The sequence below is a fragment of the Lentzea albida genome (assembly GCF_900111005.1).
In the GTDB taxonomy this organism is placed as follows: Bacteria; Actinomycetota; Actinomycetes; order Mycobacteriales; family Pseudonocardiaceae; genus Lentzea; species Lentzea albida.
Map to the genome: position 1 here is coordinate 229,543 of NZ_FOFV01000007.1, position 115,343 is coordinate 344,885.

Annotated in this window: 99 protein-coding genes and 1 pseudogene (1 of these 100 running past the window's edge); 50 read left to right on the top strand and 50 right to left on the bottom strand. The window is 71.7% G+C overall.

The features are described 5' to 3' along the window. The first annotated feature begins 27 nt into the window (after positions 1-27). Positions 28-411, top strand: coding sequence for an NAD-binding protein (locus tag BMY74_RS45125; protein WP_177229829.1), 384 nt, complete (start codon positions 28-30; stop codon positions 409-411). 62 nt (positions 412-473) lie between these two features. On the opposite strand, the gene BMY74_RS19875 is transcribed toward BMY74_RS45125, so the two are convergent. Next, positions 474-1,130: a fasciclin domain-containing protein gene (locus BMY74_RS19875; RefSeq protein ID WP_089918043.1), complete on the bottom strand. Its 657-nt coding sequence runs from the start codon at positions 1,128-1,130 to the stop codon at positions 474-476. Positions 1,131-1,213: 83 nt separating this feature from the next. Next, the gene (locus BMY74_RS19880) at positions 1,214-2,716 is read right to left on the bottom strand and encodes a molybdopterin-dependent oxidoreductase (RefSeq protein ID WP_089918044.1); all 1,503 of its coding nucleotides are present in this window, start codon (positions 2,714-2,716) and stop codon (positions 1,214-1,216) included. An 83-nt stretch (positions 2,717-2,799) separates the two neighbouring features. On the opposite strand from BMY74_RS19880, the gene BMY74_RS19885 reads away from it, so the two are divergent. Next, on the top strand, positions 2,800-3,690 hold the full coding sequence (locus BMY74_RS19885; protein ID WP_089918311.1) for an SMP-30/gluconolactonase/LRE family protein: 891 nt from the start codon (positions 2,800-2,802) through the stop codon (positions 3,688-3,690). Here the strand turns inward: BMY74_RS19885 and BMY74_RS46665 are convergent. Further along, the gene (locus BMY74_RS46665; protein WP_089918046.1) at positions 3,687-5,717 is read right to left on the bottom strand and encodes a serine/threonine-protein kinase; all 2,031 of its coding nucleotides are present in this window, start codon (positions 5,715-5,717) and stop codon (positions 3,687-3,689) included. The two genes, BMY74_RS19885 and BMY74_RS46665, sit on opposite strands and share 4 nt — an antisense overlap. A 209-nt stretch (positions 5,718-5,926) precedes the next feature. Here BMY74_RS46665 and BMY74_RS19895 point away from each other — a divergent pair, with 209 nt between their 5' ends. Beyond that, positions 5,927-6,358, top strand: coding sequence for a MarR family winged helix-turn-helix transcriptional regulator (locus tag BMY74_RS19895; RefSeq protein WP_089918047.1), 432 nt, complete (start codon positions 5,927-5,929; stop codon positions 6,356-6,358). A gap of 3 nt (positions 6,359-6,361) precedes the next feature. Here the strand turns inward: BMY74_RS19895 and BMY74_RS19900 are convergent, their stop codons facing one another. The 9 genes from BMY74_RS19900 to BMY74_RS19940 all read right to left on the bottom strand — a co-directional run bounded on the left by BMY74_RS19900 (position 6,362) and on the right by BMY74_RS19940 (position 15,486). Then, positions 6,362-6,643: a LuxR C-terminal-related transcriptional regulator gene (locus tag BMY74_RS19900; protein ID WP_089918049.1), complete on the bottom strand. Its 282-nt coding sequence runs from the start codon at positions 6,641-6,643 to the stop codon at positions 6,362-6,364. A 168-nt stretch (positions 6,644-6,811) separates the two neighbouring features. Continuing rightward, positions 6,812-8,032 (bottom strand): ROK family transcriptional regulator, encoded by a 1,221-nt coding sequence (locus BMY74_RS19905; RefSeq protein ID WP_089918051.1) that lies wholly within the window; start codon positions 8,030-8,032, stop codon positions 6,812-6,814. A 48-nt stretch (positions 8,033-8,080) separates the two neighbouring features. Continuing rightward, a complete protein-coding gene (locus BMY74_RS19910; RefSeq protein ID WP_089918053.1) occupies positions 8,081-9,088 on the bottom strand; it encodes a sugar phosphate isomerase/epimerase family protein in 1,008 nt (335 codons plus the stop codon). A gap of 15 nt (positions 9,089-9,103) precedes the next feature. Beyond that, positions 9,104-10,240 carry a Gfo/Idh/MocA family protein gene (locus BMY74_RS19915; RefSeq protein WP_089918313.1) on the bottom strand — a complete coding sequence of 379 codons (1,137 nt, stop codon included), beginning with the start codon at positions 10,238-10,240 and terminating at the stop codon, positions 9,104-9,106. Positions 10,241-10,277: 37 nt separating this feature from the next. After that, positions 10,278-11,306: a substrate-binding domain-containing protein gene (locus tag BMY74_RS19920; protein WP_089918056.1), complete on the bottom strand. Its 1,029-nt coding sequence runs from the start codon at positions 11,304-11,306 to the stop codon at positions 10,278-10,280. Positions 11,307-11,350: 44 nt separating this feature from the next. Then, a complete protein-coding gene (locus BMY74_RS19925) occupies positions 11,351-12,382 on the bottom strand; it encodes an ABC transporter permease (RefSeq protein WP_089918059.1) in 1,032 nt (343 codons plus the stop codon). Continuing rightward, positions 12,379-13,890, bottom strand: a complete 1,512-nt coding sequence (locus BMY74_RS19930; protein ID WP_089918062.1) for a sugar ABC transporter ATP-binding protein — start codon at positions 13,888-13,890, stop codon at positions 12,379-12,381. The genes BMY74_RS19925 and BMY74_RS19930 overlap by 4 nt, the downstream gene beginning before the upstream one ends. Before the next feature lie 161 nt (positions 13,891-14,051). Continuing rightward, a complete protein-coding gene (locus tag BMY74_RS19935; protein ID WP_089918064.1) occupies positions 14,052-14,237 on the bottom strand; it encodes a hypothetical protein in 186 nt (61 codons plus the stop codon). Between the two features lie 88 nt (positions 14,238-14,325). Next, positions 14,326-15,486, bottom strand: coding sequence for a beta-ketoacyl synthase N-terminal-like domain-containing protein (locus BMY74_RS19940; protein WP_089918066.1), 1,161 nt, complete (start codon positions 15,484-15,486; stop codon positions 14,326-14,328). 206 nt (positions 15,487-15,692) lie between these two features. Here BMY74_RS19940 and BMY74_RS19945 point away from each other — a divergent pair, with 206 nt between their 5' ends. Together BMY74_RS19945 and BMY74_RS19950 are read left to right on the top strand one after the other, a co-directional pair. Next, positions 15,693-18,452 carry a sensor domain-containing protein gene (locus tag BMY74_RS19945; RefSeq protein ID WP_089918067.1) on the top strand — a complete coding sequence of 920 codons (2,760 nt, stop codon included), beginning with the start codon at positions 15,693-15,695 and terminating at the stop codon, positions 18,450-18,452. 557 nt (positions 18,453-19,009) lie between these two features. Further along, on the top strand, positions 19,010-19,303 hold the full coding sequence (locus BMY74_RS19950; RefSeq protein WP_143091632.1) for a hypothetical protein: 294 nt from the start codon (positions 19,010-19,012) through the stop codon (positions 19,301-19,303). A gap of 9 nt (positions 19,304-19,312) precedes the next feature. Here the strand turns inward: BMY74_RS19950 and BMY74_RS19955 are convergent, their stop codons facing one another. Together BMY74_RS19955 and BMY74_RS19960 are read right to left on the bottom strand one after the other, a co-directional pair. Continuing rightward, positions 19,313-20,380 carry an NAD-dependent epimerase/dehydratase family protein gene (locus tag BMY74_RS19955; protein WP_089918070.1) on the bottom strand — a complete coding sequence of 356 codons (1,068 nt, stop codon included), beginning with the start codon at positions 20,378-20,380 and terminating at the stop codon, positions 19,313-19,315. A gap of 51 nt (positions 20,381-20,431) precedes the next feature. Continuing rightward, on the bottom strand, positions 20,432-21,166 hold the full coding sequence (locus tag BMY74_RS19960) for a DUF1990 family protein (RefSeq protein ID WP_177229830.1): 735 nt from the start codon (positions 21,164-21,166) through the stop codon (positions 20,432-20,434). Positions 21,167-21,349: 183 nt separating this feature from the next. On the opposite strand from BMY74_RS19960, the gene BMY74_RS19965 reads away from it, so the two are divergent. From BMY74_RS19965 to BMY74_RS19980, 4 genes are all read left to right on the top strand, one after another. Beyond that, complete coding sequence (locus BMY74_RS19965) at positions 21,350-22,024, top strand: DUF2306 domain-containing protein (RefSeq protein WP_089918074.1); 675 nt, start codon at positions 21,350-21,352, stop codon at positions 22,022-22,024. 31 nt (positions 22,025-22,055) lie between these two features. Then, the gene (locus BMY74_RS19970) at positions 22,056-24,671 is read left to right on the top strand and encodes an AAA family ATPase (protein ID WP_342717462.1); all 2,616 of its coding nucleotides are present in this window, start codon (positions 22,056-22,058) and stop codon (positions 24,669-24,671) included. 79 nt (positions 24,672-24,750) lie between these two features. Beyond that, positions 24,751-25,566 (top strand): SDR family oxidoreductase, encoded by an 816-nt coding sequence (locus tag BMY74_RS19975; RefSeq protein WP_089918078.1) that lies wholly within the window; start codon positions 24,751-24,753, stop codon positions 25,564-25,566. Between the two features lie 15 nt (positions 25,567-25,581). Further along, entirely contained in the window at positions 25,582-26,484 is a 903-nt protein-coding gene (locus BMY74_RS19980) for a LysR family transcriptional regulator (RefSeq protein WP_089918080.1), read from the top strand. On the opposite strand, the gene BMY74_RS19985 is transcribed toward BMY74_RS19980, so the two are convergent. From BMY74_RS19985 to BMY74_RS20005, 5 genes are all read right to left on the bottom strand, one after another. After that, on the bottom strand, positions 26,464-28,485 hold the full coding sequence (locus tag BMY74_RS19985; protein WP_245786248.1) for an iron ABC transporter permease: 2,022 nt from the start codon (positions 28,483-28,485) through the stop codon (positions 26,464-26,466). The genes BMY74_RS19980 and BMY74_RS19985 overlap by 21 nt on opposite strands. 2 nt (positions 28,486-28,487) lie before the next feature. Then, the gene (locus BMY74_RS19990; RefSeq protein ID WP_089918082.1) at positions 28,488-29,444 is read right to left on the bottom strand and encodes an ABC transporter substrate-binding protein; all 957 of its coding nucleotides are present in this window, start codon (positions 29,442-29,444) and stop codon (positions 28,488-28,490) included. Positions 29,445-29,468: 24 nt separating this feature from the next. Then, positions 29,469-30,287: an ABC transporter ATP-binding protein gene (locus tag BMY74_RS19995; RefSeq protein WP_177229831.1), complete on the bottom strand. Its 819-nt coding sequence runs from the start codon at positions 30,285-30,287 to the stop codon at positions 29,469-29,471. A 118-nt stretch (positions 30,288-30,405) separates the two neighbouring features. Beyond that, on the bottom strand, positions 30,406-32,169 hold the full coding sequence (locus BMY74_RS20000) for a bifunctional sugar phosphate isomerase/epimerase/4-hydroxyphenylpyruvate dioxygenase family protein (RefSeq protein WP_089918083.1): 1,764 nt from the start codon (positions 32,167-32,169) through the stop codon (positions 30,406-30,408). Beyond that, a complete protein-coding gene (locus tag BMY74_RS20005) occupies positions 32,159-33,007 on the bottom strand; it encodes a shikimate dehydrogenase (protein WP_089918086.1) in 849 nt (282 codons plus the stop codon). The genes BMY74_RS20000 and BMY74_RS20005 overlap by 11 nt, the downstream gene beginning before the upstream one ends. Positions 33,008-33,456: 449 nt before the next feature. Here BMY74_RS20005 and BMY74_RS20010 point away from each other — a divergent pair, with 449 nt between their 5' ends. The 3 genes from BMY74_RS20010 to BMY74_RS20020 all read left to right on the top strand — a co-directional run bounded on the left by BMY74_RS20010 (position 33,457) and on the right by BMY74_RS20020 (position 35,962). Continuing rightward, positions 33,457-34,101, top strand: a complete 645-nt coding sequence (locus BMY74_RS20010) for a TetR/AcrR family transcriptional regulator (RefSeq protein ID WP_089918088.1) — start codon at positions 33,457-33,459, stop codon at positions 34,099-34,101. Positions 34,102-34,175: 74 nt separating this feature from the next. Next, on the top strand, positions 34,176-35,489 hold the full coding sequence (locus tag BMY74_RS20015) for an MFS transporter (RefSeq protein ID WP_089918090.1): 1,314 nt from the start codon (positions 34,176-34,178) through the stop codon (positions 35,487-35,489). A gap of 89 nt (positions 35,490-35,578) precedes the next feature. Further along, a complete protein-coding gene (locus BMY74_RS20020) occupies positions 35,579-35,962 on the top strand; it encodes an STAS domain-containing protein (RefSeq protein ID WP_089918092.1) in 384 nt (127 codons plus the stop codon). A gap of 56 nt (positions 35,963-36,018) precedes the next feature. On the opposite strand, the gene BMY74_RS20025 is transcribed toward BMY74_RS20020, so the two are convergent. Beyond that, the gene (locus tag BMY74_RS20025) at positions 36,019-36,912 is read right to left on the bottom strand and encodes an endonuclease/exonuclease/phosphatase family protein (protein ID WP_089918094.1); all 894 of its coding nucleotides are present in this window, start codon (positions 36,910-36,912) and stop codon (positions 36,019-36,021) included. Between the two features lie 97 nt (positions 36,913-37,009). Next, positions 37,010-37,489 carry a ribonuclease E activity regulator RraA gene (rraA, locus tag BMY74_RS20030; protein WP_089918097.1) on the bottom strand — a complete coding sequence of 160 codons (480 nt, stop codon included), beginning with the start codon at positions 37,487-37,489 and terminating at the stop codon, positions 37,010-37,012. A gap of 169 nt (positions 37,490-37,658) precedes the next feature. Here rraA and BMY74_RS20035 point away from each other — a divergent pair, with 169 nt between their 5' ends. The 3 genes from BMY74_RS20035 (at position 37,659) to BMY74_RS20045 (ending at position 40,989) form a co-directional block, all read left to right on the top strand. Continuing rightward, positions 37,659-38,528: a GntR family transcriptional regulator gene (locus BMY74_RS20035; RefSeq protein ID WP_089918099.1), complete on the top strand. Its 870-nt coding sequence runs from the start codon at positions 37,659-37,661 to the stop codon at positions 38,526-38,528. Between the two features lie 216 nt (positions 38,529-38,744). Continuing rightward, on the top strand, positions 38,745-39,023 hold the full coding sequence (locus BMY74_RS46250) for an aldehyde dehydrogenase family protein (RefSeq protein ID WP_281244990.1): 279 nt from the start codon (positions 38,745-38,747) through the stop codon (positions 39,021-39,023). Between the two features lie 58 nt (positions 39,024-39,081). Further along, positions 39,082-40,989, top strand: a complete 1,908-nt coding sequence (locus tag BMY74_RS20045; RefSeq protein WP_089918101.1) for a DUF8189 domain-containing protein — start codon at positions 39,082-39,084, stop codon at positions 40,987-40,989. Between the two features lie 155 nt (positions 40,990-41,144). Here the strand turns inward: BMY74_RS20045 and BMY74_RS20050 are convergent, their stop codons facing one another. Next, complete coding sequence (locus BMY74_RS20050) at positions 41,145-41,321, bottom strand: CsbD family protein (RefSeq protein ID WP_089918104.1); 177 nt, start codon at positions 41,319-41,321, stop codon at positions 41,145-41,147. A gap of 230 nt (positions 41,322-41,551) precedes the next feature. On the opposite strand from BMY74_RS20050, the gene BMY74_RS20055 reads away from it, so the two are divergent. From BMY74_RS20055 to BMY74_RS20165, 23 genes and pseudogenes are all read left to right on the top strand, one after another. Continuing rightward, a complete protein-coding gene (locus BMY74_RS20055) occupies positions 41,552-42,289 on the top strand; it encodes a D-Ala-D-Ala carboxypeptidase family metallohydrolase (RefSeq protein ID WP_089918105.1) in 738 nt (245 codons plus the stop codon). 125 nt (positions 42,290-42,414) lie between these two features. Continuing rightward, on the top strand, positions 42,415-43,911 hold the full coding sequence (locus BMY74_RS20060) for a family 43 glycosylhydrolase (protein ID WP_218159677.1): 1,497 nt from the start codon (positions 42,415-42,417) through the stop codon (positions 43,909-43,911). Positions 43,912-43,997: 86 nt separating this feature from the next. Further along, positions 43,998-44,618: a DUF47 domain-containing protein gene (locus BMY74_RS20065; protein ID WP_089918107.1), complete on the top strand. Its 621-nt coding sequence runs from the start codon at positions 43,998-44,000 to the stop codon at positions 44,616-44,618. Beyond that, complete coding sequence (locus BMY74_RS20070; RefSeq protein WP_089918109.1) at positions 44,618-45,607, top strand: inorganic phosphate transporter; 990 nt, start codon at positions 44,618-44,620, stop codon at positions 45,605-45,607. The genes BMY74_RS20065 and BMY74_RS20070 overlap by 1 nt, the downstream gene beginning before the upstream one ends. Before the next feature lie 93 nt (positions 45,608-45,700). Then, complete coding sequence (locus tag BMY74_RS20075) at positions 45,701-45,934, top strand: hypothetical protein (RefSeq protein ID WP_089918111.1); 234 nt, start codon at positions 45,701-45,703, stop codon at positions 45,932-45,934. 120 nt (positions 45,935-46,054) lie between these two features. After that, positions 46,055-47,212, top strand: a complete 1,158-nt coding sequence (locus tag BMY74_RS20080) for a glycosyltransferase (protein ID WP_089918113.1) — start codon at positions 46,055-46,057, stop codon at positions 47,210-47,212. 86 nt (positions 47,213-47,298) lie between these two features. Continuing rightward, positions 47,299-48,066 (top strand): alpha/beta fold hydrolase, encoded by a 768-nt coding sequence (locus BMY74_RS20085; RefSeq protein ID WP_089918115.1) that lies wholly within the window; start codon positions 47,299-47,301, stop codon positions 48,064-48,066. 378 nt (positions 48,067-48,444) lie between these two features. After that, the gene (locus BMY74_RS20090) at positions 48,445-49,914 is read left to right on the top strand and encodes an aminotransferase class I/II-fold pyridoxal phosphate-dependent enzyme (RefSeq protein ID WP_089918117.1); all 1,470 of its coding nucleotides are present in this window, start codon (positions 48,445-48,447) and stop codon (positions 49,912-49,914) included. A 159-nt stretch (positions 49,915-50,073) separates the two neighbouring features. Beyond that, positions 50,074-50,495 (top strand): annotated as a pseudogene (locus BMY74_RS20095) (DUF4383 domain-containing protein). A gap of 42 nt (positions 50,496-50,537) precedes the next feature. Then, complete coding sequence (locus BMY74_RS20100; protein ID WP_089918321.1) at positions 50,538-51,266, top strand: GAF and ANTAR domain-containing protein; 729 nt, start codon at positions 50,538-50,540, stop codon at positions 51,264-51,266. Between the two features lie 23 nt (positions 51,267-51,289). Then, the gene (locus BMY74_RS20105; protein ID WP_089918119.1) at positions 51,290-51,490 is read left to right on the top strand and encodes a hypothetical protein; all 201 of its coding nucleotides are present in this window, start codon (positions 51,290-51,292) and stop codon (positions 51,488-51,490) included. A gap of 122 nt (positions 51,491-51,612) precedes the next feature. Then, the gene (locus tag BMY74_RS20110; RefSeq protein WP_089918121.1) at positions 51,613-52,356 is read left to right on the top strand and encodes a hypothetical protein; all 744 of its coding nucleotides are present in this window, start codon (positions 51,613-51,615) and stop codon (positions 52,354-52,356) included. Between the two features lie 10 nt (positions 52,357-52,366). After that, positions 52,367-54,220, top strand: coding sequence for a CheR family methyltransferase (locus BMY74_RS20115; RefSeq protein WP_245786249.1), 1,854 nt, complete (start codon positions 52,367-52,369; stop codon positions 54,218-54,220). Positions 54,221-54,241: 21 nt separating this feature from the next. Further along, entirely contained in the window at positions 54,242-54,703 is a 462-nt protein-coding gene (locus tag BMY74_RS20120; RefSeq protein ID WP_089918124.1) for a P-loop NTPase family protein, read from the top strand. Next, the gene (locus BMY74_RS20125) at positions 54,700-55,614 is read left to right on the top strand and encodes a phosphotransferase family protein (protein ID WP_177229832.1); all 915 of its coding nucleotides are present in this window, start codon (positions 54,700-54,702) and stop codon (positions 55,612-55,614) included. Before BMY74_RS20120 ends, BMY74_RS20125 begins: the two co-directional genes overlap by 4 nt. A 66-nt stretch (positions 55,615-55,680) precedes the next feature. After that, the gene (locus BMY74_RS45130; protein ID WP_177229833.1) at positions 55,681-57,255 is read left to right on the top strand and encodes a hypothetical protein; all 1,575 of its coding nucleotides are present in this window, start codon (positions 55,681-55,683) and stop codon (positions 57,253-57,255) included. Between the two features lie 52 nt (positions 57,256-57,307). After that, positions 57,308-58,534 carry an AAA family ATPase gene (locus tag BMY74_RS20135; protein ID WP_089918128.1) on the top strand — a complete coding sequence of 409 codons (1,227 nt, stop codon included), beginning with the start codon at positions 57,308-57,310 and terminating at the stop codon, positions 58,532-58,534. Then, positions 58,531-59,745, top strand: a complete 1,215-nt coding sequence (locus BMY74_RS20140; RefSeq protein ID WP_245786250.1) for a vWA domain-containing protein — start codon at positions 58,531-58,533, stop codon at positions 59,743-59,745. Before BMY74_RS20135 ends, BMY74_RS20140 begins: the two co-directional genes overlap by 4 nt. A 204-nt stretch (positions 59,746-59,949) precedes the next feature. Next, the gene (locus tag BMY74_RS20145) at positions 59,950-60,852 is read left to right on the top strand and encodes an adhesin (protein WP_143091634.1); all 903 of its coding nucleotides are present in this window, start codon (positions 59,950-59,952) and stop codon (positions 60,850-60,852) included. After that, the gene (locus BMY74_RS20150) at positions 60,849-61,967 is read left to right on the top strand and encodes a hypothetical protein (protein ID WP_089918133.1); all 1,119 of its coding nucleotides are present in this window, start codon (positions 60,849-60,851) and stop codon (positions 61,965-61,967) included. The genes BMY74_RS20145 and BMY74_RS20150 overlap by 4 nt, the downstream gene beginning before the upstream one ends. A 5-nt stretch (positions 61,968-61,972) precedes the next feature. Beyond that, entirely contained in the window at positions 61,973-62,320 is a 348-nt protein-coding gene (locus tag BMY74_RS20155) for an effector-associated constant component EACC1 (protein WP_089918135.1), read from the top strand. Continuing rightward, entirely contained in the window at positions 62,321-62,974 is a 654-nt protein-coding gene (locus tag BMY74_RS20160; RefSeq protein ID WP_089918138.1) for a caspase family protein, read from the top strand. A gap of 169 nt (positions 62,975-63,143) precedes the next feature. Then, positions 63,144-64,541, top strand: a complete 1,398-nt coding sequence (locus BMY74_RS20165) for a hypothetical protein (protein WP_143091635.1) — start codon at positions 63,144-63,146, stop codon at positions 64,539-64,541. Here BMY74_RS20165 and BMY74_RS20170 read toward each other — a convergent pair. Beyond that, positions 64,534-66,546 (bottom strand): FAD-binding oxidoreductase, encoded by a 2,013-nt coding sequence (locus tag BMY74_RS20170; RefSeq protein WP_089918142.1) that lies wholly within the window; start codon positions 66,544-66,546, stop codon positions 64,534-64,536. The genes BMY74_RS20165 and BMY74_RS20170 overlap by 8 nt on opposite strands. A 66-nt stretch (positions 66,547-66,612) precedes the next feature. Here BMY74_RS20170 and BMY74_RS20175 point away from each other — a divergent pair, with 66 nt between their 5' ends. Then, on the top strand, positions 66,613-67,236 hold the full coding sequence (locus BMY74_RS20175; protein WP_089918144.1) for a TetR/AcrR family transcriptional regulator: 624 nt from the start codon (positions 66,613-66,615) through the stop codon (positions 67,234-67,236). On the opposite strand, the gene BMY74_RS20180 is transcribed toward BMY74_RS20175, so the two are convergent. Next, the gene (locus BMY74_RS20180) at positions 67,225-67,767 is read right to left on the bottom strand and encodes a phosphotransferase-like protein (protein WP_218159678.1); all 543 of its coding nucleotides are present in this window, start codon (positions 67,765-67,767) and stop codon (positions 67,225-67,227) included. The genes BMY74_RS20175 and BMY74_RS20180 overlap by 12 nt on opposite strands. Positions 67,768-68,134: 367 nt before the next feature. Here BMY74_RS20180 and BMY74_RS20185 point away from each other — a divergent pair, with 367 nt between their 5' ends. Next, positions 68,135-69,478, top strand: a complete 1,344-nt coding sequence (locus BMY74_RS20185; RefSeq protein ID WP_089918148.1) for a glycoside hydrolase family 10 protein — start codon at positions 68,135-68,137, stop codon at positions 69,476-69,478. Between the two features lie 187 nt (positions 69,479-69,665). On the opposite strand, the gene BMY74_RS20190 is transcribed toward BMY74_RS20185, so the two are convergent. Further along, a complete protein-coding gene (locus BMY74_RS20190; RefSeq protein WP_089918150.1) occupies positions 69,666-70,463 on the bottom strand; it encodes an SAM-dependent methyltransferase in 798 nt (265 codons plus the stop codon). A gap of 135 nt (positions 70,464-70,598) precedes the next feature. On the opposite strand from BMY74_RS20190, the gene BMY74_RS20195 reads away from it, so the two are divergent. Beyond that, positions 70,599-71,927: a hypothetical protein gene (locus BMY74_RS20195; protein WP_245786251.1), complete on the top strand. Its 1,329-nt coding sequence runs from the start codon at positions 70,599-70,601 to the stop codon at positions 71,925-71,927. Between the two features lie 42 nt (positions 71,928-71,969). Then, the gene (locus BMY74_RS20200; RefSeq protein WP_143091636.1) at positions 71,970-72,380 is read left to right on the top strand and encodes a DUF3592 domain-containing protein; all 411 of its coding nucleotides are present in this window, start codon (positions 71,970-71,972) and stop codon (positions 72,378-72,380) included. A gap of 34 nt (positions 72,381-72,414) precedes the next feature. On the opposite strand, the gene BMY74_RS20205 is transcribed toward BMY74_RS20200, so the two are convergent. The 4 genes from BMY74_RS20205 to BMY74_RS20220 are packed head-to-tail and all read right to left on the bottom strand — an operon-like array spanning position 72,415 to position 75,450. Beyond that, positions 72,415-72,909 (bottom strand): cupin domain-containing protein, encoded by a 495-nt coding sequence (locus BMY74_RS20205; protein WP_089918155.1) that lies wholly within the window; start codon positions 72,907-72,909, stop codon positions 72,415-72,417. 6 nt (positions 72,910-72,915) lie between these two features. Further along, complete coding sequence (gene cysK, locus BMY74_RS20210) at positions 72,916-73,887, bottom strand: cysteine synthase A (RefSeq protein ID WP_089918157.1); 972 nt, start codon at positions 73,885-73,887, stop codon at positions 72,916-72,918. Positions 73,888-73,909: 22 nt separating this feature from the next. Beyond that, complete coding sequence (gene epsC, locus BMY74_RS20215; RefSeq protein ID WP_245786252.1) at positions 73,910-74,551, bottom strand: serine O-acetyltransferase EpsC; 642 nt, start codon at positions 74,549-74,551, stop codon at positions 73,910-73,912. Beyond that, positions 74,548-75,450 carry a DMT family transporter gene (locus tag BMY74_RS20220; RefSeq protein ID WP_089918159.1) on the bottom strand — a complete coding sequence of 301 codons (903 nt, stop codon included), beginning with the start codon at positions 75,448-75,450 and terminating at the stop codon, positions 74,548-74,550. Before BMY74_RS20220 ends, epsC begins: the two co-directional genes overlap by 4 nt. Positions 75,451-75,583: 133 nt before the next feature. On the opposite strand from BMY74_RS20220, the gene BMY74_RS20225 reads away from it, so the two are divergent. Together BMY74_RS20225 and BMY74_RS20230 are read left to right on the top strand one after the other, a co-directional pair. Next, positions 75,584-78,307: an ATP-binding protein gene (locus BMY74_RS20225; protein ID WP_089918161.1), complete on the top strand. Its 2,724-nt coding sequence runs from the start codon at positions 75,584-75,586 to the stop codon at positions 78,305-78,307. Positions 78,308-78,397: 90 nt separating this feature from the next. Further along, on the top strand, positions 78,398-79,150 hold the full coding sequence (locus BMY74_RS20230; RefSeq protein ID WP_089918163.1) for an SDR family NAD(P)-dependent oxidoreductase: 753 nt from the start codon (positions 78,398-78,400) through the stop codon (positions 79,148-79,150). Between the two features lie 96 nt (positions 79,151-79,246). Here the strand turns inward: BMY74_RS20230 and BMY74_RS20235 are convergent, their stop codons facing one another. After that, entirely contained in the window at positions 79,247-79,627 is a 381-nt protein-coding gene (locus BMY74_RS20235) for a hypothetical protein (RefSeq protein ID WP_089918164.1), read from the bottom strand. Between the two features lie 88 nt (positions 79,628-79,715). Here BMY74_RS20235 and BMY74_RS20240 point away from each other — a divergent pair, with 88 nt between their 5' ends. Further along, entirely contained in the window at positions 79,716-80,705 is a 990-nt protein-coding gene (locus BMY74_RS20240) for a carboxylate-amine ligase (RefSeq protein ID WP_177229834.1), read from the top strand. A 7-nt stretch (positions 80,706-80,712) separates the two neighbouring features. After that, positions 80,713-81,699 (top strand): iron-containing redox enzyme family protein, encoded by a 987-nt coding sequence (locus BMY74_RS20245; RefSeq protein ID WP_245786253.1) that lies wholly within the window; start codon positions 80,713-80,715, stop codon positions 81,697-81,699. On the opposite strand, the gene BMY74_RS20250 is transcribed toward BMY74_RS20245, so the two are convergent. Then, the gene (locus tag BMY74_RS20250) at positions 81,643-82,014 is read right to left on the bottom strand and encodes a DUF6292 family protein (RefSeq protein ID WP_089918170.1); all 372 of its coding nucleotides are present in this window, start codon (positions 82,012-82,014) and stop codon (positions 81,643-81,645) included. The genes BMY74_RS20245 and BMY74_RS20250 overlap by 57 nt on opposite strands. A gap of 164 nt (positions 82,015-82,178) precedes the next feature. Here BMY74_RS20250 and BMY74_RS20255 point away from each other — a divergent pair, with 164 nt between their 5' ends. Continuing rightward, positions 82,179-83,369 carry a zinc-dependent alcohol dehydrogenase gene (locus tag BMY74_RS20255; protein ID WP_089918171.1) on the top strand — a complete coding sequence of 397 codons (1,191 nt, stop codon included), beginning with the start codon at positions 82,179-82,181 and terminating at the stop codon, positions 83,367-83,369. A gap of 122 nt (positions 83,370-83,491) precedes the next feature. Here the strand turns inward: BMY74_RS20255 and BMY74_RS20260 are convergent, their stop codons facing one another. From BMY74_RS20260 to BMY74_RS20295, 8 genes are all read right to left on the bottom strand, one after another. After that, on the bottom strand, positions 83,492-83,878 hold the full coding sequence (locus BMY74_RS20260; protein ID WP_089918173.1) for an ATP-binding protein: 387 nt from the start codon (positions 83,876-83,878) through the stop codon (positions 83,492-83,494). Next, positions 83,875-85,443, bottom strand: coding sequence for a SpoIIE family protein phosphatase (locus BMY74_RS20265; RefSeq protein WP_089918174.1), 1,569 nt, complete (start codon positions 85,441-85,443; stop codon positions 83,875-83,877). The genes BMY74_RS20260 and BMY74_RS20265 overlap by 4 nt, the downstream gene beginning before the upstream one ends. Then, positions 85,440-87,170 (bottom strand): ATP-binding response regulator, encoded by a 1,731-nt coding sequence (locus BMY74_RS20270; protein ID WP_089918176.1) that lies wholly within the window; start codon positions 87,168-87,170, stop codon positions 85,440-85,442. The genes BMY74_RS20265 and BMY74_RS20270 overlap by 4 nt, the downstream gene beginning before the upstream one ends. Further along, complete coding sequence (locus BMY74_RS20275; RefSeq protein ID WP_089918179.1) at positions 87,167-88,195, bottom strand: ATP-binding SpoIIE family protein phosphatase; 1,029 nt, start codon at positions 88,193-88,195, stop codon at positions 87,167-87,169. Before BMY74_RS20275 ends, BMY74_RS20270 begins: the two co-directional genes overlap by 4 nt. Further along, positions 88,192-88,605, bottom strand: a complete 414-nt coding sequence (locus BMY74_RS20280; RefSeq protein WP_089918180.1) for an anti-sigma regulatory factor — start codon at positions 88,603-88,605, stop codon at positions 88,192-88,194. The genes BMY74_RS20275 and BMY74_RS20280 overlap by 4 nt, the downstream gene beginning before the upstream one ends. Next, the gene (locus BMY74_RS20285; RefSeq protein ID WP_177229835.1) at positions 88,605-88,973 is read right to left on the bottom strand and encodes an STAS domain-containing protein; all 369 of its coding nucleotides are present in this window, start codon (positions 88,971-88,973) and stop codon (positions 88,605-88,607) included. The genes BMY74_RS20280 and BMY74_RS20285 overlap by 1 nt, the downstream gene beginning before the upstream one ends. Then, a complete protein-coding gene (locus tag BMY74_RS20290) occupies positions 88,973-89,821 on the bottom strand; it encodes an STAS domain-containing protein (protein WP_218159680.1) in 849 nt (282 codons plus the stop codon). Before BMY74_RS20290 ends, BMY74_RS20285 begins: the two co-directional genes overlap by 1 nt. A gap of 506 nt (positions 89,822-90,327) precedes the next feature. Further along, positions 90,328-90,687 carry a hypothetical protein gene (locus BMY74_RS20295; RefSeq protein ID WP_089918185.1) on the bottom strand — a complete coding sequence of 120 codons (360 nt, stop codon included), beginning with the start codon at positions 90,685-90,687 and terminating at the stop codon, positions 90,328-90,330. 111 nt (positions 90,688-90,798) lie between these two features. Here BMY74_RS20295 and BMY74_RS20300 point away from each other — a divergent pair, with 111 nt between their 5' ends. Both BMY74_RS20300 and BMY74_RS20305 read left to right on the top strand, forming a co-directional pair. Further along, on the top strand, positions 90,799-93,057 hold the full coding sequence (locus tag BMY74_RS20300) for a catalase (protein ID WP_089918187.1): 2,259 nt from the start codon (positions 90,799-90,801) through the stop codon (positions 93,055-93,057). Positions 93,058-93,068: 11 nt separating this feature from the next. Next, complete coding sequence (locus BMY74_RS20305; RefSeq protein ID WP_245786254.1) at positions 93,069-93,458, top strand: ankyrin repeat domain-containing protein; 390 nt, start codon at positions 93,069-93,071, stop codon at positions 93,456-93,458. A 12-nt stretch (positions 93,459-93,470) separates the two neighbouring features. On the opposite strand, the gene BMY74_RS20310 is transcribed toward BMY74_RS20305, so the two are convergent. Together BMY74_RS20310 and BMY74_RS20315 are read right to left on the bottom strand one after the other, a co-directional pair. Then, positions 93,471-94,535, bottom strand: a complete 1,065-nt coding sequence (locus BMY74_RS20310; RefSeq protein WP_089918188.1) for a glycosyltransferase — start codon at positions 94,533-94,535, stop codon at positions 93,471-93,473. A gap of 149 nt (positions 94,536-94,684) precedes the next feature. Beyond that, positions 94,685-95,113 (bottom strand): MarR family winged helix-turn-helix transcriptional regulator, encoded by a 429-nt coding sequence (locus tag BMY74_RS20315; RefSeq protein ID WP_089918190.1) that lies wholly within the window; start codon positions 95,111-95,113, stop codon positions 94,685-94,687. 86 nt (positions 95,114-95,199) lie between these two features. Here BMY74_RS20315 and BMY74_RS20320 point away from each other — a divergent pair, with 86 nt between their 5' ends. Continuing rightward, positions 95,200-95,712: a hypothetical protein gene (locus BMY74_RS20320; protein ID WP_245786255.1), complete on the top strand. Its 513-nt coding sequence runs from the start codon at positions 95,200-95,202 to the stop codon at positions 95,710-95,712. Here BMY74_RS20320 and BMY74_RS20325 read toward each other — a convergent pair. The 9 genes from BMY74_RS20325 to BMY74_RS20365 form a co-directional block, all read right to left on the bottom strand. Continuing rightward, positions 95,678-96,340, bottom strand: coding sequence for a potassium channel family protein (locus BMY74_RS20325; RefSeq protein WP_089918191.1), 663 nt, complete (start codon positions 96,338-96,340; stop codon positions 95,678-95,680). The genes BMY74_RS20320 and BMY74_RS20325 overlap by 35 nt on opposite strands. Then, the gene (locus BMY74_RS20330) at positions 96,330-97,655 is read right to left on the bottom strand and encodes a TrkH family potassium uptake protein (RefSeq protein WP_245786256.1); all 1,326 of its coding nucleotides are present in this window, start codon (positions 97,653-97,655) and stop codon (positions 96,330-96,332) included. The genes BMY74_RS20325 and BMY74_RS20330 overlap by 11 nt, the downstream gene beginning before the upstream one ends. Before the next feature lie 296 nt (positions 97,656-97,951). Then, positions 97,952-98,182, bottom strand: coding sequence for an MbtH family protein (locus BMY74_RS20335; protein ID WP_089918194.1), 231 nt, complete (start codon positions 98,180-98,182; stop codon positions 97,952-97,954). 12 nt (positions 98,183-98,194) lie between these two features. Then, positions 98,195-99,226, bottom strand: coding sequence for a guanitoxin biosynthesis L-enduracididine beta-hydroxylase GntD (gene gntD, locus BMY74_RS20340; protein WP_218159681.1), 1,032 nt, complete (start codon positions 99,224-99,226; stop codon positions 98,195-98,197). Further along, entirely contained in the window at positions 99,213-100,331 is a 1,119-nt protein-coding gene (vioD, locus tag BMY74_RS20345; RefSeq protein ID WP_089918196.1) for a capreomycidine synthase, read from the bottom strand. The genes gntD (BMY74_RS20340) and vioD overlap by 14 nt, the downstream gene beginning before the upstream one ends. A 14-nt stretch (positions 100,332-100,345) precedes the next feature. Continuing rightward, on the bottom strand, positions 100,346-102,130 hold the full coding sequence (locus tag BMY74_RS20350) for an ABC transporter ATP-binding protein (RefSeq protein WP_089918197.1): 1,785 nt from the start codon (positions 102,128-102,130) through the stop codon (positions 100,346-100,348). Continuing rightward, positions 102,123-103,970: an ABC transporter ATP-binding protein gene (locus BMY74_RS20355; RefSeq protein ID WP_089918199.1), complete on the bottom strand. Its 1,848-nt coding sequence runs from the start codon at positions 103,968-103,970 to the stop codon at positions 102,123-102,125. Before BMY74_RS20355 ends, BMY74_RS20350 begins: the two co-directional genes overlap by 8 nt. Before the next feature lie 14 nt (positions 103,971-103,984). After that, positions 103,985-104,995: a guanitoxin biosynthesis L-enduracididine beta-hydroxylase GntD gene (gene gntD, locus BMY74_RS20360; protein ID WP_218159682.1), complete on the bottom strand. Its 1,011-nt coding sequence runs from the start codon at positions 104,993-104,995 to the stop codon at positions 103,985-103,987. Between the two features lie 13 nt (positions 104,996-105,008). Next, positions 105,009-115,343, bottom strand: the 3' portion of a protein-coding gene (locus tag BMY74_RS20365; RefSeq protein ID WP_089918201.1) for a non-ribosomal peptide synthetase. 1,566 nt of this gene lie beyond the right edge of the window; 10,335 of the gene's 11,901 nt are visible here — the last part of the coding sequence; its start codon lies beyond the right edge, outside the window; it ends in the stop codon at positions 105,009-105,011.

The window sequence follows — 115,343 nt, forward strand, 5'->3', positions numbered from 1 at the left end:
TTCCAGGCGGGCGCCGAATCACCGGTCGTGACTGATCACATCCTCGTCATCGGCTACGGCGACGCCGGGCGCCGTGCCGTCAACGCCGTGCTGGAGGCCCAGCCGGACGCGCGGCTGACCGTGCTGGACACCGACTTCGTCGCGGCCGCCGAGGCCGCGGCCAACGGCGCGACCGCGGTGGTCGGGGACGGGCGGGACAGATGCGCCCTCGACGAAGCCGCCGCCGACCTCGCCGACCGGGTCGTCATCGCCGTGCCGGACGACCTCAACGCGTTCCTGATCACCCGAGCGCTGCGGCCGGTCAACCCCGACACCGTGGTCGTGGTCGTCATCCGGGAACCGGAGAACCACGCCATCTTCTCGTCCGAAGGCACGCTGACGGTCCACATGGGACAGCTCGGCGATCGCTAGAACTCCGGGAACCACGCCGTGTGCGTGGTCCCCGGAGCCGCGATGCCGGTGCCCTGGAGATGTCAGGCGGGCATCAGCACCGAGTCGATGAGGTACACGGTGGCGTTGGCGGTCTTGACGCCGCCGCAGATCACGTTGGCGTCGTTGACCTTGATGGCGTCGCCGGAGCCGGTGACCTTCACGGTGCCGGTCTGCACGGTCTTCTGGTCGCCCGCGATCTTGTCGGGCGTGATCTGGCCGGGGACGACGTGGTAGGTCAGGATCTTGGTGAGCAGCGCGTCGTCGGTCTTGAGGGTCTCGATGGTCGCGGCGTCGATCTTGGCGAACGCGGAGTCGACCGGCGCGAACACGGTGAACTCGCCGCCGTTCAACGTCGAGACCAGGTTGACCTTCGGGTTCAGCTTGCCAGACACCGCGCTGACGAGCGTGGTGAGCAGCGGGTTGTTGCTCGCGGCGGTGGCGACCGGGTCGGCGGCCATGCCGCTCACGGAACCGGCACCGGACGGGACCTGCTTCGCGTAGTCGGCACAGCCAGGACCCACCAGGTTCGCCGCCGGGTCCGCCATCGCGGCCGACGAGGACGGAGCCGTCGAGGTGGGTGCGGCGGAGGAGGAACTGCTGCCGCTGCTGGCCATGTCACCCGAGCCGCACGCCGCGCCGAACAGGGCGAGCGAGGCGGCGCCGAGGGCCAGGACGGTGTTGCGGACGGTCTTGTTCATGACAGGACATCTCCCAAGGGTTTTCGGGCTCTGTTGCTGGTGGTTCGATGCCGGTGCGGGAACGGATTGGTGCACTGGCACGGTCAAGAACCGGCGACCGACGTGAAGACCATCGAGTGCCAGCCGGTGGCGCCGTCCGGGATCGGGGCGGCGCGCTCGTTGGTCTGCGTGTAGCCCTTGCGGTCGGTGGCACGGCATTCCACGGTGTGGTTGCCTTCCTTCAGGTCCAGCTCGATGCGCCACATCCGCCAGGTGTCGACGTTGACCTCGGTGCTGAGCGTCGCCTCCTGCCACGGGCCGCCGTCGACGCGGACCTCGACGCGGTCGATGCCGACGTGCTGCGCCCACGCGATTCCCGCGGCGACGAACTTGCCCGCCGGCACGCGTTCGAACGACTTCGGCCGGTCGATCCTCGACATGACCTTGACCGGGGCCTTCTTCCCCCAGCCGCGCTGCGCCCAGTACGGGTCGAACGCGTCGAAGGTCGTGAGTTCCGCGTCCACCAACCACTTCGTCGCGGAGACGTAGCCGTAGAGGCCGGGAACGACCATGCGGACGGGGAATCCGCGTTCGAGCGGCAGCGGTTCGCCGTTCATCCCGATGGCCAGCAAGGCGTTCGAGCCGGGCGCCATGATCGACTCGACCGGCGTGCCGCACGTCCAGCCGTCCACGCTGCGCGTCGCGAGCTGGTCGGCACCGGGGCGCACCCCCGCGTCGCGCAACAGGTCGGGCAGCGAGACGCCGATGAAGTTCGAGGTGGAGATGTACGGCCCGCCGACCTCGTTGGACACGCACACCAGCGTGATGGTCTTCTCCACCAGCGGACGCCGCAGCAGGTCGTCGTAGGTGAGCACCATTTCGTTGTCCACCATGCCGTGCACGCGCAGGCGCCAGTCCTCCGCCCGCAGGCGGGGGATGCTGAGCGCGGTGTCGACGCGGTAGAACTTCTCGTTCGGTGTCAGGAAGGTCGGCGTTCCCTCGCGGGAGAAGTCGGCGCCGAACGGGATCTCCGGCGCCTTGTCCCGCGGCCGCAACGTGATGCCGCGCCGCGACGCCTCGACGTCCACCCGTCCGGCGAGGAACTGCCCCGCCACCGCCGAGACCCCGGCCCCCGCGGCGATCGCGGCCGTGGTCAGCAGGAACTTCCGCCTGCCCGGCACCTCGGCGGGCGCGAGCGACCACAGCCAGCGGAAGACCACGACACCGGCCACGAGGCTCGCGATCGGGGCGATCACCGACCACCCGGTCGTGGTCGGCCTGGCCAGCACCGCCGCGATCCCGAGCAGCCCGAGCACCCCGGCGAGCGCGGTGCCGGGCCACGGGCTGCGGCGCGACAGCAGTCCCGCCACCACGCCGAGCACCGCGAGCACGACGGCCATGCCGCCCAGCAGCACCACCTTGTCGTTCTCGCCGAACGTGCGGATGGCGAAGTCCTTGACCGGGTGCGGGGTCAGGTCGATCGCCGTGTTGCCGACCGCGAGGAACGGTGACGCCAGCGGGCTCACCAGGCCCGCGACGAGGTGTCCCGCCGCCAGCGCCGCGGCCACCGCCACCAGGCCGATGAGAACGGATCGTGTTGCCTTCACGCGAGTGGTTCGAAACGATCCCCTGACCGGATTGGCGTTACTCGTGAATCCGGCGGATCGGGTGACGGCTTCCGGGAGTGGTCATGGACGAGGTCAAGGCGGAGTTCGTCGTCCTGGACGAGCGGTTCGCGCGTGTCAACGGCGACGAGTGGATCCAGCGCCTGCACACCGGCTGCCGGTGGACGGAGGGCCCCGCGTACTTCCCCGCCGGCCGCTACCTGGTGTTCAGCGACATCCCGAACGACCGCGTGCTGCGCTGGGACGAGACCACCGGCGTCGTCGGCGTCTTCCGCGACCCGGCCGGATTCCACAACGGACACACGGTCGACCGGCAGGGCAGGCTCGTCAGCTGCGAGCACGGCAACCGGCGCGTGACCCGCACCGAGCACGACGGCTCGACCACCGTCATCGCGGAGACTTTCCAGGGCAAGAGGTTCAACAGCCCCAACGACGTCGTCGAGTCGTCGGACGGCGCGATCTGGTTCACCGACCCCAGCTACGGCATCGACAGCGACTACGAGGGACACCAGGCTCCCAGCGAGATCGGCGGGTGCCACGTCTACCGCGCCGACCCGTCCGACGGTGCGGTGACGGTCGTGGCGGACGACTTCGACCGCCCGAACGGCCTCGCGTTCTCCCTGGACGAGTCACTGCTGTACGTCACCGACACGGGCGCGGACCCCAGCCACATCAGGGTCTTCCGGGTCTCCGGGGGCACGCTCACCGGCGGTGAGGTCTTCGCCGTCGCCGACAACGGCGGCTACGACGGCATCCGCGTCGACGCGACCGGGCGTCTCTGGGCCGCGGCGCACGACGGCCTGCACTGCTTCGCGCCGGACGGCACCCGCATCGGCAAGCTGCGGATACCCGAGGTCTGCTCCAACCTGACCTTCGGCGGACCGCGGCGCAACGACCTGTTCATCACCGCGTCGAGCTCGGTGTACGCGCTGCGGGTGAACTTCACGGGTCCCTAGTTGGAGTTCGACAGGATCATCGAGTTCCACCACAGGTCGAGCTTGTCGAGGACGTTGATGTCGCCAGGCCTCTTCAACACGCCGATCGTGAGCGTCTTGCTGTCGACCCACCACACCTGGGCGTTGCCGTCGGCGATGAAGCACGTGGTGAACTCGCCGGGCAACGGCCCGGCGGTGTTGCGGTAGTAGAGCGCGTAGTGGATGACGTCGACCTTGGGCCGGCACCCGCCGCGGTCGTCCATGCGCGGAATCCCCCGGCTCGTCACCAGACCCAGGAAGTACGCGTCCTGCGCCGCCCGGTCGGCGAACAGCCGGAACTCGGACTCGGCCGGTTTCGCGTAGATGTCGTCGTCGGGACCGTTCGCCCTGGTGCACCGGACGGCGGCGACCGGCCCGTTGTCGGGCTTGACGGGCACGCAGGAGTTGACGGCGGTCTTGAAGACGCCCGGCAGCGCGGCCAGCAACGCGTCGTCCTGCGGCGACCGGGTCGTGGTGGTGGTCGGCGGCGCGCTCGACGTGCTCGACGTGCTGGACGGGGTGGTCGTGGTGCTGGTCGAGGTGCCGGAGCCGAGGGTGTTCTCGCGGTTGCCGATGATCAGGGCGGTGGCGACGATCCCGGCCACGACCGCGATGACGCCGCCGACGAGGGCCGCGCGCCTGGCCGGGGAGGTGGTGCGGGGGCGGTTCGGCGGGTAGGGCTGGGGGTGCACGGGCTGGGGGCCGGTGTGGAAGGGCGGCGGTCCCTGCTGGGGTGTGGTCGGCCTCGGGAACTGCGCGGAGCCGAGCGGACCCGCGGCGGCGGCCCGCGGCCAGCCGCCGGGTGGTGTGGCGTGCGCCGCCTGGCCGGCGGGTGGTGTCTGAGGGGTGAGGGGACGGACCTGACCGGCGTTACCAGCAGGTGCCACGCCGACGCCCGGTGCGCCAGGCCCGCCGTGCGCCACAGCGGCGCCCGGAGCTGCCTGCCCACCCACGACCGCAGCGGCACCAGACGCGGGCTGCCCACCCGCTGCCCCTGCGGCACCCGGCATGGGCTGCCCACCCGCTGCCCCTGCGCCACCAGGCATGGGCTGCCCACCCGGCGGCGTCGCGGGACCAGCCGGTCCCGCCGCCCCACCCGGCGGCGTCGCAGGCCCGGCCACTCCGGCCACCCCGGCCGGCGGCGTTGCGGGGCCGACCAGCCCCGCCCCGGCCATCCCCACGGCCGCAGCCGACCCCGTCAGCGCCTGAGCCGCAGCCCGGGCGAACTCCCCCGCACTCGCGTACCGGTCGTCCGGGCTCTTCGCCATGCCCTTCGCGATCACGCCGTCCAGCGCCGGCGGCACGGAGGGGTTCAGCGGCGACGCCTTGGGCGGCTCCTCCTTCATGTGCGCCCAGATCTGGGCGGCGGTGCCCTCCGCGGTGAACGGGCGGCGGCCCGCCAGGCACGCGAACAGGACGCAGGCCAGGGCGTACACGTCGGCGCGGCCGTCGACCGGGCCGCTCTCGAAGCGTTCCGGGGCCATGTAGTCGAGGGTGCCGACCACCGAACCCGAGGCGGTCAGGCTGGTGGCGGCCGGGGAGGAGCTGCGGGCGATGCCGAAGTCGACCAGGTACACGAAGTCGCCGGCGGCCACGAGGATGTTGGACGGCTTGACGTCGCGGTGCACGAGGCCGTCGGCGTGGGCGGCGTCGAGGGCGCTCGCCACCTGCTCGACGATGCGGACGGCTCGCGCCGGGTCGAGGGTCCGGCCGTTGATCAGGTCCGACAGGTCGGAGCCCTCGACCAGGCGCATGTCGAGGTAGAGGCGGTCGTCGATCTCGCCGTAGGCGTGGATCGGGATGACGTGCGGCTCGCGCAGCCGTGCGACGATCCGCGCCTCGCGGCGGAAGCGGGCCCGGTAGTCCTCGTCGTCGTGGTAGCCGGGCGAGAGGCGTTTGAGCGCCACGATGCGGTCGTGCGTCGTGTCGTAGGCCCGGTGCACCTCGCCCATCCCGCCGCGACCGAGGAGTTCCTCGATCCGGTACGGCCCGAACGTCTCTTCCGTCATCGTCTCCGTGTCCCGAGCGCGTTGTCCCGTTCGAACCGACGCGTGCCGACGGCTGCTGGTTCCGCCGGATGCACGTGTCGACAGCCTACAAATCCCGCGGTCGGACGGTGTGCGGAAGCCGGTCGAAAGCACTGCCAATGCGGTGACGGTTCCGGCACGTGCGGCGACATAAGGATGCTTATCTAAGCATCGTTGGTTAAGCTGGTGCCGTGAAGCACCACCCAGCCGAAGTCGGACTCGCCGTGAAGCGCCTCCAGCACCGCCACCACCGGGCGATGAGCCAGGCGCTCGCCCCGCTCGGGCTGTCCCTCGTGCAATGGGACACCCTGCGCCACCTGCAGCGCCAGCCCGATGCCTCACTGCACGACCTCGCCGTGCTGACGTTCCAGACCGACCAGTCGTTCGGGTCGCTGGCGGTGCGCATGGCCGAGCGCGGGCTCATCGAACGGGTCCCCGGCCCCGGCCGGGCGGTGCGGCACCGGCTCACCGAGGAGGGCGCCCGGCTGCTGAACGAGGGTCAGGTGCTCGCGGAACGGGTCGTGCGGTCGTCGTTCAGCGCGCTGACGGCCGAGCAGCTCGACCAGCTCGGCGACCTGCTGGACCTCGCACTCGGGAACGACCCCGTGGCGGACGAGGACTGACCCTCACTCCACCGCGAGCCACTCCAGCTCCGCCGCCAGCACCCCGAGCTGGAACCGCGACTGCACGCCGAGCATCGACTGCAGGCGTGCGATGCGCCGGTTCAGCGTGCGCAGGCTGACGTCCAGCTCACGGGCGATCGCGCGGTCGGTCGCGCCGGTGCGCATGAGCCGCAGCAGGTGCTGCGTCGCCACCGTGGGCTCGCTGCCCACGGAGACCGCGTGATCTGCGCTGGGACGCGGCGCCGGGACCGAGGCCACTCCCAATGTCGTGCGGGTCACAGCCATATGACGACGGTATGTCCGACTATTGGCGGCAGTCAATCAAAAGTCGGGCACGTTGAGGTCACAAAGCCCGTGACTTACGGATGTGCCCCGCCGTTACTGCGAGACAGACGCGCGAAGGCCCCCGTGCGCACCGCACGAGGGCCTTCGAGAAGCTCTGACCAAGCACGCCTACGTCGCGTGCGACGACACCATCTCTCCTGCGGAAACACCGGCGGCGACGGCGCCCAGCCGTGCGTCCAGGACCTCCGGCGACAGCACGTGCCGCACCACCATTGCCGCCGCGCCCAGCGCCCCGGCCGTGACCCCGGCGCCCGACGCGACGATCCGCAGGTTCTCCGTGGCCAGGGGCAGCGAACGGCGGTAGATCGACTCGCGCACGCCCGCCAGCAGCATCTCCCCCGCCTCCGCCAGCAGCCCGCCGATGACGACGAGCGACGGGTTGAACATGCTCACGCAGCCGGCGAGCACCTCGCCGATGTCCCTGCCCGCCTGCCGCACGACGCGGCCGGCCTCGAGGTTCCCCGACCGGACCAGGTTGACGACGTCGGCCGTCGAGTGCGCGGGGTGGCCGAGGCCGCGCAGCTTCGCCGCGAGGGCGGGACCGGCGGCGACCGCCTCCAGGCACTCGGTGTTGCCGCACCGGCACAGCACCTCGGCCCCCTGGGGCACGCGGATGTGCCCGAGGTCGCCCGCCGCGCCCGCGGCACCGCGGTGCAGGACGCCGTTGCTGATCAGACCCGCGCCGATGCCGGTGGCGGCCTTCACGACGATCATGTGCCGCACGTCCGGGTGCGAGGCCGTGTGCTCGCCCAGCGCCATCAGGTTGACCTCGTTGTCGACGAGCACGGGCACGCCGAACTCCGCCTCGATCGCCGCGGGCACGTCGAACCCGTCCCAGCCCGGCATGATCGGCGGGTTGTTCGGGCGGCCCGTGGAGTGCTCGACCGGGCCGGGCAGGCCGATGCCGACGCCCGCGATCTCCGCGGGTTCGACCACCGGCAGCATCGAGCGCCAGGTCGCGACGAGCAGCGGCAGGATCACCTCGGGCCCATCCGCCACGTCCAGCTCGACCTGTTCGACGGAGAGCAGCCGGCACGCCAGGTCCGACACGGCGACCGTGGCGTGCGTGGCGCCCACCTCGGCGGCCAGCACGAGGTGGGCGGTGGGGTTGAACCCGAAGCGGCCCGCGGGACGCCCGCCAGTGGACTCCCCCGTGCCGCTGTCGCTCACCAGCCCGGCGGCCACGAGCAGGTCCAGCCTGGCGCGCACCGTGGACCGGGCGAGGCCGGTCGCGGCCACGATCTCCGCTCGGGTGCGCGGGCTGCCGTCCATCAACAAGCGCAGCACAGCGGCCGGCGATCCCGCCTCGACACCCAAGGTGCTCTCCATCGAACAATTGTCACATCGGTTCCAAAAGGCCGTGCACAACGGCCGGTGTCAGCCGCCCGAGCTGAACGCGGCGTCGAACGAGGCCGACGGCGGGTCGAAGGCGTTGCGGCGGATGAACTCGATGGCCTCGGGCGCCCCGACGAGCCGGTCCATGCCCGCGTCCTCCCACTCGACGCTGATGGGCCCGGTGTAGCCGATCGTGTTGAGCATCCGGAACGACTGCTCCCACGGCACGTCACCACGTCCGGTGGAGACGAAGTCCCAGCCGCGCCGCGGGTCCGCCCACGCCAGGTGCGAGCCCATCCGGCCGTTGCGGCCGTTGCCGACCTGACGGCGGGCGTCCTTGCAGTCGACGTGGTAGATCCGGTCGCGGAAGTCCCACAGGAACCCGACCGGGTCGAGGTCCTGCCACACGAAGTGCGACGGGTCCCAGTTGAGGCCGAACGCGGGCCGGTGCCCGATGGCCTCCAACGCGCGCACGGTCGTCCAGTAGTCGTAGGCGATCTCGGACGGGTGCACCTCGTGCGCGAACCGGACGCCGACCTCGTCGAACACGTCGAGGATCGGGTTCCAGCGGTCGGCGAAGTCCTGGTACCCGGCGTCGATCATCGACTGGGGCGCGGGCGGGAACATGGCGACGGTCTTCCAGATCGACGAGCCGGTGAAGCCGACGACGGTGTCGACGCCCAACCGAGCCGCCGCCCGCGCGGTCGCCTTCATCTCCTCGGCCGCGCGCTGCCGCACGCCCTCCGGGTCCCCGTCACCCCAGTTGCGGGCGGACAGGATGCCCTGGTGCCGCTCGTCGATCGGGTCGTCGCAGACGGCCTGGCCGGTGAGGTGGTTGGAGATCGTCCACACCTTCAGGTCGTGCTTGGCGAGGATCGCGAGCCGGTCCGCGACGTAGTCGTCGTCCTCCGCCGCGCGCCACGGGTCGAGGTGGTCGCCCCAGCAGGCGATCTCCAGGCCGTCGTAGCCCCAGCCCGAGGCCAGGCGGCAGACCTCCTCGAACGGCAGGTCGGCCCACTGGCCCGTGAACAACGTGATCGGACGTGCCATCTCCCTGATCCTCCCTCAGACCTGCTGCCACGTGCCGGACGACGCGCTGCCCTCGACGGCCGCGAGGACGCGCTGCACCTGGAGCCCGTCGGCGAACGTCGGCGTGGGGTCGGTGCCCTCCGCGATCGCCCGCACGAGGTCGACGGCCTGGTGCGTGAACGCGTGCTCGTAACCCAGCCCGTGCCCGGCGGGCCACCAGGCGCCGACGTACGGGTGCTGCGGTTCGGTGACGAGGATCCGGCGGAACCCCGACACCGCCGGATCCTCCGTGCCGTCGAAGAACTCCAGCACGTTCATGTCCTCGAAGTCGAACGCGAGGCTGCCCGCCGAGCCGTTGACCTCGATGCGCAGCGCGTTCTTGCGGCCGTTGGCGAACCGCGTGGCCTCGAACGAGCCGAGCGCGCCGGAACCGAAGCGCGCCAGGAACAGCGCGGCGTCGTCCACGGTGACCGGCCCGGTCTCGTCGGAGGCCGTCCCGGACAGTCCGGAGTGGCTGGTCGCGAGCGGACGCTCCGGCACGAACGTCACGAGCGTCCCCATCACCTCGCTGATGGTGTCACCGAGGATGAACTGGGTCGCGTCGACGATGTGCGCGCCGATGTCGCCCAGCGCGCCGGACCCGGCCTTGTCCTTGTCGAGCCGCCAGGACAGCGGCGCGGCCGGGTCGACGATCCAGTCCTGCAGGTACTGCGCGCGGACGTGGTGGATCCGCCCGAGCCTGCCCTGCGCGACCAGGTCGCGGGCGAGGCCCAGGGCGGGCACCCTGCGGTAGCTGAACCCGACCATCGCGCGCACACCGCGTTCGGCGGCGCGGGAGGCGGCCTCGGCCATGGCGACCGCTTCGTCGACGCTGTTGGCCATCGGCTTCTCGCACAGCACGTGCTTGCCCGCCTCCAGGGCGGCGACCGCGATCTCGGCGTGCGTGTCGCCCGGCGTGCAGATGTCCACCACGTGCACGTCGTCGCGGTCCAGCACGGACTTCCAGTCGGTCGTCGAGTCCGCCCAGCCGAGGCGTTCGGCGGCCGCCCGGGTCCGGTCGGCGTCGCGGCCGGCCAGCACGGACATCACCGGGTGCACGGGGAGGTCGAAGAAGCGCGGCGCGACCCGCCACGCCTGGGAGTGCGCGGCTCCCATGAAGGCGTGGCCGATCATCGCGATGCCCAACGGCGTCGTCGTCACGTGATCTCTCCTAGGACTCGAAGGCGGTCGGCAGGTAGCGGTCGACGTTGTCCTTCGTCACGACCGGGGCGTACAGCTGCACCTGGCGCGGGATCTCCACCTCGACGAGGTCGCCGAGGCTCTTCTCCTGCACCGCGAGCCGGGCGAGCCGGATGCCGTCCGCGCCCTGGGTGGACGGGTAGATGACGGTCGCCTTGTGCGGGCCGTTGTCCGCCTTGATCTCGCGCATGACGTTCGCCGATCCGGCGCCGCCGACCATGAAGAACTCGCTGCGGCCGGAGTTCTTGATGGCGGCCGTGACGCCGACGCCCTGGTCGTCGTCGTGGTTCCACAGCGCGTCGATCTTCGGTGCGGCCTGCAGCAGGTTGGCGGCGGCCCGCTCCCCGCTCTCGACGGTGAACTCGGCGGCGACGCGGTTGTTGACCTTCAACCCGCAGCCCGCGAGCGCCTCGGCGAAGCCCTTGCTGCGGTCCTGGGTGAGCGGCAGCGAGTCGATGCCGGCGATCTCCGCGACCACGGAGCCCGGCTTGTCCTTGAGCCGCTCGCAGACGTACGTGCCGGCGGAGACGCCCATGCCGTAGTTGTCGCCCAGCACCGTGGACCGCGCGGCGAACGGGCTGTCGAACTGGCGGTCGACGTTGATCACGGTGATGCCGGCCTTCATGGCCTTCAACGCGACCGGGGTGAGCGCGGCGCCGTCGAACGGCAGCAGGACGATCGCGTTCACCTTGTCGTTGATGAACGTCTCGACCTGGCTGATCTGGAGGTTGACGTCGTTGGTGCCCTCGACGACGCGCAGCTCGACGTCGGAGTACTTGCCGGCCTCGGCCTTGGCGGCGTTGGTGATCGCGGCCATCCAGCCGTGGTCGGCGGCCGGGGCGGAGAAGCCGATGACGACCTTCTTGCCCGGCTCGTCGTTGGCGACCTTCACCCCGCCGCCCTGGTTGCCGCCGCCCTGGGGCTCGGGCGTGTTGCCGGTGCAGGCGGTGAGGACGAGTGCGGACGCTGCGGCCAGCACAGCGATTCTCTTGAACTGCATGGGTTTCTTGTCTCCTCGGGTGGCAGCGGTCGTGAGGTGCGGCGTCAAGCGCCGCTGCGTCGGGCGAGCCGCTGCTGCAGGAGGACGGCGACGACGATGATCGCCCCCTTCGCGACGGCCTGGGCGGAGATGGAGAGGTTGTTGAGCGTGAAGACGTTCGACAGCGTGGTGAAGATCAGGACGCCGAAGACGGTGCCCGCGATCGTGCCGCGACCGCCGGAGAGCAACGTGCCGCCGATGACCACCGCGGCGATCGCGTCCAGCTCGTACAGACCGCCGTGGGTGGCGCTCCCGGTGGTGGTGCGGGCGATGAGCATCACGGCGGCCAGGCCGCAGCACAGGCCGAGGAGCGTGTAGAGCATCACGGTGTGGCGCCGCACGTCGATGCCGGCGAGGCGCGCGGCCTCCGGGTTGCCGCCGACCGCGAACGTGCGGCGCCCGAACGTGGTGCGGTTGAGCAGCACCCACCCGCCGGCCGCGACCACCGCGAAGATCACCACGAGCACCGGTACCCCCAGCACCGATGCGTCGAAGAACGCGGTGAAGCCGGGCACGTTCACGATCTGCGTCTTGCGGTTGGAGATGATCTCGGCGAGGCCGCGGGCGGCGGCGAGGCTCGCCAGGGTCGCGATGAACGCCACGACCCTGCCGTAGGCGATGAGCGCTCCGTTGACCAGGCCGCACGCACCACCCACCAGCAGTGCGGTGAACACGATGACGATCCAGTGCGTGTCGTTCGCGATGCCTTGCGTGGCGAGCGTTGTGGCCCACACCGAGGACAGCGCGACGATCGCGCCGACCGACAGGTCGATGCCACCGCCGGTGATCACGAACGTCATGCCGACGCTCACGACACCGATCACCGCGGCGAGCCGCAGGATGGTGAGCACGTTGTCGACGTCGGCGAACCGGTCGCCCGCGGTGACCACCCCGCCCAGGCACAACAGCACCAGGGCGACGACGAGGCCGGTGTTGCGCCCGGCCGCGGAGCCGAGCAGGGCCTTGATCCCGGACTCCTTGGCGGGCGGTGCTTTCAGGGTCTGCTGCGCGGGCACGGCGGCGGTGTCCTCGCTCATGCGGCGTGTCCTTCCATGACCAGGTCGAGGACCCGGGACTCGTCGATCTCGTCGGCAGGGCCGTCGTGGACCACCCGGCCCTCGCGCACCACCAGGACCCGGTCGGCCAGCCCCAGGACCTCCTCGACGTCGCTCGACACGACGACCACGGCGACGCCGGAGTCCGCGAGCGCGCGGACCAGTTCGTAGATCTCGCTGCGGGCGCCCACGTCGACGCCGCGGGTGGGTTCGTCGAGCAGCAGCACGCGGCACTCGCGCAGCAGCCACCGCGCGAGCACGACCTTCTGCTGGTTGCCGCCGGACAGCCCGCGCACCACGCGGTCGACGCCGGCGGGCCGGACGTCCAGCGACTCGGTCAGGGTGGTGGCACGGGCGCGTTCGGCCCGGTCGTCGAGGAAGCCGAACCTCGCGAACGACGACATCGACGAGACGGTGATGTTGCGATACACGGCCTCGTCGAGCAGCAGCCCCTGGCTCTTGCGCTCCTCCGGGCACAGCCCCATCCCGGCGCGCACGGCCGCGCCGACGCTGCCCCGGCGCAGCTTCCTGCCGTCGACCTCGACCGTGCCCCCGGCCGCTTTCCGCGCGCCGTAGACGGTTTCCAGGATCTCGGACCGGCCGGAGCCCACGAGCCCGGCGAGGCCGACGACCTCACCCGCGTGGACCGTGAGGTCCACCGGGTCGAAGTCGCCGTCGGTCAGCCCGCGCACCCGCAGCACCTCGGGCGCGGCCGGGTCGACCGGTTTCCGTTGCGGGAACACGTTGTCCAGCACGCGGCCGGTCATCAACGCGATCAGGTCCGGCGTCTTGACCTCGCGCGCGGGCAGGCCCGTCGCGACGGTGCGGCCGTCCTTGAGGACGGTCACCCGGTCGCCGATCTCCCTGATCTCGGCCAGCCGGTGCGAGATGTAGATCACCGCCACCCCCTGGGCGGTGAGCTCCCTGATGATCCCGAACAGCACGCGCACCTCGTCCGGGTCCAGCACGGCCGACGGCTCGTCCATGATCAGCAGCTGCCCGTCGAGCGACAGCGCCCGCGCCATGCTGACGACCTGCTGGTGCGCCACGGACAACCGGCCGACGTCGCGGTCGGGCGAGATCTCCGGGTGCCCCAGCCTCTTCAGCAGCTCGCGCGTTCTGCGCCGCGCGTCCGACCGCCGGGTGAAGCCCGCCGTGGACAGTTCGTGGCCGAGGAACACGTTGTCCGCCACCGACAGTCCCGACACGAGGTCGAGCTCCTGGTAGATGGCGGCCACACCGCTGCGCATCGCGGCGGTCGGGTTGCCGAACGACACGACCTCGCCGCGCCAGCGGATCTCGCCCTCGTCCGGCCGGTGCGCGCCGGACAGGACCTTGATCAACGTCGACTTGCCCGCGCCGTTCTGCCCGAGCAGGCAGTGCACCTCGCCCGCGCGGACGTCGAAGTCCACACCTCCCAGGGCCGTCACGCCGGGAAAGCGCTTCACCACGCCCCGGACCGACAGCAGTGTCGCGTCCGTGCTCGTCATTGAGTCCTCCGAGGCCCGGCAACCGTTGTGCCGGAAGGCAATTCGGGCTTGAGGACTGCAAAGCTAATTTGGGCCGACCGTCCGGACAAGGTGGCCGGGGTGGCACATATCGGCCATCTTTTGCCTTGACCGGGAGCCGGTCGTGGGCATGAGTGCGCCGGTCAGCGCCGGCGGCGGGTCATGACCAGAGCGGTGCCGGACAGCAGCGTCAGGACGCCGAACGCGATGCCCACCGCGGTGAGGCCGGCGAACGACGCGCCCATGTTGCCGAGCGCGAACACGGCCAGCGCGGTCCAGAGGAGGGTGCGGTTGCGGCGGGTCTTCGCGTCGATCTCGTAGTTCGTCATGGCCAGAACGCTAGTGATGACGCGGACCGCGCGAGATCCCCCCAGCTGCCGGATCGTGGGTGGAGCAGGCTCCACCCACGGCGGCACGTCACGCGGGCGGCGCGAGCACGACCACCGAGTTGTGGCCGCCCATGCCGAGCGACGACTTGATCGTGAGACCGTCCCGCATCGGCGTCGGTCCGTCGAGGAGTCGCGGGTGGCCGGACGCGACCACCGGGGGCGCCGGGATGACCCCGCTGTCGTACGCCATGGCGGTCACGGCGACCTCGATCGCCGACGCCGCGCCCTGGCAGTGCCCGGTCAGCGGCTTGACGGAGTAGATGCCGGTGTCCGGGGCGAAGAGCTGTTCGAGGACGGCGGCCTCGGCCGTGTCGCACTGGGCGGTGCCCGGTCCGTGCGCGTTGAGGTAGCGGACGTCGGCGGCGCTCACCGCCGCGTTGTCGAGGGCGTCGGTGAAGCAGGCGGTGATCTGGTCGAGCCCCGGGTCGATGGACGTCACGTGGTACGCGTCGTGCGACATCGCGCCGCCGAGCGTGAGCGCGTAGGGGTTCTTCGCGTCACGCGAAAGGACGAACGCCACCGACGCCTCGCCCATCACGAACCCCCGGCTGCCCTCCTGGAACGGGCGGCAGGCGTCGAGCGGCTCCGCGTCCACGATCGCCACGCCGAGCCGGACGAAGTGGGAGACGTTCTCGGGGGTGAGGGAGAGATCGGTCGCCACGAAGACCACGTCGTCGACGATCCCGGCGTCGAGCCACGCCTTGGCCGTGATCAGCCCGGCGTTGCCGGACGCGCACATCGCCGAGACGTTCATCGCGGGCCCGTGGAAGCCGTACTCCTGCATGAACGTGGACATGGGGGTGGACGGCATCAACGCCAGGTAGTCGTGCACGGGCAGGCGGCCACCGCGCGTGACGTAGAAGTCGCGCCACAGGTCGACCTCGCCCAGCACGACCGCGTGCAGCAGGCCGACCCGGCGGCCGGGGGTCCACCCGCGTCTGCCCGCGTCCTCGACGGCCTCCCTGGCCGCCGAGCGCATGGCCTGCGCGAACCGGCTCGGCCCGTCCGCCGGGTCACCGCCCTCGCCGACGCAGGCGGCCCAGACGGTGTCGCCGGGGAACCGGCTCAGTTCGGGGACGATCGACGCCGCGGGCTTGCCGCTGAGCAGCCCCTCCCAGAGCGACGAGCGGTTCCACCCGTACGCGCTGACCACGCCGATTCCGCAGATTCCAATACCAAGCGCGACCATATCCAGCTCCCCCCATACCGAGGGTCGACACTCATTAGAGTGAGGATAACGGTGTAAACCAACTCTCGGTAATACCGAGATCGTCCACAGTGGATCTGGCAGAGCGGGCCCTGATCATCGGCCGGTCGCGGCGACCCGATATAACCGCACACCATGTTCACGCCAGACGGATGCGGCTCCGGTGGACTGTGTAGTAGGACTTCCGGATGGTCACACCACCGCGGTCCACGGGAGACGTCGGATCGGGGAACCAGGACGTGAGCGACCTGATCGGTGATGCCGAGTTCGACCACGAGCTGCTGGTCGAGCTCGCGCTCTCGGTCGGCGCCGCCGTCGTGTGGTGGCTCGACCTCGGCACCGACCGGCTCGGCTGGAAGCCCGGCCTCGACGCCGTGATCGGCGTGCCCGGCGCCGAACAGGGCATCGTGCGCACCCGTTTGGCCGAGCTGATCGCGCCGCTGACGGTGGCCGCGAAGGCGGCCCCCGCCTGGCAGGACTTCGAGCTGGAGCAGTCCCTCGACACGCCGGTCGGCATGCGCTGGCTGCAGTTCCGCGCCCGCGTCTCGACCCACGACTCCTCACGCGCCCTGGTCGGCGTCGTCGCCGACGTGACCCGGCGGCACGTCCAGCAGCAGGAGCTCGCCGACCTGGCCGACCGCTACCGGCTGCTGGTCGACCTCGCCCCCGAGGCGATCGTCGTGCACGAGTCCGGGCTGCTCGTGTACGCGAACCCGGCGGCGGTCCAGTTCGTGCGGGCGCGCTCCGAGTCGGACCTGCTCGGACGGCCGATCACCGACTTCGTGCACCCGGACTCGGCCCCGGAGATGCTGCGGCGGATCTCGAAGCTCACCGAACCCGGCGCGACGAGCGACCCGTCCGACGCCGTGCTCGTCCGGTTCGACGGCGGCACCACCGACATCGAGTCGGTCTCGGTGCGCACGACCTGGGAGGGCAGGCCCGCGTTCCAGGTGATCATGCGGGACGTCACCGAGCAGAAGGCGGCCGCCGCGGTGCTGCGCTACCAGGCCGCCCTGGCCGAGCACGTGAGCGACGCGCTGATCGCCACCACCTCCGACGCCGTCGTGACGGCCTGGAACCGGAGCGCGGAGAAGGTCTACGGCCGGCGTGCGATCGAGGCGATCGGACGGCCCATCGCGGACGTCGTGGGCGCGCCCCTGGACCCGGTCGCGGTGCTGGAGGCGGGCGGCAGGGTCGACGCGGTGCACCGGCGCGCCGACGGCAGCGCGCTGGCGATGCGGGTGTCCGCCGCCCGGATGGACGACGGCTACGTGCTGATCTGCGCGGACGAGACCGCGCGCAGGCGGGCCGAGCACCACTTCACGGCGGTCGTCGCCGCCATCGAGGAGGGCGTGCTCGTCGTCGGCAGCACGGGCCTCGTCGAGTCCGTCAACCCCGCGGCCGAACGCATCCTCGGCGTGCGCGCGCAGGAGGTCATCGGCCAGCCCGCGTCGCTCGCCGAACTGCACGACGAGTCCGGCCAGCCCGTGCCGCAGCACGAGTACTCGTCGGCCATCACCCGCGCGACCGGCAGAGCGCAGCACGGCCGGATCCTGCGCTCGCTGCGCCCCGACGGCAGCCACGTCTGGCTGTCGCTGAGCGCCCGCGCCCTGTCCCCGGACGGCATGCTGCCGTCCGCGACGGTCGTGTCGTTCACCGACATCACCGAACGCCGCATGATCGACAGCCAACTGGAGCACGAAGCGACGCACGACGCGTTGACGGGCCTGTGCAACCGCACGGTGACGATCAACCGCCTCAGCCCCGCCGCCCGCACCCACCGGTCGGGTCTCACCGCGGTGCTGTTCATCGACCTGGACAAGTTCAAGGTCATCAACGACTCCCTCGGCCACAGCACCGGCGACGAGGTCCTGCGCGTGGTCGGCACGAGGCTGAGCCGCAGCGCCCGCCGCGGTGACGTCGTCGGCAGGCTGGGCGGCGACGAGTTCACCGTCATCGCCTACGGCGTCACCGGCCCCGACGAGGCGACCGCCCTCGCCGACCACGTGCGCGCCGAGCTCAACCGCCCGATCTCGGTGGACGGCCGCCAGCTCCACGTCGACGCGAGCGTCGGCATCGTCCTGGCCGAACCGGGCGACCCCCGCGGCGGCGCCGACCTGCTGCGCGACGCCGACCTCGCGATGTACCAGGCGAAGACGAGGGGCCGCGGCCGCATCGCGTTCTTCGACGTCGAGCTGCGCGACAGCATCCAGCGCCGCCTGCAGCTGGAACAGGACCTCCGCACCGCCCCGCTGGCCGACCAGCTCTGGCTCGCCTACCAGCCGATCGTCGACCTCCGCACCGACGAGCGCACCGCCGTCGAGGGCCTGCTGCGCTGGACGCACCCGCGCTACGGCCTCATCTCCCCCGGCGAGTTCATCGCGCTGGCCGAGGAGAGCGACCTGATCAACATCGTCGGCGCCCACATGCTCCACACCGCCACCCGCGAGATCGCCGACCTGACCCCGGGCCTCGAGCTGACGGTGAACCTGTCGGCCCGCCAGCTGGACGACCCGTGGCTCGTGTCCGCGGTCCGCCACGCCACCCACCAGGCGGGCCTGGACCCCAGCTCGCTCTGCCTGGAGATCACCGAGAGCGCTCTCACCCGCGACCCGGCCCTGGCCGCCCGCACCCTGGCCGCCCTGCGCGAACTGGGCGTGCGCCTGGCGATCGACGACTTCGGCACCGGCTACTCGTCCCTCGCCCAGCTGCTCGCCCTGCCGCTGGACACGCTCAAGATCGACCGGTCGTTCACGGCGGGGCTGGGGCGGTCCGACGAGGCGGAGGCGATCGTCACGAGCATCATCGCGATGGCGCACGCGGTGGACATGACGGTGATCGCGGAGGGAGTCGAGCAGGTCGAGCAGCTGGAGATCCTGCGGACCCTGGGGTGCGACCAGGCGCAGGGGTTCCTGCTGGGACGGCCGGTGCCGCTCGCGGACCTGTGAGAGCGGGCGCAGGGGCTGAAGTCGGCTCGGTGTGAGCCGGGTGCCGCTCGCGGACCTGTGACGGCTGGAGGCACAGGGAGCCGAGGTCGGCTCGGTGCGAGCCGGGCAGCCCGGGTCGCGGCGCCTCGCCGGCTGGTGAGCTGCGGGTCGGCGGGCACGCCCCACGCCCCACGCCCCAACAACGCTGCCACCCCCACCCCGCACCGCCTGTCTGCGGCCGAACGGTCGCCTGTGCCGGACCGCCACCACCAGTGGCGTCCCGCACGTGAGACGACTGCTCAGCGACGCGTTGTCGTTACTCGCCAAGGGCCGGCCTGCGCGCTAACAACGTTGTCTTCCCTGCCTACGTCCGGCTCAACGTCACCGCACCGGCCAACAACGGCAACACCGCGGCGCGGATCTTCGAGTTCGAGGTCTACGCCGGTTAGCGGATGTGCTCCTGGCCGGGCCGTGCTGCCCGGTCAGGAGCGCTTCTCCCGATCCACATCTGATCGACAAACGGTCGACCTCCTTGCCCCACAGTGCTTTCGTCACGCACCGAGGGGGAGGATCCAGCCATGCCGTCCCTACGAGCCGGCACGATCATGAAGTGCGCGCACAAGCAGGTCGTCGTTCTCGAGACCGGGTTGAAGGAGGGTGACGAGGAAGCGGCGCGGATCGCCCCGCTCAGCAAGACCACACCGCCCAGCGGACCCGCCGTCGAGTTCAAGGACCGCGTCTACGGCACCTATTGGGTGCTCGTTGGTCAGGTGAGCACGGTGCGGGCCGCGAGCCTGGTCACTGTCTGGGGTGGGCCCGACAAGGTCAACCCCGCCGTGCTGAAGGAGGTCCTGCAGGTGGCCGGCAAGTAGGACCGGAGCTCAGAGCTTCGCCAGGCGGACCGGCACGGAGCCGCGCGGCTCGGTCCTGAAGCGGTCCCTGCGCAACGCGGGACTGGGCCACGCGGTCCCGTCGGCGATGCCGGCCGCCTGTTCGCGCACGCAGTCCGCACTGGACTTGCGCGGCACCCAGCCGAGCTCCTCGCGGGCCCGGGTGGTGTCGATGAGCGGAGACCTGGTGCCCACGTCGAACCACCCCGGTGACATGCGCAGGGCCCGCAGCCGCCACAGGACGCCGACCACCGCCTTCACGACGCCCGCGGGGACGGGCAGTCCGCGGGCGCCCACCGCGGAGGCCAGGTCGTCCAGCTCCAGCGTGTCCGCGGCGACGTTGAACGGCCCGCGGGCGCGCGAGCGCAGGATCCGCACGATCGCGTCACCGACGTCGTCGGCGTGCACCAGTTGCACCCGCAGCGGGGACGGCAGGGGCAGCACCGGGATCCGGCCCCGCCGCAGCAGGCCGAACAGCCGCCGGGGCACCAGCGGGTCGAGGAACAGCGCGAGGAAGCTCGCGGACGCGCCGGCCTGGGCCACCAGCGTCGGGCGGACGAGCGCCACCGCGATCTCCGGGTTCTCCTCGGTGAAGCGCGCGACCTCCGCCTCGGCCTCGCTCTTGCCCTCGCCGTAGGCGGAGCCGGTGATCCCCGTGGTCGCGGCCTGTTCGTCCACGGTGGACGTCGGTGCGGGAGCGTAGACCGCGATCGACGAAACGTGCACGACGTGCGGGACGCCGGCGCGGCGGGCGGCCCTCAGCACGGCGGCGGTGCCCTTGAAGTTCGTGCGGTGCATGCGGGTTCCGTCGCGAACGGGCTGGAACATCCACGCCAGGTGCACCACGGCGTCGGCGTCGCGCAGGACGTCGTCGAGCACGTCCGGCGCGTCGTCGGAGGCGAGGTCGCAGCTCCGCCACGTCACCGAGTCGTACGGCGCCACCGTCCCAGGTGGACGGCGGCACAGGCCGACGACCTCGTGTTCGGCCCCGTCCGCCGCCAGGGCGCGGACCAGACCGGTGCCGACGTTGCCGGACGCGCCGGTGATCACAACCTTCACCTCGAACCTCGTTCCCGCTCTTCGGACTCCTGTCGCGGGCGTGTACCCGGGCTAGGGGCCGGTATGCGCGGGGTCCGGGTCGCGGGCGCCGTCGAGCACCGCGATCGCCCAGAACGGTTCCCCGCCGGAACCGGCGTCCCGCGGCACCTCGACGACGTCCTCGTCACCCGTGCGCGTGTCCGTGACCTGCGGTTGCTGCGCCAGTCGGCGGAGGTTCTCGCCGACCGAGGTGTAGAACCGGTGCTGGGCGCGCCTGCCGAAGAAGAACCAGCCGAGCCGGATGAACGGGTGGGCGCGCGGGTTGACCTGGTTGTAGCTGTTCACCTCGAGCGTGACCACGCCGGACTCGAGGTCCTTGACGACGCGGTAGTCGACCCGGCCGCGTTCGATGTGCCCCTGCAGCGTCTCGTAGCTCCAGCCCCACGAGTAGCGCACGCCGTCCTCGTCGAACCCGGTCTCGGTGATCCGCACGCCCATGACGAACCTGGCCAGCGCGAACCTGCCCACCAGCAGCAGGTCCTTGCCGAGCAGCGGGTCCTCGCGCCGGTAGTGGGCGCGCAGGAGGCCGGCTGGGGTGAACGCGTACGCGGCGACCTCCTTGTAGGCGTGCCACCACACCGAGTCCTCCTGCGGGCGGCCCGGCGGATCGGTGCCGAGGACGAACCTGTGGTGGTCGAAGTGCCACGCCGACCCGCGGATCTCGTCGGGGTCGTAGTTGACGGACCTGGCGCGCAGACCCGTGACGACGTCGTGAACAGGGAGTTTGCTCGCCCGCATGATGCGCATCCAGGCCGAGTACCCGCTGTGCGCCGAATGATCCTGGACCCGCGAAATAGGCATGTTGTGCCGATGCGGCCCGGCGGGGACCGGGTCGATGATCAAGCCGCGGAACGCATCCCCCGCCGTGCTGCGCGGTGACGGCCCTGCGTGTCCGCTCCGATCACGTCGCACAGGGAGTTGGGATCACGCATGTCCACTGCAGTCGTGTCGCGGACCGCCGGAAAGCGCTGGTGGTGGTTCCTGTGGGGACTGCTCGCCCTGGGCGCCCTCGCCACCGCCGCCGTCTTCGTGCCCCCGTACCTCGTCGGGGGCACGACCGTGCCGGGCCTCGACCGGATCACGCCGGGCTACTACACGAGCCTCGTGATCCACGCCGTGCCCGCGGGCATCGCGCTCGTCACCGGTCCGTGGCAGTTCATCCCGAGGCTGCGGACGCGCTACCCGCGTCTGCACCGGGTGACGGGCCGCGTGTACCTGGTCGCGGTCGTCGTCGCCTCGCTCGCCGCCGTGTACTCGTCGGCGGTCACGAAGAGCGGGTTCGCGTTGCAGGTCGCCTTCTTCGTGCTGATCGTGGCCTGGCTCCACACGGCCGCGAAGGCGTACACCTCGATCCGGCGGCGTGAGGTGCGGATGCACCGGATCTGGATGATCCGCAACTACGCGCTGACGTTCGCCGCCGTGACGTTGCGGCTCTACCAGCTGCCGCTGATCGCGCTGATGAACTCGGTGACGTGGCTCGAGTACCGGGAGGTGTACACCACGAGCGCGTGGCTTTCCCTGCTCGGCAACGTGCTGGTCGCCGAGTACTTCATCGTCCACCGGTTCCTCGAGGGCCGGCGGGAGGCACCGGCGAGCACCGCGTGACGCCTCGACCGTCAGAATGAACGGCGTGGCGATGATCGGCCGGGCCGGCGAGACGCGTCGTGTCGGCGAACTCGTCGGCCACGCGCGCCAGAGCCGTGGTGGTGCGCTCGTGCTCACCGGTGAGGCGGGCATCGGCAAGAGCGCGTTGCTGGAGCACGCGGTGGGCGCGGCCTCCGGCTTCGAGGTGCTGCGGGCGACCGGGTCGGAGTTCGAGCAGGAGCTGCCGTACTCCGCGTTGCACCAGCTGTGCGTGCCGGTCCTCGGCCACCTCGACGCGCTGCCCGCACCGCGCCGGGAGGCGTTGCGGATCGCGTTCGGCCTGGCGGGCGGGACACCGCGGCCGTTCCAGGTCGGTCTGGCGGTGCTCGACCTGCTCACGTCGGTGCGGCGGCCGGTCCTGTGCGTGGTCGACGACGCGCAGTGGCTCGACGCGGCCTCGTCGCAGGCGATGGCGTTCCTCGCCCGCCGGGCAGGAGCGGACGCCGTGGCCGTGCTCCTCGCCGTGCGCACGCCGTCCACGGTGGACGCGCTGAGTTCGTTGCCGCGGCTGCACGTCGGCGGGCTGGGCGACCGGGACGCGAAGGCCCTGCTGGCCGCGCGGCACCCGTTCCCCCTCGACGACCGGGTCCGCGACCGGCTCGTGGCCGAGGCGAACGGCAACCCGCTCGCGCTGCTCGAACTGCCGCTCGCGGGCGGCTTCGCCGTGCCGGACTCGGTGCCGTCCCGGGTCGAGGAGGGGTTCCGCGCCCGGCTGGCCGGGCTCCCGGACGACGCCCGGCTGCTGCTGACCATCGCGAGCGCCGACCCCACCGGTGATCCCGGCCTGCTGTGGCCCGCCGCCGAGGCGCTGGGCGTCGGCGGGGCCGTGGACGACGCCGCCGGGCTCGCCGAGTTCGGCGCGCGGATCCGCTTCTGCCACCCGCTCGCGCGCTCGGCCGTCTACCGCGCGGCGTCCGGCGGCGAACGCCGTGCGGTGCACGCGGCTCTGGCCGACGCCACCGACGCGCTCACCGCGCCGGACCGGCGGGCGTGGCACCGCGCGCAGGCCTGCGCCGGGCCGGACGACACCGTCGCCGCGGACCTGGAGCAGTGCGCGGCACGGGCCCGGTCACGGGGAGGCGTCGCGGCGGCGGCAGCGTTCCTCGACCGCGCGGTCGCCCTGACGCTGGACGGACGCCGTCGCGCCGAACGCGCACTGGCCGCGGCGGAAGCATGCGTCGAGGCGGGTGCGGTCGACCGCGCTGCGGACCTCCTCGCGACCGTCGAGACCGCGTTGCTGGACGGGCCCCGGCACGCTCGCGCCGACCTGCTGCGGGCCCGGATCGCCTTCTCCCGCCCCGGTGACGACAGCGGTCCGGTGTGGACGGTGAGGGCGGCGCGACGGCTCGTCGTGACGGCACCCGGCCAGGCGAGGGAGTGCTTCCTCGACGCCATCGAGACGAGCTTCGTCGTCGGACGTGCCGGTGGCGTGGTCGAGGAGGTCCTGGCGTCGGCCCGTGCACTGGCACCGGAACCGGGCACGCCGGACCTGCTGTCCGCGCTGATCACGTGGGCGTCGGACGGGTACCGCGCGGCGGTGCCGGTGCTGCGCGCCGTGCTGCACTCCGACAGTGGTGCCCTGTGGAGCAGGCGGCCGGCGCTGGCATCGATGATCGGCACGGAACTCTGGGACCTCGACACCCAGTTCGCCATCGCCGAGTGGCTGCTGAAGGCGGGCCGCGAGTCGGGTTCGCCGCTGCTGCTCAGACTCGCCTTCGCGCAGAAGGCGACCGGCGCGGTGTTGTGCGGCGACATGGCGGAGGCGCTGGCCGCGACAGCCGAGGAGGAAGCCGTCGCCGACGCGGTGGGCGAACCCCCGTTGCGGCACCACCGCCTCCTGCTCGCGGCGATGAGCGGCCGCCGCGAGGAGACCGCGGAGCTCCTGCGGGGCTTCGGCGGAACGGGTCACGTGGCGAGCCTGCACTGGAACGCGGCGCTGCTGCACAACGGCGTGGGCGACCACGAGGCCGCCCTGACCGCGGCCAGGGCGGCGACCGGCCACGGCGACCTCTTCCTCACGGGCGTGGCCCTGCCCGAGCTGGTCGAGGCGGCGGTCCGCTGCGACCGGCCCGGGGAGGCGGCGCAGGCCCTGGAGGCGCTCACCGAACGCACGCAGGCCACCGGCACCGCTCTCGGCCGCGGGGTCACCGCCTACTCCCGAGGCCTCGTGACGGGCGCCGAGGACGACTACAGGGAGGCCGTCGAGTCGCTCGCGGACAGCCCGCTGCGCCCGTACCGGGGCCGCGCGCACCTGCTCTACGGCTCCTGGCTGCGTCGCGAGGGACGCGAGGAATGCGTGCGCGAACTCCGCACGGCCCACGACCTGCTGTCGACCTCCGGCGCTGACGCGTTCGCCGCACGCGCGGCCGCGGAACTCCGCCTGGCCGGGCACGGCGTCGCGCACCGGCCAGTGCAGGCCCACGACACCCTGACGCGGCAACAGGTGGCCGTCGCCCTGCTGGTCGCGTCGGGGGCGACGTCGAACGAGGTCGCGAGCCAGCTGTTCGTGAGCAAGCGGACGGTCGACGCGCACCTGCGGGCGATCTTCGCCAAGCTCGGGGTGACATCGCGACGGCAGTTGAAGGACCACCCGGGGCTCGCGCCGTAGCGAGCCATGCGTTGCCCGCATGGCTCGCCTGCGAAACCATCGCTGGTGCTCATGCCCCGGCGTTCCTAGCGTGGAACGCATGTCCACATGGTTCATCACAGGAGCGTCCAGGGGGATCGGCCGCGAGCTCGTCGAGCAGGTCCTCGAACGGGGGCACCGCGTCGCCGCCACGGCACGCGACCCCCGCCGTCTCGACGACCTGGCGGAGCGGTACGGCGACCGGTTGTGGCGCCGCGCTCTCGACGTCACGGACACCGCACAGCTCGAGCAGGTGCTCGGCGAGGCGTTCGCCGACCACGAGCGGGTCGACGTGGTGGTGTCTAACGCGGGCAGCGGGGTGTTCGGCGCGGCCGAGGACCTCAGCGACCGTCAGGTCGAGGACTCCATCGCCACCAACCTCACCGCGTCGATCCAGGTCGCACGCCGGGCCGTGCCGCTGCTGCGCGCGCAGGGCGGTGGGGTGCTCGTGCAGGTGTCGAGCATGGGCGGGCACATCACGTTCCCCGGCTTCGCGATCTACCACGCCACCAAGTGGGGTGTGGAGGGCTACTTCGAGGCGCTGGCCACCGAGGTCGCGCCGTTCGGCATCAGCACGGTGCTGGTCGAGCCCGGGATGGTCCGCACGAGTTTCTACGAGTCCGCGCAGCGCGTGCCGGTCAGCGAGCCCTACCGCGGCGGTCCCGCGGACACGTCACCGCCGCCGGTCGAGTCCATGCCGGGCAGTCAGTCAGGCGTCGCGAACGCGGTGATAAATGCCGCGCTCTCCGACGCACCACCGTTGCGGTTGCTGCTCAACTCCGACGCCTACGACCTGGTGACGGGCGCGGTGCGGGAGCGGCTGGCCGCGTTCGAGGCGCAGAAGGTGTCGGCGCACGCCGCGGACCACGAGGTCTGACGCGATACTGGCCGCATGGCGGAGATGACCTTGACCGGGTTGCGCGTCGTCGTCGAGGTCGCGCGGCGGGGATCGTTCACCGCGGCCGCCGACGCGCTCGGGTACACGCAGTCCGCGATCTCCCGCCAGGTCGGCGCGATGGAGGCGGCGGTGGGCAGCCCGCTGTTCGAGCGGTGGGCGCGCGGGGTCCGGCCGACGACGGCGTGCGAGGCGCTTCTCGGGCACGCCAGGCAGGTCGTCTCGCACGTGGAGGCCGCCGAGCTGGAGATCGCGGGGCTGCGCGACCGGATCGCGGGCCGGCTGGCGGTGGGCGCCTATCCGACGGCGGCGGCGAGCCTGGTGCCGCAGGCGATCGCGCGGGTGAAGGAGAAGCATCCCGCGTTGACCGTCCGGCTCGGGGAGGCCGGCAGCCCTGTGGTGCTGCGACGGCTGCGGGCCGGGCGGGTCGAGGTCGGCGTGATCGCGGTCGGCGACGGTCTGCCCGACTACGACCTGGCGGGGTTGCGCACCGAGTCCGTGCCCGTCGCGCGGGGTCTCGGTGTCGCGGTGGCGGACGGGCACCCGTTCGCCGGTCAGGCCGAGGTCGACGTGCGCGACCTCGCGGGCCAGGTGTGGGTCGTGGGCACGGGCGGGGAGGGCGACCCGCAGTTCGGTGCGTGGCCGACCCTGTCCTCGCCCGTCATCGGGCACGAGGCCAGGACCTGGCAGACCCGGCTCGGCCTCGTGGCCGCCGGGCTCGGTGTGTCCGTCCTGCCCGGACTGGCCGCGGACGTGGTCCCGCGCGGCGTCACGTGGGTCCCCGTCCGCGACGACGGTCTGGCCGAACGGCGCCGGACCGTCGTCGTCACCGGGCAGGAGCGCTCCCCCGCCGCCGAGGCGTTCGTGCGGGCGTTGCGCTCAGGTCCGGACGGCGCGTGACCGCCACAGCACCAGCACGAAGTACGGCGTCCCCACCAGCGCGATGACGAGCCCCGCCGGTACCTGCGCCGGAGCGATCACCGTGCGCCCCAGCGTGTCCGCGGCGCTCACCAGGATCGCGCCGATCGCCGCCGCCACAGGGATCACGCGGGCGTGCCTGCCCCCGACGAGCGAGCGCGCGAGGTGCGGTGCGACGAGTCCGACGAAGGCCACGACACCGATCGCGGCCACGGCCGTCGCCGCGAGGACGCCGCACGCGGCCAGGATCACGACGCGCGACCGCTCCAGGGGCATGCCGAGGATGCGGGGCGTGTCGTCGTCGATGCCGTGCAGGTCGAGCTCGCGGTGCCGCGACCACAGCAGCGGGGTCAGCACCGCCAGCGCGATCAGGCCGGGCACCACCTGGTCGAGCGTCCGGCCGTAGGTCGAGCCGGACAGCCAGGTGAGGGCCTTGGCCATGTTCCACGGGTCCGACGTCACGATCATCAGCGTGATCAGCGCCATCCCACCGGACCAGAGCCCGATGCCGATGATCACCAACCGGTCCGAGTCCAGACCCGAACGCCAGGCGAGGCCGTAGACCAGCACGAACGCGACCAGAGCGCCCGCACCGGCGGCACCGGCGATCTGCCACGCCCCGGCCAGCGGCACGAACGTGATCAGCGAGATGGCGCCGAGGCCCGCGCCCGCGGTGATGCCCAACAGGCCCGGTTCGGCGAGCGGGTTGCGGCTCACCGACTGGATCCCGCAGCCCGAGACCGCCAGCGCCGCGCCCGCGGTCATCGCCGCCAGCACGCGCGGCAGGCGCTGGTCGAGCACGAACGTCAGCGCCGTGCCGGTGCGGCCGGACACCCAGTTCGCCAGGTCGCCCAGCAACACCAGCCGATCACCGAACAGCATGCCGACGACCGGGGCGGCCACCAGCAGCACCACGACCGCGACGCCGGTGACGACGAGACGGCGACGCGAGCCCGCCACTCCGACACGACCTGCCGGAGGCTGCCGGCGGGTGCCGCCGGGACGGCTGCGGCGAGCGAGCCACACGAGGACCACCGCGCCGACCACCGTGGTGATCACACCGGTCGGCACGCGCAGCGCCTCCGCCGAGCCCATCGCGGCGCGGAGCAGGACGTCCGCGCCGAGCACCAGCACGACGCCGAGAAGGCCCGACAGGGGCAGCAGGACGCGGTGCCGCCCCTCCCGCGACATCAGCAGTCGCGTGATCACCGGGGCGCACAGGCCGACGAACCCGACGGGGCCGGCGACCGTCACCGCCGCGGCGGTCAGCGCCACGGTCAGCAGCACCGCGCCGACGCGGGTGCGGCGGACCTTCAGGCCCACGACCGTCGCGTTGTCGTCGCCCAGGGCGAGAACGTCGAGCGACCGTCCCATCGCGACCAGCGCGATCGTCGCGGCGAGCACGATCGGGGCCATCTGGGCGGTGGCGTCCAGGTTCGCGACGCTGAGCGAGCCGCTCCCCCACGCGAACAGCCCGGACGTCTCCTGCTCGTAGGTCAGCAGCAGCAGGATGGTGATCGACTGCAACGCGAGCGTCACGGCCGAGCCGATCAGCACCAGCCGCGGGGTCGCCGATCCGGCGCCGGACAGGCCCAGCACCACGGCCGCGGCGGCAAGGGCGCCCACGAACGCCGTCGCACCGGCGGGCAGCGTCGGCAGCGTCAGCCCGAAGGCCGACACCGTGACGACCGCGAGGTACGCGCCCGCGTTCACGGCCAGGGTGTCCGGTGCGGCCAACGGGTTGCGGGCCACGGACTGCATGCCCGCGCCCGCGACGCCCAGTGCCACACCGAGCAGCAGTGCGGTCAGCAGGCGCGGCACCCGTGAGCCGGTGAGCACCGCGTAGGTCTGCTCGTCACCGGCACCGACCAGGGCGCGCAGGACGTCGAGCACGCCGGTGTCGGCGGTGCCCTGGGTGAGGTGGACGGCGGCGAGCAGGACGATGACGACCAGGCTCGCCGCCGTGACGACGGCGTTCCTCACGGTCAGGAGAGCGCCTTCACGAACTGGTCGGCGATGCGGATGACGGACTTGGGCCCGCCGAACGTCCAGGTGCCGGGCTCGAACTTGTAGACCTTCTTGGCCGTCACGAACGGGAGCCGCTGCCAGACCGGGTTCTGCGCGAGGCCGGTGGTGAAGACGTCGTCCTCCGACGCGCTGTAGAACAGCACGGTGTTCGGGTCGGTGAGCGCGGTCAGGCCCTCGACGTCGGTCTGGCCGAGCGCCCACTGCGGGTCGACCTGGCCGGTCCACGCGTTCTTCAGGCCGAGCGCCTCGGCCGTGTCGGAGACGAGCGAGCCCTTGCCGAACGGGCGGATGCTGACGGTGCTGCCCTCCAGGTAGCCGTCGGCCATGAAGAACGGCGTGCCCGCCTTGGCCTGCAGCGCCTTCCTGCCGTCGGCGAGCTTGGTGTCCATTTCGGACAGCAGCTGGTCGGCCTCCGCGGTCTTGCCCATCGCCTGGGCGATCATCTTCACGTCCTCGCGCAGGCGGTCGAAGTTGCGCGCGGCGTCACTGGACTTCGTGACGACGACCGGCACGTACTTCTCCAGCTGCGGCACGACCGTCGAGTCGCGCTCGGCGGCCATCACCACGACGTCCGGGTTCAGCGCGACGATCGAGTCCACGCTGGGCTCACCGCGCTTGCCGACGTCCTTGACCGAGGCGTCCAGCGCGACGGCCGCGTCCCACGTCTTGTAGCCCGCGGTGTCGGCGACGCCCACCGGCATCACGCCGAGCGACGCGACGATCTCCGCCTCACCCCACTCCAGGGCGACGACGCGCTTGGCGGCGGACTTCAGCTCGACCGCCTTGCCGCGCGAGTCGGTCACCGTGACCGGACCGCCCGCGTTCTCGGTGGGCGCGCTCGACTGCGGTGACTCCGTGGTGCCGCAGGCGGCGAGGACGATCGCGGCGGTCGCGACCAGGATCGGGATGCGCATGACAGGTTCTCCAGGAGGGGTCGTTCAGGGGCGGGGTGTGTGCCTGCCGACCGGGCGGCAGTGCAGGGTTCCGGTGACCGGGTCGTCCGCGACGTGCACCACGACGCCGTACGCCTCGGTCAGGTGTTGCGCGGTGAGCACCTCCTTCACGGTCCCGCTCGCCAGCGCCCTGCCCCGGGACAGCAGGACGACGTGGTCGGCGACGATCGCGGCGTGGTCGAGGTCGTGCAGGACGACGCCGACCGCCACGCCGTGGTCGTCGGCGAGGTCGCGGACGACGTCGAGGATCTCGACCTGGTAGCGCAGGTCGAGGTGGTTGGTCGGTTCGTCGAGCAGCAGCACCGAGGTCTGCTGGGCGAGGCACGAGGCCAGCCACACGCGTTGCAGCTCGCCGCCGGACAGTTCGTCGACACCGCGGGAGGCCATGTCGCTCACGCCCGTCATCGCCATCGCCCTGGCGACGGCGGCCGCCCCGTCCGGGTCGACGCCGCGCCAGCCGGAGCGGTACGGGTGGCGCCCGTAGCCGACGACGTCCGCGACCGACACCCCCGACGGCGTGGGCCGCTGCTGGGTCAGCAGGGTGACGTTGCGCGCGAACTCCTTGCCGGACAACGCGGATCCGCGCCAGACCGCCCGGTCGCCCAGGTGGACCTCGCCACCCTTCGGCCGGTGCAACCGCGCGAGCGACCGCAGGACGGTCGACTTGCCCGACCCGTTGGGGCCGACCAGCGCCGTGACGGCACCCGGCGTCAGCTCCACCGAAACGCCGTGCACGACCTCGTGCTCGTGGTGTGCGAGCACCAGACCGCGCCCGGTCAGCACCACCCCGTCCGTCTCCAACATGAAGGGGAGCCTAACCTAACAGTCAGGCTCCTCAGACGGGGCGAAGCTCACAATTCGTCCACGAAGGACGGACGTCCTGCACGCTCCGCGACGGGGTGATCACGGAACCGTGCACGGCTCACCGACCTCGGCGCGCCTCGTGGTGGGCCGCCATCCGCACGGGCGCGTTGACCACCCCGAACCCGCTGTAGCCGCCGATGCGCTGCACCACCTCGAAGAACACGCGCGCACCGGCGAGTTCGGTGTAGAAGTGCAGGTATTCACCGTGCTCGTCGCGGTCGTACAGCACCGACCGCGCCCGCAACGCGGCGACGCGTTCGGCGGGCAGGTCCGTGCGTGCGGCGAGGTCGTCGTAGTAGTTGCCGGGGATCTCCACCAGCCGGGCACCCGACTGCCGCAGGGCCTCGGCGCACGAGACCGCGTCGGTACAGGTGAACGCGATGTGCTGCGGCGAGGGCACGGCGGGAGCCCATCCGCCGCGCCGGACCAGCGCGGCGTCCAGGGTGAGCCGCACACCGCCGCTCACGCCGCGGCCCCGCACCAGTCCGAACGGCGCCGCGAACTCCGCCGTGGCACCGGGTTCGAGCCCCAGCACCGAGCGGTAGAAGAGCGTGGCCTCGTCGAAGTTGTCGAACGGCTGGGTCAGCGCCACGTGGTCGATGCCGGTGATGCCCGCGCCCGGCGCCGACTCCCCCGTGGGCACGAAGTCGCCGAGCCAGTCGTCGTCGGCGCACAGGAAGACGTGGGTCCCGTCGGGGGCGGCGATCGCGGTGAGCGGTGCTTCGCCGGGGCCCGCCGTGCGTGACAGAGGTGGCGCCAGCAGGACCTTCGCGCGCTGCGCGGCCGCCGCCGGATCCGGCACGGCGATTCCGAGCGCGCCGATCTCGCCGGGCTCGCCCTCGGCGTTCACCAGCACGCGCGCGTCGCCCTGCGTCCACAGCTCCACCGGTTTCGAGCGGTGCACGCCCGTCCGGGAGAAGCCCAGTGAGGCCAGATCCGGCCCACCCACCAGTTCGGCGAAGGCGTAGCCGGTCGCCCTGGGCGCGGCCGGGACGTCCAGCAGCCCCAGGGAATCCTGGAGTGCCAACAGCGACCGCCGCGCGTCGACCGCGGCGCGGTAGGGGTCGGCCTGGCGGAAGACGTCGTTGAACACCTCCAGCGACAGCGGCCCGCGGTAGCCCGCGTCGAGCACGTTGCGGGTGAACGTCGTCAGGTCGAAGTCGCCCTGTCCAGGGAAGAGCCGGTGGTGGCGGCTCCACTGCAGGACGTCCATCGGCAGCACCGGCGCGTCCGCCAGCTGCAGGAAGAAGATCTTCTCGCCGGGGATCGCGCGGATCGCCCTGGGGTCGTCCTCTTTGGACAGGATGTGGAAGCTGTCGAGGCACACGCCGAGCGCGGGGTGGCCCGCTCTGCGCACGATGCGCCACGCGTGCTCGTAGCCGTTGACGAACCGGCCCCACGCCAGCGCCTCGTAGGCGATGCGCAGACCCCGTTCGGCGGCACGGGAGGCAAGCAGGTGCAGCTGCTCGGCCGCGAGGTCGTCGTCGTTGATCGCGTCCGGCGACACGGATGAGCACACCAGCACGGTCTGCACGCCCAGTTCGGCCATGACGTCGAACTTGTGCTCCGCGCGCCGGAGGTTGCGCGCCAGCACGTCCGGCGGCACGGCCTCGAAGTCGCGCAACGGCTGGTAGAGGTCGATCGTCAGCCCCAGGCCGGCGCAGCGCTCCCGGATCTCCGCCGGACCGCGGCGGTCCGCGAGCAGGTCGTTCTCGAACAGCTCCACGCCGTCGAACCCGGCCGCGGCGGCCGCGGCGAGCTTGTCGTCGAGCGTGCCGGACAGGCACACGGTGGCGATGGCGGTGCGCAGGTCAGGAAGCATGCGCGGGCTCCCCCTCCAGCTCCTCGAAGTGCGCGAGCATCCGCCCGGCGTCCGGCTCGACGCCGGTGAACAGCCGCAACGACTCCGCGGCCTGCAACACGACCATCCCGCCCCCGTGCAACACCCGGCACCCCCTGGCCCGCGCCGCCGCGAGCAGCGCCGTCTCCAACGGCCGGTAGACGATGTCCGCGACCCAGAGCTCCTCGCGCAGCAACGACTCGTCGATCGGCAGCCCGGGATGCGCCGCCATGCCCGTCGGGGTCGCGTGAACAAGCCCGTCGGCGGTCCGCACGGCCTCGGGCCCGCACAGGACCGCCCGGCCGGCACCGAACCTGCGCTGGAGGGACTCCACCAGCCGTTCCGCGCGGCCCGGGTCCACGTCGTGCACGGCGAGGCGACCAGCGCCGAGCGACAGCAACGCGTGCCCGACCGCCGCCCCCGCCCCACCCGCGCCGAGCAGGACGACCTCGTCCAGACGCACACCGGGAAGCCCGCGGCCGAGGCTGCGCGCGAACCCGGTGGCGTCGGTGTTGTGCCCGATCGCCCTGCCGTTCCGGAAGACCACGGTGTTCACGGCGCCGAGCGCCGCGGCCTCGGGGACCAGCTCGTCCAGGTGCGGCAGCACCGCCTGCTTGCCGGGATGGGTGACGTTGAGCCCGTGAAACCCCTGTTCGCGCGCCGCGGCGAGCACGGCGCCCACCGGCTGGCGCAGGTCGTCGAGGTCGAGCAGGCGGTAGGTGTAGCGCAGACCCAGCTCGGCGGCCTCGCGCTCGTGCAGCGCGGGGCTCAGGGACGGGCCGATGCCGGAGCCGACGAGCCCGATCAGGTAGTGGGTCACGCGACCTCCTCGGCCTTAATGTACGAACTAGTGAGTTCACGGTAGCGCAGGCGGGTCGTGGCGGGAAGAGGGCTGAGGCGGCGGGGTGACGCGGCGCGGGCCGACGACGCGCGGCTCGCGATGGCCCGGTAGGCGCGGCCACTCAGGCGGCACAGCCACCCGCACGCTCGCAGCCCTCTGTTCACCGCCACACGCCCCACACAGGCACGCCCAGGTCCGGCACCTCGCCCGCCAGCGCCACCGCAGCACCGCCCTACCCCCAGCCCACAGCCGCCCCTCCCCCAGCCCACAGCCGCCCCTCCCACAGCCCACCGCAGCACCGCCCACCAACCGCAGGGCCGCCCCCACCCACAGCCCCACCCACCGACCCGCCCGGCACCTCACTCCCCCGCCCCTCCCCACCCCAGGCACTAGAGTCGGCTGTTCACCAGCAGATCGAAGGGGGCCCGGTGGCCGCACCGTCGTCATCCGATGCCGAGCGCCAGCGGGACAAGGACCGCACCCGCGCCGACATCCTGGACGTTGCCACGCGGGAGTTCGCGGACAAGGGCTACACCGGCGCGCGCGTCGACGAGATCGCCGAGCGGACCAGCACGACGAAGCGGATGATCTACTACTACTTCGGCGGCAAGGAGCAGCTCTACATCGCCGTGCTGGAGCGCGCCTACCTGGCGATCCGGGCGCTGGAGGCGGAGCTCGACGTCGAGCACCTCGCGCCGGAGGACGCGATCCGGCGGCTCGCGGAGCTGACGTTCGACCACCACGAGGCGCATCCGGACTTCATCCGGCTCGTCAGCATCGAGAACATCCACCGCGCCGAGCACATCGCCCGGTCCGAGGTGCTGGCGGGGCTCGCGAACCCCGCGCTCGACGGGCTCACCCAGATCCTCGAACGGGGGCGCGCGGCCGGGCGGTTCCGCGCGGACGTGGACCCCCTCGACGTGCACATGGTGATCAGCTCGTTCTGCGTCTTCCGGCTCGCGAACCGGCACACGTTCGCCGCGATCTTCGGGAGGGACATGCTCGATCCCGGCCGGCGCGAGCACTACCGAAGCATGCTCGGTGACATGCTGGTCGACTACCTGACCAGCTGAAACAAATCCTTGACACGCAGTGGGCCCATGTCCGACCTTGTGTTAACTAACTAGGTCGTACATAGGAGTACGCCGTGACCACTTCGATGGCCCGCAAGACTGCGCTGGCAGCCTGGATCGGCAGCGCCCTCGAGTACTACGACTTCTTCATCTACGGCACCGCCGCCGCGCTGGTGTTCAACAAGGTCTTCTTCCCCGCAGCCGATCCGGCGACGGGGACGCTGCTCGCGCTCGCCACGTTCGGCGTCGGTTACCTCGCGCGGCCGCTCGGCGCGTTCGTCCTCGGGCACGTCGGCGACCGCTTCGGGCGCAAGAAGGTCCTCGTGTTCACGTTGCTGCTGATGGGTGTGGCGACCTTCGCCGTCGGTTGCCTGCCGACCTACGACACGGCCGGGGTGCTGGCACCGGTCGCGCTCGTCGTCCTCCGGCTGCTGCAAGGGCTTTCGGCGTCCGGGGAGCAGGCCGGCGCGAACTCGATGTCGCTGGAGCACGCGCCCGAGCACCGCCGCGCGTACTTCACCAGCTTCACGCTGAGCGGCACGCAGGCCGGGCAGATCCTCGCCACGGCGATCTTCCTGCCCGTGGCGGCCCTGCCCCAGGAGGACCTGCTGTCGTGGGGCTGGCGGGTCCCGTTCTGGTGCAGCGCGGTCGTCGTGGTCGTCGGGCTCGTCATCCGCCGCAAGATCGACGAGACCGCGGAGTTCAAGCGCGCCAAGGTGGCCAAGCTGCCGGTCGCGACGTTGTTCCGCACGCACTGGGCCGACGTCCTGCGCGTGGTCCTCGCGGCCACCATCGCCTCGGTCAGCACGATCTTCACCGTCTACGCGTTGAGCTACGCGGTGAACACGATCGGGCTGGAGCGCACGCCCATGCTGTGGGTCGGCGTCCTCGCCAACGTCGTCGCGCTCGCCGCGATCCCCGCGCTGGCGGGTCTTTCCGACCGGATCGGCCGCAAGCCCGTGTTCCTCGCGGGCTGCGGCGCGTGCGCGGTCCTGATCTTCCCGTACCTGTGGTCGATCTCCATCGGCGCCTACGCCCTGGTGTTCGCACTCGGGATCCTGCTGTTCGGCGTGGCGTACTCCGCGATCAACGGCATCTGGCCGTCGCTCTACGGCGAGATGTTCAGCACGGAGGTCAGGCTGTCGGGCATGGCGATCGGCACGCAGATCGGGTTCGCGATCGCCGGTCTCGCCCCGAGCGTGGTGGCGGCGATCGGCTCCGCGCGCGAGGACTGGCTCGGTGTCGCAACGTTCACGGCAGCAGTGTGTGCGCTCAGTGCGGTGGCGATCGCTACGGGGCGCGAGACGTTCAAGCGTCCGACGGCAGAATTGGGACGAACGACGCGAGAGTCACCGGTGAGCAGCACTGGAAGTGTGCGAACGGCGTAAAAGAGGCTACAGTCGGGAGACCGAGCGGTTGAGCCTGCAGCTGCGTCCACTTCCGAAGTTCAGTTCGCGAAGGCCGGGAGGCTCCTGCCATGCCGAACACTTTCCTCGGACCACTGCACGTGCAACGCGAGGTGCACGGTCTCGCCGTCGTCGTCCGCGCGGCCGGCGAGGTCGACGAGTTCACCGTCCTGCCGCTGAGGATGGAGTTGCAGACCGCACTCGCGATGGCGACGCCGCCGTACCCGGTCGTGGTCGACCTGTCGGCCATCCGGTTCTTCGGGTCGGCCGGGCTCAACGAACTCCTCACCCACCACCGGGACGCGCGGGCCACGGGCGTTCCGCTCCGGATCGTGGCGACGCACAAGGCCGTGCTGCGCCCGATCACGATGACCGGGCTCGACGAGGTGCTGGAACTGCACCCCGACGTCGAGCACGCGCTGTCGGCCGACCGGAGCGTCTGGACCGCCTGCTGAGCAGACGGCCGAGCGGCGTCACCGTCCTGAATGGACCGTGACGCCGCTCCCCCGCGTCACGGCTTGCTCAGCCGCACCAGGAACCCGTCGTGATCGGTGTGGCTCAGGCCGTACTTGGTCGTGCTGACGAACGCGTTGTCGCCCGAGAACACCACGTGCTGCACGTCTCCGCCACCCTTGCGGACGTGCCCCGGCGGTACGCAGTTCTGCGCGTTCTCCGGGTCGGAGGTGTCGTACTCGAGGTTGAAGTCGCCTCCGACCACCGTTTTCCCGCTCAGGCCCTCCGCGGACCGGATGTTCGGGACGACGTCGAACAGCAGCGCCCGGCACTGCGCCAGCGCGACCGGTTCACTGCTCGCGGACAGGTGCGTCGCGCACGAGAGGTGGTCGCCCACGGCGTACACGCAGGCGAACGTCCGCTGCTCGTTCCCCCCGTCCTGGCTGGTGTACCGGCCGCTCCACGCGTTCACGCCGCGGTAGTTCGCCGCCGCCACGCGCCCGAGCACGGCGTTGCCGTAGTCCTGGCCGTTGACGCACTTCACCGGGGTGCCGGTGTCGCGGCGGAGCGCGGGAACGAACAGGTGGTAAACGTGGTCGCCCGGCCACGCCTGCGCCAGCGCGGGCGCCAACTGGCTCGGCACGTCGTTCGAGCAGATCTCGTTGAGCGTCACCAGGTTCGGCCGCACGCTGCGGATCAGGCCGGCCGCCTCAGGGACCGAACGGCCCTGCGAGTAGCAGCCCGCCACCCCGCTGTTGCACAGGTTCAGCTGGAGCTCCCAGAACCGTTCGGCGGCTGCGGCGGGCGCACGTTCCCGTGGCTGCACCACGACCGCCGTCGCCTCCAGGTACTCCACCGACGGACCTCCTGCCCTGACAGGTGCCGCCATGGACGTGAACACCACGACCGCCGCCATCACGGACGCGGCCACCTTGCCGTGTCTCCGCACCACTTGCCCTCCAGTCGGCTGGGGTCACCGCGATCTGATCCTGGCAGCGATCACGGCGTGGAGGGGAGCCTTTGCGGGTAGGCGGCAAACCCGGACGTCGTCAGGCGGGAGGCAGCAGTGCCACACCGTCCTCGTCCGCGTGCAGCACGTCCCCCGGCCTGAACTCGATCCCGCCGAACGTCACCGGCACGTCCACCTCGCCCGCGCCGGTCTTGCCGCTCTTGCGCGGGATCGTGCCGAGCGCGAACACGCCGAGGTCCATGCCCGCGAGCGCGGCGCTGTCCCGCACGGCGCCGTGCAGCACGAGCCCGGCCCAGCCGTTCTCCACGGCCGCCGTGGCGATCAGGTCGCCCGTCAGCGCGGTGCGCAACGATCCGCGGCCGTCGACCACGAGCACGTGGCCCTCACCCGGCGTCCGCAGGAGGCCGCGCACCAGGTCGTTGTCCTCGAAGCAGCGCACCGTGCGGACCCGGCCGGCGAACCGGGCCCGGCCGCCGAAGGAGCGGAACTGCAGGTCGCACACGCGCAGCGCGTCGCCGTGTTCGTCGACCAGGTCGGCCGTCGCGACAGGGGTGATCACCGGTTCTCCTCTGGTTCGGTCATCGGAAGGTCCGATCCGGGCTGTGGTGTCGGCGTCGCCGCACCCCTCTCATGGTATTTCGCATACGGCTAAAACCGCTGAGGTGAGCCGCGTCCCGGTGGAGATCCGTAGACTGCGCGGCGAACGATCTCCCCGCGAGGATGGACGCATGCCGCCGACTCAGCTCACCCGTCAGGTCGCCGCGCGCATCGTCGAGCACATCCGCGCCGAACAGGTCGCCGTCGGCACCCGGCTGGTCGAACGCACCCTGGCCGACCAGCTGCGCGTCTCGCGCTCACCCGTCCGCAACGCACTGCGCCTCCTTGCCGAGTCGGGCGCCGTCGCCGAGGCCGAAGGCGGCGGCTACACCGTCCTCGACACCGCAGACGTCGACCTCGCCGAGGACGCGGAGGACAGCGCCGACGAGGCCGTCTACCTGACCATCGCCTCCGACCGCCTGGACGGCGTGCTGCCCGACCGCATCACCGAGAGCGCACTCGCCCGCCGGTACTCCCTCACCCCCGCGCAGCTCAACCGCATCCTGCGCCGCGCGTCGTCCGAGGACTGGATCGAGCGGTTGCCCGGCTACGGCTGGGAGTTCAAGCCGACCCTGACTTCCGAACAGTCCTATGCGGACAGTTACCGCTTCCGTCTCACCATCGAACCGGCCGCGATCCTCGAACCCACGTTCGTGCTCGACCGCGCCGCTCTCGAGCACGTCCGCGAGCAGCAGCAACGCCTCGCGGACGGCGCCATCCACGACCTGGACAACATCGAGCTGTTCACCATCAACCACGTCTTCCACGAGACGATCGCGGAGTGCAGCCGCAACGGTTTCTTCATCGAGGCGCTGCGCCGCGTCGACCGCCTGCGCCGCCTGGTCGAGTACCGCCGCTCACTGCCCCGGGAGAGCGGTGTCGTGCGGTGCCGCGAGCACGTGGAGATCGCCGACCTGCTGCTGGCCGACCGGCGGGTCGAGGCGGCCGAGCGGATGCGCAAGCACCTCAGCACGGTCACCGCGCAGAAGACCGGTTCCTAGCGCGGGGCTCGCGGCGCTGCTGCGGGCGAGGGCGGTTAGGCGGGCCTGAGGGGTGCCCTGGGAGGTCAGAGACCTGGGCTGCCACTCCGGGGTTGTGCCGGTCGGACACCTGGGCTCCGGTGCCAGGCACCGATCTCCGCAGGCCCTGCTCGGGGAGGTGGTCGAGTCCGCCGCCCAGTTCGGCATCCCCGCCGACGGAGGCGTTCGCGCCGGTCGCTGCGCTCGCCCCCCGACGACGACGCGGCGCTCGCGCGGCTGGCCGACACGAGCGAGTACGGGCTGGGGCTGAGCATCTGGACCTCGGACCCGGACCGGGCGCTCCGGCTGGCCGGGAGCGTCACGAGCGGCGCGGTGTTCGTCAACGCGATCGTCGCGTCCGACCCCCGGCTGCCCTTCGGCGGCACCAAGCGCAGCGGTCACGGACGCGAGCTCGCCGCCGCCGGCATCCGCGAGTTCACGACCGTCCGCACGTACTGGATGAGCGGTTCGGTGTAACGAAGATTCATCGGCGACCGAAGTCCGGACATCAGAGCACCACCGGGAGGCCGCCGAAATGCCCAAGATCAGCAGACGCACGGTTCTGAAGGCCGGCGGCACCGCCGCCGCGCTGACCGCCGTCGGCGTCAACGCCGGAACCGCGCACGCCGACGTGCCGACGGGCGCGAGCTTCGTGAACATCATCGCGCACTCCGACGACGACCTGCTGTTCATCAACCCGGACATCCAGCCGGCGATCCTGTCCGGCTGCCCGGTGCGGACGATCATCCTCACCGCCGACGAGTTCAACGGCACCGGCAACCTGACCCGCGAGCAGCTCTCCGCCGAGCTGCACAAGGGCCAGCGCAACGCCTACGCGTCCCTCGCGGGCGTGGCCAGCACCTGGACGCGCACCGCGATGGTCGTGGCGGGCAAGACCGTCGAGGTCAACACCCTCGACGGCAAGCCGAACGTGCAGCTCGTCTACCTCAACCTGCCCGACGGCGGCGACGACCTGCACCTCGACGCGCTGACCAACCTGTGGAACAGCACCTCCTACAGCACCAGCACGATCGTCCCGACCGGCAGCCCGGCGAGCCAGGTCCAGAACTACACGCAGTCCGCCCTCGTCAACGTCCTCGTCGAACTGCTGCAGCAGTTCCAGGCGACCGTGATCCGCTGCCAGGACCCCTACCCCGACGACGCCCGCTACGGCGGCGACATGCCGGAGCACTGGGACCACGTCGCCGCGGCGAAGTTCGCCCAGCGGGCCGTGAAGGCCTACGAGGGACCGACCGGCCGCCCGTACGCGCTGCTCGTCCGCTACCGCTGCTACAACACCCGCACGTCCCAGCCGAACGTGCCGCTGGCACTGCGGACGCCGAAGACCAACGCCTACAACCAGTACAAGGCGCAGGACCCGCTGACCGGCGACACGTTCGACGTGAACATGTCGCGCAGCTACGAGCGCTGGCCCGTCTCACCGCAGTGGGTCGCGCGGGACAGCGCCGGCACGCTGCACGCGTTCATCGCGGCGGGTGACTCGATCATGTGGTGGCGCCAGCCCACCGGTGGCGCCTGGGTGGGTCCGTCGCTGTTGCTGGCCGGGTCGTTCGCCCCCGGTGTCGCGGTCGCGATGCGTGGCGACAACCGCCTGCAGCTGGCGGTGCTCGACCTCGACACCGCCGCGATCCGCACCTGCACGCAGACCGCCGCGGGCGCGCAGGGCTTCGGCACGTGGACCTCGCTCGGCAACCCCAACAGCAGCACACCCGCCTACCAGACACCGGTCTTCGGCGTCTCGAACGGCGTCCTCGAGCTGTACGTGGTGAACCGCGCCGGCACGCTCGGCAACAAGTGGCAGGTGGGCAACGGTTTCAGCACCAGCTGGGCCACCGCGAGCGGCGGTGGCGGCAAGGCGATGTCCCAGCCCTCGGCCATCACCGCCCCGGGCGGCCGCATGCACATCTTCGCCGACGGCAACGGCAACGCGTTGCACTGGTACCAGAACGTAGGTGGCGCAACGACCTACCAGGCCCTCACGGTCGCCGCGCAGAGCACCGCGTCCATCGGCACCACCCTGGACGGGAACCGCGTCCGCGTCTTCACCCGCCGCCACAGCGACGGCACCATCGGCACCCTGCGGGAGCAGTCGGCCAACGGCGCGTGGGAGACGACGCCCCAGAACCTGGGTGGCATGGGCGGTCTCGGCCCGGTGGCGGCGGTGACCTCCGGCGGCCGCTGCCTCGCCTTCGCCCGCAACGACTCCTACGGCCTGAGCTTCACCCGCCAGGACGCGGCGGGCACCTTCACCCCGTGGCAGGACCTCGGCGGCTACGCCGAGGCGGCGCCCGCCGCGGTGGTGGACGCGCAGGGCCTCGTGCGGGTGTTCGCGCTGGGCGGCGACATGAGGCTCCACGAGCGCGTGCAGACGGCCGTGGGCCCGGACGCGCCTTTCGGGTCGTGGCAGCTGGCGGGCAACTAGTCGCGGCGGGTGGTTTTCCGGCCAGTCGCGCGGCGGGCCCGGCGGAACGCGACCGGCCCGCTGGAATCCGCACCGGCCAACGAGAACCGGCCCACGACCCCGGAAAGGCCGGGAGCGCGCACCCCTACAGGTACGCGCTCCCGGCCACTCACAGCTCAGTCCTTCTTGAAGGCGTCCTTCACCTTCTCCGCCGCCTCCTTGAGGTGGCCCTTCGTCTGGTCGGCCTGCCCCTCGCCCTGGAGGCTCCTGTCGTCGGTGGCGTCGCCGACGCCTTCCTTGACCTTGCCCTTGAGCTGGTCGGCCTTGGCGTCGATCTTGTCGTCGGTGCCCATGTGTCCTTCCCCGGCACCTGAGTCTCAGGTGCGACGTCCTGCCTGGAGTTCCCACAACGGCCGATCTGAACCCATCCGAGCGCGATCCGGCCTGAATCCCTGTTCGCTCGGACAGGGCCATCCAGGTGGTTTCTCTCCGCCGAACTGAATGTTCATTTGGTGGCTCGTTGACAGATCCGGCACCGACTCGACAGGCTGCACGTCCCTGTGATCGAAAGGTGCCGCTTGTCATGAGACTCCGTTTCCTCTTACCGGTCGCCGCCCTGCTCTCCGCCGCCGTCCTCGCACCGGCGGCGACGGCCCAGGCGGACCCCGTCAGCGCCGCGGACGCCTGCTACACCTGGAACCGCACCCTGTCGCAGGGCGCGTCGGGTGAGGACGTGCGCCAGCTGCAGATCCGGGTGGCGGGCTACCCCGGCTACGGGGCCGTGCTCGGGATCGACGGGCAGTTCGGGCCGGCCACGAAGGCCGCGGTGACCCGCTTCCAGCAGGCGTACGGTCTCGGCGCGGACGGCATCGCCGGGTCGGCGACGTTCGCGAAGATCTACGCGTTGCAGGACGACGACTGCACGCCGATCAACTTCTCCTACGACGAGCTCAACAACTGCAACACCACGTGGGCGGGCGGCAACGTCTCCGCGGCGACGGCGCGGGCGAACGCGCTGGTGTCCATGTGGAAGCTGCAGGCGATGCGGCACGCCATGGGCGACCGGCCGATCGACGTCAACGGCGGCTTCCGCAGCGTCGCGTGCAACAACGCCGTCGGCGGTGCGTCGGGCAGCCGTCACCTCTACGGCGACGCGGTCGACCTGGGGGCCGGGCCGCAGGGCTTCTGCGCGCTGGCGCAGCAGGCGCGCAACCACGGGTTCAACGAGATCCTCGGCCCGGGCTACACCGGTCACAACGACCACGTGCACGTCGCGCACAAGTCGTCCCGCTTCTGGTCCGCCCCGAGCTGCGGCATCTGAGAGCCGTGACGCGGTGATCGGCGGCCACGCCGGTCACCGCGTTCTCGTTCCCGATCTGGACAGCGGTCCACGGTGGGTGTTTGGATCGATGCACACCGTGGTTACAACGTTGTAAACCCTGCAGATTGGACGAGACGTTGTCGTCGAAGATCGTCACCTCAGTTCTCGCCGCCCTGCTGCTGGGCGGCGTTCCGGCCGTGACCTCGTCCGCGGCCGCCGTGCCCGACTTCTCCACAGCGGAGGCCGGCAACCCGATCGTGGACGGGTGGTACGCCGACCCCGACGTCGCGTACTACGACAACAAGCACTGGATCTTCCCGACGTCGTCGCGGCCCTACGACGAGCAGACGTACCTGGACGCCTTCTCCTCCACCGACCTCGTCAACTGGACCAAGCACCCCAACGTGCTGACGACGGCCGACGTCTCCTGGGCGCGCCGGGCCGTGTGGGCGCCGGCGCCCGTGCAGCGCAACGGCAAGTACTACCTGTACTTCGGCGCCAACGACATCCAGAGCAACTCCGAGCTGGGCGGCATCGGCGTCGCGGTCGCCGACCGGCCGGAGGGGCCGTACCGGGACGCGATCGGCAAGCCGCTGATCGCCCAGTTCGTCAACGGCGCGCAGCCCATCGACCAGGACGTGTTCATCGACGACGACGGTCAGGCCTACATGTACTACGGCGGTTGGGGCCACTCCAACGTCGTGAAGCTCAACGCGGACATGACGAGCCTCGGCCGGTTCGCCGACGGCAGCACGTACAAGGAGATCACGCCGGCGAACTTCACCGAGGGTTCGCAGATGTTCAAGCGCAACGGCAAGTACTACTTCATGTGGTCCGAGGACGGCTGGACCGGCCCGAACTACGCGGTGTCGTACGCGATCTCCGACTCGCCCACCGGGCCGTTCACCAAGATCAGCCGTGTGCTGAGCCAAGATGCTTCCGTGGCAAGGGGTTCCGGCCACAACTCGGTGATCAACGTGCCCGGCACGGACATCTGGTACATCGTCTACCACCGCCGGCCGTTGAGCCGCACGGGCGCCAACGACCGGCAGATCGCCTACGACCGCATGACCTTCAACGCCGACGGCACCATCCAGCCGGTGACCATGCGGGTCAAGGACAACTTCGACGACCGCAACGCCGTCGGCTGGACCACGCACGGCGGCACCTGGTCGGCGAGCGCCGGCCGGTACGAGACCGGGGCCTCGTTCGGCGGGAAGTCCTTGCTGGACACGAACTTCTCGAACTTCGTGCAGGACGTCGACGTCATCCCGAGGTCCGCGGCCGGAGACAGCGGCGTCGTGTTCCGCGCGACGGGCGCGGCCACCGGCACGGACAGCTACCGCGGCTACTACGCCGGCATCACCGGCACCGGGCGGGTCGTGCTCGGCAAGGCGGACAACAACTGGACGCAGCTCGCGTCGGCACCGGTGACCGTCCGGCCGAACACCGCGCACCACCTGCGGGTGGAGGCGATCGGCTCGTCGATCAAGGTGTTCGTCGGCGACATGACCACGCCGAAGATCACGGTCACCGACAGCAGCTTCTCCAGCGGCGCCAACGGGGTGCGCGTCTTCAACACCGGTGCGGCGTTCGACGGCTTCGCCGTCGCCCACCGCTAGGCCTCGTGAAGGGGCGTTCGGTCCTCGGAGGACCGAACGCCGCCCCGCGTCCGTTTGGGCACGACCTCCACGGGTAGCCGCCACGCATGCGCATCAGCCGCAAGCCCACGGGTGAGAAGTTCTTCGAGCTGTTCACCGAGATCGGCAGGAACATCGGCGCGAGCGTGGAGTTGCTGCGCACGTTCGTGCGCGCGCCCGTCGAGCAACGCGCGGAGCTGGCCGAGCGGATGCACGCCCTGGAGAACGCCGGGGACGACGCGACGCACGCGATCATCCAGCACCTCGACCGGTCGTTCGTGACGCCGTTCGACCGGGAGGACATCTACCGGCTGGCCTCCACCCTGGACGACGTCGTCGACCACATGGACGCCGCCGTCGACCTCGCGACCCTCTACCGCGTGGGCGAGCTGCCGGACGGTGTCGCGGCGCAGACCGACCTGCTGTGCCGGGCCGCCCGGCTCACCGCGGAGGCGATGCCGCGGCTCGCGGAGCCGCAGGAGCTCACGGCGTTCTGGGTCGAGGTCAACCAGCTCGAGAACGAGGCCGACCAGGTCTACCGGCGGCTGCTGTCGGAGCTGTTCAACGGGCAGCGCGACGCCCTGGAGGTCATGAAGCTCAAGGACGTCGTGGACGAACTGGAGGCCGCCGCCGACGCCTTCGAGCACGTGGCCGACGCCGTGCACTCGATCGCGGTCAAGGAAGCGTGATGCCGACCGCCGGACTGGTGCTCGTGGTGGTCCTGGCGCTCGCCTTCGACTTCACCAACGGGTTCCACGACGCGGCCAACGCCATCGCCTCCGCCGTGTCCACCCGCGCGCTCACCCTGCGCGCCGCCCTCTCGCTCGCCGCGGTGATGAACCTGATCGGCGCGCTGCTGGGCACCGGCGTCGCCGTCACCATCGCCTCCGGCATCATCGACACCCCGGTCGGTGACGACGCGCTGCACGTCGTCACCGCCGCCCTGGTCGGTGCCATCACCTGGAACCTGGTCACCTGGTACTTCGGCCTGCCGTCGTCGTCCTCGCACGCCCTGGTGGGCGGCCTGGTCGGGGCGGCGCTGGCGTCCGCGACGACCGTGCACTGGTCCGGCGTGCTGGAGAAGGTCGTCATCCCGATGGTCGTCTCCCCCGTCGTCGGACTGGTGCTGGGCTACGTCGTCATGACGGTGATCCTGTGGACCTTCCGCAACGCCAACGCCCACCGGGCGGGCCGCCTCATGCGCCGAGCACAGGTGTTCTCCGCCGCGAGCCTCGCGCTGGGACACGGCCTGCAGGACGCGCAGAAGAGCATGGGCGTCATCGTTCTCGCGTTGGTGGTCAGCAGCCGGCAGGACGACTATTCCGTGCCGTTGTGGGTCATCGTGGCGTGCGCGCTGGCGTTGTCGGCCGGGACGTACGCGGGCGGTCTGCGGATCATGCGGACCCTGGGAAGGCGGATCTTCCACCTCACGCCGCCCCACGGTTTCGCCGCCGAGCTGTCGGCCTCCTCGGTGCTGTACGCGACCGCGTTCCTCTTCCACGCCCCGATCTCGACGACGCACGTCATCACGTCGGCGGTGATGGGCGTCGGCGCGACCACCCGACGCTCGGCGGTGCGCTGGTCCGTGGCCGCCGACATCGCCAAGGGGTGGGTGCTGACCCTGCCCGCCTCCGCCGCCGTCGCGGCCGGCGCCTACGGGGTCGTGGGTTTGTTGTGAAGCCGTGACGCAGCCGGGGTTTCGGCCGGGCCCGGCGGGTACTCGACAGGCACGTCGAGCACCACGCAGCCCCTCCAGCCACCGGGAGCTCCCATGCCGGCCTCTCCGTCCCCCGGCCTCGGTCGTGTCATCACCTACCTCAACCCCGACGCGCTGCACCCCGACGCCTACGTGCGCGGCGTCGTGTCCGGGTCGCACGTCGTCGATCCGGAGACCGGGCGTTCGTGGGTGCCGGTGCTGCTGCCGAACGGGTCCACGACCGTCCTCGACACCGTGAACATCCTGCGCGTGCAGGAGGCCGACCAGGACGGCAACTCCAAGGTTTGAGCGGGTGGACCACGGGGTATCCACCGTGGCGCCCTGATCCCCAGGGCGGTTGAGGACTCCGAGTTGAGCAGACAGCTCGTCACGACGTGCTCGTCACACGCCAACAATCGGAGTGACCAATTGAAGATCGCCATGGTGTCCGTCCACGGAGGCCCGCTCGCCGAGGCCTCCGGTCCGCAGGAGGACACCCCCGTCGCCGGGCTGTCGGCCGCGTTGGCCAGGCAGGGACACGAGGTGACGGTCTACCACCGCCGGGACCGCCCGGACGCGCCGGAGAGGGTCCGCACCGCCCGCGGTGTCGAGGTGGTGCTGGTGCCCGCCGGGCCGCTCGAGCCGCTCGCGGACGAGCACGTGCTGCCGCACATCGGTGACTTCACCGCCTTCCTCCTGCGGGACTGGGCCTCGTCCGCGCCGGACGTCGTGCACGGGCACCGCTGGATGTCCGGCATGGTGAGCGTGCTCGGCGGCCGCCGGGCCGGTGTCCCGGTCGTGCAGACGTTCCACTCGCTCGCGGCCGCGGAGCAGCGCGACTGTCCCGCCGAGGCCGTTCCGGACGAGCGCCGCAGGATCGAGGTGCTGGTGGGCAGGGAGGCGGCGCACGTCACCGCCGGCAGCGCCGGTGAGGCGTTCGAGCTCGCCAGGACCGGGGTGAAGCGCACGAAGATCTCCGTCGTGCCCGGCGGTGTCGACGTCGCGGCGTTCACCCCCGAGGGCCCGCGGGCGCCACGCGACCGGCCGTTCCGGGTCGTCACTCCGCTGCACCGCCGGCACACGGGCGCCGTCGTCACCGCGCTGGCCCGGATCGACGGTGCGGAACTGGTCGTCAGCGGGCTTCCGGCCCAGGGCGACCCCGTGGTCGAGAAGCTGCGCGAGCACGGGCGGCAGGCCGGCGCGAAGGTCGTGTTCACCAGGTCCGTCACGCCGGAACTGCTGCGCTCCGCCGACGCCGTCGTGTGCGCGTCGTCGTACGAGCCGTCCGGCGCGCTGGCGCTCGAGGCGATGGCCTGCGGTGTGCCGGTCGTCGCGAGTGCCGTGGACGCGCTGGCCGACGTCGTCGTGGACGGCGTGACCGGCCTGCTCGTGCCGGCCGGCGAGCAGGAGGGCCTGGCGCGGGCGTTGCGCTCGCTCCTGCTGAACGACACGTTGCGCGACGAGTTCTCCGTGGCGGGCCACGACCGCGTCATGGCCCGGTACTCCTGGGACCACGTCGCCGCCGACTTCCTGCGCGTCTACGAACGCGCGGGTGCGGCCACCGGTACGCCGATCGTGGCCCGATGACCACCTCGAAACGTGACGACGTTCCGCGTTTGCGGGCGCCCCGCCGGGGCTACCTCCTCGGCACCCCGACAGAAGCGAGCGGAGCCATGACCTCAAGTTCAACCGGACAGCTGCGATCGCTGGCGCGCGAACACGTCGCCGTCGCCGCGCTCACCATCCCGCGCCTGCTGCGCCACCCGGTGTGGCGCAAGGCGAACCCCCACGAGGGCGCGGGTCTCGGCGTGGTGCTGGTGCCCGGTTTCGGGGCGAGCGACCTCAGCCTGACCTTCGCGAGCACCTGGCTGCGCGACCGCGGTTACGTGCCGGTGGGCGCGGGCGTCGGGTTCAACGTCGGGTGCACCTCCGAGCTGGTGGACCGCGTCGAGCAACGCCTGGAGGAGCACGCCGAGGCCACCGGCGGACCGGTGGTGCTGTTCGGGCAGAGCCGCGGTGGCGGCCTCGCCCGGCTGGCCGCCGTCCGCCGCCCCGACCTGGTGCGCGGGCTGGTGATGCTCGGCAGCCCGCTGCTCGACCCGCTGGGCGCGCACCCGCACGTGCTGCTCGCCGCGAAGGCGCTGGCGGGGCTGTCCGCGCTCGGCGTGCCCGGTCTCATGGACACCGACTGCTTCTCGGGCACGTGCTTCGAGGACAACGTCGCCGCGGCCACCGCCGCCCTGGAGGTGCCCGCGGTGTCGGTGTACTCCAAGTCGGACGGCATCGTGCCGTGGCAGCTGTCCCTCGACCCGTCCGCCGAGTGCGTCGAGGTGCACAGCACGCACACCGGCATGGGCGTCGACCCGGACGTGTACGTCGCCCTCCGGCCGCGCCTCGCCGCGTGGGCGGCTGAGCGGTTCGACCTGCGCGCGACCGGGTGAGGCGTGGCCGGGTGGGGTGTTGAGCGGTCCCACCTGCGCGTGGCCGGGTACGTGTGGTCGGGTGAGGTGCTGAGCCGCCCGACCCGCGCGCGGCCGTGAGGCGTAACCAGGTGACGTGCCGAACAGCCCCACCCGCGCGTGGCCGTGAGGCGTGGCCAGGTGACGTGCCAAGCAGCCCTACCCGCGCGTGGTCGGGCGACGCGCGGCCGGATGAGGTGCCGGGGCCGCTCAACGTGCGCGTGGGCGCGTGAGGTGCTGAGCGGCTCGCGCGTGACCGGGTGCAGTGCCGAGCAGTCCGACCTGCGCGGCAGCGTGAGGCGCGGCACCTCACCCGGTGACGCCCGGTTGAACCGGCCCACTCCTGGTTAGCCCTCCCCCATGGACCAGAACAGGGCACCGGTGCTGGAAGCACTGCAGGAGTACCGCGAACGCGGCTACACGCCGTTCACCCCGCCCGGCCACCGCCAGGGCCGCGGCGCCGACCCGCGCGTGCTCGAGGTCCTCGGCGAGGCCCTGTTCGCGGCCGACGTCATCCCGGTCAACGGCCTCGACGACCGCCTGAACAGCAAGGGCGTCGTCGAGGAGGCCCAGCAGCTGATGGCCGAGGCGGTGGACGCCGAGCGGGCGTTCTTCTCCACCTGCGGCAGCTCGCTGTCGGTGAAGAGCGCCATGCTGTCGGTCGCCGGACCGCACGAGAAGCTCATCGTGCCGCGCCACGCGCACAAGTCGGTCGTCTCGGCGCTGATCCTGAGCGGCGTCTCGCCGGTCTGGCTCTCACCGCACTGGGACGCCGAACGCCACCTCTCCCACCCGCCGGGCCCGGACGAGGTGCGCGCCCTGTTCGAGGCGGAACCCGAGGCCAAGGGCATGCTGCTGGTGACGCCCAACGACTACGGCTCCTGCGGCGACATCGCGGCGATCGCCGCCGTCTGCCACGAGTTCGGCAAGCCGCTGATCGTGGACGAGGCGTGGGGCGCGCACCTGCCGTTCCACCCCGACCTGCCGCCGTGGGGCATGGACGCCGGTGCCGACGTCGTCGTCACCAGCGTGCACAAGTCCGGCGCCGCGGTGGAGCAGAGCTCGGTGTTCCACCTCCAGGGCGACCTGGTCGACCCGAACGTGCTCAAGGCCCGCGAGGACCTCCTCGCCACGACGAGCCCGACGTCCATCGTCTACGCCACCCTCGACGGCTGGCGACGGCACATGGTGCAGCACGGCGAGGAGCTGCTGACCGCGACGCTGGAACTGGCCCGCTCGACGCGTGCCGCGATCAACGACCTGCCCGGCCTGCGCGTGATGGGCGAGGCGGAGTTCGTCGGGAGGGACCTGGCCGCCTCGATCGACCCGCTCAAGATGACGATCGACGTGTCCGGGCTCGGCATCAGCGGCTACCAGGCCACCGACTGGCTGCGCGAACACCAGCGCGTCACCCTGGGGCTGTCCGACCACCGGCGGGTCGTCGCGCAGTTCACCCACGCCGACGACCACCGGACGGCGGCCGTCCTGCTCGACGCCCTGGAGGCGCTGGTCAAGGCGGCGGACGGCTTCCCGGCGCCACCGCCGGTCGACCTGCCCTCGCCGGACGAGCTGCAGCTGGAGACGGCGATGCTGCCCCGCGACGCGTTCTTCGCCGAGATCGAGCAGGTCGGCGCGGACGAGGCGGTGGGGCGGATCAGCGCCGAGATGGTCACGCCGTACCCGCCCGGCGCGCCCGCGATCCTGCCGGGTGAGGTGATCAACCGGGAGGTCGTGGACTACGTGCGCAGCGGGCTCGACGCCGGGATGGAGCTGCCGGACCCCGCCGACGCGGAGCTGACGTCGTTCCGGGTGGTGGCGCGCAATCAGTGAGCCGGCCGCAGCATCCAAGCAGCCGCCAGCGGGCCGTCCACTCGAGACGATCCACACCGAACTACCCGGACGGGGCAGTTTGCCCGGCGCCCACGGGGGTAGCCGCATGACCGAAGCGGTACCCGCTCCCCACGGGAGGTCGTCATGGCCCGGACCGAGATGACCACGCGCGCACCGGCGCAGAACGTGGCTCTGGCCGTCGCCGCCGTGTTCACGGCGGTCGGTGTCGCCGGCTTCATCCCGGCATCACCACGGGCTACGACACGATGTCGTTCGCCGGCCACGAGTCCGAGGCGATGCTGCTGGGGCTGTTCATGGTGTCGGTCCTGCACAACGTCGTGCACCTCGCGTTCGGTGCCGCCGGGCTCCTGATGTCCCGGACACCGCACGGCGCGTACTCGTACCTCGTCGGCGGTGGTGTCGTCTACCTGCTGCTGTGGCTGTACGGCCTGCTGGTCGACCACGACAGCGCGGCCAACTTCGTGCCGGTCAACGCGGCCGACAACTGGCTGCACCTGGGGCTCGGCGCCGGCATGACCGCTCTCGGGCTGGTGACGGGCCGCGGTCGCCGCAGGCACTGACGCCCGAGCCCCGCACGACCCGACTGGACGAAGGTGAAGCTCGTGACACTGCACGAACCGGCGCTCGGCGAGTCCCTCGACGAGGTGACCAGGGCGTTGAACTCGCTGGAGGAGGCGCTCAGCCGCTCCGACGACCTGCCCGCGCTGGTCGAGCTGGTGCCCGCGCAGGTGCACCGCGCGGTGCCCGGTGCCGACGGGGTGTCGGTGACGCTGCTCGACGACGGCAAGCCGTACACGGCCTCGGCCACCAGTCAGCTGGTGGTGGACCTCGACGCCGTCGAGTACCGGGAGGACGCCGGACCGTGCGTCGACGCCGCGAAGACGAGGCAGCTCGTCCGGGCCGGGATGGACGAGGCGCTGGAGCGGTGGCCGGTGTTCGCGCGGGCGTGCCGGTCCGCCGGCATGGTCAGCTTCCTGTCCACCCCGCTGACCGTCGACGATCGGCACGCCGGTGCGATCAACGTCTATTCGACGCGCGACAACGGTTTCGCGGACCTCGACGTGCAGCTGCTGGGGCTCTACACCGCGGCGGCCGAGGTCGGGTTGCGCAGCCACAGCAGGTACCTGCGGGCGTACGAGCTCTCCGAGCAGCTGCGCACCGCCCTCGACTCCCGCGCGGTGATCGACCAGGCCAAGGGGATCATGATGGCGGTGCACGGCATCACGGCCGACGAGGCGTTCCGGTTGCTCGTCGCACAGTCCCAGCGGGAGAACCGCAAGTTGCGCGTCGTCGCGGAGGAGTTCGTGAGCGACGTCCTGAGCCGGCGATGACGAGTGATCCCAGGAAGGGCACCATGACCACGCTCCAGTCCCCACCACCCCGCGTCGCGCGCTGGCAGCCGAACCGCCGGTCCGTCCGGTTCGCCGTCGACCTGCTCGGTGGGCTGGGCCTGCTGACGGGGCTCCTCGCGGCCTCGTTCACGCTGGTGTTCGGTGGCGTCCTCGTGCTGGTGGCGGGCCTGTGCCTGCACCTGACCCGCGCTCGGGCCGAGTGAGCGGCGTGCGGTCCCCCGGCAGTGGGAGGGACCGCCCGAGCGGGACCGCCGCCGAGCGATTACCGTCCTGTTCCGCGCCGGTGCACCCGCCGGACCCCCGATCCCCAGGAGGACGCGGGCGCGTGACGGACCTGGGAGTCCAGACGACCGAGCTGGCCGGCGTGGCGGTGGCGACGCCCGTGGGCAGGCTCGACCTGTCCTCCTACCCGTCGTTGCGTGACGACCTGCTCAAACTGGCGGCGGAGGCACCCGTCGCGCTGGTCGTGCGGCTCGGACCGGGGTTCGAGGTCGCGAGCAGGGCCATGCTGGCCGTCTTCACCGCGGTCTGGATGAAGGCCGCGCAGTGGCCCGGTGTGCCCGTCGTCCTCGCCGCGGAGACCGACCGGCACCGGCACGAACTCCGCCGCAGCGGTGTCTCCCGGCACGTCGTCACCGCGCCGGACCTGGATTCCGCGTTCGAGCGTGCCGCGGAACCGCCACTGCGCCGCTACCGCCGCCGGTCGCTGCCGAACTCACTGGTCGCGGCGCTCCTGGCGCGGGAGGAGGTGCGCACGGCGTGCGAGGAGTGGGACCTCCCCGCGCTGGTCGACGACGCGCTGCTGGTGGCGACCGAGCTCGTGGAGAACGCGGTCCGGCACGCCCGCACCGAGTCCGTCCTGTGCCTCGAGCTGCGGGCCGGCGGACTGTCCCTCGCCGTCCGCGACGGCGATCCCGAACCCCCTGTCCTGACCGCCTCGCGACCGGGCGCTCCGGGCCACAGAGGACTGGAGCTGGTCCAGGGCAGGTGCGTCGCCTGGGGCACGCGTCCGTCGTTCGATGGTGGCAAGATCGTGTGGGCGGTGCTGGCCCCACGGCCGAAGCGGTAGCTTTGCCGTCGTGAACGACCGTCGCCCCGACCCTGACCAAGCCTTCGAGGACGTGCTGCTCTACCTCAAGGAGTCGCGCGGCTTCGACTTCACCGGCTACAAACGCACGAGCCTGCAACGGCGCGTGCGGCACCGGATGAGCCAGATCGGCATCGAGAACTACCCGGACTACATCGACCAGCTGCAGGTCAACGCAGACGAGTTCGGCGCGCTGTTCAACACGATCCTGATCAACGTGACGGGCTTCTTCCGCGACACCGAGGCGTGGACGTACCTGCGCGAGGACGTGGTGCCGACGATCCTCGCCGAACGCGGGCCGGACGACCCGATCCGGGTGTGGAGCGCGGGCTGCGCGTCCGGCGAGGAGGCGTACAGCCTCGCCATGCTGCTCGCCGACGCGCTGGGCCCGGACAGGTTCCGGCAGCAGGTGAAGATCTACGCCACGGACGTCGACGACGAGGCCCTCACCCAGGCGAGGCTCGCGAGCTACGGCGAGCGCGACCTGCAGAGCGTGCCACCGGAGTTGATCGCCAAGTACTTCGAGCAGCAGAACGGCCGCTACAGCTTCCGCAAGGACCTGCGGCGCTCGGTCATCTTCGGCCGCAACGACCTGGTGCAGGACGCGCCGATCTCGCGCATCGACCTGCTGGTGTGCCGCAACACGTTGATGTACTTCAACCAGGAGACCCAGTCCAAGATCCTGGGCCGGTTCCACTTCGCGCTCGTGCCGAAGGGAGTGCTGTTCCTCGGCAAGGCCGAGATGCTGCTCAGCCACAGCCGGATCTTCGACCCGATAGACCTCAAGCGGCGCATCTTCCGCAAGGCGCCCAACGGTTCCGGCAGCGCGGCCCACTTCGTCTCCTACCCGATGGTGCACGACCGCCGGGTCGACGTCGGCGGTATCGACGAGCTGCGCGAGCACGCCTTCTCCGCGAGTCCCGTCGCGCAGGTGGTCGTGACGGCGGACGACGTGGTGGCGCTCGCGAACCAGCAGGCGCAGACGACGTTCGGGCTGTCCCCCAAGGACGTCGGCAGGCCGCTGCGCGACCTCGACCTCTCGTACCGCCCGATCGAGCTGCGCGGGTACGTCGAACAGGCCCGGCTGGAACGCAAGTCGTTGCGGGTCAAGGACGTCGAGTGGCTGCGCGGGCCCGGCGAGTCGCTGTGGTTCGAGATCCACGTGAACCCGCTGATCGGTGTCGACAACACGATCCTCGGCGTCTCGGTGGTGTTCCACGACGTGACGTCGGCGCGCAGGCTGCTCGAGGACCTGGAGTACGCCAACCGCCAGCTGGAGTCGGCCTACGAAGAGCTCCAGTCCACCAACGAGGAGCTCGAGACGACCAACGAGGAACTCCAGTCCACAGTGGAGGAACTGGAGACCACGAACGAGGAGCTCCAGTCCACCAACGAGGAACTGGAGACGATGAACGAAGAGCTCCAGTCGACCAACGACGAGCTCCAGACCATCAACGACACCCTGCGCGAACGCAGCACCGAGCTCGACCAGGTCAACGAGTTCCTCGAGTCGATACTCACCTCACTGCGCGCCGGCGTCGTCGTCCTCGACCTGCAGATGCGCGTCCTCGCCTGGAACCGCGGCGCCGAGGAGCTCTGGGGCGTGCGCCGCGACGAGGCCGAGGGCGAGCACCTGCTCAACCTCGACATCGGCCTGCCCGTCGCCGAACTGCGGCCGGTGGTGCGCTCGGCGCTGTCCGACCCGGCGTTCATCGACGAGGTCAAGCTCACGGCGGTGAACCGGCGCGGCCGCGAGGTCGTGGTCCGCGTCGTGTGCAGCTCGTTGCGCAGCAACGGCGGTGAGCCGGGCGGCGCGATCCTGGTGATGGAGCAGCAGACCGACTAGGGGTTCTGGCACGATCAACTCGTGGAACGTGTGGTGGTCCTGGGCCGTGGCGGTGCCGGGAAGTCGACCCTCGCGGCAGCCCTGGGGGCCGCGACCGGGCTTCCCGTCGTCGAGCTCGACAAGCACTTCTGGGGCCCGGGCCTGGAGGCGACGCCGCTCGAGCTCTGGGCCGTCGTGCAGGGCGAGCTCGCCGCCGAGGACCGGTGGATCATGGACGGCGACCTGGGCCCGTACGACGTGCTCGACGTCCGGCTCCGCAGGGCCGACACGGTGCTGCTGCTCGACTACTCGTTCCCTCGGTGCGCGTGGCGGGCCGTGTGGCGCTCGCGGGAGAGCGCCGACTTCTGGCGGTGGGTCTGGTCGTGGCGCCGCCGGTCCAGGCCCGTGCTGCTCGAAGCGCTCGCGGCACACGCACAGGACGCGGAGGTGCACGTGTTCCGCGGTCCGCGTGCCACAGCCCGTTTCCTGGCACGGTTCTCTTGACCGAGCTGCCCGCGGCGGTCTCCGGCTGGCTCGCGGCGCACCTCCCCGGCGCGCGGGTGGCGGCTGAGCTGTCCGGCGGGTACCGCAACCAGAACGTCGCCGTGGTGAGCGGGAGCGGCGAGAAGTTCGTGCTGCGCCGGTACCTCCGGGGCACCACGTGCGCGGTCGAACGCGACCTCGCCGTGCGGATGAGCGGTGTGGTGCCGGTTCCCGAGGTCGTGGCGGCGGATCCGGATGGTTCGGCGGCCGGGGAACCCGTGCTGCTGTCGCGGTTCGCGGACGGCGTGATGCTCGACCGGGTCGTGGCCGGGCTGGGTGACGGGGAGGCGGAGGAACTCGGCCACGCGGTGGGTTCGGTGCTGGCGGCGATCGGCACGATCGGCTTTCCCGCACCGGGCTTCTTCTCCGGTGCGGGGCTGTCCCCGGCGCCGGCGGAGTCCGACACGGCCGACCTGGTGGCGTTCACCGCGAACCGCGTCGGCGAAATGGCACTCGAACCACGCGACAAGGCCGCGTTGCTCGCCCTGGCCGAGCGCGACCAGCAGGTGCTCGCGGGCGTGGCACCGGTGGCCCGGCTCGTCCACTCGGACTTCAGCGGCAAGAACCTCCTCGTCGCCCGCGACGCAGGCCGCTGGTCGGTGACCGCCGTGCTCGACTGGGAGTTCGCGTACAGCGGCAACCCGCTCGCGGACGTGGGGAACGTGCTGCGCTTCCCCGAGGACACCGGCCCGGCGTTCGAGCACGGGTTAATCGCGGGGTGCGGACCGCTGCCCGACGGCTGGCGCGAGGTCAGCGCGGCACTCGACCTGTTCGCGTTGGTGGACCTGCTCACGCTGCCCGCGGCGCATCCGTTGCACACCAAGGTGGTGGCCGCGGTGCGCGAACGGGCGGAAAGCACTTGCGCGACCTGATACGGTTCCCGCGATGACTACTTCCACGAGCAGATCGGGGGTCCCGTTCACCAAAGGTGAGTGCTGATGCACCACTTCGTGAACGGACGTTCCTCCCGCCTCAACCTCTGGTCGCACGTGCGCGAGTTCGCCGTGCCGCCGTCGATGATCGAGTCCTCCACCGCCCGCCGCGAGTCCGGCGACTGGGCCGGTGCCTGCGCCGCGGCGCGGGTCGACGTGGACCTCGACCTCCGCGTCGTGAGTCGTGCCCGCGGCAGACCGCTGGCACAGGCGCTGCGCGCCGACCTGCGCCACCTCGCACCTGACCTGCTGCGCTGGCACTTCCCCAGGGTCGGCCCGGACGGCCTGCTGAGGCCCGGCCTCACCGTCTCGCTGGCCAGGTACGCCGACGACGAGGTGCACCTCGTGGCCCGCACGCCTCCGGCATGGGCTGCCGCGGGTCAGCGGATCAGCCTTGCCGTGTGGGCGCCTTCCGGAGTGCTGGCCGGCGCGGGCGGGCATCCGCATCCCCGGCCCGACCGGCGGTTCCGCCTCGACCTGCACCGCCACCTGTGGGATGCGCGCAGGACGGCGGAGCTGACGGAGCGGGGTGGGAGCGGTGGGGATCCGGGTGGCCGCGCCCTCGACCGGTGGGGTGAGGAGGCCGCGCTGCTGGTCCGCGCGGACGGGGTGGAGGGCAGCTCGGTCGCGGTGCGGCTCGGGTCGCGGAAGTGGGTGGTGCTGGACGGAAGTGGCTGCGGGGCAACGGATGCGGAGCCGCCCGGCCCGCAGGACCGGGTCCAGCCGCGCCACCACGACAGTGGCTGCGGGGCAACGGATTCGGGGCCGCTCGGACCACGGGACCGGGCCGAGGCGAGCCGTGACAACAGCGGCTGCGCGGCACCGAACCCGGAGCCGCTCGGACCACAGCACCGGATCCAGCCGCGCCGCGACGACAGCGGCCGCGGGGCAACGGATTCGGAGCCGCCCGACCCACGGCACCGGGCCGAGCCGCGCCGCGACAGCAGCGGCTGCGCAGCACCGAATCCGGAGCCGCTCGCCTCCAGGGGCACCCCGGCCACCTCTCGTCCCGCCCTCCCGATCCTCCCCGACGCCGCCACCTGGACACCCCCGGACCTCGACCTGGTGCGCGCCGGCCTGATCACGGCCGACCGCCTCCACCCCTTGGTCGCCTCCGCCCTCATCCCACCCGAACCACGGCCCGCCCCCACCGGCAACCCCTACAGCACAACGAGTTCCCGCCTGGTCGACTGCCGGGGCGCCACCCACGAGATCGGCGTGGTCGGCGGCGTCCTGGTGCCGCTCGACCACTCCCCCGACGAGATCCGCCGCGAGGAGCTGCTGGTCGCGTTGGGCGGCAACGGGTTGCCCTGTCTGAGGGCGATCGATGCCGCACACCGCCATCCGGAAGACCTCCCGGACGTCCGGGCCCGCCTGGCGCACGGCGACGTCGCCGGTGCCCTGGCCGTGGTCGAAGGCCTGCTCGGGCCGGACGCCCTGCTGCGGACCGGGCCGTTGCGCGATGCGCTGGAGACGGCCGCGCGGCGCAAGGTCGTGCACGGGTTGTACCGCGCCGGGCTCGTCCAGGGGCCCGCACCGTCCACAGAGGAACGCCGCCGGCAGCGCGCGGCCGTTCGCTGAACCCCCTTCCGCCCAGGCCGGCGCACGGCCTCTCTTCAAGGTGACCGAATACATGCCTGCTTTCTCGAACGTGCCCGACGGATCCCGGCTGGACGTCGCGGCCCAGTTGCTCGCCCTGCTCGGGGACACGGCCACCGAGCTGCGCGACGATCCCCAGCTGGAGGCGCTGACGCTGGCCGTGTCCGCGGACCTGCCGGTGCTGCTGTGGGGTGAGCCCGGGATCGGCAAGACCGCGGCGCTCACCCAGCTCGCCGAGGCGCTCTCGTTGCCGCTGACCACGGTGATCGCGAGCGTGCACGAACCCTCGGACTTCTCCGGGCTGCCGGTGGTCGGGGACGACCCGGCGACGCAGGGCGTGCCGATGGCGCCTCCCGACTGGGCGGTGCGCCTCGTCAGGGCCGGGCGCGGTCTGCTGTTCCTCGACGAGCTGTCCACCGCGCCGCCTGCCGTGCAGGCCGCGCTGCTGCGGGTCGTGCTGGAACGCCGCGTCGGTGCGCTGCGGTTGCCGCCGGGCGTGCGGATCGTCGCTGCCGCAAACCCGCGGACGTCGGCGGCCGACGGCTGGGAGCTCAGTCCGCCGCTCGCCAACCGGTTCGTGCACCTGCAGTGGAAGCACGACCACGACGTCGTGGTCCGCGGGCTGGGCGGGACCTGGCCCACCACGGCACTCCCGCTGCTCGACCCCGCACTGCTGCCGGACGCCGTCGCGTTCGCCCGCCGCGCGGTGTGCGGGCTCCTCGCCGCCCGGCCGAACCTCGTGCACCAGCTGCCGAAGAACGAGACGTCGCGCGGCGGTCCGTGGCCCTCGCCGCGCAGCTGGGAGATGGCGCTGCGGCTGATCGCGTTCGCGACCGCGGCCGGGACGTCGCGCGAGGTGCTGTCCGCGCTGGTGCGGGGCGCTGTCGGGGACGGCCCCGGGCTGGAGCTGCTCGCGAGCATCGACCGGATGGACCTGCCGGATCCCGAGGTGCTGCTCGCGGACCCGGCGGCGGCCGTGCTGCCCGAGCGCGGCGACCTGCGGCAGGTGGTGCTCGACGGGGTGGTGGCCGCGGTGCGCAACCGGCCGGAAGAGGCCCGCTGGAACGCGGCGTGGGCGTTGCTGTCGCTGGCGCTCGACACCGGAGCGCCCGACCTCGTGGTGGTCCCGGCGGCCACGCTCGCCGCGCTGCGTCGCGACGACTGGCAGGTCCCCGCGACGATCGACCGGCTGGCGGGTGCCGTGTCGTTGTCGCAGCGGGCGGACCGGGCCCTGGCCCGCACCGGGGGTGGCGGCCGGTGATCCTGGACGAGGAGAAGCTGTTCGCCGCCCGCCTTTACGCGGTCCGCTGCCGGCCCTACCTCGCGACGGCGTTGTTCGCGCTGCACCCGGTGGAGTCGCACCAGGTGCCGACGATGGCCGTCGACCGGCACTGGCGCTGCTACGTCTCGCCCGCGTTCGTCGACCGCACGCCGCTGGAGGAGCTCGCCGGCGTCTGGGTGCACGAGGTGTCCCATCTGCTGCGCGACCACCACGGGCGCGGCGACCGGTACGCGGTGCAGCACGAGCTGCACGGGCCCGGTGAGCGGCTGCGGATGAACATCGCGGGCGACTGCGAGATCAACGACGACGTGTTCGGCGACGGCCTGCCACGGCCGGAGGGCGCGGTCCACCCGGAGGCGCTGCGGCTGGACGGGGGCCAGCTGATGGAGGACTACCTGCGCCAGTTCCGGCTGGGCCGGCACACGAACGCCTTCGCGTGGCTCGACTGCGGCAGCGGCGCCGACGGCCTGGAGCGGGCGTGGGACCTCGGGCCGGGCGGCGCGCACGGGCTCAGCGAGCAGGAGCGCGACGCCGTGCGGTTCCGCGTGGCGGAGGGCATCAAGGGCGCTCCCGGCAGCGTCCCGGACGGCTGGAAGCGGTGGGCGGAGGAGGCGTTCCACCCGCCCCAGCCGTGGCGGAGCCTGCTGCGGGCGGCGATCCGCTCGGCCGCGTCCGGTCCCGGCGTGGGCGAGGACTACACCTACGGCCGGCCGTCCCGCAGGTCGGCGGGCGTGCCCGGGGTGGTGATGCCGAGCCTGCGCCGCCGCCCGCCCAGGGTCGCCGTCGTCGTCGACACCTCCGGGTCCGTGAGCGACGCCGAACTGGGCAGCGCGCTCCTCGAGATCGCGGCGATCATCCGGGCGGTCGGCTGCCGACGCGACCTGGTGACGGTGCTGTCCTGCGACGCCGCCGCCCACGTCACCGGCCCGTGGTGCCGAGCGGAAGGGATTGCGCTGGTGGGCGGCGGTGGCACGGACCTGCGGGAGGGCTTCGCCACGGCCCTGCGTTCGCTCCCGCGTCCCGACGTCGTCGTCGCCCTGACCGACGGCCAGACGCCGTGGCCCGAGTCCGCACCGTCGTGCCGCACGGTGGTGGGCCTGTTCCCCCGCCCGAAGAGGATCTCCGAGGACGATCCCGACTACGAACCCGACACCCCGCCGGAGTGGGCGCGAGTCGTCACCATCGGTTGACGGCCGCACGCAATCGAATTTCGCGACGGAACAGTTCCGCTGACATCGGGTGTCACTTTTTTGGCAGCTTTTCCCGAACCTCATTCCACCCCGATGAGAAATAGATTGCGACATCAGAGTGAATGCATTCGAATTCGTTAACAGACCAGAGGAGGAGCGCTACTAATCCGGTTGTCGCACGCCGTCACCGGAAGGACCCGCACGTTGAACGAGAACCAAGTCCAGCCCTTGCCGGGCTGGCGGGGTGGCGACGGCAACGCCGCCTACCTGGACAAGAACCTGTGCCACCGCCCGATGGACCTCTACCTCGACGACACGGTCAGCTGGCGCGTGGTGTTCCAGCTGTGGGCACGCGCGGCCGCCGCGTCGTTCCTGGTCTGGGCGGTGTTCGGGCTGCTCGGGTTCCTGGTGGGCCTCGGCAGCATGTCCTCGGGCAGCATCGACACCGCCGCCGGCGCCTTCGTCTTCTGGTCGATCGGCAACGTGGGCGCCGTCGTCGTCTTCTTCGTGGTGCTGCTGCTGACCAAACTGCCGGAACCGGTCGCCGAGTGGCGCGTGGTGCTGACCGACCGCGCCGAGTTCGCGCCGTCCGTCTACAGCCAGATCTCCGGCACGCTGCGGCACCGCCAGCTCCCGCTCGACGGCGGGACGAGGCGAATTCGCACCGGCGCCGGTCCGCTCGAACTGAGTCACCGGTTGTTCCTCACCGAGGGCGACTTCCGCGTCTACGTCTCGGTGTTCAGCTACGGCACGAGCCTGTACCTGGGCTGGCAGATGTGGCGCTCGCGGCGCGGCTCCACGCTGATCCGCCAGTTCCTGGTCGGCATCGTGCGCGGCATGTCCGGCCAGAACGACCCGGAGATCGCGATGCTGCGCGCCGACCGGGCGCGGGCCATGCGCGAGGCCGTGCACGCCGCCTGCCGCGAGGGCCTGATGGTCGCGGTCGAGGGCATCCAGGTGCCCGAGCAGTTCGGCTTCCCCTACGGCATGCCGCCCGTGGAGGAGGGCGCGTTCGCGAGCGGGCCGGTGCCGGGCGGGTACTCGCCGCCGGTGCAGCACGCGGCCCCGCCGGACACCGGGCGCCACAGCCTCCCGGGACACCAGTGACCGCTCCTGGCGTGCTCGTGGAGAGCACGGCGCAGATGAGCTGGGCGTGGGTCGGCGTGCGCGTGCACCCGGCCCGGAGGCTGGCCGAGACCCGCGCGTTCGCCGACGTGGCGGAGCCGCAACGGCTCGCGCAGACCACGGCCCGCGAACGCGCCTGGCTCGCGGGCCAGTGGACCACCGCGTCGCAGGAGCGCTGGGAGCTGCGGTTCCGCAACGACCCGGCGACGCGGTTGGTGTCGTGCACGCTGCTCGGCCGGGTGCAGGACCCCGACCCGCGCCGGGCGGAGGAGGCGGCGGTGCGGCTGCGCGACCGGCTCGCCGCGGCGCCGCCGCACGTGCTGACCGAGCCGTTGCCGGACGGGCGGGAGATCAGCCAGGAGCTCGTGCCGGGCCCGCTCGACGTCCGGGGCACCTTCGAGGTGCGCAAGCGGCTGAGCTGGGCGCCCTGCTCCCGGCGCGACACCGGCCGGCAGTTCTGCTTCGCCGTCACCGCGCCCCGGCCGCCCGAGGACCGTTCGTGGGAACCGGTGTGGCACGAGCTGGCGCGGATGCCCGAGCCCACCGTGCTCAGCCTGTACCTGGAGCCGTACGCCCCCTCCCCCGCGCTGGCGGGCGAGCTGAGGCGACTGGCCGAGGAGTACGACGTCCTCGCCCGCCCCGGCGCGGTGAACCCGATCTGGACCACCGTGGCGCCGCCGGCCGACCGGATGGCCGTGCACGCGGCACCGCTGCTCGCCGAGGCCGCCGCCCGCTACACCTCGGGCCCCTGCTTCCGCACCCGGATCTCCGTCGCGTCGCAGGGCCCGGTGCCGTACGGGTTCGCGGACCTGGTCGCCGCCACGACGGGCGGCGGGGTGGCCTGCCCGGCGCCGCCCACCGAGCTCGACGCGGCCTGGCGCAACCTCGCCGCGCTCAACCGGGACTGGCTCGACCACACCTACCGCCAGGGCGCTCCTCCCGGGAGCCTGCGCGAGGCCGAGCGGATCCTGTGCGACCTGGTCGACCTCGACGAGGCCGCCCTCGCGTTCCGGCTGCCCTACGAGGTGCCGGGCCACCTGCCGTTGTTCGACACCGCGCGGCGCCGCCGCCGGGGCAACACCGCCGCCGAGAGGTAGACCCGTTGTCCGACAAGACCCTCTTCGAGTTCGACGGCGACGCCGCCGACCGCGACCGGGACGCCCGCGACCTGGCCGCCTGGCTGGAGGAGGACCTGCGGGGCAGCGTCGACCTCCGCATGAACGGCCCCGCGGAGGGGGAGCTGGGCGGCGCCGCCGACGCCGTCGTCGTGGCCGCCGCGACCGTGCCGCTGGCCCGGCCGTTCTTCACCTGGCTGACCGAACGGGCGAAGGCGCGCCGGATCAGCCTGCGGATCACCCGCGACGGAGAGCAGCTGGAAATCGACGTCGAGGCGCCCGCGGACGCCGAGGTGCTGCTGGAGCGCATCACGCGGCTGCTGGACGAGGGCTGAGTGCTCGACTCCCGCGCCGTGCTGGTCGGCACCAGCACCTACGTCGGCGGCCTGCCCCAGCTGGACCAGGCCGCCGCCAACCTCACCGACCTGCACGACGTGCTGCTCGACGTCGTCGACACCGGTGGCCTGCACCTGTTCACCGACCCGGTGGCGGCGCGGCTGGTCCTCGACCGGCTCGACGGGTGCGCCTCGTCCCCGGCGAGCCTGCTGCTCTTCTACTACGCCGGGCACGGCCTGCGCGACCAGGACGACCGCCTCTGCCTGGCCCTGCCCGGTTCGGTGGACACCCCGCGCGACGCCCGCCGCACCTCGCTGCCGCTGGACTCCGTGCTGGAGATCATGAAGCACGCCAAGGCGCGGCACCGGGTCGTCGTCCTCGACTGCTGCTACTCCGGTCTGGCCCTGGACTCCCCCGCCGCCGCGGACCTGCACCTGCTGACCGCCACCAACCGCACGACCAAGGCCGCGTACCGGGCGGACGCCCGCAACACCGAGTTCACCGGCGAGCTCGTGCGGGTGCTCGACGGACCGGGACCGCTCGACCTCGGCGGCATCTACCGCGAGCTCGACCGGGCGCTGACCGCGCGGGGGCAGCCGCGTCCCCGGCAGCGCTGCGTCGACCACAGCGCGGACTTCGTGTTGCGGCCCTAGCCTCCTGTCGGCGGTGGCGTCCGGTTGGCCGCACGCCGTTGCGGCAGAAGATCCAAAACTCCCGCCGCAGCCATCCCCCACGTCGTGTGGCGCGTCTCCACCACCGAGAGGTCAACACGAACTGGGGTTTCATTTGCGTGCATTGACGATCGGCCTCACGGCCCTACTGATGACGGCGCTCGCGCCCGCGGCTCACGCGGCGCCGCCGTCCAACGACGACTTCGACGGGGCCACCACCATCTCGTCGCTCCCGTTCAAGTCCACGGTGGACACCGCTGAGGCGACGGCGACCGATGACCCGACGTACTGCGACTGGGGCACGAACAGCGTCTGGTTCCGCTACACCGCGCCCGCCGACGGGTTCGTCCGGATGGCGACCGACCGGCCGGAGGACGAGAAGCCCGCCATCTCGGCCTACACGGGCACGCGCGGCGCGTTGACGTGGACGCCGGGCGCCTGCCAGCACCCGTACGGCGGCGGATCGACCACGTTCGCGGTGACCGCGGGCACCACCTACCACTTCCTCCTGCAGGACAGGCGGTTCGCGGGTCCCGTCGAGTTCGCGCTCGAGCTCGTGCCGCGGTCGGTCAACGACGACTTCGCGGCGGCCGCGCCCCTGCCGATCGGCACCGACGTCGCGGGTGATCCCGGACCGGCCACGTTCGAGGCCGGCGAGCCGAGGTCGCTCTGCGACCGGCTGTCCACCCGGTCGCTGTGGTACCGCTTCACGCCCGATCGCGCCGGGATCTTCGCCGCGCAGGTCACCCAGCGCACCAACTCCGCTGCGGTCACGGTCTACCGCGGCACCGCGCTCGGCACACTGTCCGAACTGGACTGCCTCAACTCGTCCCACGACCCGGTGGTCTTCGCGGCGACGCCGGGCGAGACCTACTACGTCCGGGTCGCGAACGACATCTACGGCGCGGAGCCGCTGACGCTGCGACTGGAGGACGCCCCGCGGATCACGCCGACGGTGTCGTGGGTGCTGCCCGCCGCCCCTGGCGTGTTCGACGAGGTCCGGTTCGGCATCGACTCCGGCGACCCCGCCGGGCGCTGGCTCGCGGGCGGCGAGGTCCACTTCGGTGACGGCACGTCGGCGCCGATCACGGCCGTTCCCGGTCAGGCCGAGGTCCGGCACCGGTACGCCGCCGACGGCGAGTACCAGGTGACGATCACCGGGTACACGGCCGACGGCAGGACCGGCAACTCCACGACGACGCTGAACGTCGAGACGCACGACGTGACCCTCGCGGCCGTCAAGGCGCCCGCCGCGGCGAAGGTCGGGGAGACCGGCCAGGTCGAGGTGTCGGTCACCGGTACCCGGTATGCCGAGGACGTCGTCGTGGAGTTGCTGCGCCGCAGGGCGGACGGCTACCACGACGTCGTCGGCACCGTTCGCCGGCACGTGGCGGTGAACAGCACGGAGGTCGTGCCGTTCAGCTACACGTACTCGGCGAACGACGCGGCGCTCGGCAAGGCCACGCTCAAGGCCCGCGTGCGCCTCGACGGGCGGACGGACGACAACCCGGCCGACAACGAGCGCGTCGCCGAGACGACGGTCAGCTGAGTTCCAGGGTGACGTCCGTCAGCGGAGCGCTCGTGCAGGTGAGCACCTCGCCGTCGTCCCGTTGCGGGGACACCTTTCCGGCCAGCAGCTTCACCACGCACTCCCGGCAGCTGCCGACCGTGCACGAGTACGGCATCGGCAGACCGGCCGCGAGCCCGGCGTCGAGCAGCGTCTGACCGGGCTCGACCACCGCGGTGCCCACGCCTTCGACGAGCATCCGTTGAGGCGTGGCGGATCCCGCCGCGGTGGCCGAGCCCGCGTAGCTCTCGACCCGCACCTGCTCGGCGGGGATGCCGAGCCCGTCCAGCGCCTTCCGCACGGTGGCCGTGAGGGCTTCGGGCCCGCACAGGTAGAACCGTGCTCCTGGCGAGAGCGAGAGATCAGTCGTCCACCGCTGTACAGCGGGGACGTCGAGCCGGCCGACGCGCGACGTCAGCACGTGGGTGACCGCGAACCTGCCGGGGTGCGCCTCCGCGAGCGCGGCGAGGTCGGCGGCGAAGATGGTCTCTTCTTCTGTCCTGTTGCTGTAGAGCAGGGCGATGCGGTCGCCTTCCGGCTCGGCCAGCACCGTGCGGATCATGCTCATCATCGGTGTCACACCGCTGCCGGCCGCGATCAGCACCACGTCCTGGCCGGTCTCCACGTGGAAGGCGCCGGACGGGCCGCGCACGGCCACCCGGTCGCCGGCTCGGAGCGAGCGGACGTGCTGGGAGAAACGGCCACCCTTCACCTGCTTGACCGTGACCTCCAGCCGGGTGGTCCCCGGTGCCGACGACGCCGAGTACGGTCTGCGCACCGGAACGCCGCCGACGTCGGCCACCAGCGTGAAGAACTGGCCCGGCCGGAAGTCGAACGGCTCGCCGTCCTCCAGCACCAGCGTGACGGCGCTCGGCGTTTCCTGGCGCACCTCGGCGACCCGCACCTCCCGCAGTGGTTCTTCTTGGGCCACAGCGGAAGGAGGTGCGGTGGCGACCTCGTAGCCCTCCTTGCGCAACCCTGTGCGGTAGGCGAGGTTCATGACCGCCCGCAGCCACTTCACCGGCACGACGCCGGCGATCTTGAGCAGGACCGACCGGCCCTTCACCGTGTTCGCGGCCAGGTGCCGGCCCGCCAGCGCCATCAGGTCCGGTACCTCGCCGCGGGCGGCCGGGTTCCACAGCCGGGCGCGCGTCACGGCGTCGCTCGTGGTCAGCTCGGCGGCTTCGACGTCGACGAGCACCGCGGCGTGCGGTGGCATGCCGCGCAACGACAACGGCTCCAGCACGGCCGGGTCCGCGGTGATCGTCCCCCTCCCGCGGACGTGCAGCACGCCGTTGCGCCCCGGCACGAGCGCGGCGAACGAGAGCCGGTCGTCCGCGAGCAGGTTGTGGAGCGTGTCGGCGCGCCGGTTGCCCCTGCGGTCCGCGATCACGAGCGTGCGGCCGTCCAGGATCCGCGCCACCGCCTGCTGGTCCCCGCGCGGGCTCGTGTCGCTGCCACCCTCGCCGTCCCACGTGGACAACACCAGAAACGGTGCGCTGGCCAGGAAGTCCGCGACACCGGGTGTCGCGAGTGGACCGTCCGCCACCTCGGGAGCGGGGCGCGCGGAGGCGGGCGGTTGCCACAGCCCGGAGCGCAGCACGGCCTGGGCGCAGTGGACGTACACCTCCTCGACGTCGAAGCCGCCGCGACGCACGACACCGTTGACCCGCAACGTCTCCCCGGCTCCCGGCAGGAGGAACAGCAACGACGCCGGCCCGTCGGCGGCATCCGTCTCGAAGGAGATCCGCGTCGGCGACAGCACGCGCGCGAAACCCGGTGCGCCGCCGACGAACGTCGTCCTGCTCGTGCCGTCGGCGTCGCGGTGCCCGAACCCCGCGATCGGGCTGCGCGCCAACACGTCCACGCATCCCTCGTCGAGCGCGGCGAGCTGCTTCAACATGATCATGGATGCCGGACGTCCGACGAGAGCTTCCACCTCCTCCACGGTGCCGATCCGGCCGGAGCTGACGTCTTCGCAGGTCATGACACTATTGTGAGCTTTTGCTCATGTCTTGGATACTCGCTTTTCCAGAGCCTTCGAAAGGACGCCATGCCTGCCTCCGGCCGCGACGTCGAGCCACGTCGGAAGCCCCGCCAGGTGCGCGCGGAACTCACCCGCGACCGCATCCTGACGGCGGCTGCTCACGTTTTCTCCGAGCACGGGTACGCCGCGGGCACCACGAACCGCATCGCCGAGCAGGCCCGCGTCTCGATCGGCTCGCTGTACCAGTACTTCCCGAACAAGGACGCGATCCTGGCCGAGCTGATGGTCCGGCACATCGACCGCGGCACGTGGACGCACGCCGACCGGCTCGACCTCTCCCCCGGCTCGCTGGAGTCCGTGGTGCGAGCGCTGGTCCGCGACGCGATCGACAACCACCGCGACGACCCGCGGCTGCTGCGGATCATGATCGAGGAGGGCCAGCTCTCCGAGGACCTGCGCGAGACGATCACCCGGCACGGCGAACAGCGCGTGGCCGAGGTCCGCGCCGTGTTCGCCCGCCACCCGGACGTGCGCGTGCGCGACCTCGACGCCGCCGTCGACCTCGTCGTGTTCACCGTCGAGCTGAACACGCACCGCTTGGCCGCGTTCGGGCAGCCGGTGGACACGTTCGAGAACGAGCTCGTCGACATGGTGACCCGCTACCTGCGGGGACCGTCCTCAGCGGGCTGACGTCAGCCGGTGGCCCCCCGCCTCGAGCACCCGCCGCACCTCGGCCGCCGTCTGCCCGGCGTCGAGGTGGCCGCTGTCGACCACGTGGTCCTCGAGGTCGCCGAGCCGGGCGAACGCGGCGTGCATGCCGGTGATCGGCTCGACGTCCTGGAGCTCGTCACCCCCGCGTCCGGCCGCCCGCGCCAGGGTGACGTCGAGATCGGGCCTGAGCACCACGTACGAGACCGCCAGCTCGTCGGCTAGAGCGCGGAACGGGTCGAGGAACCAGGGCCCGACGATCCCGTCGACCACGACGTCGTAGCCACCGCGCGCGTAGGCCGCGGCGGCCGTCACGATCGCCCCGACGACGACCTCGTTCTGCTGGTGCGCCTCAGGCAGGTACGGGGGCACGAACCCCGTCCGGATCCAGCGGTAGAACTGGTCGGTCACGAGGTGCACGGACGGGCGGGGCGCACCGGTCGCGAGGAGCCCGGCCACCGTCGTCTTCCCCGCGCCGGGCGGGCCGGTCAGGATGATCACTTCGCCGCTCACGTCCGCGAAAACTAGTGCCACACCGATCCGAGCACCAGTCTTGCGTTCACGGCGCACATCCACCGCCAGAAGGCCCGGCAGTTTTCGAAACATTCACAACGGGCACGATAAAAAACGGGACCAAAGCAGGCCGCTCACCCGCGCGTTCGACGAATATTCGACAGTCGCCCACGGATCACCCGTGCTCAGGGGCCTGGGTCCAGCCGGGTGAACAGGTCTTGATCTGGCGCGCCGCGTCAGTCGATACTTCCGGCGCCCGAGTCGAGCGGCGTGTGGATTTGGCGCAATTCCGCCCGCTCGAACCGGGTTCACGCGATATGCAACCGTCCACTCGCATTCGTGCGGGTGCTATTCAGAAGGCGCCAAAATGACGCTGACAGCGAAGTCAGTTGCACGGGCCGGGCTCGTGTCGACGATCGTCGCCGCCACGGCGGCCGCCGCGCTCTTCGCGGCGACACCCGCGAACGGTGCGGCCTCCACCCTCGCCGCGGCGGCGCAGCAGAGCGGCCGGTACTTCGGCACCGCCGTGGCCGCGAACAAGCTCGGTGACTCGACCTACGTGGGGATCCTGAACCGCGAGTTCGACATGGTCACGGCCGAGAACGAGATGAAGATGGACGCGACCGAGCCGAACCAGAACCAGTTCAGCTACGGCAACGCGGACCGGATCGTGAACCACGCCCGCAACCAGGGCAAACGCGTCCGCGGGCACGCGCTGGCGTGGCACTCGCAGCAGCCGGGCTGGATGCAGAACATGTCCGGTACCGCCCTGCGCAACGCGATGCTCAACCACATCACCCAGGTCGCGACCTACTACCGGGGCAAGATCTACGCCTGGGACGTGGTGAACGAGGCGTTCGCCGACGGCAGCAGCGGTGGCCGTCGCGACTCCAACCTGCAGCGCACCGGCAACGACTGGATCGAGGCCGCGTTCCGCGCGGCCAGGGCGGCCGACCCGAACGCCAAGCTCTGCTACAACGACTACAACACCGACAACTGGTCGCACGCCAAGACCCAGGGCGTCTACCGGATGGTGCAGGACTTCAAGTCCCGCGGCGTCCCGATCGACTGCGTCGGCTTCCAGGCACACTTCAACAGCGGCAACCCCGTCCCGTCCAACTACCACACGACGCTGGGCAACTTCGCCGCTCTCGGCGTGGACGTCCAGATCACCGAACTGGACATCGAGGGCTCCGGCAGCTCCCAGGCCCAGCAGTACCAGGGCGTCACCCAGGCCTGCCTCTCCGTCGCGCGCTGCACCGGCATCACCGTGTGGGGCATCCGCGACAGCGACTCGTGGCGCGCCTCGGGCACCCCGCTGCTGTTCGACGGCAGCGGCAACAAGAAGGCCGCGTACAACTCCGTCCTCAACGTGCTGAACAGCGGCACCGGCACCACCACCCCGCCGACCAGCACCACCACGACGACGTCCAACCCCGGCGGCGGGGGCTGCACGGCGACGTACTCGGAGGGCGAGAAGTGGAATGACCGCTTCAACGGCAACGTGACCGTCACCGGCACCGACAACTGGACCGTGACGGTGACCGTCAGCTCGCCGCAGCGGATCATCGCGACCTGGAACACCAGCGCCACCTGGCCGTCGGCCAACGTGATGGTGGCGCGCCCGAACGGCAACGGCAACACGTTCGGGTTCACCGTCCAACACGGCGGCAACTGGAGCTGGCCCAGCCTCTCCTGCCAGGCCGGCTGATCGACGTGCGGGAGGCCTCCGGCGGCGGCCTCCCGCACGGGGTCGGGCCTCGCGGCCCGCGACCTGGGGTGTGCGGGGAGCCTTCGGCTGGGCTCCCGCACACCTCAGCTCACGAACCCGCTTCGGGCTTTCGCCACCGGCGACGTGCCCGCCGCGCTCAGCGTCCCCGGACTCAACGCCCGGGAACTCAGGCCTTGCGGCCCACCGCCGCCAGCCCCGTGAACCGCTCCGGGTTGTCGTCCACGTCCTCCGGCGACACCGGCCGCCACTGCGGGAAGAACACCACGCCCGGCTCGACGATCTCGAAGCCGTCGAACAGCCCGGTCACCTGCTCCCGCGTGCGCATGGTCATGGGGGTCGCGGTGCGCTGGTACAGGTCCTGGTGCGAGTCGGCCTGGTCCGGCCGTCCCGCCTGGCTGGCGTGCGACAGCACGAGGTAGCTGCCCGGCGCCATCGCCTCGCGGTACTTGGCCACGATGGCCTGCGGGTCGTCGCTGTCGGGGACGAAGTGCAGCACCGCGACCATCATCACGGCGACGGGCTCGTCGAAGTCGAGCAGCGCGCGGACGCCGGGGCTCGACAGCACCTCGTCCGGGCGGCGCAGGTCGGCCTGCACGACGCCGGCGCGGTCGTTGCCGCGCAGGATGTTCTCGCTGTACGCGGCGGCCACCGGGTCGTTGTCCACGTAGACGACCCGGGAGTCCGGCGCGGCGTCCTGGGCGACCTCGTGCACGTTGCCCACGGTCGGGATGCCCGAGCCGAGGTCGAGGAACTGGCGGATGCCGGCGTCGATGCAGAACCGCACGGCGCGGCGCAGGAAGGCGCGGTTCTGCTGCATGATCATCGGCAGGTCCGGCCACAGGCCGATGGCGCGCTCGGCCATCTCGCGGTCGACGGCGAAGTTGTGCGCTCCGCCCAGGTAGTAGTCGTAGACCCGTGCCGCGCTGGGGCGGGTCAGGTCGACACCGCCGGTCTCGTCAGTCATGCCTGCCCCCACCCGTGCGTGATCGACGTCGTGATCGGCACGCTACCCGCTCGCGCGCCGAGATCAACCCATCGGGCCATTCGGCGGGTGACCGCGGCGCGTCAGCGGGGTGCAATGGGCAGACGGAGGTGGGGCATGCGCGCTCGGCTCGTGGTGTCGTTGCTGGGACTGGTCCTCGTCGCGGGCGGTGCTCCCGCCACGGCCTCGCCGGGCGTCCCCGGTGACCAGCCGTTGCCCGGCTACACGATCAGCAACCCGCCGCTCGCGCCCGAGGTGGTGAACGGGAAGCCGACGCGGGTGCTCCAGGGCGTCCACGAGCACTCGGCGTACGTCGTCGAGGTGCCCGCGCAGTGGAACGGCCGCCTCGCCATGTGGGCGCACGGGTACCGCGGCACCGGCACCGTGCTCACCGTGGACCCGCCGTCGTACGGCCTGCGCACCCGGATGCTGAGCCAGGGCTACGCCTGGGCCGCGTCCTCCTATTACGGCAACGGGTACGACGTCCGGGCGGGCGTCCTCGCCACGCACGACCTGGCGAAGCACTTCGGCAGGCTCGTCGCGAAGCCGGAGCAGGTGCTCATCGCCGGGGTCTCGATGGGCGGGCACGTCATCGGCCGGTCGCTGGAGCAGTTCCCCGGCTTCTACGACGGCGCGCTGCCGATGTGCGGGGTGCTCGGCGACCACGAGCTGTTCGACTTCTTCCTCGACTACCAGGTCACCGCGCAGGCGCTCTCCGGGATCGGCTCCTACCCGGTGGCGGCCGACTACCTCACCACCGTCGTGCCGCGCATCCAGGAGGAGCTCGGGCTGACCGGCCTCGTGCCCGGTGGCCCCGACACCGTCACACCGGAGGGCGCCCGGTTCCGGGCGACCGTCGTCGACCGCAGCGGCGGCCCGCGTCCCGGCGCGACGCCCGCGTTCGCGTACTGGAAGGACTTCCTGTTCGGCCTCGCCTCGCCGCCCGCCGACGGTCTCCCGCTCGCGTTCGACCCCGGCAGGCTCGCGACGAACCTCGGCACCCGCTACCAGCCGGCCGAGCTGAACCGCGCGGTGCAGCGGGTGGCGCCGCGCGACTGGCGGTCGCGCCTGTCGCCCGCGCTCACCGAGATCCCGCGGATCACGGGCAGGCCGGGCGTCCCGGTGCTCTCCCTGCACGGCCTGGGCGACCTGTTCGTGCCGTTCTCGATGGAGCAGGAGTACCGGACCGACGTCGCCCGCCACGGCCAGTCGAAGTGGCTGGTGCAGCGGGCGATCAGGACCGTCGACCACTGCGAGTTCTCCCCCGCCGAGGTGGGCACGGCGTGGGACGACCTCGTCAAGTGGACCGGCCGCGGCGCGAAGCCAGCCGGTGACGCCGTCGGAGACCGCTCCACCGTGGCCGCGCCCGCGTTCGGCTGCCGGTTCACCGACCGCGCCGCCTACACCGGTCCGGGCACCAGGAAGCTTTTCTCACCCTGCCCGTGACGTTTTGCCGCCGCGAACGATGTCTCCTGCGAAGGAGGCGTGGTGGCGAAGGTGAAATCGCGACGAGGCCGGCTGCTGGCCGGGCTCTCGCTGGTGGGCGCGCTGATCGGGCTGGTGATCCTGCTCCAGTCCGCGACGGAGCAGAGGTCCTGGCCCAGCGCCGAGGGCACGGTGCAGGAGCGCCTCAAGTCGGGCAAGAGCGCGTCGGTGCGGGTCGAGTACCCGTTGCCGGACGGCAGCAGGCAGGTGGCGACCCTGTCGGAGAACGGGCCCGCGCGGCACCCCGGTGAGCGCGTGACGGTCCGCTACGACCTGGAGGACGGCGAGGTCGTGGACGCCGCGCTGGCCGACAACGACCAGGCGTTCTGGGTGGTCGGCGTGATGCTCGGGGTGGTGGTCCTCGGCGGGATCTTCCTGAACCTCGTCGCCTGGACGCCCGTGCGGGAGGACTGAGGCGGGCGCCCTGCGGGGCGCCCGCCACCTCATCTCAGTGCCGGCCCCAGTTCGGCACGTCGTAGCCGTTCATCGTGACCTCGAACTGGTCGTACTTCGCCATGAGCGTGAGCAGTTCGTCCTCGGTGGGCTTGTTGCCGTCCGCGTACATCTCGGCGAGGCCACGGAAGTACTCCTCGCGGTTGAGCGCGGGCGTGAAGATGATCAGCATCGTGGCCTGGTCCTTGTACGGATTGTGGAACCCGTGCGACACGCCCATCGGGACGTTCACGTACGTGCCGGGCGGCGCGGCGAACGACTTGCCGTCGAGGTGCAGCTCCACCATGCCGTGCAGGACGTAGAACGCCTCCAGCTGTTCGTTGTGGACGTGCGGTGAGGCGCCGGGCGCACCGGGGGCCATCCGGTGCTCGTACAGACCGAGCCGCCCGTCCGTCTCGCTGCCCCTCGCCTTGAAGGTCGTGTGGGTGGTCGTGCCGATCTGCACCGACTCGCCTTCGCCGGGAAGCAGGATGTTGGACACTTGCGTCATGTCTGTTCACTCCTCATTGATGGCGGTGTCGTCGTCCTGGTTGAACCAGGAGAGATAGCGCTCGCCCGTGTCCGGGAACACGGTGACGAGGTTCTTGCCGGCGTACTCGGGCCGTGTGGAGAGCACACGGCAGGCGTGCGCCGCCGCGCCGGAGGAGACCCCGACGAGCAGCCCCGCCGTCCTGGCGAGCTCGCGTGCGGTGTTGTAGGCGTCGTCGTTCGACACCGTGAGGACCTCGTCGATCAGGCCGACGTCGGTCGTGTCGGCCACGAAGCCGCCGTTGAGGCCGGGGATGCGGTGCAGGCCGCCCCAGCCCTGGCTGATCACCGGCGACCCCTCGGGCTCGACCGCGACGACGCGGACCGCGGGGTTGCGCTCCTTGAGGTACTTCGCGGTGCCGCTGAGCGTTCCGCCGGTGCCGACGCCGCAGACGAAGACGTCGACCTCGCCGTCGGTGTCGTTCCAGATCTCCGGGCCGGTGGTGGCGTAGTGCGCGGCCACGTTGTCGGAGTTCTCGTGCTGGCAGGCGAACCACGACCCCGGCCGTTCGCGGTAGATCTCCTCGGCCTTGGCGATCGCGGCGACGTAGCCCTCCTGGTACGGCGTCAGCACGATCTCCGCGCCGAACGCGCGCAGCAGCTGCAGGCGTTCGGTGGTCGCGCTGTCCGGCAGGACGATCACGCACCGGTAGCCGCGGGCCGCGGCGATCGACGCCATGGAGATGCCCGTGTTGCCGGACGTGGCCTCGACGATCGTGCCCGAGCCGCGGACGAGCTGACCGCGTTCCTCCGCGCCGTTGATCATGTACAGCGCGGCCCTGTCCTTCACGCTGGACAACGGGTTCGCCATCTCGAGCTTGGCGTACAGGTGCGCGGTCGTCACGCCGAGGTCGAGCCGGACGGTGGGCGTGCCGCCGATCAGCTCGTCGATCGAGCGGGCCGGCGGGCGTTTGGTGAGCGGACTGACCCGGGTCTCCACGAGCTCTCCGATCGGTTGGGTGTCACCAGCTGGGGAAGACGGCCGCGCCCTTGTGCTTCTGCCCCGCCACGACGACGGACTGGCGCGGCCTCGCCGCCTTCGCCACGCTGCGGCTCGACCTCAGGTTCGGGATCGAGAACGGCGCGAGGACGCGGGAGTCGGCCGGCACGTCGCGGATCACGAGCGCCTGCGCGCCCACCACGGAGTCGTGGCCGACGGTGATCGGGCCGAGCAGCGTCGCGTTGGCCCCGACCACCACCCGGTCGCCGAGCTTCGGGTGGCGGCGGGAGCCCTCGGGGCGCTGGTTGTCGTGCCACCACCCGACGGCGCCGAGCGTGACCTGGTGGAAGATCGTGACGTCGTCGCCGATCACGACCGTCTCGCCGATCACGACACCCGCGCCGTGGTCGATGAAGAAGCCGCGGCCGATCGTCGCGCCGGGGTGGATCTCGATGCCGCCGGTCAGCAGCCGGGCGACGACCATGACGAGCCGGGCGCTGCGCCGGTGACCCCGCAGGTGCAGCAGGTGCGACACGCGCCAGCCCCAGATCGCGATGACCGTCGGGTGCAGCAACGCCTCGCTGCGCGACAGGATCGACGGGTCGCGGTCCATGACCATGTCGAGGTCGGCGGTGATCGCGCGGAGCAGCGCCCGCGGCGTCACCGGACCGCCCCCACCTTCTCCTTGCGGAGCTGGCCCAGGCGGTTCTCCGCGTAGGCCACGCCGACGAGCACGACCAGGCCACCGGCCAGGAGGTTCCACGTCACGGGCTCACCGAGGAACAGCACGCTGACGAGCACCGCGAACACCGGCACCACGTAGTTGACCGCGGACGCCGTGGTGGCGCCGACGTCGCCGATGAGGCGGAAGTACAGCACGTACGCCAGACCGGTGCTGAGCAGGCCGAGCAGCACGATGCTCGCCGTCACCGGGCCGGTGAACTCGGGCGTGCGCCACCCCAGGAACGGCGTCACGACCGCCTGCAGCACGGCCGCCGCCACGAGCTGCGACGCGGCCAGCGCCAGGGGCGCCAACCCCAGCGGCGACAGGTACTTCCGCACGTACACGAAGCCGATCGCGTAGCTCACGGCCGCGCCGAAGCACGCCAGCCGTCCGCTGAGCGAGCCGAGCGACTCGTGCCACGGGCCGATCAGCAGCACCACGCCGACGAAGCCGAGCGCGAGGCCGACCGCCTTGCGGGAGGTGGCCCGCTCGGTCGGCAGCGCGGCGGTCGCCAGTGCCAGCGTCAGCAGCGGAGTGGCGCCGATCAGCACGCCCGCGATGCCGGCGCCGGTGGTCTTCTCGCCGTAGGACAACAACAGGAACGGGATCACGTTGCCGAACAACCCGGCGGCCGCGATGTGGCCCCAGATCTGCGCGGACCGCGGCAGCGCCACCTTGCGGAGCGCGGCGATCGACAGCAGCACGGCCGCGCCGAGGACGAGTCTGCTGAGCACGAGCTGTCCCGGTGTCAGCCCTTCCAGGGAGACCTTGATGAAGGTGAAGCTGCTTCCCCACAGCAGCGCCAGCAGCAGGAAGCGCGCGACAGATGCCTTGTCCATTGCTTCTCGATTCGGGTCATCAGTCAGTAGTCGTTTGGACACTTCAGCAGAGGCGACTAGTGCCTCGCTCAAGCGAACGGCGCAGTCGCCCACGCCGGCCCGGCGGCGGGCGGACACGACATAGGCTCTGGCCATGTTGGTCGGCCGGGACGGTGAACGGGACCACGTCGAGCGGGTGCTGGGGCTGGCGCCGGCCGGTCGCAGCGCGGCGCTGGTCGTCCGGGGTGAGGCGGGGATCGGCAAGTCGGCGTTGCTCGACCACGCCGTGGCCGCGGCGGACGGGATGCGGGTCCTGCGGGGTGTCGGGATCGAGTCCGAGGCGGAACTGGCGTTCGGCGCGCTGCACCTCCTGCTGTACCCGTACCTCGACCGGCTCGACCTGCTGCCCGGACCGCAGGCCGACGCGTTGCGCGGTGCGTTCGGCCTGAGCGGCGACACGACGACGACGCCGTTCCTGATCGGTGCGGCGACCTTGACGCTGCTCGCCGAGCTGGCCTCGGAGCAGCCGTTGTTGTGCGTGGTCGACGACGCGCAGTGGCTCGACCGGGGGTCGTCGGACGCGTTGCTGTTCGCCGCGCGGCGGTTCCAGGCGGATCCGGTCGTCATGCTGTTCGCGGTCCGCGACACGGCGGTGCCCTTCCCCACGCCCGGCATCGAGGAGCTGCGCCTGCAGGACCTGTCGCCGGAGGCGGCGGCAGGGCTGCTCGACGAGCGCAGCCCGGGGCTGACGGCGCCGATGCGGGCGCGGGTCCTGGAGGAGGCGGGCGGCAACCCGCTCGCGTTGCTGGAACTCGGCGCGGCGAGGCTGGCCGCGCAACGCGAGGGGCGGGCCGAACCGGCGCACCAGGTCGGGCCGCTGCCGGTCACGCGCCGGGTGCAGGACGCGTTCCGCGCACAGGTCGTCGGCCTGCCGCCGGCGTGCCAGTCGATCCTGCTGGTCGCCGCCGCCGACCGGTTCGCCGGGATGGAGACGGTGCTGCGGGTGGCCCGCGCGGTCGGTGCGGACGTCTCCGACCTGGACGCGGCCGAACGCGCGGGGCTGATCGGCGTGGCGGACGGCGAGCTCGTGTTCCGGCACCCGCTCGTGCGGGCCGCCGCCTACCAGTGCGCCACGCACCACCAGCGGATCGCGGTGCACCGGGCGTTCGCCGAGGCGCTCACGACCCCGGAGGTGCTGGACCGCCGCGCCTGGCACCTGGCCGCCGCCACGACCGAGCCGGACGAGGCCGTGGCCGCCGAGCTCGAACGGACCGCGTTGCGCGCCGAACGCCGTGGTGGCGCGATGGCCGTGTCCGCCGCGTACGACCGCGCGGGACGCCTGAGCGTGGACCCGGAGCTCAAGGCGAGGCGCATCGCCAAGGCCGCGCTCGCCGCCTACGACGCGGGCAAGCCCGACCGCGCGGCACGACTGGCCGTCGAGGTCACCTCGCTCACCGGTGATCCGGCCGTGGTCGCCGACGTGACGCTGCTGCGCGGCCAGATCGAGTACGAGCGGAAGTCGCCCGAGGCGGACGCGGCGCTGGCGTGCGAGGCGGCGCGGCTCGTCCTGGACAGCGACCCGGAACGCGCCCTCGTGATGCTGACGGAGATGGCCTGCGCGAGCCGTGACGCGGGCGCGCTGCGCCTGGTCGCCGAGAGCGGCCGGCTCATGGCACGGCTGCGGCTGGAACCCGGCTCGCGGGCCAGGGCGTCGGCCGACGCGCAGATCAGCTGGGGCGACCTGCTGAGCGGCAGGCCGGAGGGCGCCGCCGGTCCGTTGCGCGCGATGGTGGAGATCGGCCGGCTGCCGGGCGAGGACACGATGCACCGGGTCGTGGCCGGGTTCAGCGGCCTGATGCTGGCCGACGACCGGGCGACCGCCGCGGTGATGGAGGCGATGCTGGCCGAGGTGCGCGCGAGCGGTGCGCTGACCTGGATCCCCTACGCGCAGGAGGTCCTGGCGTTCGCCGAGATGCTGCGCGGTGACTTCCTCGGCGCGCAGACGGCCCTGGCCGAGGCCGTGGCGCTCAGCCGCGAGTTCGGGATGGACACGGAGGTCGCCCTGCTGCGGGCGACGTCCGTGTGGCTCGCCGCGGTGCGGGGCGACGAGGAGCACTGCCGTTCGGTGGCCGCGGAGGTGCTGCCGCTCCTCGACGGGCGGCACGCCGTCGGGTCCGCGCTCGTGTTCTGGGGCCTCGGCCTGCTGGACCTCGCCGCCGGGCGGTACGGGGCGGCGTTCGACGCGCTGCACACCGTCTGCACCGGCCCGGCCCGCTACGACTTCCCCATCCGCGCGGTCCCGGACCTGGTCGAGGCCTGCGTGCGCGACGGAGACCCCGACCGCGTCACCGAGCAGCTCGCGGCGTTCGAGCGGTGGGCGGCGCACGTGGGCAGCCCGGTCGCGACGGCACTGCTGCGGCGCTGCCAGGCCATGGTCGAGGACTCCGAGGAGCACTACCGCGCGGCGCTGGACCTGCACGCCGTGCACGGCGGCCGGTTCGACGAGGCCAGGACGCGGCTGCTGCACGGCGAATGGCTGCGCCGAAGACGCCGCCGCGGCGAGGCGCGCACCGAACTGACCGCCGCCCTGGCCGGCTTCACGCGGCTGGGAGCGCCCGCGTGGGAGGCACGCGCCCGCACCGAGCTCACCGCGCTCGGCGAACGCCCGGCGCTCGACCCGGTGGCCGACGACGTCCTGAAGAACCTGACCCCGCAGGAGGTGCAGGTCGTCCGGCTCGCCGCGGCGGGCCTGAGCAACAAGGAGATCGGCGCGCAGCTGTTCCTGAGCCCGCGCACGATCGGTCACCACCTGTACCGCGCCTACCCCAAGCTGGGCGTCACCCGACGGATCGAACTCGCGCAGCTGGGCCTCGGATGACTTACCCGGCCCGCCTGACGCCAGTCACGTGACCGATGTGGACCCCGGTCGCCGGCCCCTAGCTTCTCCAGCGACGAGAAGGAGACCACCATGTTGCTGGAGAACAAGACCGCGGTGATCTACGGGGGCGGCGGCTCGATCGGCGGTGCGATGGCCGACGCCTTCGCCGCGGAGGGAGCACGCGTGTTCCTGGCCGGCAGGACGCCCGCGAAGCTCGAGGCCGTGGCGGAACGCATCCGCGCGGCGGGCGGCCAGGCCGAGACCGCCGTCGTCGACGCCACCGACGCGGCCGCCGTGAACGACCACGTCGACGCCGTGGTCGAGAAGACCGGCAGCGTCGACGTGTCGGTCAACGTCATCACCGGCGAGGGCAACTTCCAGCCGCTGGCGGACATCCCGGTGGACGCCTTCGCCGGCGCCGTCGCGAGGGCCCTCACCACGCAGCTGATCACCACCAGGGCCGCCGCCCGCCACATGGTGAAGCAGGAGTCGGGCGTGCTGCTGTTCTTCGGCGGCTCCGACCCCGCGAACGCGATGGCGGGCATGGGCAACGTGCAGGTCGGCTTCGACGCCGTCGAGGCGCTGCGCCGCCAGTGGGCCGTGGAGCTCGCCCCGCACGGCGTCCGCACCGTGACGCTGCTGACCGGGGGCATCATCGACACGTTCCCGGACGTCCCGGAGATGGAGGGGCCGCGGCAGGGCATCATCAACGGCTCGCCGCTGAAGCGGGCGGCGACGATGTCCGACGTGGGGGCTGTGGCCGCGTTCGTGGCCTCGGAGAAGGGGCGGAGCATCACCTCGACGCAGGTGAACATCTCGGTGGGGGCCTGTTACGGCGGCTGACGGGCCGAGACCGGCGGCGGGCGCGCCGGGGAGGACAGGCGCGCCCGCCGGCGGTGGTTCGCACTTCCAGCCGTGCCCGACAGGGCGGCCGACCCCTCAGTCGTCGTACGCCTCGGCGCTGCGCCGCTGCCGCTCGCGCTTCAGCTCCTTCTCGAACACGTGCCGCTGCCCGTCCGCCAGGTCGTCCCGGACGGCGCGCTCCACCTCGCGGAACACCTCGTAGTACATGTCGTCGTACTCCTCGACGATCTGGAACGTCCACCGGCCCGGCAGGACGTTGCGGCCGAGGAGCTCCCGTTGCACGCGCTTCGCGTGGTCGGGGTGTCCCGCTTCGCGCAGCAGGGTGATGGCGTCGCCCAGCTCGAAGTCCGCCGTGCCGGTGAGCTGGTGGAACGAGTACAGGTGGCCGCGGGCCCGTTCGGTGGTCTCGAGGGCCTTGCGCAGCTTGCCGAGCGCCTCGGTCGTCTTGTCGTCCATGCCGTTCCGAATACCCACGGCGGTTCGTCTCTACCAACGCCGGGTAACCGGGGGGCCGCAACATTCCGACGAAGAGCGGAGATGGCGCTTGCCTGACGCGTGTGCCGACACCGTTGGCGTCGAAGAAGAGTTCCTGCTCGTCGATCCCGCTTCCCGGCGGACCGTGTTGCGCGCGGACGCCGTGCTCAGGCGCCTGCGGGACACGGAGCTGACCAAGTTCCACGCGGAGCTGGCCGCCACGCAGGTGGAGGCGGCGACCGGGCCGTGCACCACCATGGACGAGCTCCGGCAGGCACTGACCCGGGCACGGGAGTCGGTCGCCGCGGCCGCCGAGGCCGAGGGCCTGGAACTGCTCTCCCGCGGCACGCCGACCAAGGCGGCGAACCGCCCGGTGGTGACGAACGGCGCGCGGTACCACCGCGTTCTCGACACGTACGCGGGTGTCATCGAGGACTACGAGGCCTCCGGGTGCCACGTGCACGTCGGCGTCCCCGACCGGGAGACGGCGGTGGCGGTGGTGAACCACCTCAGGCCCTGGCTGCCGACGCTCCTCGCTCTCTCCGCCAACTCCCCCGACCACGGCTACGCGAGCTGGCGGATGGTGCTGCAGTCGCGGTTCCCGGGTTCCGGGGTGCCGCCGCTGTTCGCGGACGCCGCCGACTACGACGCCCAGGTCGCGCGGATGGTCGCGTGCGGGACGCTGGTGGACTCCGCGCAGTCGTTCTGGCTGCTGCGCCTGGCCTCGAAGTTCCCGACGGTGGAGTTCCGGGCCGCCGACGCCGCCGCCTCGGTCGACGACGCGGTCCTGCAGGCGGCGCTGTCCCGCGCGCTCGTGCACACGGCGAACGAGGACGTGCAACGCGGCAACGAGCCTCCTGCGGTCCGTGACGACGTGCTCGCCGCCGCCGTGTGGACCGCCTCGCGGTACGGCATCGACGGCGTGGGCGTCGACCCGTGGCGCGAGTGCCGGGTACCCGCCACCGCCGTGCTGGAGGACCTCGTGAAGCACGTGACCCCGGCGCTGGAGGAACGCGGCGAGCTGGAACTGGTGCATCACTTGCTCGCGCAGCGGGTATGACCCCGGAGTGCACCTTCCCTCACCTCGTGGCCCGCTGTCCGAACAGGTCGTCGCCGCACTGAGCGGCGACCCGGACGGGCGCCCGATCGCGTTCACGGCCGCCGACCCGTACGGCGAGGACCTCACCATCGCCCTGCACACGCTGTACGAACTGCACTACTGCGGTTTCGACGGCGTGAACCCGGAGTGGGAGTGGGACCCGGAACTGCTGCGGCTGCGCGCCCAGGCCGAACGCGTCTTCCTGGACGCCCTGCGGTCCGATGTGGACGGCGGCGACGACCTCGACGCCGAACTCGGGGCGTTGCTGGTGGAGCACGTCCCCGGCAACGGCGTCTCGCACCACCTGCGCGACCACGGGACCTGGGAGCAGATGTGCGAGTACTTCGCGCACCGCTCGGTCTACCACCACAAGGAGGCGGACCCGCACGCGTGGGTGATCCCCCGGCTGCGGGGCAGGGCGAAGGCCGCTCTGGTGGCGGTGGAGTTCGACGAGTTCGGCGGCGGCAAGGCCGACCGGATGCACTCGCGCCTCTACGCCGACCTGCTCGACGGCGCGGGGATGTCGTCGGACTACCTGCACTACCTCGACGACGTGCCGGCGCCCGCCATCGCGATCGTCAACATGATGTCGCTGTTCGGCCTGCACCGGTCGCTGCGGGGCGCCCTGGTCGGCCACTTCGCCGCCGCCGAGATCACCACCGCGCCGAGCGCCCAGCGGATGGCGCAGGCGTTGACGCGTCTGGAGGCCGACCCGCGCTGCGTCGAGTTCTTCACCGAGCACATCGAGGCCGACGCCGTGCACGAGCAGATCATGCGCAACGACGTCATCGGCTCCTTGCTGGAGCAGGAACCGGGTCTCCGGGGCGACGTCGTGTTCGGTATCCAGGCGACCGAGCACCTGGAGTCACGCCTCGCGAACCACCTGCTGTCGGCCTGGTCAGCTGACGAGTCGTCGCTGCGCACCCGTCTGCGGTGGCTGGCGCCGCAGCACTGACCGGACCCATCGCGCGACCGCGGCGGGCGACTGCCGCGGTCCGGCGAGCCGGTCGATCACCACGAGGGAGCCGTCCGCCGGGTTCTCCGCGGCCACGGACCAGCCGTCGTCCTGGGCCCACAGCAACGCCACGTCGTGACCGGGGAAGCCCGGCGCCCGGCCGTCCACCGCCACGTACGCGTTCCAGGAGCCGTCGACGTGGTCGAGGTAGCCGTAGCCGGAGAGCCCCGCCGCGTCGAGGACGTCGTCGACGTACCGGCGCAACCGGCGGGCCGTGTCGTCGGAGTCGAAGTGGAAACCGGTCTGCACGCTCATCAGTCCACCGCCGTCGCACGCAGGAACTCGAAGCGCCGACTGCTTGACGTAAGGCAGTCCTACCCCGGGCCTGGCCACGCGAAACGGAATCCGCGCCGGGTTTGTCAGGAGATCACCAGGGCACCCGACGACCGTCCTCAGCAGCCAGTCGAAGTGGAGCGACGATGAAGGCGGTCACCTGGCACGGCAAGCGCGACGTCCGCGTGGACGCGGTGCCGGACCCCAGGATCGAAACGCCGACGGACGCGGTCATCCGCGTCACGTCGACCGGCGTGTGCGGTTCGGACCTGCACCTGTACGAGGTCCTCGGCCCGTTCATGACCGAGGGCGACGTGCTGGGCCACGAACCGATGGGCGTCGTCGAGGAGGTCGGCGCCGAGGTCACCTCGCTCAAGCCGGGCGACCGGGTGGTGGTGCCGTTCAACATCTCCTGCGGCCACTGCTTCATGTGCGACCGCGGCCTGCAGTCGCAGTGCGAGACCACCCAGGTCACCGACCAGGGCAAGGGCGCCGCGCTGTTCGGCTACACCAGGCTCTACGGCCAGGTGCCGGGCGGGCAGGCCGAGTACCTGCGGGTGCCGCAGGCGCACTACGGGCCGATCAAGGTCCCGGACGGCCCGCCGGACGACCGCTTCGTCTACCTCTCCGACGTGCTGCCGACCGCCTGGCAGGCCGTCCAGTACGCCGAGGTCCCGCAGGGCGGCTCGGTCGTGGTCTTCGGCCTCGGCCCGATCGGGCAGATGAGCGCCCGCATCGCGCTCCACCAGGGCGCCGGCCTGGTCATCGGCGTCGACCTCGTCCAGGAACGCCTCGCCCGTGCCGAAGCGCGTGGTGTGACCGTGCTCGACACCCGCGACCACGACCGCATCGGCGACGCGATCCGCGAGCTCACCGGCGGCCGCGGCGCGGACTCCGTCATCGACGCGGTGGGCATGGAGGCGCACGGCGCCCCGGCCGCCCGGCTCGCCCACAACCTGGTCGCCGCGCTGCCCCAGGCGGCCGGCGCACTGCTCACCGAGAAGGCGGGCATCGACCGGCTCAGCGTGCTCTACGCCGCCATCGACGCCGTGCGGCGCGGCGGCACCATCTCGCTGTCCGGCGTGTACGGCGGCATGATCGACCCGATGCCCATGATGGAGCTGTTCGACAAGCAGATCCGGCTGCACATGGGACAGGCGAACGTCCGCCGCTGGGTCGACGAGATCCTGCCGCTGCTCACCGGCTCCGACGACCCCCTCGGCGTGGACGACTTCGCGACGCACCGGCTGCCGCTCGAGGACGCGCCGCGCGCGTACGAGATGTTCCAGAAGAAGGAGAACGGCGCGCAGAAGATCTTGCTACAGCCGTCGGGCTGACGGAGGGGCGCGGTGGCTGGCTCGGTGGTGCAGGCCGGCCACCGCGCGCCGTGTTCCCTGCCGCACTCGCGCCGTGTTCCCTGCCGCACCACGCGGCAGGGAGCTTTAGGCCGCCAGCCGCCTCACCCCGTGCAGTCGACCACCGCGTACACCGTCTTGCCCTCCCCACCGCGCGGCCTGCTGCCCCACTGCCGCGAGATGTTGTCCACCACCACGATGCCGCGGCCGCGGTTCTCGCCCAGGCGGGACCGGCCGTAGACCGGTTCGGTCGCCGACTCGTCGTCCACCTCGACGATCACCGCGCACGGGTTCAGGCCGTGCAGGATCCTCAGGTGGCCGGTGCTCGACGGGGTGTGGTCGAGGACGTTGCTCACCAGCTCGGTCACGACCAGCTGCACGTCGTAGAGGTGGTCCTCCCCCAGCTCGCCCAGCGCCTTCGTGACGTCGCGCCGCAACGACGACATCGACATGCCCGGTCGCACCGGCATGTCGACCACCAGGGCGGTCACGCGAGCCGTCGCAGCAGGAGCAGGGCGATGTCGTCCTGCTTGCCCCGGCCCAGCTCGTCGAGCAGCCGGTCGGCGAGGACGTCCATGTCCTCCGTGTTCGACACGGTGGCGCGCAGCTTCTCCATGCCTTCGTCCAGGTCGACGCCCCGTCGTTCGACGAGGCCGTCGGTCGTCAGCAGCACGGTCGTGCCCGGCGGCAACGGCATCTCGGTGGCTTCCGGCCTGTCGAGGCCGATGCCCAGCAACGGTCCGTGGACCGGGACGTACCGGGCACCCTCGTCGTCCACGACCAGCGGGGGCACGTGGCCCGCGTTCGCGACGGCCATCGTGCCCGCCTCCGGGTCTACCTGCAGCAGGCACATGGTGGTGAGGCCGCCCGTCGGGTGGAAGCGTTCGAGCAGGGTGTCGACCCTGCGCAGGATCTCGGCGGGCCGGTGCCCCTCGACGGCGTAGGCGCGCAGGGTGTGGCGCACCTCGGCCATCACCGTCGCGGCCTCGATCGAGTGGCCGCAGACGTCGCCGATCGCGATGAGCACGTGGCCGTCGAGCTCGATCACGTCGTAGAAGTCTCCGCCGATCTCGGCGTTGCTCGACGCGGGCACGTACCGGGCCGTCATGGGCAGCTCCGGGCGGCTCGGCAACGTCCTCGGCAGCAGGCTGCGCTGCAACGTGAGGGCGAGCGAGTGCTCCTCGGCGAACGTGTGCAGGCCCTCCGCGGCCAGTGCCGTCGCCTGGGCGAGCTGGCGCAGCAGGTTGCGGTCGTCGTCGGTGCGCACGACCCAGGGCGCCACGGCGATGCCGATCGGCGGCCTGCGCGGCTTCGTGCGCGCGAGAACGGCTATGGCGGGTGTCGCCGGGTGCCACGGCACGTCGGCCGCCTCCACCACCACGACGCCGACACCGGGGTTGAGCGCGGTCATCCACTGTTCGACGTCGGCGCTGTCCGGGCGCGACAGGGCCTCGGGCTGCCGGGCGCCGACCGTCGCGACGCGGACGTCGCCGGACGGGGAGGTGAGCACCGCGGTCGCCTGCGTGTCGAGCACGTCCGCCGCCCCGATCGCGGCCGCCTCGACCAACGCGCCGAACGTCGTCGCCGCGTTGATCGCGAACGTGGCCGTGGCGAGGCGGGTCAGCCTGGCGGCCAGGTGCTCGGCGAGCGCGCGGGCGCGGTGGTAGCGCAGCGCCGCCTCGACGTTGGCCAGCAGCTCGCCGGGGTCGACGGGTTCGGTCAGGTACGCGTCGGCACCGCGGGTCAGGCCGGTGACCTTGTCCTCGGGCTCGATGTAGGTCGCCGAGAGCATCACCACGGGGATCGAGCTCGTGCGCGGGTCGGCCTTGATGCGCTCGGTGACGTCGTAGCCGCTCATGTCCGGCAGGTGCACGTCGAGCAGCACGAGGTCGAACGACTCGGACTCGATCGCGACGAGCGCCTCGGCCGCCGTGGTCGCCTCGACCACCGTGTGGCCGCTGCGGCGCAGCCAGCTGCAGGCGATGAACCTGCTGGCCTCCAGGTCGTCCACCACGAGGACCCTCGCCGGTCCACCGCCCATGGCTGTCGGGTTCATCGGAGGTCCGTTCTGCGCGCCGTGAGCTGTGCGTCCCTGATCGCACGGCCCACCGTTTCCGGGGAGATCCGCGCCTCGTGCAGCATGGCCGCGCCAAGGCTGTGCACGGTGCGTGCGAGACCGCCCGGGTCGTCGCCGCACACGATGACCACTGGTACCCCGGCGAGCTCCGGATCAAGCCTCAACGCGGACAACACGGCACTGCCGCTCATCAGCGGAGTGCTCGCGCCCACCAGGAGCAGGTCAGGGCGCCGCTCCTTGACGATGTTCAGGGCGCTGCGGCCGTCCTGCGCCTCGACGACCTCGGTGGCGATGCCCGCCAGCGCGCCGCGCAACTCCTCGCGGCACTTCTCGTCGTCGTCCGCGATCACCGCGCACGCGACCGGCGCGGGCTGGACGAACTCGTCCTCCGCGGTCGGCAGGGTGAGCACGACCTCCGTGCCCTCACCGGGGTTGCTGCTCAGCGTCAGGCTCCCGCCGAGGATCTCGGCGAGCTTGCGGGCATAGGACAGGCCGAGGCCGGTACCGCTCGCGCCGACCTGCAGCGCGTTCGGCACCTGGTAGAACTCCTCGAACACCTTGTCCTGCTCCTCCGCCGGGATCCCGATGCCGGTGTCGGTGACCGCGAACCGGACCTCGTCGGGACCGGGGCCGAGGTCGACGGTGAAGCGGATCTCGCCGTGCTTGGTGAACTTCACCGCGTTGGAGAGCACGTTGCGCAGGATCCGCACGAGCATCGTCTCGTCGGTGACCAGCGGCCGCAGCTCGGGCAGGTCCCCGACCACCAGCTCCACGTCGCCGGAGCGCAGCATCGGCCGCACCGCCGAGCGCAGCTGGGTGATCACGTAGTCGAGCGCGACGGGCGCCATCCGCGGCCGGAGGCTGCCCGACTCGGCCTTCGCGGTGTCGAGGAGCTCGTTGACCAGCGCGAGCAGCGTCGCCGCCGACTCGTTGATCAGGTCGACGTGGTGGCGCTGGTCGTCGGTCATGGGATCGCTGCCGGGACCGCCGAGCAGGCGGGTCAGGCCCACGACGGAGTTGATCGGGGCGCGCAGCTCGTGGCTGATGTTGGACCAGAACCGGATGCGCGCGGCGGCCGCGTCCCTCAGCTCCGCGGACTTGGCGTCGAGCTCCGCGTACAGCGCGACCACACCTTGGTTCGTGGTCTCGAGCTCCTCGGACAGCTCCTGGTAGAGCGCGACGACGCCGCGGTTGGTCTCCTCCAGCTCGTCGTTGAGCCGCTCCAGCTCCTTGCTCTTCGCCTCGAGGTTCTCGAGCGTCTCCAGGAGCTCCTGGTTCTGCGCGCGCAGCTCGTCGAGGGCGGACGTGCCGGTGGAGGTCTCGCGCAGCTCGCCGAGCAGGTCCTGGTCGAGCACGATCCCCTGCGGCACGTTCTTCACCAGCGTCACGCCGGTGCTGGTCATGACCAGGGCGTTCATCAGGCGCCGGGCGGTGTCCCAGCCCGGGCCCGAACCCGACACGACGGCCTGCCAGTTCAGTTCCACCAGCAGGGCGGGGGCCGGCGCGCGCCGCATCCGGAACACCGCGGTCGTGCTCACGTCCTGGCGCACCAGCTCCCGGCCGACGTCGCTCAGCGCCGTCGCCACCCTGACCTGGTCCTGGCCGTCGAGGCCGACCGCCGCCGCGACCTGGCGACCGCGCTGACGGAGCAGGAACACGTCCCGCTCGTCGCTGATCGCCAGCCGCAGCAGCTCGGACGGCGTCATGCCGGTCTGGCCACGAGCACGCAGGCGTCGTCGTTGCGCACTCCCGCCTCCCTCAGCAGCGTGGCGGCGATGAGCACGGGCTCGTCGACGGCCAGGTCGCTGCCGTGGTCGGCGCCCCACCGCTCGGTCAGGCCGTCGGAGTGCATCACCACGACCGCCCGCTCCGGCAGCGGGTAGTCGAACGTGCGGATCGTGCGCGCCTGGTGGCCCGCCACACCCGGCACCGAGATCATGCCCTGCTTGCGGCCGTCGGCGAGGACCGCGGCACCGATGTTGCCGAGGCCGCAGTAGCGGACCTTCCTCGCGACGAGGTCGATGTCAGCCACGGCGACCGCGCCGCCGCGAGTGCCGCGCAACGCCGCGTGCAGGTGCTTGACCATCTGCTCGGGCGGCAGGAAGGGCTGCTCGCGGAACAGGCGCACCGCCGCGTCGGACGCGGAGGCGGCCAGCGGCCCGTGCCCGGAGCCGTCGCACATCATCAGCGTCATCCGGTCCGTGCCGCGGCAGAACGCGTACGCGTCACCGCACACGTCCTCGCCGCCGATCGGCCTGGTCAACCCCGCCGCGCTCTCCACACCCCACTCGGGTGCCCAGTCGGCCCGGGGTGCGAACCGGGCCACCAGCGCGGTCCCCTGGCCGGGACGCGACGTCATCGAGCAACTCGACGACAACCGCGCCACGGCACCGAGCCCGACGCCGAGGGTGCCCGTCGTGGACTGCCCGTCCTGCCAGGCGAGCGCCATGTCGGCGATGCCCGGCCCGCGGTCGATCGCCACGACCTCCACGGCCGCGTCCTGTTCTCCGCGCACGGAACGGATCACGACCACGCCGTGCCGGGCGTGCTTGTGCAGGTTCGTGCCGATCTCGGTGACCGCGAGCCCGATCTCCGCCGTGCGGGCCGCCTCGAAGCCGAGCTTCTCGGCGAGTGCCGTGGCCGTGCGCCGGATCCTGCCGACCTGGGCGGTCTCCTCGACCGGCAGCCAGGCCTCGTCGCGCACCAGCGGAAGGCAGTTCGCGGTGGTCATCTCTTCCACTTGGTCACCGTCACGACCGTGCCGCGCCCGACCTCGGTGTCGAGGTCGAACTGGTCCACCAGGCGGCGGGCGCCGCTCAGGCCGAGCCCGAGGCCGCTGCCGCTGCTCCAGCCGTCGGCGAGGGCCAGGGTGAGGTCCGGGATTCCGGGCCCCTCGTCGTGGAACGACGCCCGCACGCCGGCGCGGCGACCGTCGTTCACCTCTTCGACGCGGGCGAACCCTCCCCCGCCGTAGATCAGCGTGTTGCGGGCGAGCTCACTGGCGGCGGTGACGAGCTTCGTCTGGTCCACGAGCGACAGCTTGGTCTGCTGGGCGTACGCGCGCACGAGCTGGCGCACGCGCACCACGTCGTCGTCTCCACTGATGGGAACCTGTTCCGGCCCCTCGGACCGGGGCGGCATCAGGTGGTCCGTCCGCGACCGAGCTGCCCCAGGATCTTCATACCGCGTTCGAGGTCGAGGGCCGTGCGCACGCCACCGAGCGTGAGACCCAGTTCCACCAGTGTGATCGCCACGGCCGGACGCATGCCGACGACGACCGTGTCCGCGTCGAACAGCCGCGAGATGGACGCGATCGTGGCGAACATCCGCCCGATGAACGAGTCGACGATCTCCACCGCGGAGATGTCGATCACCACGCCGTGGGCGCCGGTCGAGCTGATCTTCTCGGCCAGGTCCTCCTGCAGCGCCAGCACGCTCTGGTCCTGCAGGTCGATCTGGATGGAGACGAGCAGGACGCCGCCGATCTTCAGAATCGGGACGCGCTCCATCAGCGCACCTCGCGCTGCACGACGTCGACACCGTCACGGCGCAGCGCGTACCGCAGCGCGTCGGCGAGCGAGGCCTTGGTCATGATGTCGCCGAACTCGATGCCCAGCGCCACGATGGTCTGCGCGATCTGCGGCCGGATGCCCGAGACGATGCACTCGGCGCCCATCAACCGGGCCGCGACGACGGTCTTCAGCAGGTGCTGCGCGACCTGCGTGTCGACGGCGAACACACCGGTGATGTCGATGATCGCGTGCTCGGACCCGGTCTCCACCAGCATCTCGAGCAGCTTCTCCATCACGACCTGGGTGCGCGCGGAATCCAGCGTGCCGACCAGCGGCACCGCGAGCACGCCCTCCCAGATCTTCACCACAGGGGTCGTGAGCTCCAGCAGCTGCTCGGACTGCTCCCGGATGATCTCCTCGCGGGCCTGCGCGTAGAACTCGAACGTCAGCAGCCCCAGCGCGTCCAGCAGCCCGGAGAACGCCATGAGCTGCCGGAAGATCTGCGGGTCCTCCTCGTTCTCGGTGAGGCCGAAGACCTCCCGCTTGAGCGAGAAGATGCTCGACGCGGTCTCCGACGGCGTGAACCCGGCCCGCACCCTGGCGCGCGAGTACTCGTCCAGGAACGACCGGATCTCACCGAACGCCGGCGAGCCCGTGTCCTTGCCGTCGCTGCCGACGAGCGGCAGCAGCACGTCGTAGAACTCCCGGAAGTCGCTTTCGAGCTCCGCCTTCGTCGCACGTCCGCGCAGCAGGGCCGCGACCGCGTCCACCCACCTGCCGACCAGTGAGTCGGCGTTGGTCCGCAACAGCTCGGTCAGGCGCTGGGCGTGCCCTGCGTCGGTCACTCATGTCTCCTAGGGCGGTCGGAACGGCTGGACGAGCGACGGTACCGACCGCCGCTGTGCAGCAGGATGATGCGCCGACTGCTTGACGTGTGCACCTGCTGGCGTCGAAGCCTACAGGCGAAGATCCGCCGGGATGACGCAGCAGGTCGCCGCGCCGAGCTGCTGTGACACACCGCTCACGACGTGGTTCGGAACGTGGTGGGCGGGCGGCGGTCGGACGCGGGGCGAGAGGGTGGCGGGAGGGGTGGCGAGGTGCCTCGCCGAACGCGGGGCGGGACGGGTGGCGAGGTGCCTCGCCGGACTCGGACCACCGCACCGGCCCTCACCTCACCGCCCCCTACCGCCCACTACCCCACCGCTCCCGGTCCCACCGCACCTACTCCGAACGCGCCTACGCCCACCGCCCTACTCCACCGCTCCCACCCGCTCCACCGCTCCCGGTCCCACCGCACCTACCCCCACCGCGCCTACGCCCAACGACCCACCGTTCCCGGTTCCCACCGCTCCTACTTCCACCGCAGCGACACCGCGCACAACCCCGCCCAGAACAACGCGAACGCCACCACCTTCCTGCGGGCCACCGGATCGGACAGCGTCAGCCCGAACACCAGCGCGTCCGCGGTGTCCGACGCGACCCGCGCCGCCACCGCCGTCCGCAGCGCCGGACCGGGAGGCGCGAACACCATCGCCGTCCCGATCGCCGCGTCACGAGCTCCGATGGCCCCGATCAGGGTGCGCACGGGCCGCGACACGTCACCCGTCGGAGTGGTGAGGCCGCACGGCTTCGCGAGCACCTTCGGGGCGGCGATGATCGTGCCGCTGTACGCGGCGGTGGCCGCGCCCAGCAGGCGGGTCAGCGTGAACATGGGGCCTCCTCAGCCGTTCGGGTCGGTGCCGGAGTACCCCGGGCGACCGACGCATATCCGGTGAAGTCGCGGGTACTGCCTTCTCAGACGTTGACCCCCGAGGAGGACGCAGTGGCAACCCACAAGCCGGGCAAGCTCGTGAAGGCGGCGCTCGAGAAGGCGGTGGACAAGGTCACCGAACTGGTGAACCCGCCGATCCCGGGCGCGCCGAACAGCGAGCCTCCGTCGCTCGAGGAGCCGACGGAACCTCGCGGGCCGCTGCCGCCCAAGCCCGACCAGGACGCGCCGGAGACGGTGTCGCCTACGGGCGCGCCCACCGGTGCCCCGAAGATCGCGAACGCCCAGCAGGGCGAGTTCCTCACCACGTCCGCCGGCGCGCGGCTGTACGACACCGACCACTCGCTGAAGGCCGGCGAACGCGGCCCGACGCTGTTGCAGGACCACCACCTGCGCGAGAAGGTCATGCACTTCGACCACGAGCGCATTCCGGAGCGCGTGGTGCACGCGCGTGGCTATGGCGCGCACGGTGTCTTCGTCGGGTACGGCACGGCGACGAACGTCTGCAAGTCCGCCTTCCTGGGCGACGGCGTGGAGACGCCCGTGTTCGTGCGGTTCTCGACCGTGCTGGGGTCGCGCGGGTCGGCCGACACCGTGCGCGACACCCGCGGGTTCGCGACGAAGTTCTACACCCAGGAGGGCAACTTCGACCTGGTGGGCAACAACATCCCGGTCTTCTTCATCCAGGACGGGATCAAGTTCCCCGACGTCATCCACGCCGGCAAGCCGCATCCGGACCGCGAGATCCCGCAGGCGCAGAGCGCGCACGACACGTTCTGGGACTTCGTCTCCACGCACACCGAGGCGACGCACCACGTCATGTGGAACATGTCCGACCGCGGCATCCCGCGTTCCTACCGCACGATGGAGGGCTTCGGCGTCCACACGTTCCGCCTCGTCAACGCCGAGGGCGAGACGGCACTCGCCAAGTTCCACTGGAAGCCGAAGCTGGGCGTGCACTCCCTGGTGTGGGAGGAGGCGCAGATGATCAACGGCATCGACCCGGACTTCCACCGCCGCGACCTCGCCGACGCGATCGAGTCCGGCGCGTACCCGCAGTGGGAGCTCGGCCTGCAGCTCTTCCCGGACACGCCGAAGCAGACCTTCGAGGGCATCGACCTGCTCGACCCGACGAAGATCGTGCCCGAGGAGCTCGCGCCGGTGCAGCCGGTCGGCATGCTCACGCTCAACCGCAACACGACGAACTTCTTCGCGGAGACCGAGCAGGTCGCGTTCCACCTCGGGAACCTGGTGCCGGGCATCGACGTCACCGACGACCCGCTGTTCCAGGCGCGGCTGTTCTCCTACCTCGACACGCAGCTCACGAGGCTCGCCGGCCCGAACTTCAACCAGATCCCGATCAACCGCCCGCACGTGCCGGTCAACGACATGTTCCGCGACGGGTTCCACCAGCACGCGGTGCACGGGGGCGTGGCGCCCTACCGGCCGAACACGCTCGACGGCGGCAACCCGTTCGTCGCGAAGGCGGAGGACCGGCCGTTCGTCGAGGTGGCGCAGCCGTTGCCGAGGGCGGTGAAGGTCCGGCAGTCGCCCGCGTCGTTCGCGGACCACTTCACGCAGCCGCGGCTGTTCTGGCTGAGCCTCACGCCGGTCGAGAAGGAACACGTCGTGCGCGCGTTCACCTTCGAGCTCGGCAAGTGCTACGAGCAGGCCATCAAGGAACGCCAGCTCGCCGTGCTGGCCAACGTCGACCCGACGCTGTGCGCGGAGGTGGCGAAGGGTCTCGGCCTGCCGGTGCCGAGCACCGCGGCCCGGCCGAGGAAGGTCACGCCGAGCCCCGCCCTGTCCCAGATCGGGCAGACGTGGCCGACCGACGGGCGCATCATCGGCATCGTCGTCGACCCGGCGGACCTCGACGGCGTCCGGACCGTCCGCGAGACGATCCTGGCGGGCGGCATGGTGCCGTTGCTGATCGCGCCGACCGGCGGGCCGATCGGGGACAGCGGTCTGGTCGCCCAGCGCACGTTCCTCACCGCGCGCTCGGTCGAGTTCGACGCGCTGCTGCTCGCGGGCAGCCCACCTCCCGGTCCGGACGCGGTGCCCGCGAGGGACGCGAAGGCCGGTGCGCCCGGTGCCGCCGTCGACCCGCGGGTGGTCCTGATGATCCAGGAGTGCTTCCGGCACGCCAAGGGCATCGGCGCCTGGGGAGCCGGCCGCGCCGCCGTGGAGGCCGCCGGGTGCACGGGTGCGGGCGTGGTGCTGGGCGACGACGCGTCGAAGGTGCTCGCCGAGGCCACCGAGCTGCTCAAGTCGCACCGGGTGTGGGACCGCTTCCCCGCGACGATCGCGTGAGGGGTCCGGCCGTGACGCTGACCGAGCAGGAGCTCGCGTTCCTCCAGTCGATGTTCGACCTCGCGCGCGCCGGTGACACCGACCGGCTCGCCGAGGCGGTCGACGCGGGGATCCCGGTGAACCTCACCAACTCCTCCGGCGACACCCTGCTGATCCTCGCGGCGTACCACTGCCACGAGGACACCGTGGCGGCGTTGCTGGAGCGGGGCGCCGACACGGGGCGCGTCAACGACCGGGGCCAGACGGCGCTCGGGGCGGCGGTCTTCCGCCGCTCCGAGCGGATCGCCGGGATGCTGCTGGACGCGGGCGCGGATCCGGCGCTCGGGCCGAGGTCCGCGCTCGACGTGGCCCGGTACTTCGAGCTGACGCCGATGCTGGAGCTGCTCACCGCGCCGCGGTGACGGCCTGGCCGTTCAGCGTGAGCCGGTTCCCGATCGCGCGGCCTCGGCCGCGCTCGGGAACCGGCCGTACAGCCGGTTCACGCACACGGCGACGTCCTGCCAGGTGTGCCGGGCCTGGACGCGGTCGGCCGCGGCGATCGCGCACGACGTCCTGAGCGTCTCGTCCTCCAGCACCTCCCACAGCGCCCTGGTGAGCCGCTTCGGGTCGCCCGGCGGGACCAGGAGCCCGGTGACGTCGTCGATCACGGCGTCGGTGAGCCCTCCGACAGCGGTCCCGACGACCGGTTTGCCGCACGCCATCGCCTCGAGCACCATCGGGTTCCACGACGTGCGGTGCGGCACGCACGCCACCACGTCCGCCGAACGCAGGAACGCGGGCATGTCCCGCCGCAGCACCGGCCCCAGCAGATGCGTCCGTTCCCGCACGCCGAGCCTGTCCGCCCACCGCGCCAGTCTGTCCATGCGGCCGGGCGCCGTTCCCGCGACCACGAGTTCCGCGCCCCGCAGGCGCGGCAGGGCGGCGATCAGGTCGGCGACACCGTTGTCCGCCGACGACTCCACCGAGGTGACGATCCGGCGGAGCTTCGACCGGGTGCTCACCGGGCCGATCGGCTGGAACAGGTCCGTGTCGACGCCGCGTGCCACCACCTCGATCCGCGAGCGGGGCACCCCGGCGGCCGCCAGGTCGAGCACCTCGTGCTCGGCGTTCGCGACGACGAGCGCGGCCTCCTTGCCCACCAGCCGCTCGACACCGTTGTGCTCGGTGGCGGCGACGCCGTGGAACGACTGCACGACAGGCACTCCCGACCGTTGCGCCGCCAGCACGGCGGCGAGGCCGGACCGCAGGAAGTGCGCGTGCACGAGATCAGGTCTCGTGCGGTCCCACCGCGCCCGCAGGGCGTCGACGAAGGCACCCAGCCGCAGGTCCGCACCGGCGCCTCGCGGCGTCGTCCCCGCCTCTTCCGGGCCGTGCAGGTGCACGTCGTGCCCGAGTCCTCTCAGCGCCTGGGCGAGGCTCGCGGCGTGCGACCCTCCCCAGCCGGGTAAGTCTTCCGCCAACACCATCGCGATCTTCATCGAACCTCTTCCGTCGGGGAGCACAGCGCACCCTCCGTCCGCGGGGTGCGGCTGTGACGGAGGGCTGCGGCTCAACCCGATTCCGACCGTAGCCCAGGCGGGCGACGTCCGCAGTTCGCGTGGAGTCCGGGCGGCCGGTCCGATGTCCGCTACCGCCGCTCGTTCAGGATCCGCGTCTGCTCGCGCAGCACGGCGATCGTGCGCGCCACCCAGTCTCCGATCACCGCCTGCTCGGCGGGCGTGTAGCGGTCCGTCAGCTCGGCCATGGCCTTGGCGAGGCCGGAGAAGGCGTCGCCGAACGCGCCGGGCACCGCGGTGATCACCAGCCGGCGGCGGTCCTGCGGGTCCGGTTCGCGCCGGGCGAGCCCCGCCCGTGCGAGGCGGTCGACCACGCCCGTGACCGCACCGGGGGTCAGGCCGATCTCCTTGGCCAGCTCCCCCGCGGAGACCGATCCGGCGCCCATGATCACGGCGAGCGCGCGCTGGTCCACGGCCGTCACGCCGAGGGTCGCGCCGACGGCCTCGTGGAACGCGACCACGGCGGTGCTGAGCTCGCGTCCGGCATCTCGATCTTCCACGTCGTCACTTTACCTCGCACGACATTTCAGTACACTGAACTAAATTGTTCAGTCGACTGAAGTTATCAGGGGGAACCGTAAGCGAGTTGAAGCTGGCATGGGAAGTGCCGAAGTGGACCTGGCGCTGCTACACCCGGCACCTGCCGCTGGTGGTCGGGCTGTCGTTGATCGCCTCGGTCCAGCGGCTGGTCGTCGTGAACTGGACGGGTGAGATCCCCCCGGCCGTCGCGACGGCGTCCGAGGTCGTGGTGATGGCGGCGCGCGTCCTGCTCGTGGTGCTGGTGTGGCGGATCGCCGTGGCCGGGAGGCGGCTGCGCTCGGGTCGCGACTTCGCGCGGCGGCACTGGCGCAGCCTGGTGTGGCAGGTCGTCTTCCTGAGCGCGGCGTTCGCCGTGTTCGAGGTGCTCGCCGAGCACGTGGTGTCGGCGTTGCTGCCGCCGTCGGCCAGGCAGACCTACCTGGCCGTGCTGCTGTTCGTGAAGAACCCGACGGTCATCGCTCTGACGTTCCTGTGGTGGATCGGCGTGCTCCGCCAGGTGTTCACCGAGGAGGTCGGCGCGGCCGTCACGTCAGGTCCGCCAGCCGTTCCACGTCGGTGACCTTGCCGGCGACGATCAGCACGTCGCCGCGTTCGACCACGGTCTCCGCGGTGGCGTAGTCGAAGCCCTCGCCGGGCCGTTTGACGCCCACGACGGTGACGCCGTACTTGCCGCGCAGCTTGCTCTGGCCGAGCGGCTTGCCGATCGCCTCCCGGGGCGGCCGGGTCTTGATCATCGCGTAGTCGTCCTCGAACTCGATGTAGTCGAGGATCTTGCCGGTGACGACGTGCGCCACGCGTTCGCCCATCTCGTGCTCGGGCAGGACGACGTGGTGCGCGCCGATGCGTTCGAGGATGCGTCCGTGCTCGCGGCTGATCGCCTTGGCCCAGATGTTCGGGATGCCGAAGTCGGCCAGCACGGCCGTGGTCAGGATGCTGGCCTCGAGGTTGGTGCCGATGCCGACGACCGCCCGTTCGAACTCGTCGACCCCGAGCTGGCGCATCACCTCGGCGTCGGTGGTGTCGGCGACGACGGCGTGGGTGAGGTCGTCGGCGTAGCGCTGGACCAGCTTCGGGTCGGAGTCGATCGCCATCACCTCGACGCCCTGGGAGACCAGTTCGAGCGCGAGCGAGCTGCCGAAGCGGCCCAGCCCGAGCACGACGACGCGGGATTCCTGCCTATCCGACAATGGGTCGCTCCTCGGGTAGTTCGTAGCGCCTGCGGCGTTCCCGCAGCGCCAGGGCCGACACCAGGGTGATCGGCCCGACCCTGCCGATGAACATCAGCACGATGATGACCAGTTGCCCGGTGACGGACAGCTGGGCGGTGAGCCCGCTGGACAGTCCGACGCCGCCGAACGCCGCCGTCGTCTCGAACAGCACGTCGTCCAGGCGGAACGAGCTCGTGGCCAGCAGGACGAGCGTCGCGGCCATCACGACGCCGACGCCCAGCAACGCGACCGTGACCGCCTGCCGCTGCACCTCGGCGCTGATCCGGCGCCCCATCACGTGCACGCTCGGCTCGGCCCGGACCTCGGCGTAGAGCACGAACGCGAGCAACGCGAACGTCGTGACCTTGATCCCGCCCGTCGTCCCGGCGCTGCCGCCGCCGATGAACATCAGCACGTCCCCGGCGAGCATCGTGGCGGGCTGCAACTGGGCGACGTCGACGGTGTTGAACCCCGCGCTGCCGTACATGACGCCGTGGAACAGTCCGATGAGGAGCTTGTCCCCCACCCCGTACGGCCCGAGCGTGCCGGCCCGCCCCCACTCGACGACGAGCACCACCAGCGTGCCGAACGCCATCAGCCCCAGGTACACCGGCACGGTGATCTTGGTGTGCAGCGACCACCGCTTCCGGCGCCGCCGCAGGAACTCGAACAGCACCGGGAACCCCAGCCCGCCGGTCACCGCCACCACGACGATCGGCAGGCAGACCCACGGGTCCGTCGCGTACCGCATGAGGCTGTCGGGGTAGAGCGCCAGCCCGACGCTGTTGAAGGCCGAGACGGAGTGGAACACCCCGGAGTACAGCGCCCGCCCGAACGGCTCCCCGTACCCGAGCCAGAACCGCAGCGCCAGCACCACCGCACCGATCGCCTCGACGACCAGGCTGACCGTCACGACCCCCGCCACGACCGCGCGGACCTGCCCGAGGTTCAGCGTGTTCGTCTCGGTCTTCACCGTCAGCTGCATGTGCAGCCCCAGCCGGTGCGAGATCAGCAGCGCCAGCACCGACGCGAGCGTCATGATGCCGAACCCGCCGACCTGCCACAGCACCAGCAGCACGACCTCGCCGAACGCCGACCAGTGCGACCCGGTGTCCACCACCGCGAGCCCCGTGCCGCTGATGCCGGAGGCAGCGGTGAACAGCGCGGCCATGAAGGCGGTGGCCTGCCCGGACTCGGCGGCGACCGGCAGCATCAGCAGCGCGGTGGCGGCCGCGGTGGCCGCCAGGAAGGCGAGTACGACGAGGCGGGCGGGGTGCCGCCACCCGGTGATCACCGCGCCAGCCTAGATCGTCCTGTCCGGACTCGGGGGACGCGGCGGGGCAAACCGGTCGCGGAGCGTCGGGAGGGCGGCGGGCTGTGGTCCGGACCTGCGGCGCGTCGGAGGAGGAGGCGGGCTGTGGTTCCGGCCCGCGGCGTGCCGGTAGGAGCGCAGCAGGCCCGCGGCGCGTCGGCCACAACGGCGAGCGCGCTCCACCGACGCACGCGCTCCACCGACGCACGCAGCCCACCACGCGCGAGCGCGGCCCCACCGGCATCCCGGCGAGGCCGCGCCCCACGTCACCTAACCGGTCACCGACCGGCAGCCTGCCGGTCCAACTGCTCCCGCACACTGCGCGGCCGCATGTCCGTCCAGTGCTCGTTCACGTAGTCGAGGCACGACTGGCGGCTCTCCTCGCCGTGCACCACGGTCCACCCGTCGGGCACGGTGGCGAGCGTCGCCGGCCAGAGGGCGTGCTGGTCCTCGGCGTTCACGACCACGAAGAAGCGGCCGTCCTCATCGTCGAAAGGGCTCGTGCGCATCAGAATTCCTGCCTAGTAGATGGTGCGGTCGTCGGCGGTGCGGCGGTGGGCGCGCGACTTGCGGAGGTCGCGGGCGATGTTCAGGCGGGTCAGCCAGCGGTCGGTGCCGTCGAAGCGGGCCTTGAACGGCTCGCGGCCGTGGGTGCCCCGGTAGTTGTCGAGGAACAGGACCTCGCCGGGCTTCAGGGCGTAGCCCGTGATGGCGGCGTCGATGGCCTTGACGATCGTGTCGAGTGCGGCGGCCGCCTCGGGGTCGGAGGCCGGGACCTCCATGAAATACGGGTCGAGGCGCAGGTACGGGTCCTCCTGCGGGCCGAACAGGACCGCGATGGGCTCCGGGTGGGCGTCCAGGCCGGAGATCCACTCGTAGCTGCGGTCGCGCAGGCGGCGCAGTTGCTCGTCGTCGCCGTCGTTCTGGCGGTTGGCGGCGAGGTGCGAACGGTCCGGGCGGATCGGGAACCGTTCCTGGCGCAGGACTTCGACCACGTCGTCGGGCAGCGAGATGCCTTCCAACGATCCGTACGTGGTGTTGACGCCGTCCGGGTTGCGCAGGCACATGAGGCCCACGTAGTCGGTGCGCATCGGGTGGAACGCGTCCTCGATGTGCCACGTCAGCAGCTCCTCGCTGCCCGAGCCGAGCTGCTCGTACTGGTGCTCCTTTATGGGGAACACGTCGTGCAGCAGCCGGCCGTCCTGCTGTGTGGACCACGCGATCGGGTCGCCCAGCAGCGACGCGCACAGGTAGAAGAACAGGTCCTCGGCCAGCGTCGGCCTGTCCTCACCCCCGCAGTCCTTCCAGTGCGCGGGCGTCGGGCCGATGCGGTCGTCGTCGAGCCGGTAGCCGCCGACGACGCACAGCGGGTGCGGCTCGGTCAGGCGGAACTCGAGCAGGCCCGCACGGAGGGCGCGGGGCAGTTCGTGGGCGATGACCGTGGCCTCGCGCACGAACTCCGGGTCCTCCACCGTGCGGTAGCGCGACGCCAGCGAAGCGACGAGGGCGTCGGCCTCGGCGACGTCGGATGCGGACAGGTCAATTCTGAACACGGGCCTTCTCCCCCACTAGTGCGAGCGTGTCGAGGCCTCGGGCGAACGAGGCGGCGGGACCTCCGTAACCCAGCCGGACGCGGGTCGGGTCCCCGAAGCACGTCCCCGGTACGAGGAGCGTGCGGTGCTGACGTGCCAGTTCGTGGCAGAAATCGGTGGTGTCGGCGTGGCCGAGGAGCTGCGGGAACGTGGACGCGCCGCCCATCGGCACCGGCAGGTCGATCAGGTCCGGGTGCTCCGCGGCCCACTTGCGCAGCAGTGCCAGGTTGGTGCGGGCGTTGTCCATGCGCGGACCCACCAGCAGGTCGGCGTTCTGGGCGACGCGCGTGGCGAGCAGTTCCACCAGCGGCGACAGGTGCAACGTCATGCGGTCGCGCAGGTCGAGCGTGCCGCGCAGGACGTCCTGCGGCCCGATCGCCCAGCCCACGCGCAGTCCCGGCAGGCCGTAGCCCTTCGACAGCGTGCCGATCGAGATGGCCCTGTCGTAGTCGTGCACCGGGTCGACCAGCGGCTCGCCCTCCACGACCATCTCCCGGAACGCCTGGTCCCACACCAGGTACGCACCGGCCTCCCGGCAGATCTCGACGAACTCGTCGCGTTCGGCGGGAGTCAGCGACGCTCCCGTCGGGTTGTGCGGGAAGTTCACGACGACGGCCTTGGCACCGTCGACGACAGCGCGCAGGTCGTCCAGGTCGGGCCGGAACCCGTTCTCCGGCCGCAACGGCCACACCCGCAGGTCGCAGCCCATCGTCCGGGCGATGGACGTGTGCGTGTGGTACGTCGGCTCGGTGACGACCACGGCGTCAGTGGGCTCCAGCAACGTGCTCAGCACGAGGTAGATCGCCTCGCTGCCGCCGTGCGTGACCATGACCTGGTCGGGGTCGCCGGTGCCCCAGTGCGCGGCGATCGCGGTCCGGACCTCCTCGCCGCCGAACGACGTGCTGTCGCGGAACACCACGGCGTCGAGCTCGTCGGCGCCGATGCCGAGCAACGCCCGCAGGTCGGCGAGCGAGTAGTCCTCGACCCCGCTGCTGCCGATGTCGTCGTCCACCGCGAAGTAGTACAGACGCATCCAGTCCTCGAGAGGTGCTGGTTCGAACTTCATCAGGACGGCTCCTTTCAGCGGTAGGCCGAGGACTGCAGGTCGTACAGCTCGGCGTAGAGGTCGGGGTGGGCCATGAGGTGCTCGTGGCTGCCCATTTCGCGGATGCGGCCGCCGTCGAGCACGACGATCAGGTCCGCCATGCGCACGGTCGAGAACCGGTGCGACACAAGGAGAGTCACTGTCCCCCGCGACTTCCCTTCACGAGCGGCCGCAGCGAAGCGTTCGAACAACGCGTGCTCGGTCTGCGGGTCGAGCGCGGCGGTCGGTTCGTCGAAGACCGCGAGCAACGGGTCGGTGCGCAGCAGGCCGCGGGCGAGTGCCAGCTTCTGCCACTGCCCGCCGGACAGCTCGACACCGCCGTCCCACTCCCGGCCGAGCCGCGTGTCGAGCCCGTGCGGCAGACCGTCCACAACGGACACCGCACCCGCTCTCCGCAAAGCTCCCCGCAGAGCAACGTCGTCGTCGATCCGCGAGGTGTCGGCGACCCCGATCGCCTCGCGCGCCGGCAGCCGCAGCTCCACGAAGTCCTGGAACGCTCCGGTGAGGCGCGAACGCCAGTCCGGGACGGGGAAGCGGCGCAGGTCGACGCCGTCGACCTGGATCCTGCCGTCGTCCGGCTCGTAGAAGTCGCACAACAGCTTCACGAGCGTCGACTTGCCCGCGCCGTTCTCCCCCACCAGCGCCACGACGGCTCCGGCGGGCAGGTGCAGCGAGACGCCGTCGAGCACGGTCCGCTCGCTGCCCGGATAGCGGTAGGTGACGTCGACGAGGTCGATGCCGTGGGTCAGTGTCGCGGGCGGCGCGACCGGCTCGTCGGGCTCCTGGGCGGCCTCGGCGGCGAACCGCTCCAGCCAGAGGTAGCGCTTCGCCTGCTTGAGGCACCACAGGAAGTCGCCGCTGTACCCGACGGAGGTGGCGACGACCGCGGCCATCTCGATCGTCAGGCCGACGACCATCACGACGTCACCGGGGGTCGCCCTGCCCTCGACGGCGAGCCAGACCACCAGCGCGATCGCCCCGAAGAACCCGGCCGCGTTGATCACGGCGTCGACGCTCTTCAGCGCGGCACCGCGCCAGGCGGCGCGGTTGCGGGTGTCCAGCACCTCGTCCGACACCTGGTGGTGGCGGCGGACCAGCTCGCGGGTGAGCCCGAAGATCCGCAGCTCCTTGCCCGCGCCGGCGGTCGTGCCGATGTCGAACAGGTGGCGGCGCAACCGCTCGGGTTCGCCGGTGTCCTCCTGCGCGTCCACCGCCAGGTCGTTGGCCCGGCTGGTGATCCACAGCGAGATGAACGCCAGCAGTGCCAGCGAGATCAGCGCCGGGTGGACGTCCGCGAGCAGCAACGCCGTGGTGCCGAAGCCCACGACCGCGCTGACCAGACCGGCCGTCGCGTTGGTCATCTCGGCGAGGCTCTCGCGCTCCTCGCGCAGGAGCTGGATCTGGTCGAGGTACTTCGGGTGCTCGTGCGGTGCGAGGCTGCCGATGCCGCCGAGCAGCCGCATCAACGTCCTGTCCGACAACGCCTGCGTGCGTTCGAGGACCGCGAACACGCAGTGGGCGTTGTAGTACTGGGCGACGATGAGCAGCCCGGTCGCGGCGGCGATGCCGAACCCGGCGGTGAGCGCGCGCTCCAGGTCGCTGTCCGCGGCGGCGTCGACGAGGTTGCCGGCGCTGTAGGCGATCAACGGGCCGGTGAGCGCGAGTGCGATCTCCGTGAGGATCTGGAAGACCGCGTGCCAGCGCGCCGCCCGGAACCCGAAGCTGATGGTGGTGAGGAAGGCTTTCCAGGTGTCACGCATCGGTGCCTCCCACCGGCTGGAAGCGTTCTGCCTGGAGGCGGAACAGGTGGGCGTAACGGCCGTCGAGGTCCATCAGCTCGTCGTGGCCACCGGCCTCGATCGCCTGGCCCTCGGACACGACCACGATCCGGTCCGCGCGCCGCACGGTGGAGAAGCGGTGCGAGATGATGATCGTGGTGAGGCCCTGGGTGAGGTCGAGGAACCGTTCGTACAGCTCGGCTTCCGCCCGCACGTCCAGCGCCGCCGCGGGTTCGTCGAGCACGAGGACCTTGGCGCCCGCCTCGACGGCGAACATCGCACGGGCCAGCGCCACCCGTTGCCACTGCCCGCCGGAGAGGTCGACGCCGTCGGTGTAGGCCTGCGACAGCACCGTGTCCCAGCCGTTCGGGAGCGTTTCGATCAGATCGCCGATCCCGGCCCGTTCGGCGGCGCGGCGCAGCATGTCCTCGTCGCCCGCGTGCTCGGGAGCGCCGAGTCCGATGTTGTCGCGCACCGGCAGGTGGTAGCGGGTGAAGTCCTGGAACAGCACGGCGACGCGCCGGCGCCACTCCTGCGGGTCGAGGCTCGCGAGGTCGGTGCCGTCCACGGTGATCTTGCCGCCGGTGGGCTCGTAGAACCCGGCCAGCAGCTTCACCAGCGACGTCTTGCCCGCGCCGTTGTCCCCGACGATCGCCAGCGACCGCCCCGCCGGGATGGTCAGATCTAGTCCTTTGTGGACTTCACGGTCACCGCCGGGATAGCGGAAGTGCACGCCCTCGTACCGGATCTCCTGCGCCGGAACGTTCTCGTCGACCGGCAATCCGGACTGAGGAGGACCGTTGTCCGCGAGCCGCTTCTCCAGCGAGAGCAGCTTCGGCACGGTGACGGCGGCGTTGGACAGGTACAGGTGCTCGTCGCCGACCGCGTACTCGTTCGCGTTGGCCAGCGCCTCCACGAACACCGCGAGCGCGGCCAGCGTCAGATCTCCCCGCACGGCCGCATAAGCCAGCAGGCCGTACGACAGCAGGTTGATGACCATGATCGCGGACGCGGACCCGACCACCATGCCGGGCCGCGGCCGGCGGGCCTTGCGGATCGGCCCGATCCCCGCCTGCCACAACGTGTCGAAGCGGTGCACGAGCCAGTCGAGCACGCCCCACAGCCGCACCTCCTTGGCGGGCGGCGGGTCGAGCGCGAGGTCGCGGACGTACTCGGCCTGGCGGAGCTGGGCGCTCTGCCCGAAGCCCTCCTCGCCGATGCGCAGGTAGTCGCGCTGCATGCGGTAGACGATGATCGGCCAGACCACGAGCCACAGCGCGCCGAGCCACCAGTGGAACCAGGTGAGCACGGCCGCCGAGCCGACCGCCCGCAACCACGACGTGAGCACCTCCGGCAGTGCCTCGACGGTCTGGCCCGGCCGGTGCGCGCTCATGCCGAGGCCGCGCACGATGCGGATCTCGTCGACCACGTCGGAGTCCTCGAGGTGCGCGATGCCCCTCGGTTTGCCCAGCGCGGTGAGCACGACCTCCTGCAGGTACCGGTCGACGTCGCGGCCGAGCGTCGACACGGCGGCCCGCAGCAGCGGGGACGTGAGGCGCTCCAGCAGGATCGCGACGGCGACGGCGATCAGCAGGGTGCCCACCCGGTCGGCGGCGGACGAGTCCGCGCCGCCGCGCGCGGCGTCCGGGATGGCGCCGATGAGCAGGCCGGTGAGGACCGCGATCCCGATGGGCAGGACCGCGCTCACCACCACGCCGCCCGCCAGGAGCACCGTGCGCGGCCGGCTGACCCTGGGCAGGACCCGGAGGACGGCGAGGATGCCCCTGGCGGTGGGCGGGAGGGTGTGGAACGGGTTCGGCATGACTTCCGTATCCGTCAGATGAGGCGTGCGGTCGCCGATACGCGCCGCTCGTGGGACTTCCGCAGGTCGGTCGTGATGCTGACCCGCTTGAGCCAGCGGTCCGTGCCGTCGTAGCGGGCCTGGAACGCCTGCCTGCCGTGCGCGAGGCGGTGGTTGTTGATGATCAGCACGTCACCGGGTTCCAGGGCGACGTCCAGGCAGGACGCCTCCAGGAGGTCGCTGACGGCCTGCAGCGCCCTGCGCGCGGCCGGGTCCGTCGGCGTCTCCATGAAGTACGGGTCGATGCGGATGTACGGGTGCTCGCGCGACCCGTAGAGCACCGCGACGCGGTTGTCGTCGGCCTTCATCTCGTCGATCTCGGAGAACTCGGCGTCGACGCCCTTGGTGACGTTGTGCTTCGCCAGGTGCGAGTCGTCCGGCCGGATCAGGAAGTTCGGCTCGTGCAGCAGCTCCAGGACGTCCGCGTCGAGCGAGCGCAGGTCCGGTTCCGACACGATCGTGGCGACCTTGTCGGGGTTGCGCAGGCACTCCAGCAGCAGGTAGTCCGCGCGCCACGGGTGGAACGCGTCCTCGGTGTGCAGCGTGAGCGTGTCAGTGCTGCCGATCCCCATCTGCTCGGTCTCGAACCCCTTGATGGGGAAGATGTCGTGCACGAGCCGGGCGTCCTGCTGGGTTTTCCAGCCGAACGGCTCACCGAGCAGGGATCCGTGCAGCAGCAGGAGGATCTCCTCGGCGAACTCCGGGGTGGGCACCGGCCGGCCGCGCCAGTGCTCGGGCGTCGGGCCGATGCGCGCGTCGTCGATGGTGTGGCCGCGGACCACGGCGTAGCCCAGCTCGTCCTCGAGCGCGAAGTCGCGCAGGAAGCGGCGCTGGCCCACGGGCAGTTCGGCGGCGAGCAGCGGCAGGTCGCGCAGCAGCTGCTCGTCCGCGGGACCCGAGTACTCCTTGGCGAGGCGCAGCGTCAGGTTCTCGGCCTCGGCGGCCTCTTCCGACGACAGGGTGTAGATCCGTTTGGGCGTGGACAAGGACTGCTCCCCCTCAATTGCTGTTCGGGAGTGCGATGAGGGCCTCTGCGGCTTCCCGGAAGCGGGACGCGACCCGTCGCACGGTGTCGGTGCGGTGCAGGTTGGTGCTGTGGTGCCATTCGACGAGGAGCTCTCCCCCGCCGGTGCGCTCGATCTCCAGGTGCAGCGCGTGCGGACGAACACCTCCGCTGGTGCTGTCGCCGCACAGGTCACCCGGTAGTTCGTCGGCGACGAGGCCCCTGACCTCGTCGTCGCCCACGGTGTCGAGGCCACCCGTGAAGTTGATGTTGATCTGGCGGTCGGGCGCCGCCCGCAGGCGGCGCACGTCCTGGTCGTCGGCCGTCAGGTGGCGCAGCGCGCCGTACCCGACCCCGTGGCGTGGCACGGACTTCAGACTTTCCCTTGCGGCTGCGAGGGTTCCGGCGCCGTCGGTCAGGTCGTCGTGCTGGAGCACCAACGGGTGGACCGAGGTGAACCAGCCGACCGTGCGGGACAGGTCCGTGCCCGGCGCGACGCTCTCGCGGCCGTGGTGTTCGAGGTCGACGACGACGGTGTCGGTGCCGGCCCACTCCCCGAGCGCCTGGTGCAGCGCGGCCAGCACCACGTCGAGCACCTGGGCGTTGGGCAGGTCTCCGGCCGCCACGGTGACCTCCGTGACCGCAGCGGAGTCCTCGGTGTTGGCGCCGGTGGCGTCGACCGGCAGCGAGAAGGGCGTCTCCGCCTTCTCCAGCCAGTACGGCAGTTCGGCGCGGACCTCGTCGCTGTCGGCGAAGGCGGCGACGGACTCGGCCCACCTGCGGAACGACGTCGTCTTCGGCGGCAGCTCCTCACCCCGGTAGGCCGCGTCGAGGTCCTCCAGCAGGACGTTCCACGACACGCCGTCGACCACGAGGTGGTGCACGACGAGCCCGAGGCAGGCGGGTTCGTCGCCGCGGTCGACCAGGATCGCGGCCACCAGCGGCCCGTTTTCGAGGTCCAGCGAGCGTTGCAGCGCGCCCATGTGCTGCTGAACATCGCCTTGGACGACCTCGAACCTGGCTGCCTCACCCGGCTCGACGACGTGCTGGTGCCAGCCGTCGGGGCCGTGGTGCAGGCGGGTGCGCAGGGCGTCGTGGTGCGTGACGAGGGTGGTGAGCGCGGCGGCGAGCCTGTCGGCGTCGACGTCCGGCTCCAGTTCGAAGAGTCCCGACCAGTTCCAGTGGTTCCGGTCGTCGATGGGGGCGTTCGTGAACCACCGCTGGATGGGCGTGAGCGGCACGGGACCGGTCGCCGGACCCTCGTCGACCGTGGCGGGAACCGTGGCCACGGCGGCGAGTTCCGCGACGGTCTGGTGGGTGAACAGGTCCGCGACCGCGAGGCCGAGCCCCGCGGCACGGGCCCGTGCCACCACCTGCAGGCTGGCGATCGAGTCGCCGCCCAGGTCGAAGAAGTTGTCGTGCACGCCGACGCGGTCGGCACCGAGCAGCTTCTCCCAGATGCCCGCCAGCGCGCGTTCCTGCTCGGTGCGCGGCGCGACGAACGCCTGGTCCGCCTCCGGCGCGGCCGGTTCGGGCAACGCCTTCCTGTCCAGCTTTCCGTTGCTGGTCAACGGAAGCGCGTCGAGCGTCACGAACGCACTCGGCACCAGGTAGTCGGGCAGCCGCTCCCGCAGGAACGCCCGCAGCTCGCTCGTCCCGGCCTCGGTGACCACGTACGCCACCAGCCGCTTCCCGGTCGCCGAGGCCGTGGCCACGACCGCGGCGGCCCGCACGTCCTCGTGGGAGGTGAGCAGCGCCTCGACCTCACCGGGCTCGACCCGGAAGCCCCGGATCTTGACCTGGTCGTCGGCACGGCCGAGGAACTCGAGCGTCCCGTCGGCACGCCAGCGCGCCCGATCGCCCGTGCGGTACAGCCGCTCGCCCTGGTGCGTCGGATCGGGGACGAACCGTTCCGCGGTGAGGTCCGCGCGGCCGACGTACCCACGCGCCACACCAGGACCACCGACGAACAACTCACCCGCCACACCGGCCGGCACCAGCTGCAACCACGGGTCGAGCACGAACGCCCGCATGCCTGCGAACGGCCTGCCGATGGGCACCTGCGCGGTGACACCGTTGAGCGTGTGGACGGTGCAGGTCATCGTGGTCTCGGTGGGCCCGTAGGCGTTCACGATCCGCAGGTCCGGCCGGCGTTCGCGGGCGGTGCGGGCGTGCTGGGCCTGCAGGGCGTCACCGCCGACGACGAGCAACCGCAACCCGTCGAGCACGTCGGGCGAGGTCTCGACCAGCTGGTGGAAGAGGCCCGTCGTGAGCAGCGAGGCCGTGATGGCGTTGTCGCGCAGGAACCCGCCGACGTCCATCCGCTCCGCGACGTCCGCCGGGCCGACCACGAGGGTGGCACCGTTCAGGAGGGCCAGCCAGATCTCGAACGCCCCGGTGTCGAAGGCGATGCCCGCGAGGTGCGACACGACGTCGCCGGGCTCGACTCGGACGGCCGGGTCGGTGCAGACCCTGGCGACGCCTTCGTGGGTGAGGGAGACACCCTTGGGGGTTCCGGTGGAGCCGGAGGTGAACAGGACGTAGAGCTCGCTGTCGGCGGCGCCGACGACCGGGAGGGGGCCGGGAGCGCTCGGGGGCGCGCCATCCACACCAGCCAGCGCGCGATCCGCACCAACCGGCGCACCACCCGCACCAGCCAGCGCCAGCACCCTCACCCGCGGGACGTCCAGCGGCCACTCCCCCGCCGTCACCACGAGCCCGACCTCGGCCACCCCCACCACCTGCGCGAGGCGGGCCGCGTTCTGCGCCGGGTCCAGCGGCACGTAACTGCCCCCGGCCCCGATCACCCCGAGCATCGCGACGATCAGCTCGGCACCGCGGTCCAGGTGCAACCCGACCCGCGTACCGGCGCCCACCCCGTGCGCCCGCAACCACCGCGCCACACCCGAGGCCCTCCGGTCGAGCTCCGCATAGGTGAGGTCCACACCGCCGCGAACCGCGAGCCGGTCCGGGTGGGCCAGGACCTGTCGCCCGAACAGCGCCGCCAGGTGTCCCGAGGCCAGCTCGCGCGGCGAGGACGTGCTCCACTCCAGCACCTCGGCCCGCTGCCCGGCGTCCAGCAGCGCGATCTCCCGCACCGGCGTGCCCGGCGCCTCCGCCACCGCGGTCAGGATGAGCTCGAGCTGGTCGACCAGCGCCTCGACGGTGTCCGCGTCGAACGCGCCCGTCGAGTACTCGCACAGCAGCGCGAGCTGCCCGTCGACGTCCACGACGAGCTTGAGCGGGTAGCGGCCCTGCTCCAGCATGGCGGGCGAGTCGAACTCGTCGCCGTCGTCACCGTCGTCGTCGAGGCCGCTGGGCAGGTTCTGGACCGCCACGATGCTCTCGAACAGCCTCGGCACGCCGGCGATCCGCTGGATGTCGACCAGCGGCGAGTGCTCGAACCGTTGTGCGGCGACCTGTCCTTCCTGGACGGTCCGCAGCCACTCGTCGAACGGCGTGCGGTCGCCGGGGACCCGGACCCGCACCGGCAGCGTGTTGATGAACAGACCGACGATCGACTCGACGCCGGGCAGCGAGGCCGGCCGGCCCGAGACGGTGAGGCCGAAGACGATGTCGTCGTCACCACTGTGCGCGGCCAGCAGCAGAGCCCACGCGGCCTGCACGACGGCGCTGATCGTGACGTGCTCGCGCCGTGCGAGTGCCTCCAGCGCGAGGGCGACGCTTTCCGGCAGTTCGCGGTGGTGCCTGCCCTGGTCCCAGTGCAGCCGCGACGTGCGGTCGACTGGGAGAGCGGTGGGTGAGGTGAAGCCGTCGAGGTACTCGCGCCAGAAGTCGTCGGCGGCGGGCTGGTCCTGCAACCACGCGATGTAGTCGCGGTACGGGCGCACCGGCGGCAGCGCCTCGCCCCGGTAGGCGGCGAGGACCTCGTCCCAGACGAGCGGGATGCTCCAGCCGTCGAGGTACAGGTGGTGGAACGTGAACACGACCCACTGGCGGTCGCCCCGGTCGGCCACGTACACGCGCAGCAACGGGGCCGTGGTGACGTCGAAACCGCGCCGCTGGTCGGCGTCGAGCAGGTCGTCGAGTGCCGCGGCGGGATCGGCGACCGACGTCCAGTCGAGCACCTCGAACGGCACGTCGACCTCGCCGGCCACGACCTGCAGGGGTTCGTCGACTCCCTCCCACACGAACGCGCTGCGCAGCGCGGGATGCCGTCCCACGACGGTCCGCCAGGCCTCGCGCAGAGCGGCCGCGTCGAGCGGTCCGCGCAGTTCCCGCACGTCCTGCGCCCAGTACACGGCGGTGTCGGCGGGCGCCTCCAGGACGTGGAACAGCATGCCCTGCTGCATGGGCGACAACGGGTACGCGTCCACGGCTCCCGGCACCCGCGCCTTGAGCGGCGCCAGGTCGGCCAAGGGCTCCGCGCTGACCTCCGCACCGGCCGCGACACCCGTGTGCAGGGCGATCTGTTGGATCGTCTGGTGCGTGAAGATGTCGGCGATCTTCAGCTCCAGGCCCGCTTCCCGGGCCCACGCCACGACCTGGAGGCTGATGATCGAGTCGCCGCCCAGCTCGAAGTAGTTGTCGTGCACGCCGACCCGCTCGACCCCGAGCACCTGCGACCACACCGCGGCCAGCGCGCGTTCGGTGTCCGTGCTGGGCGCGACGCTGGTGGACTCCGGTGCCTCGGGCATCGGCAGCGCGCGCTTGTCGAGCTTCCCGTTGGAGTTCAACGGCAGCTCGTCCAGCGCGACGATCGCGGACGGCACCAGGAACTCCGGCAGCCGCTCCCCCAGGTACCCCTTCAGCGCGGCGGGTTCGGCGGTGCCCACGACATAGGCGACGAGCCGCTTGCCCTGCTGCAGCTCACGAACGACCACAGCGGCGTTGGCGACCTCGGGGTGCCCGGCGAGCACGTGCTCGACCTCACCCGGCTCCACCCGGAACCCGCGGATCTTGACCTGGTCGTCGGTGCGCCCGACGAAGTCCACGGCACCGTCGGCACCCCACCGCACCAGGTCACCGGTGCGGTACATGCGGGCACCGGGCACCACGGGGTCCGGCACGAACCGCTCGGCGGCCAGGTCGGCACGCCCCGCGTAACCACGGGCCAGACCGACGCCACCGATGTACAGCTCTCCCGGCACACCGACCGGCGAGGGCCGGAGCCACCGGTCCAGAACAGAGAAGTGCAGGCCCCGCAACGCGTCGCCGATCGGCACGGTCGCCGGCCCGAGCCGTCCGGTGTGCATGTCGTGGAACGACGCGTACACAGTGGACTCGGTCGGCCCGTACATGTTGAAGATCCCGACGGCCGGGTTCGCGTCGAGCACCTTGCGCGCCTGGACCGGGGACATGCCCTCGCCGCCCGCGAGCACCTTGCGGTGCCCGGAGAACACGGCCGGGTCGGTGTCCGCAAGCTGGTGGAACAGGCCGGTCGTCATGAACGACAACGTCACGCCGTGCTCGGTGTAGAGCTTGGCGACGTCGAGGCGTTCGGCCAGGTTCGCCGGAGCGACGGCCAGCGTGGCGCCGGTCAGCAACGCGGTCCAGATCTCCCAGGTGGAGGCGTCGAACGACACCGCCGCCATGTGTGCCACGACGTCGCCGGGGTGGGCGGCCACCGCCGGGTCGAGGACGACCCGCAGCACGCCCTCCTCGGTGACCTCGACGCCCTTCGGGACACCGGTCGAGCCCGAGGTGAACATCGTGTAGACCAAACGCCCCGGCACAGCAGCGAGTTCGGCCCACTCCGCAGGCGCGGACTCCAGCTCTGCGAGTGAGACGACTCGGGGACCGTCCAGCGCGTAGTCGCCACGCGAGACGACCAGCTCGACCCCGGCCGCGGCCTGCACGTCCCTCAACCGGCCGTGCGGCAACGCTGGATCCAGCGGAACGTACGCCCCGCCCGCCTGAACGACGGCGAGGATCGCGACCACCAGGTCGGCCGACCGCTCGAACCACAACCCGACGCGGGTCTCGTCGCGGACACCGGCGGTACGCAGACCGGACGCGACACGCGCCACCCGCTCGCCCAGCTCGGCATAGGTCAGCTCGACAGCACCGTCGCGCACCGCGACCTGGTCCCCGAACTCCCCCACCGCACGCCGGAACCGCTCCGCCAGCCCGACGAACGGCTCGTCCACCGCGGGCCCGGCACCCCAGCCCGTCACCGGAGCGGGCGTCATCTCCCGCACCACGGCCAACGGCCGGCGCGCCACCGAGGTCAGCACCTCGGCCAGCTGCCCGAGCAGTCGCTCCACAGTGGACGCGTCGAAGGCCCCGGTGGAGAAGTTGGCCTCCACCTTCAGGGTCGCCTCGAGGTCGACGGCGAGGATGATCGGGTAGTGCATCTGCTCGACGGAGTCGGTCGAGGCGAACAGCTCCTCCGGGTCCTCCTCGCCCTCCTCCGGCGCCGCGCCCTGCGGGTAGTTGCCGAAGACGAGCATGCTGTCGAACAGGCCGCCCGTGGTGACGCGCTGGATGTCGGCGAGCGGTGTGTGCTCGTGCCGCTGCACCGCGACCTGGTTCTCCTGCAACTCGCCCAGCCAGTCGGCGAACGACGTCTCCCAGGCCACGCCCACCCGCACCGGCAGCGTGTTGATGAACAGGCCGACGATCGACTCGACACCGGGCAGGTCGGCGGGCCGGCCGGACACGGTCAGGCCGAACACGACGTCGTCCTCGCCCGAGTAGGCCGCCAGCAGCACGGACCACGCCGCCTGCACGACCGTCGACAGCGTCACCCGGCGGTCGCGTGCCAACGCCATGAGATCGGCCGTGACGTCACGGGGCAGCGCCAGTTCGCGCCGGTCCTGGGACCAGTGCTCGCGCACCACGCGGTCGACCGGCAGCGGCGTCGGCGAGTCGAACCCGTCCAGGTACTCGCGCCAGAACCCCTCGGCCTCGGCGGCGTCGCGCCGGCCGAGCCACGCGATGAAGTCGCGGTAGGGACGCACCGGCGGCAACGACTCGCCCTGGTAGGCGGCGGTCACCTCGTCCCACAGCAGCGGGATGCTCCAGCCGTCGGCGTAGAGGTGGTGGAACGCCAGCAGGATCCAGTGGCGGTCACGGCCCTGCGCGACGACGACCCGCAGCAACGGCGCCGTGCTCAGGTCGCAGCCGCGGGCCCGGTCCTCCGCCAGCAGCTCGTCCACGGCGGCGTCGGGATCCTCGACTGACGTCCAGTCGCGCACCTCGAACGGCACCGGGACGTCCCCCACGACGACCTGCAACGGCTCACCCGACCACACGAAACCGGTGCGCAGCGCGGGATGCCGGTCGAGCACGAGCTGCCACGCGGCACGCATGGCCTCGACGTCGAGGTCGCCGGTCAGCTCCCGCACGTCCTGCGTCCAGTAGACGCCGCTGTCCGGCGACTCGACGGCGTGGAAGAGCATGCCCTGCTGCAACGGCGACAGCGGGTACGCGTCGACGAGTCCGGGCGTCCGCTCGACCAACGCGTCCAAAGAGGACTGCGAGAGCCCGGCCAGCGGAACGTCGGACGGCGTCAGGCCGGAAGCACCGGAGAGGCAGTGCTCCACGATCCCGGCCAGCGCCGCCACGTAGTCGGCGGCCAGCTGCGCGATCGTGGGACGCTCGTGCAGGTTCGTGCTGTACTGCAACTCCACGGACAGCGTCCCGTCGGCGGCCTGGACCACCTCGACGCCGAGCACGTGCGAGCGCAGCCCGCCGTCGCCCTCCGCAGGACCGCACAGGTCCTCGGAGAGCTCGCGGGCGAACAGGCCGTCCGGCTCCTCGGCCGCGTCTGCCCCGCCGAGGTAGTTGAAGACGACCGGTCGTGCCGGGGCGTCGCGGAGTTCGGGGTCGCGCTCGCGCAGCACGGTGTACCCGACACCGCGCCGAGGCACGGCCCGCAGCTGCTCCTTGACGGCCTTGATCACCCCGGCGACGTCGTCGAGGTCGGGGTGCCGGAGCCCGACGGGGTGGATCGCGGTGAACCAGCCGACGGTGCGGCTCAGGTCGAGGCCGTCGGCGATCGGCTCACGGCCGTGGCTCTCCAGGTCGATCGCCGCGGCGCCCGCTCCCGTCCACCGGCCGAGCACCTGCAGCAGCGCGGCCAGGAGCAGCTCGTGGCCCTGGGTGCGGTAGGCGCGGTGGGCCTGGGTCAGCAGCAACGCAGTGCGTTCCGCGTCGAGGGAGACGCGCACGGACTCGGTCGAGTCCTCGGTGTTGGGGCCGTCGAGGTCGGCCGGCACGGGCGTGGTCGTCCGCACGACGTCCCGCCACCACACCAGCTCGTCCTGCGGGTCGAACGCCTCCAGGGCGGCGGCCCACTCCTGGTACGAGGTGGTCTTGGGCGGCAGCGCACCGCCGGAGCACGCGGTCTCCAGGTCCTCCAGCAGGACGTTCCACGAGACGGCGTCCACGACGTAGTGGTGCACGGTGAGGCCGAACCACGCCGGCCGGTCACCGCGGTCCACGTACACGGCCCGCAACAGCGGCCCGCCGGTCAGGCTCAGCGACGTCTGCGCGCCCGTCATGGCCGCGGTGACGGCCTCGTCCAGCGGGGCGCCCTCAAGACCCGTGGCGTCGAGCACGGACACCAGGTCGGCGGTCTCGGCGGCGAGGTTCTCCTGCGTCCCCTCACCGAGTCGCAACCTCAGGGCGTCGTGGTGCGCCACGACGGTGCCGAGCGCGGCCCGCATCGCACCGGCGTCGGTCCCCCGGGCGAGTTCGAACATGCCGGACCAGTTGAAGTGGTCGCGTTCCGGCAGGTCCTCGCGCAGGAACCAGCTCTGGATCGGCGTGAACGCGACCGGCCCGCTGACGGTGCCCTGATCGGCCGTCGGCTCCTCGGCCGTGCTCACGCGGGCCGCCAGCTCCCGCACCGTCTGGTGGGTGAAGAGGTCGGCGATCTCGAGCCGCAGCCCGGCGGCGCGGGCCCGCGACACGATCTGGAGGCTGACGATCGAGTCGCCGCCCAGCTCGAAGAAGTTGTCGTGCACACCGACGCGGTCGACGCCGAGCACCTGCGTCCACACCTCGGCGAGCGTGCGCTCCGCCTCCGTGCTGGGCGGCTCGTACGCGGTGCTGCTCTCGGGCGCGCCGGGGTCGGGCAACGCGCGCACGTCGAGCTTCCCGTTGGAGTTCAACGGGAACTCGTCCACCGGCACCACGGCCGACGGCACCAGGAACTCCGGCAGGCGTTCGGCGAGGAAGCGCCGGAGCTCCGCCGGTTCCGCCGTGCTCACGACGTACGCGATCAACCGCTTGTCGTTGACGATCACGGCGGCGTTGGCGACGTCCGGGTGCCCGGCGAGCACGTGCTCGACCTCACCCGGCTCCACCCGGAACCCGCGGATCTTGACCTGGTCGTCGGTGCGCCCGACGAAGTCCACGGCACCGTCGGCACCCCACCGCACCAAGTCTCCGGTGCGGTACATGCGGGCGCCGGGCACGTACGGGTCGGCCACGAACCGCTCCGCGGCCAGGTCGGCACGGCCCGCGTACCCGCGCGCGAGACCGGTGCCACCGATGTACAGCTCACCCGGCACACCGACCGGTGTCGGCTGCAACCAGCGGTCGAGCACGTGAAAACGCAAGCCCCGCAACGCCGTTCCGATCGGCACCGACGACGGGCCGAGCCGTCCGGTGTGCATGTCGTGGTACGACGCGTACACAGTGGACTCGGTGGGGCCGTACATGTTGTAGATCGCCACGGCCGGGTTCGCGTCGAGCACCTTGCGGGCCTGGACGGGCGACATCGCCTCGCCGCCGGCCAGCACCTTGCGGTGCCCGGAGAACACGGCCGGGTCGGTGTCCGCGAGCTGGTGGAACAGCCCGGTCGTCATGAACGACAGCGTCACGTCGTGCTGGGCGAAGAGCTTGGCGACGTCGAGGCGTTCGGCCAGGTTCGCCGGAGCGACGGCCAGCGTGGCACCGGTCAGCAGAGCGGTCCAGATCTCCCAGGTGGAGGCGTCGAACGACACCGCCGCCATGTGCGCGACCACGTCACCAGGCCGTGCCGCCACCGCGGGGTCGAGCACGACCCGGACGACGCCCGCCTCGGTGACCTCGACGCCCTTGGGGACGCCGGTCGAGCCCGAGGTGAACATCGTGTAGACGAGGCGCTCCGGCACGGACGCCGGGGCGAAAGGCTCGGCGGGTGCGTTCTCCAGCTCCGCGAGTTCGACCACCCGCGGACCTTCCAGCGCGTAGTCGCCACGCGAGACGACCAGCTCGACTCCGGCCGCCGCCTGCACGTCCCTCAACCGGCCGTGCGGCAACGCTGGATCCAGCGGCACATACGTCCCGCCCACCTGCGTCACGGCGAGGATCGCGACCACCAGGTCGACCGACCGCTCGAACCACAGGCCAACTCGGGTTTCCTCGCGCACACCGGC

Bases quoted from the DNA above. Each gene is read 5' to 3' on its own strand.
- BMY74_RS19875 (WP_089918043.1), bottom strand. From the start codon at position 1,130: ATGAACAAGACCGTCCGCAACACCGTCCTGGCCCTCGGCGCCGCCTCG.
- BMY74_RS19885 (WP_089918311.1), top strand. From the start codon at position 2,800: ATGGACGAGGTCAAGGCGGAGTTCGTCGTCCTGGACGAGCGGTTCGCG.
- BMY74_RS46665 (WP_089918046.1), bottom strand. From the start codon at position 5,717: ATGACGGAAGAGACGTTCGGGCCGTACCGGATCGAGGAACTCCTCGGT.
- BMY74_RS19900 (WP_089918049.1), bottom strand. From the start codon at position 6,643: ATGGCTGTGACCCGCACGACATTGGGAGTGGCCTCGGTCCCGGCGCCG.
- BMY74_RS19905 (WP_089918051.1), bottom strand. From the start codon at position 8,032: ATGGAGAGCACCTTGGGTGTCGAGGCGGGATCGCCGGCCGCTGTGCTG.
- BMY74_RS19910 (WP_089918053.1), bottom strand. From the start codon at position 9,088: ATGGCACGTCCGATCACGTTGTTCACGGGCCAGTGGGCCGACCTGCCG.
- BMY74_RS19915 (WP_089918313.1), bottom strand. From the start codon at position 10,240: ATGATCGGCCACGCCTTCATGGGAGCCGCGCACTCCCAGGCGTGGCGG.
- BMY74_RS19920 (WP_089918056.1), bottom strand. From the start codon at position 11,306: ATGCAGTTCAAGAGAATCGCTGTGCTGGCCGCAGCGTCCGCACTCGTC.
- BMY74_RS19925 (WP_089918059.1), bottom strand. From the start codon at position 12,382: ATGAGCGAGGACACCGCCGCCGTGCCCGCGCAGCAGACCCTGAAAGCA.
- BMY74_RS19930 (WP_089918062.1), bottom strand. From the start codon at position 13,890: ATGACGAGCACGGACGCGACACTGCTGTCGGTCCGGGGCGTGGTGAAG.
- BMY74_RS19935 (WP_089918064.1), bottom strand. From the start codon at position 14,237: ATGACGAACTACGAGATCGACGCGAAGACCCGCCGCAACCGCACCCTC.
- BMY74_RS19940 (WP_089918066.1), bottom strand. From the start codon at position 15,486: ATGGTCGCGCTTGGTATTGGAATCTGCGGAATCGGCGTGGTCAGCGCG.
- BMY74_RS19945 (WP_089918067.1), top strand. From the start codon at position 15,693: ATGGTCACACCACCGCGGTCCACGGGAGACGTCGGATCGGGGAACCAG.
- BMY74_RS19950 (WP_143091632.1), top strand. From the start codon at position 19,010: ATGCCGTCCCTACGAGCCGGCACGATCATGAAGTGCGCGCACAAGCAG.
- BMY74_RS19960 (WP_177229830.1), bottom strand. From the start codon at position 21,166: ATGCGCATCATGCGGGCGAGCAAACTCCCTGTTCACGACGTCGTCACG.
- BMY74_RS19965 (WP_089918074.1), top strand. From the start codon at position 21,350: ATGTCCACTGCAGTCGTGTCGCGGACCGCCGGAAAGCGCTGGTGGTGG.
- BMY74_RS19970 (WP_342717462.1), top strand. From the start codon at position 22,056: ATGATCGGCCGGGCCGGCGAGACGCGTCGTGTCGGCGAACTCGTCGGC.
- BMY74_RS19975 (WP_089918078.1), top strand. From the start codon at position 24,751: ATGTCCACATGGTTCATCACAGGAGCGTCCAGGGGGATCGGCCGCGAG.
- BMY74_RS19980 (WP_089918080.1), top strand. From the start codon at position 25,582: ATGGCGGAGATGACCTTGACCGGGTTGCGCGTCGTCGTCGAGGTCGCG.
- BMY74_RS19990 (WP_089918082.1), bottom strand. From the start codon at position 29,444: ATGCGCATCCCGATCCTGGTCGCGACCGCCGCGATCGTCCTCGCCGCC.
- BMY74_RS19995 (WP_177229831.1), bottom strand. From the start codon at position 30,287: ATGTTGGAGACGGACGGGGTGGTGCTGACCGGGCGCGGTCTGGTGCTC.
- BMY74_RS20000 (WP_089918083.1), bottom strand. From the start codon at position 32,169: ATGCTTCCTGACCTGCGCACCGCCATCGCCACCGTGTGCCTGTCCGGC.
- BMY74_RS20020 (WP_089918092.1), top strand. From the start codon at position 35,579: ATGCCGAACACTTTCCTCGGACCACTGCACGTGCAACGCGAGGTGCAC.
- BMY74_RS20035 (WP_089918099.1), top strand. From the start codon at position 37,659: ATGCCGCCGACTCAGCTCACCCGTCAGGTCGCCGCGCGCATCGTCGAG.
- BMY74_RS20045 (WP_089918101.1), top strand. From the start codon at position 39,082: ATGCCCAAGATCAGCAGACGCACGGTTCTGAAGGCCGGCGGCACCGCC.
- BMY74_RS20050 (WP_089918104.1), bottom strand. From the start codon at position 41,321: ATGGGCACCGACGACAAGATCGACGCCAAGGCCGACCAGCTCAAGGGC.
- BMY74_RS20055 (WP_089918105.1), top strand. From the start codon at position 41,552: ATGAGACTCCGTTTCCTCTTACCGGTCGCCGCCCTGCTCTCCGCCGCC.
- BMY74_RS20065 (WP_089918107.1), top strand. From the start codon at position 43,998: ATGCGCATCAGCCGCAAGCCCACGGGTGAGAAGTTCTTCGAGCTGTTC.
- BMY74_RS20070 (WP_089918109.1), top strand. From the start codon at position 44,618: ATGCCGACCGCCGGACTGGTGCTCGTGGTGGTCCTGGCGCTCGCCTTC.
- BMY74_RS20075 (WP_089918111.1), top strand. From the start codon at position 45,701: ATGCCGGCCTCTCCGTCCCCCGGCCTCGGTCGTGTCATCACCTACCTC.
- BMY74_RS20085 (WP_089918115.1), top strand. From the start codon at position 47,299: ATGACCTCAAGTTCAACCGGACAGCTGCGATCGCTGGCGCGCGAACAC.
- BMY74_RS20090 (WP_089918117.1), top strand. From the start codon at position 48,445: ATGGACCAGAACAGGGCACCGGTGCTGGAAGCACTGCAGGAGTACCGC.
- BMY74_RS20105 (WP_089918119.1), top strand. From the start codon at position 51,290: ATGACCACGCTCCAGTCCCCACCACCCCGCGTCGCGCGCTGGCAGCCG.
- BMY74_RS45130 (WP_177229833.1), top strand. From the start codon at position 55,681: ATGCACCACTTCGTGAACGGACGTTCCTCCCGCCTCAACCTCTGGTCG.
- BMY74_RS20135 (WP_089918128.1), top strand. From the start codon at position 57,308: ATGCCTGCTTTCTCGAACGTGCCCGACGGATCCCGGCTGGACGTCGCG.
- BMY74_RS20165 (WP_143091635.1), top strand. From the start codon at position 63,144: ATGACGGCGCTCGCGCCCGCGGCTCACGCGGCGCCGCCGTCCAACGAC.
- BMY74_RS20170 (WP_089918142.1), bottom strand. From the start codon at position 66,546: ATGACCTGCGAAGACGTCAGCTCCGGCCGGATCGGCACCGTGGAGGAG.
- BMY74_RS20175 (WP_089918144.1), top strand. From the start codon at position 66,613: ATGCCTGCCTCCGGCCGCGACGTCGAGCCACGTCGGAAGCCCCGCCAG.
- BMY74_RS20185 (WP_089918148.1), top strand. From the start codon at position 68,135: ATGACGCTGACAGCGAAGTCAGTTGCACGGGCCGGGCTCGTGTCGACG.
- BMY74_RS20190 (WP_089918150.1), bottom strand. From the start codon at position 70,463: ATGACTGACGAGACCGGCGGTGTCGACCTGACCCGCCCCAGCGCGGCA.
- BMY74_RS20195 (WP_245786251.1), top strand. From the start codon at position 70,599: ATGCGCGCTCGGCTCGTGGTGTCGTTGCTGGGACTGGTCCTCGTCGCG.
- BMY74_RS20205 (WP_089918155.1), bottom strand. From the start codon at position 72,909: ATGACGCAAGTGTCCAACATCCTGCTTCCCGGCGAAGGCGAGTCGGTG.
- BMY74_RS20220 (WP_089918159.1), bottom strand. From the start codon at position 75,450: ATGGACAAGGCATCTGTCGCGCGCTTCCTGCTGCTGGCGCTGCTGTGG.
- BMY74_RS20225 (WP_089918161.1), top strand. From the start codon at position 75,584: ATGTTGGTCGGCCGGGACGGTGAACGGGACCACGTCGAGCGGGTGCTG.
- BMY74_RS20230 (WP_089918163.1), top strand. From the start codon at position 78,398: ATGTTGCTGGAGAACAAGACCGCGGTGATCTACGGGGGCGGCGGCTCG.
- BMY74_RS20235 (WP_089918164.1), bottom strand. From the start codon at position 79,627: ATGGACGACAAGACGACCGAGGCGCTCGGCAAGCTGCGCAAGGCCCTC.
- BMY74_RS20250 (WP_089918170.1), bottom strand. From the start codon at position 82,014: ATGAGCGTGCAGACCGGTTTCCACTTCGACTCCGACGACACGGCCCGC.
- BMY74_RS20255 (WP_089918171.1), top strand. From the start codon at position 82,179: ATGAAGGCGGTCACCTGGCACGGCAAGCGCGACGTCCGCGTGGACGCG.
- BMY74_RS20265 (WP_089918174.1), bottom strand. From the start codon at position 85,443: ATGAACCCGACAGCCATGGGCGGTGGACCGGCGAGGGTCCTCGTGGTG.
- BMY74_RS20270 (WP_089918176.1), bottom strand. From the start codon at position 87,170: ATGACGCCGTCCGAGCTGCTGCGGCTGGCGATCAGCGACGAGCGGGAC.
- BMY74_RS20275 (WP_089918179.1), bottom strand. From the start codon at position 88,195: ATGACCACCGCGAACTGCCTTCCGCTGGTGCGCGACGAGGCCTGGCTG.
- BMY74_RS20280 (WP_089918180.1), bottom strand. From the start codon at position 88,605: ATGCCGCCCCGGTCCGAGGGGCCGGAACAGGTTCCCATCAGTGGAGAC.
- BMY74_RS20285 (WP_177229835.1), bottom strand. From the start codon at position 88,973: ATGGAGCGCGTCCCGATTCTGAAGATCGGCGGCGTCCTGCTCGTCTCC.
- BMY74_RS20295 (WP_089918185.1), bottom strand. From the start codon at position 90,687: ATGTTCACGCTGACCCGCCTGCTGGGCGCGGCCACCGCCGCGTACAGC.
- BMY74_RS20310 (WP_089918188.1), bottom strand. From the start codon at position 94,535: ATGAAGATCGCGATGGTGTTGGCGGAAGACTTACCCGGCTGGGGAGGG.
- BMY74_RS20335 (WP_089918194.1), bottom strand. From the start codon at position 98,182: ATGCGCACGAGCCCTTTCGACGATGAGGACGGCCGCTTCTTCGTGGTC.
- vioD (WP_089918196.1), bottom strand. From the start codon at position 100,331: ATGAAGTTCGAACCAGCACCTCTCGAGGACTGGATGCGTCTGTACTAC.
- BMY74_RS20350 (WP_089918197.1), bottom strand. From the start codon at position 102,130: ATGCGTGACACCTGGAAAGCCTTCCTCACCACCATCAGCTTCGGGTTC.
- BMY74_RS20355 (WP_089918199.1), bottom strand. From the start codon at position 103,970: ATGCCGAACCCGTTCCACACCCTCCCGCCCACCGCCAGGGGCATCCTC.